A 115,343-nucleotide genomic window follows, 5' to 3' on the forward strand; every position below is an offset into this window, starting at 1 on the left:
GCGATGCCGCCGCCGTCGAGTTCCGCGAACAGCGGCTGGACGTTGCGCAGGATCGTTTCACCCGTCGTGGAGTAACGCACGTGCCCGATCGCGGCACGGCCAGTTAGCCTTCCGATCGTTTCGGCATCCGAAAAGTGATCTCCGACCAGTCCCAGGTGACGTTCTGCCCGGAACTGCTCATTGTCGAAGGTAACGATGCCCGCCGCTTCCTGGCCGCGATGCTGGAGCGCATGCAGTCCGAGAGCCGTCAGGGCGCTGGCATCCTCATGTCCCAGAATTCCGAACACGCCACACTCTTCTCGAAGTGTGTCACCGTCCAAAAGATCATGCACTTCGGTTCCGCCAGCCATGGCGAACACTCCTTATGTTGACCGGTCATGAACCGGCCCGGGAAGTTGATTGCTCCGCTATAAGCACGAAAGCAGCATTGTCGTCCAGCACGCGGCAAGGCGGAGGCAGGACAGTTTACAGTTCGATGTGCGCCCCTTCGGGCGTCAGTTGTTATCGCTCGTCAGTTGCTCCAGCCCCTGACGTTCCGCGTCGCTGTATTCCGGCTCTTCCGAAGGTGCGCTGGCATCGCTGCCGCCCAGATCAGCATCGCGGATTCTCTCGAGAAGCGCCTTTTCCGGGTCTTCCGGCAGAACGGCGACAAGCCTTTCACCTACGGACTTCAAGATTGGACGCGACTTTGCATCCTTAACCCATTCCGGTTGTTGGTCATTAGGCACGAACCAGTCAAAAAACATCATCGCAACGACGACCAGAAGCAGGCCGCGCACGGCTCCGAACACGAAACCGAGGGTCCGGTCGAGAGCGCCGATCCGGCTGTCCAGGACGAAGTCGGAGATCCGCATCGTGATGTAGCTGACAATCACCAGCGTCACCAGGAATACGGCCGCTGCCGAAGCTCCGGCGGCAACCAGATCGTGAGATATGTATTGTTTTGCATATGGCAAGACCCGCTCGTAGAGCAGAAATGCCGCAGCTGCCGCTGCAACCCAGGAAACGATTGACAGAACTTCCCGGACAAAACCGCGGATCATCGCCAGAACCGCCGAAATGAACATGATGGCCAAGAGCAGTCCGTCCAGAATGGTTATCGGCATGTTCCTGAAAAGTCCCTTTGTCTGGCGCTCAAATGAGCTTCAATCTCAATCCCGATCCGCCCGGCATATTGCGTCAAGTGCCCCCCGACGCACCAGCCTCAGCGGACAGTTTGGCGACAAAGTCCCCAAGTTCCGCAAGGCCCGAAGCCTTGAATGGCGACCCGGCACCGTCCTTCAGGTTTCCTTCCGGACACATCGCCTGGTCGAAGCCGAGTTTTTCCGCTTCCTTGAGCCTGGACTGGGCCTGGGCCACCGGCCGGATGGCTCCCGATAAGCTGACCTCGCCGAAATAGACGCAATTGGCCGGAAGGGCAAGCCCGCTGAGCGATGATATCAGGGCCGCAGCGACGGCAAGATCGGCCCCGGGTTCGTTGATTTTAAGGCCGCCTGCCACGTTCAGGTAGACATCGTGTTGTGAAAAGCGGACGCCGCACCGGGCTTCGAGCACGGCCAGGATCATGGAGAGCCGTGCATTGTCCCACCCGATGACGGCACGGCGCGGTGTGCCGAGCGACGACTGGGCCACGAGGGCCTGGATTTCGATGAGCAGCGGACGCGAGCCTTCCAGCCCGGCGAAGACTGCCGCCCCGGGGGCCGAAGTGGTCCGGTCGCCAAGGAAGAGCGCCGACGGATTGGCGACTTCCACGAGACCTTTTCCCGTCATTTCGAAGACGCCGATTTCGTCAGTGGCCCCGAAACGGTTCTTGACCGACCGCAGGATGCGGTACTGGTGCGCCCCGTCGCCTTCGAAATAGAGCACGGCGTCGACCATGTGTTCGACAACCCTGGGGCCGGCGATCTGACCATCCTTGGTGACGTGGCCCACCAGCACCAGGGTCGTGCCGTTCTTCTTGGCGTAGCGCACCATGGCCTGCGCCGATGCGCGCACCTGCGTCACGGTTCCGGGCGGCGATTCCACCTGGTCGGTCCACAGGGTCTGAACGGAATCGAGGATCAGCATTGCCGGCGGCTTGTCTGCCTCGAGCGTTGCGAGAATGTCTTCAACGCTGGTTTCGGCCGCCAGGGCAACAGGCGCATCGGAGAGGCCGAGGCGCTCGGCACGCAGCCGCACCTGTCCTATGGCCTCTTCGCCGGAAATATACACCGTCTTGTGGCCGAGATGGGCAAGCTGTGCCGCCGCCTGCACCAGCAGCGTCGATTTTCCGATCCCCGGGTCGCCGCCGACCAGCAGCGCGGAACCGCGGACAAAGCCTCCGCCTGTCACCCTGTCCAGTTCAGCGACATTCGTCTGTATCCGGGGCGCTTCCTTCGTGTCCCCCGACAGACCGACGAGCGGAACGACGCGGCCCTTGCTGCGCGCGGCGCGCGCCGGGCCGCCGCCGATGCCGCCGCCCGACTGTTCCTCGACGATCGTGTTCCATTCACCGCAGGATTCGCAGCGGCCGACCCATTTCGCGGTCACCGCGCCGCATGACTGGCAGACAAAGGATGTGGACCGCCGAGCCATTCAATCTCCAATCAGGTGAGGGGGGCGTAGACGCGTTCGAAGCGCCGCCCGAGACTTGTCAGGTATTCGTAGTCGATTGTGTCCGCATAAGCCGCAAGGTCCGCCGCTGCAACATTGGGGCCCATCATTTCCACATATGCGCCGCGTTCGACGAGGTGTTCGGGTACGTCGGTGACATCCAGCGTGATCATGTCCATGGAGATCCGGCCGAGGATGGGTGCCTTGTGGCCCGCGATCATGGCGAAGCCGCCGGGCCGTTCGTCCGTCGAACCGGCCCGGCGCAGCATGCCGTCAGCATAGCCGGCAGCCACCACGGCGTTCCTGAGAGGGCGTTTGGCCGTATGCAGCGCGCCGTAGCCGATCGTGTCGCCTTCCGGCACGTCGCGCACGATCATGATGCGTGCCTCGACCTTGGCGACGGGTGTCATCGGGTTGGGTTCATCCTCGATCGCCTGACCACCGTAAAGCGAGATACCTGGCCGTACGACATTGAAATGATAGTCTCCTCCCATAAGGACACCCGCGGAATTTGCCAGCGACCTTGGAAGATGCGCGTGGGGCGCCGTCACGTCGCGAAAGAGATCCAGCTGGCGCCTGTTCATCTCATGCGCCGGTGTCGACCCGCAGGCCAGGTGGCTCATCAGAAGCGATGGCACGAACGGACCCATGACGCCTGGATCACCGAGCGATCGGGTAAATTCCTCCGGAGAAAGACCGAGACGGTGAATTCCGGTGTCCACGTGTACGGCGGCATCGAACGACCTGCCGGATGCCTTGCACAGGCCGGTCCATTCTTCCACTTCGGCCAGAGACCCGAGCACCGGCCGTATGTCGTGCTCAAGGTAGGCACCGCTTGTGCCGGGCAGGAGACCGTTCAGGGCGTAGATGATGGCATCCGGCAAAACCTGCCGCAACGCAACCGCCTCGGCCGGCACCGCGACGAAGAAGGTCCGGCACCCGGCTGCGAAAAGCGCCTGGCCGACCTCTCTCTGGCCGGTCCCGTAGGCGTCGGCCTTGATGGCCGCCGCGCATTCGCTGTTTCCGTTCAGCCTGTCGTTGAGAAAGCGCCAATTCTGCGAAACTGCGTCAACGTCGATTGTAAGCCTGCCGCCATAGAGATCGGACGGAAATCGGTTTTCTGGGGGTGCTGACACTGTCTGGCGCTGCTCCGGCACATGCGACGGCTCAAGGATTCGTGCGCCAGTCTAGAGCATTTTCCGGGAGGAGTTCCAATTCAAATATTTGCGGCGCAGGTCATTTTTTCCGCACGTCCGAGGGCACCAGCTGCCGGAAATGAGATCAGTCCTGGTAGAGGAATTCGATGCCGGCTTCATCTGTCCGGATCCACCGGACTTCACCGTGAAAGCGCAGCTTCTTGCTTTCCACTTCGAGGACGATTTTCTGGTTGCTTTTCAGGCCTTTGGTCTTGGTCGCAATACGGCAACCGCCTGCGCTGATGTCTTCAACGACGCAGGGTTGATGGCTCTTCTCGAATTTCAGGATTCCAGGCCACTTGCAGCGCTTGCGCGGAAAGATCCTGGTCTCCTCCAGCAATTTTTGTGTCGGTGAAATCACAAGGGTCGTTTCCGGTACGAGACACAACAGACTTAATTTTATTGCCCTAAAGTAAGTATCGAGGCTTAAAGATGGTTTAAAATTGTCAATTCATACAATTCGAAATTGCGCTAAATCTGGTTGTGCATAGGAAAGTATATCTACCATTTGGTGCATTGTGTTCGAATTGTCAGAAAGTGTGCCGGCACACTGCTGCGGACCTACTCGTAGCGCTGCGGCAGATGATCGTCTTCCGCAAGATCCGAAAAGCGGGTGAATTCGCCCTGGAAGTGCAGATTGGCGGTGCCCGTCGGTCCGTGCCGCTGCTTGGCGATAATCACTTCGGCCTTGCCTTTCGCCGCATCATGCTTGGCCTCCCAGGCGGCATATTCGGGCGATCCGACTTCGGGTTCCGTCTTGGAGAGGTAATATTCCTCGCGGTAGACGAACAGAACGACGTCGGCATCCTGCTCGATGGAACCGGATTCGCGCAGGTCCGACATCATGGGGCGTTTGTCGTCGCGCGATTCGACCTGGCGGGAAAGCTGGGAGAGGGCAATGATCGGCACGTTCAACTCCTTGGCGAGAGCTTTCAGGCCGGTCGTGATTTCCGTGATCTCCTGGACCCTGTTGCCGGAGTTCTTTGCAGATCCGGACAGAAGCTGGATGTAGTCCACGACAAGCAGGTCCAGTCCGCGCTGCCGCTTGAGCCTGCGGGCCTTTGCCACGAGAGAGGCAATGGAGATGCCGCCGGTCTGGTCGACATGCAGTGGAACCGACTGCATGGTCTGCGCGCAGGCGGCAAGTTTCTCGAATTCAGCCTCCGTGATGTCGCCGCGGCGGATCTTGGAGGAGGAGATCTCTGCCTGTTCGGAAATGATACGGGTTGCCAGCTGTTCCGCCGACATTTCAAGCGAGAAGAACCCGACGACGCCGCCATTCACGGTCTTGATTGCGCCGTCCTTCTGCTCTTCCGCCTTGTAGGCCTGCGCGATGTTGTAGGCGATGTTGGTGGCAAGCGAGGTTTTGCCCATGGCTGGACGGCCGGCAAGAACGATCAGGTCCGAATGCTGCAGACCGCCCATCAGCCGGTCCAGCTCCCGGAGCCCGGTGGAAATGCCGGAAAGGGCACCTTCGCGGTTGTAGGCTGCATGCGCCATTTCGATCGTTTCCGTCAGCGCGTCGCCGAAGGCAACGAACCCGCCTTCGCTGCGCCCCGTTTCGGCAAGCTCGAACAGCCGGCGCTCCGCGTCGTCGATCTGTTGCCCCGGAGGAACGTCGATCGGCGCATCGAACGCGATGTTGACCATGTCTTCGCCGATCCGGATCAGGTTCCGGCGGATCGCGAGATCGTAGATCGTGCGTCCGTAGTCTTCGGCGTTGATGATGGAGGCGGCGTCACCTGCCAGGCGCAGCAGGAACTGGGTCGCGGACAGGTCTGCGATTTTCGCGTCTGCCGGATAGAAGGTTTTCAGCGTGATCGGAGACGCGGTCTTGCCGGCACGGATCAGATGGCCGATTTTCTCGTAGATGTCCTGATGGGACGGCACGAAAAGGTGGTGCGGTTCCAGAAAGTCGGAGACCCGGTAGAAGGTTTCATTGTTCACCAGGATGGCGCCCAGCAACTGCCGTTCAGCTTCTGCATTATGCGGCGCGAGACGTTGAACGTCTTCTTCCGTTTCGACCTTCTTAAGTGTGCCCTTCATACCGACCCCCGATGACCCAAGTTCATTCGGCATACCTTCACTTGCTGGCCGTCTCAAGGCTCAAAAACAGCTGTCATTGTTTCCCACCGGCTTGTGCAGATCAGCGGGGAAAGACTCAAATCCATCTTGACTCCGAACCTCTTTGAAGACTCAAGGCGATAGAGCTTAGTCATTGAAATCAATTATGTTTTCAAATGCGTTAATGATCAGTTAACGAATTCTGCTGTGCTTTCAAAGCCTTGCCTGAGGTTCCGGACCCGTTGCTTTAGGGAGGCAGTCAGGGCGTGCTGCAAGGATTGCCGGCAAAACAAAAAAACGGCGCTGCAAGCAGCGCCGTTCCTTAAATCTGCCGGAATGATTCTTCAGCCGGTCAGGCTGTTTCTTCTTCCTCGGCTGCAACGTCCTCGACAGCCTCGCCATCGGTCTCGTCTGCAGCTTCGCCGTCTTCGGCTTCGGCTTCTGCTTCTTCGTCCTCTTCGAATTCGAAGACGTCCTGCTCGGGCGTGGTGAGGTCTTCACCGGCAGCCTGGCGAACCGCTTCGTCTTCGGAGCGGGCGACGTTCACGCTGACAGTGACTTCGACTTCCGGGTGCAGGCGGATCAGGACGCTGTGCAGGCCGATCGTCTTGATCGGGGAGCGCAGTTCGACCTGGCTGCGGGCGACGGAGAAGCCGGCCTCGGTCAGGCCTTCGGCGATGTCGCGTGTTGAAACGGAACCGTAGAGCTGGCCCGTTTCACCGGCGGACCGGATCATGACCAGGGCTTCGCCGTCCAGCTTGGACGCGACGGCTTCGGCTTCGCTCTTGCGTTCCAGGTTGCGTGCTTCGAGTTGCGCGCGTTCACGCTCGAAACGCTCCAGGTTGGCCTTGTTGGCACGAAGCGCCTTGCCTTGCGGCAGCAGGTAGTTGCGGGCATAGCCGTCACGAACGCGGACGGTGTCACCCATCTGGCCGAGCTTGGCGATGCGCTCAAGAAGAATGATTTGCATTTTGTTTCTCCTACTGTCCCGCCCTTGGGCGGTTAGAGACCGTTTCTCCGCGGTCCCAATACGGATCTCCCGGGTCGCCCCGGGAGAACGGGTTTCGTTGCAGAAACCTTAGCTGATCACGAACGGCAGCAGGCCGAGAAGCCGGGCACGCTTGATGGCGCGGGCCAGTTCACGCTGCTTTTTCGCGGAAACCGCGGTGATGCGGCTCGGAACGATCTTGCCACGCTCGGAAATGTAGCGCTGCAGAAGACGGATGTCCTTGTAGTCGATCTTCGGTGCGTTGGAACCGGAGAACGGGCAGGTCTTCCTGCGGCGGAAGAAGGGACGGCGGCTCGGAAGCTGTGCAATATCAACCATTGTCTCTTACTCCTCGTCACCACGGCGCGGCGGACGGCCGCCACCGGAACGCTCGCCGCGATCGCCACGATCACCGCGGTCGCCACGATCACCACGGCCACCGCCACGGCGGTCGTCGCGGTCACGCTTCTGCATCATTGCGGACGGTTCTTCATCCAGTTCGTCGACCTTGAAGGTCATGAAGCGAAGGACATCTTCGCTGAGGCCCATCTGACGCTCCATCTCGGCAACAGCAGCGTGCGGCGCCGTGATGTTCATCAGGGTGTAGTGAGCCTTGCGGTTCTTCTTGATGCGGTATGCAAGGGTCCGCAGACCCCAGTTTTCGATCTTGCCGACAGAACCGCCAGCGCCTTCGATGAGGCCCTTGTACTGTTCGACGAGCGTCTCGACCTGCTGGGCCGAAACGTCCTGGCGCGCCAGGAATACGTGCTCATAAAGAGGCATGAAACAAGCCTTTCTTCGTGTTGACAACGCGGGATTGGCGCAAAGCCTCCTCGTAGACCCGGAAAGGCGCACGAGAAATCTTACGGGAGTGGGAACACGGGAAGTCGGATCTTTTGAAAAGCTCCTGGCAAGCGCCCTTCCGTTCAGCCCCCGGCCAAAGCCCGGATGAAGCGCGCTGTATACTCTGATTTCGGGAAATTGCAAGGGGCCGTTCGCGAAATCTCGCGGGGATCTGCCCGGTGGGTGAACCATACCGCAAGATGACTGTAATTTGCGGGCCGTCAACACCTTCCGCGCCGCGCATCTTTCCTGACGAAGCCCGGACGTTGTCTGAAAGAGTGGTCGCACATCATTCGCCCGGCAAACCCGCCTTGGACCCGACCACGTGAATACGCTTGGCAGGTTTACTGGACAGCACCTGCGCGCATAGAGTGTGAGTGGGGGATTGGCCATGACAAAACCAACCGAAGAATTTGACCGCGAAGAACTTGAGAGCTGGCTGAAAGAGCAACCTCTAGAGGTGGCGCTTGTTATCGCGGCCCGATCGGCGCTGCGCCTTGCACCCAGGTTGGATGGCTTGTTTCGGTTCGAAATGGAAGCTCCTGAGAGAGTACTCCTGCCATTGTTCCGCGCCATGGCATCGTCATGGGCTGCGGGCCGATATCCAGCCCGTAGCGATGAAATCCTATCACGCGGCGACGCCACCGCCGCCGCCGCCAACACCGCCACCGGCTCGGCCTTTGCGTCTACCGGCACCGCTGCCACCGACGACGCTGCCTACTACGCCTCCGCCGCAACCTATTACGCCGCCGCCACCGCCTACTACGCCGCCGACACCGCCACCGCCACCGACGCTGCCAACACCGCCTTCGCTGCCACCGACGCTGCAGATCCCACTGCGCTTGAAACGGATCGCCGTCAGATCATGTCCGGTCTCTCGCCAGCTGACCTCGCAGACCTACCGCTTTGGCCGGACAGCCAAATCCCGGACGACCTCTATAAGGACTGGGAAAACCTGAAATCCACGCTCCTGTCCCTCGGCCAGAACTGGGAGGTCTGGACCGACTGGTACGAAAGCCGTCTTTCTGGCCGTCCGGCCCAAAGCACGGCACTTGAGGTCGCCCGCGTGACCTTGCCCGAGGCGATGTGGCGCGAGGGGCCTGAGCTGGTCAATTCAACGCTTCGCGAGCTGACGGACCTCGCCGAAGAGGGCGGGGATGAGGCCGTGGACCGGCGCATGGAAGAACTGCGGCGGGAGTTTCCGGAAGAGCCAACAGAGGCGGATGAAACATCTGAAGAAGAAGCGGAACCATCGGAAAACGTTCCCGCAGCCCGAAATGTTTGGCTGTTGCAATACAACCCGGATCAGTGGTCGCCAACGGGAGCCTTTCAGAAAGGCGAAACGCTCTGGTGGAAAACCAGAAAGGCTTTGCCGCGTGATCTCGAACCGGGCGATGTGGTCATCTATTGGCGGACAAAAAAAACCGGTGGCGTCGTCGGGACGGGAACGGTGCTCTCGAACGAACTGAGCCCGAAGGATGAAGACGGCTGGAGCGGCTTTCAGACAGAGGTCCTCGAATTCGACGAATCTAGGCTTGTCCCGCGCACGGAAGCGATTGAAGCCGGCGGCATCGACCGCAGATATTGGCAGGGCGCCGTTTTGGACCTGCCGGAGGATCAGGCCGTCCGGCTGAACGACGATCTTGTGTCCAGGGGCTGGCAGCCGTTCCTGAATGACGCGCCTGCTGGTGTTCAGGACGCGTTTCTTGACATCGATGATGTGGCCCGGCAACGCATCACGGGTGAAATCAGCATGCGCCGCGACGATGCGGAGCGGGATCACGATGCGCTTGGACGCGCCCCGCTTGCCATGGCTCTGGCATGGGCGCTGCACGAGATCTGGTGCGATGTGCAGGGATTGGGAGACGGAGCGGTTCGGCGGTCGCAGGAAGACGCGCCGGGTTTCGTTGCACATGTCGATGCGCCCTGGGGAGGAGGCAAGACGAGTTTTGCCAACCTGATTGCCCGGACCCTCCATCCCGGTCTCGACGACAAGGTTCCGGAGTTCCTGCAAAAGAGGTATCCGGACCGCACCGACATGAGCGGGCTGTTTCTGGCGGCGGCACATGAAAAGGGTGGCCTCGTTGAAAACGAGCGGGCAAAATATGATCGCACGGCGCGCCGTCCCTGGATCATCGTTCCCTACAACGCCTGGCTCAACCAGCATGTCGATCCGCCCTGGTGGAGTTTTTACCAGACGATCCGCAAGGCCTGTTTCCGTGCCATCCGCGAGGAAGGCTGCCCCGAAGTCGTTCAGAAGGGCGACGGCAGCTACAGGAACAGGCAGGAAAGCTGGTTTGACCGGTTCGACCGTTGGCGCGGCTTGTGGGTCCGGGAACTCTGGTGGCGGCTGACAACGCCAAAAGTGGCCATCCAGCTTGTCATCGCAGGTGCGTCTTTTGTCGTCGGTTACCTGCTCTATCAGTTCGGCATAGTCGCGGCCGGTTCCGACAAGGCAGTTGTCGCGACCACTTCCGGCATCGGGGTGGTGCTGGCGCTGATCACGGGGTCCGGGTCCTTTGTCGTGGCGGCGGTCACCGTATTGGCCGATGCCCTTGCGCCGGGCCGCAATGCGCTCGGCGAGAAAGTGGCGCTCGGCTCGACGGACCCGCTCAGGCGTTTCCGGCGGCACTTCGCCAAAATGATGGAGGCCGTCGAACGCCCCGTTCTCGTGATTATCGATGACATCGACCGCTGCGAACCCAAAATCGTTGTCGAGATGACCCGTGGTCTGCAGACGATCCTCAAGAGCCCGCGGGTTGTCTATCTGCTTCTCGGCGACCGAAACTGGATCGAACAGGCCTTCGAGGTCTGCCACGAGGACATGAACAAGATCGATGTCGGCGCGGAGCATACATTCGGCGGACGCTTTGTCGAAAAGGCCATTCAGCTCTCCTTCATTCTGCCCAGCATATCCGGAAAGAAGGAGGATTATGTCCGCGAGGTTCTGACCGGCCGGAGGTCCGGATCTGCCGGTGCTGCGGCAGCGCAGCCGGCGGGAGATCAAATCGCTGCGGCGGAAGCAAACCGCACGTCCGGACTGAATGCACCAGCGGGCGGTTCCGTTGAAGACGGAGGCGAACCGGAGGCCCGGAGCGATGAGACGAATGGGGATTTTCCTGCAGAGGTGTCACCAGACCAGTTGCTCAGGGTCCGCCGCGAGATGTCCCAGGCCCGTACCGCGCAGGAGATCTCGGCGGTGGGGGCCGAGCAAAGCAGGACGGTTGGAGGAGACCGCGCCCTGAAGATAGCTGTGCGCGAGGAAGCGGTGCTGCGCCGTGCCGCGCAACGGGAGGAGGTCGAGGAAGCCATCCGCCACTGGCTTCAGCCATTGGCGCGATTTCTCCCGGGCAACCCGCGTCACATCAAGCGGATCATAAATGCCGTCTTCATGTATCAGAACAGCCTGCTGCTGACCGAAGAAGATTACGACGAAGCGGATTTCGGCGGAGAGCAATGGCGTCAGCTTGTTATCGGTGTCGTCTTGATGGTCGGCTATCCGAACTCATGGTCGATCCTGAGCCGGCACCCGGACTGGGTCGAACCGCTATCCGCCGGATCGGAGACCCCGCTGGAAAAGGGGTCACCGGACAAGGACACTCTGGAGGCGTACAAGAAGCTTCAGCGGAACACACACTTTGTGGAACTCCTGAGCAAGACCGAGCTTCGCAATTCGGATGGAGAGGTCCAGGAGACACGCATTACAGAAGAGACTGTCCGCTGGTTGAACGACCTGATCCCGCTGAACGCGCACTAGTCACCTGAATCTGAAGTTCGACTCCTGTTGCGGCGGGCTTCGAACGAACTTCAGATTCACCGCACTAGCGCGCGCTGTTTGGGCCCTTTGCGCCGTTCGTCCGGCGCAAACTTGGTCTTTGGGGCTTGACATGCCATGGGTCTCCGTTTCATAGGCTGCCGCCAACGTCGTGCGGCTGTGTGGAAAAGCTGCGTGAGACATTCTCTTCCTTGCCGCGGAACCAGAATAAAGAAAACATCTGCGCCGCAGCCGATATGGAGAAAATCCAGATGACCATAGCGTTCACATTTCCAGGCCAGGGCAGCCAGAGCGTCGGAATGGGCAAGGTGCTTGCCGATACCTTTCCCGAGGCAAAGGCCGTCTTTGACGAAGTGGACGACGCGCTCGGGCAGAAACTGTCCGACATCATGTGGAACGGCCCGGAAGAGACACTGACACTGACGGCGAACGCCCAGCCCGCGCTGATGGCCGTGAGCCTCGCCACGATGCGTGTGCTGGAGGCGAAAGGACTGGACCTGAAAGAAAGCGTCGCTTTCGTCGCCGGGCATTCCCTTGGAGAATACTCGGCGCTGGCTGCCGCTGGCAGCCTCGACATCGCAACGACCGCCCGCCTGCTCCGCGTGCGCGGGGATGCCATGCAGAACGCCGTTCCGGTCGGCATGGGCGCGATGGCGGCCCTGCTCGGTCTGGACTTCGACGTTGCCGCGGAAGTCGCCCAGGAGGCCGCGCAGGGCGAGGTCTGCCAGGCCGCCAACGACAACGCTCCGGGCCAGGTGGTGGTTTCCGGCCATCTTGCCGCCGTTGAGCGCGCGGTCGAGATTGCCAAGGCAAAGGGCGCCCGGCGCGCCGTGATGCTGCCGGTCAGCGCACCGTTTCACTGCTCCTTGATGTCGCCGGCCGCAGACGCCATGTCAGAAGCGCTTGCGAATGCCGAAGTCAGATCGCCGGCGGTGCCGCTGGTTGCCAACGTTCTGGCCGAGCCGATCTCCGAGCCTTCGGACATTCGCGCGCGGCTGGTCGAGCAGGTAACCGGTACGGTTCGCTGGCGCGAAAGCGTTCTCTGGCTTGCGGGTCAGGGTGTCGACACCTTTGTCGAGGTCGGCACCGGCAAGGTGCTTTCGGGCATGATCAGGCGCATTCACAAGGAATCGACGGGCATGGCCGTGAACACGCCGGAAGACATTGACGCCCTGGTTGAGAAACTCGGCGGATAGTTCGCATCGCTCGTGGCGCGATGCCGCCATGCGCAGGATCGAAGATTGATGAGGGAAGGACCCCATATGTTCAGCTTGGAAGGCAAGAACGCGCTCGTCACGGGCGCAACGGGTGGCATCGGCGAAGCGATTGCCCGCATGTTGCACGCACAAGGAGCATCCGTTTCCCTTTCGGGCACACGCGCTGAAAAGCTGGAAGCACTGGCATCCGAGCTGGGCGAGCGGGCATACGTGACACCGGCCAACCTGTCGGATCGTGCGGCCGTCGACGCCCTGTTGCCGGCAGCCGAAGAGAAAATGGGGTCGGTCGACATTCTCGTGAACAACGCCGGCATCACGCGCGACAACATCTTCATGCGCATGAAGGACGAGGAGTGGGACCAGGTTCTCGAAGTCAACCTGAGCTCCGGTTTCCGCATTTGCCGGGCCGCCATCAAGGGCATGATGAAACGCCGTTCCGGCCGCATCATCGGCATCACCTCCGTGGTTGGCGTGACCGGAAATCCCGGTCAGGTCAACTATGCCGCGGCAAAGGCGGGAATGATCGGCATGTACAAGTCGCTTGCGCGCGAAGTGGCGAGCCGGAACATAACGGTCAATGCCGTGGCGCCCGGTTTCATCGAAACGGCCATGACCGACGCGCTGAACGACAAGCAAAAAGAATCAATTCTGGCGAGCGTTCCGGCCGGTCGATTGGGCACCTCTGCCGAGATTGCTTCTGCCGTCCTTTATCTGGCGAGCGAAGAGGCCGCGTACGTGACGGGCCAGACACTTCACGTCAATGGCGGCATGGCCATGATTTAAAAGGGAATTTTGCCGAGCAGGCAAAAAGAAACCAGGCCGTTTCAAAGCGGTCCGGACTGGCTGGTAATGGTCAACAAAGTGTGTTACCAACCCGCCGATTGTTACGAATTGCGTTGTTGGGTCCGGTCTCCCGGCGCAGTGACGCTGAGACATCTTCAAGACCGCGAGTTGGTACTGTCTCCTTGTTCAATGGGCCGAGACAGTTTCGCGAGTGCTGAATAGACGAAAAATAAGGAAGTGAAAGATGAGCGATATCGCGGATCGGGTGAAGAAAATTGTTGTTGAACACCTCGGTGTTGACGCCGACAAGGTTGTGGAAGGCGCAAGCTTCATCGATGATCTTGGCGCTGACAGCCTCGACACCGTCGAGCTGGTCATGGCATTTGAAGAAGAGTTCGGTGTTGAAATTCCCGACACGGCTGCCGAGACCATCCTGACTGTCGGTGACGCGGTCAAGTTTCTGGAAGCAAACAAGTAAGGGGCAACCCTGCTTGAATTTGGGTTAAGATCGGGCCGGCGGGGAGTGCTCCGCCTGGCCCTTCCAACGTAAGTGCAGGTGTATGAGGCGAGTTGTCGTAACTGGGTTGGGCATGGTGACGCCGCTTGGCGGTAACGTCGATGCCACTTGGAAAGGGATCCTCGAAGGAAAGAGCGGGGCCAACAAGGTCACGAATTTCAAGGTCGACGATCTGGCTTGCCAGATTGCCGCCCAGATCCCCCGCGACCCTGGCGAGGAAGGGGCGTTCAATCCGGACGACTGGATGGACGTCAAAGAACAGCGCAAGGTCGACGACTTCATCGTCTACGCCATGGCTGCCGCCGATCAGGCGATGGCGGATTCCGGCTTCAAGGCCGAAACCTACGAACAGCAGGCGCGCTCCGGCGTGCTGATCGGTTCCGGTATCGGCGGCTTGCAGGGCATCGAGCAGGGCGCGCACCTGCTCGCCGAGAAAGGCCCGCGCCGCGTCAGTCCCTTTTTCATTCCCGGCCGCCTGATCAACCTTGCCGGCGGCTACGTCTCCATCAGGCACAGCCTGAAGGGGCCGAACCATGCCGTCGTGACCGCCTGTTCGACGGGCGCGCATGCGATCGGCGATGCATCGCGGCTGATCGCCTTCGGCGACGCGGACGTGATGGTTGCCGGCGGTGCGGAATCTCCGGTCTGCCGTCTGGCGATTGCCGGGTTTGCCGCCTGCAGGGCGCTGTCGACCGGGTTTAACGATACCCCCGAGAAGGGGTCCCGCCCGTATGACGTCGCCCGTGACGGGTTCGTCATGGGGGAAGGTGCCGGCGTTGTGGTTCTGGAAGAATACGAACATGCAGTGAAGCGGGGCGCCACGATCTATGCCGAGGTGATCGGCTACGGTCTTTCCGGCGACGCCTATCACATCACGGCGCCGTCTTCCGATGGCGACGGTGCCTACAGGTGCATGGAAGCCGCACTGAAGCGCGCCGGCATCACGCCTGCGGATATTGACTACGTCAATGCGCACGGAACCTCCACGCCTCTCGGCGATGAAATCGAGCTCGGCGCCGTAACCAGGCTGGCCGGCGAAAGCGCGTCGGGCCTGACGATGTCGTCGACGAAGTCGTCGATCGGGCACTTGCTCGGCGCTGCCGGGGCTGTCGAGGCCATCTTCTCGATCCTGGCGATCCGGGACGGCATGGCACCGCCGACGATCAATCTCGACAATCCGTCCGTGGAAACGGAGATCGATCTGGTGCCGCATGCGCCGAAGCAACTGGACATCAATGTGGCCTTGTCGAACTCATTCGGCTTTGGCGGGACGAACGCATCGCTTGTCTTCCGTAAAGTTGCCGCATAACCCCTTCAAGTTCTGTCCGGCCGGGACTGATTCTCACAGCCCGACTGGAGAAATGAATGTGATGACTGGTCCGCTTGAGCCCAATTCAGTGCAAAGGGCTCAATCTTGGAGGTGTGACCCAATATGCGCATAAAGCCGAAAAGCCCCCGCGAAGCGTTGCAGCCAGAACCTGCGCCGGCACCGCCCCAGCGTTCCAGGCATGTGCGCAATCCGCTGGTGATCCTGAGCAATCTCATCATCACGCTCGCGGTCTTCGGCCTTGCCGCCGTGGGTGGAGCGCTTTACTTCGGCAAAACGAAATTCGAGCAACCTGGTCCCCTGACCGAGGACGCAACCGTCGTGATCGCTTCGGGATCGGGTCTTTCCGGTATCACCAACAGGCTCGCCGGAAGCGGTGTCATCGGCGACAGCGTCTTTGACGAGTGGGTCTTCAATCTCGGGATCCGGTTCTACAAGAACGCAACGGACCTGAAGGCGGGCGAATACGCCTTCGCGCCCGGCGTGTCGATGCACGAGATCATGACCGACCTGGTAGAGGGCAACGCCGTGACGCATTCCGTCACGATCCCCGAAGGCTGGACGACCGCACAGATTTTGGAGCGCGTGCGCGGGCACCCGATCCTCGTCGGCGAGATAACGGAGGTCCCGGCGGAAGGGGACCTGCTGCCACAGACCTACACCTTCGCGCGTGGCACGACGCGGCAGGAGGTGCTCGGCCAGATGAAAGAGGCGCAAGAGCGGCTTCTTGCTGAAATCTGGGAGCGGCGCACGGACGATCTGCCGGTTGCCACGCCCGAGGAACTTGTGGTTCTCGCATCGATCGTGGAGAAGGAAACCGCGCTTGCCGATGAACGTCCCAGGGTTGCAGGTGTGTTCGTCAATCGTCTGAACAAGAACATGCGCCTGCAGTCCGATCCGACGATCCTGTACGGACTTTACGGCGGCGAGGCCTGGCTGCAAGACCGCTCGGCCATCAAGCAGTCCGAGATCAACGCCCAGAACCAGTACAATACCTACCAGATCGACGGGCTCCCGCCCGGTCCGATCGGCAATCCGGGCAGGGCGGCGATGGAAGCCGTGGCAAACCCGTCCCGGACCCAGGATCTGTTCTTTGTTGCCGACGGCACGGGTGGCCATGTGTTCGCCGAAACCTATGAGCAGCATCAGGAAAACGTTCGCAAGTGGCGGCAGATAGAACGGCAGCGCCGCCAGGCCGAGCAACAGCAGAACACGGAACCTGCGACGTCCAACTAGGCGGATCGGCACGCAGGATCCGAGACCGGCAGGGCAGAGAGTCCTGTCTCAAGTCCGGAGGGGGCAAATGGCGTTAGCCAGCATGACGGGGTTTGCGCGTTCGGTTGGGGAATCCGGGGCGGTCCGCTGGACCTGGGAGCTCAGGTCGGTGAACGGAAAGTCCCTGGATCTGCGGATACGCATTCCGGCCGGGCTGGAAGCGCTGGAACCTCAGATCCGCGAACGTTGCAGCAAGGTGCTGAGGCGCGGCAACGTCTCGATCGGACTTGCCATGCACCGCGACCAGTCGGAACAGCTCCTCCAGGTGAACGAAAGCGCGCTGGAGGCCGTTCTGTCGACCATCGACCTTCTGAAAGACCGGGTTCCGGATCTCGCGCCGCCCTCGCTCGACGGGATCCTGTCGCAGAAAGGCGTCTTCGAACTGAAGGAGCCGGAAGACGACGAGGAGATGCAGGCAGCATTGCACAGGGCTCTGCTGACGACGCTCGACGCCGCGTTGATCGATCTCGTCGACATGCGTCACACGGAAGGACAGGCCATCAGCGATGTCGTCCGTGCGCAGTTCGACAGGATATCGCAGCTCACCCAGGCCGCAGAAGATCTTCCCGCAAGGCATCCGGACGCGATCAAGGAACGGCTCCGCAAACAGGTCGCAGACCTGATGGAAGCATCCGACGGCCAGTTCGACCCCCAGCGCCTGCACCAGGAAGCCGTGTTTCTCGCGACAAAGGCGGATATCCGGGAAGAACTCGACCGGCTGCATGCCCATGTATCAGCGGCGCGGGATCTGATGGGAACCGGAGGCGCCATCGGGCGGCGGCTTGACTTCCTGGCACAGGAATTCAACCGGGAGGCCAATACGCTGTGCTCGAAGTCCAATGATGTGGATCTGACGGCAATCGGGCTGGACCTCAAGGCCGTCATCGATCAGATGCGTGAGCAGATACAGAACCTGGAGTGACACCCATGACCGCGACACCTGCAGGAACAACCGTCAGCGCAGAGCAGGCGGAACAGCAGCGCCGGGGGCTGATGCTGGTGCTGTCATCTCCGTCAGGGGCGGGCAAGTCCACGATCGCCCGATTGCTGCTCGACAAGGAAGACAATCTGGAACTGTCCATTTCCGTCACGACGCGCCCGCGCCGGTCCAGTGAGGTGGACGGGGTTCACTATCATTTTCTGGATGCGAAGCGCTTCGAGCAGATGCGCGCGCATGATGAGCTTCTGGAATGGGCGGAAGTTCACGGCAACTATTACGCAACACCGCGCGGCCCGGTCGAGGAGGCCATCGAGAGTGGCCGCGATATCCTCTTTGACATCGATATCCAGGGCACGTTTCAGCTCTATGAAAAGATGCGCTCGGACGTGGTTTCGGTGTTCATTTTGCCGCCATCCATCGCCGAGATGAAATCAAGATTGTTCCGGCGGGCCGAGGATGCCGACGAGATCATCGCAAAGCGGATGAAGACGGCCGTTGGCGAAATGCGTCACTGGTCCGAATACGACTACGTGGTTGTCAACGACGACCTTGAACGCGCCTACGAAAATGTCCGAGCCATTTTGAGGGCGGAACGTCTGAAGCAGTTCCGTTCGCCAAAGATCGGCCCTCTCATCCAGGGCATGGTCGACGACCTGGAAACGGAGCTCGGCGACAAGAACTAAAACCCGGCGCCATTATACCAACCTCAATAAGTAAGACCCTATTCGACCGTGGCATGAGAGTCTTCCGCGAGGAGCGTGTCGCGGGGCGATGTGGGGCATCGGCCAAGATGCGCAACGCGGCGGAACGCTCTCATGTTGCGGCCTGCGGTGGTTTTTTCAGGCCCGCCGGACTGCGTCGCGCCGCTCGACCGGCGAACCAGGCCGACCCGCGCATCGCTCCTTGCCGGTGAACCTGAAAAAGACCCACTGCTGTCCGGATTAACCCGCAGTTCATCTCGCGACGCGGTCCTCAGTCAATGAATTTGTCATTCCGGCTGAAGCGCAGCGGAAGGCCGGAACCCAGTAACCACCTGTTTCTCCTTCATCCTTCAGCCTGCGGCCACATGGAGTACTGGTTCCCGGTCTTGCCGCGCGTGCGGCAAACCGGGACGACAAATCGAGGAAATAATTCCGTATCGCGATTTGGCAGCGCGCGGAATTATTTTGTTTTCTCAGAGACCAAAGTTCGACAGTACTTTGTGAAACGGACAGCAGTGAAAAAGACCATCGAATAGGTTTTTACTTGTTGAGGTTTGTATTACGCCGCAGGCGACTGGGGAAACGTGTTCGCCAGGCGGACAAAACCTTCAATATCGATTTCCTCCGCGCGCGCCGTCGGCTTGATGCCGGCTGTCTCGATCAGGCCTTCCGCATCCCGTGACAGCGGCTTGAGGCTGGCGCGCAACATCTTGCGGCGCTGGCCGAATGCCGCTGCGGTGATCTTCTCCAGGGACTTCAGGTCGCAAGGCAGGGGATCCGCCCTTGGTGTCAGGTGAACGACGGCCGAGGTTACCTTGGGCGGCGGTGTGAAGGCTTTCGGGCTGATGTCGAAGAGAATGCCGCTATGACACCGCCAGCCGGCAAGCACACCAAGGCGTCCGAAGGCCTTCGTCCCGGGTTCCGCTGTAATGCGCTCGGCAACTTCCTTCTGGAACATCAGCGTCAGCGAGGACCAGAAGGGCGGCCATTGCGGTGTCGTGATCCAGTTCAGAAGCAGCTGTGTCCCGACATTGTAGGGCAGGTTGGCGACGATCCTGACAACGCCGCCCCCGGTCAGCGAAACCGGGTCCAGCTGAAGCGCATCGCCTTCGATCACCTCAAGGCGGCCCGGGTAGTGGCTGGCGATATCCGCCAGCGCAGGCAGGCACCTGGCGTCCTTCTCGATTGCGACGACCTTGCGCGCACCGGCGGCCAGCAACGCCCGGGTGAGCCCGCCGGGGCCGGGCCCGATTTCCAGAACCGTCGCTTCTGCAAGATCTCCTGCTGAACGGGCGATGCGCGATGTGAGGTTGAGATCGAGCAGAAAGTTCTGGCCAAGCGATTTTTTGGCGTTCAATCCATGTGCCGCGATCACGTCGCGCAGCGGGGGCAGGTCGTCAATCTGGGCCATGCGGGGTCAGCTACAGCAAGTCGGGGTTTGACAGGGCGCGCGCCATGCGCAAGGCAGCGGCAAAACTGTCGATACGCGCGGTTCCGCTGCCGGCGATGGAATAGGCGGTCCCGTGGTCGGGCGACGTCCTGACGAAGGGCAGTCCGAGTGTGACGTTCACGCTGTCATCGAAGCCGAGGGTCTTGGCAGGGATTAATACCTGATCGTGATACATGCCGAGCACGCAATCATACTGTGTCCGCGCCGCGGCATGGAACAGCGTGTCGGCAGGATGCGGCCCTGTTGCGTGAATGCCCATCTCCTTGAGCTGTTCGATAGCCGGTTTGACGATGTCCTCGTCCTCTTTTCCCATCGCGCCGTTTTCACCGGCATGCGGGTTGAGGCCGCAAATCGCGAGTCTCGGATTCGGATACCCGAACCGGGTCTGGAGATCCTTCGCCGCGATCAGCGCCGTGTCGACAATGAGCTGCCGGTTCAGCGCGTCGGGAACCTCCCGTATCGCGATATGAATGGTAACGGGCACGACCATCAACTCGGGACCCGCGATCATCATGACCGGTTTCGCCTCAAGGCCCGGCCAGTGTTTCTGCGAAAGGGCGCCCAGAAACTCCGTGTGACCGGGAAACGCAAAACCGGTCTTGTAGAGAGCCGCCTTGTTGATCGGGTTGGTGACGAGTGCCGATGCACGTCCGGTCCTGATGTCTTCGACGCAGCCTTCAATGGCCTCGACGACCGAGGAGGCCGCCGCGTCCTGCTCTTCGCCGGGTGTGTCGGCCAGCGAATTCCCGGTTTGAAAGACGGGCAATCCCTTGCTAAAGGCCTTCGGTGCGTCTTCCGGTGTGCAGGAAATCACCCTGGTTTTCAGGCCAACTCTTTTCGCGCGCGCGTCAAGAAGGGCCGCGTCCCCCCGGACGTAGAAGCAGGGGAGCTTGAAGGCTTTCCGGTTCCACCAGGCAAGCAGGGAGAGTTCCGGACCGATCCCGGCTGGCTCCCCCATGCTGACCGCGATTGGCGATTGCTTGGGGCTCATCTGGGCTCAGCGGTAGATGATCGTCGCGCGGCGGCGCACATCCATCAGGTATTTGCGTGACTGGCTTTCGCCTTCCTTGGCGCGCAGCTCGTTCTCAAGCTCGGCGCGCGCACCGATGTCGGACGCAATTTCCCGTTTGCCGCATACCGCGATCATCTCGTATCCGACCGGCGTTGTAGACGGCTTTGTCAGGCTGCCCGGGGTAAGTGCGTTGATTTCATCGCGCATGTTGGGCGGCAGCTCGGTTTCCAGGCGCCGCCCGATCGGTTGCACCACGACCTCGCTGTACTGGCCGAGGACGCTGCCGGCGTCGTCACAGCCGTTGAATGCCGACCGGATCTTGTTGCTTTCCTGCTTGCGCTTCGACTTGAAACCGCCTGACGAGTTCTTCGGCACGACGACGATCACGCGTTTCAGGTCGTATTCAATGGACTTCTGCCGGTCGGCTTCATCTTTCTTCTGCAGCGCGGCGATGATATCGGACTCATCCACCTCAATCTGGCCGCGGAACCTGCGCTGGAGCAACTGGTTCCAGGCGAGCTGTGCCTTCAGTCTCGATTTGAGCGTCGCCGGCTGCACGCCGCCGCTGCGCAGCGCCTTGGAAAGCTGGGATGGCGACATCTTCACATTACGGGCGATGTTGTTATAGGCGTTGTCGATCTGCGTCTGGGCGATATCGATGCCCATTCTGTCCGCTTCGGCGAGCTTTACCTGATCGTCGATCAGTTCCTGCTGCGCCTGACGTTTTGCGACAGACGACGACTTGCGCTGCGTCAGGGTGATCAGGCGCGCGCGCTGGCTTATGTCGTAGTCTGTGATCGGCACGTCATTCACGATCACCTTGATGGCGGCATGGGCCGGGGTGATTGCCGGCGTCATCAGTGCCAGGACAAGGCTCAGGAAAACAGGGGCAAAACGCAGTCGCATTGGTCAACCTTCTGTGTTGGCCCACAGCCAAACCGAAGCTAGTGTTATTGTGGCTTGCTTTCTCGCATATAAGCAGCGCGATTTCAAAATAATACCTGCATGATGCCTGATATCATGGCAGCAAAATGTCTCGCCAAACCTTATGCGGACATAATGTCGTGAACCGGAATGTTTTTCGAAACTGAAAACCGGGCCTTGCCTAGTGCGGTGAATTTGAAGTTCCAGTCATTGCTGCAGCAGTCTCCGAAGCGAACTTGAAATTCGTAAACCGCACTAGAAACATAGACTTGCTAGTCACCTTCTTGAACCTGAAGTTCGTTCGAAGCCCGCTGCACAATGAGACGAACTTCAGATTCAGGTGACTAGTTGAGCGCGCCGCTGGAAACCTGGGTATTGCCGATCGTTCTCAGGCCGATCCGGAAATAGAGCGTGCGGTTGACCGAGTCACCGTCGTTCCGGCTACGGTCCTCTGCGTAAGACATTGAGAACGAGAAGCCTTCGTCGTCGTAACCTATCCCGACACCATCCTGGACGATATTCGAGTTCTCGATATCGTAGCGCATCGAGCCGAACACTCTCCAGTTTTCCTGAAGGCGCAGGCTTGCCGAACCCAGGATTTCTTCGCGCGGGGTGTCGATGCCGACATCCGGCTGTTCGCCCAGGAACGCATAGGCGAGGGACGACACCACCGGACCGTAGATCGCGCTTGCCTGGGCCTGGAGCCGGTTGACGGAGAAATCGTCCTTGTCGAAACGCGCCTGCGCGCCGAGTTTGACGCCGTATTGGGTATCCAGGTACAGGCTGCCGACATAGTCCGACAGGGTCGTGGCCAGCCCGGAATCCTCGGTGGCCCCGAGAATATCCGGCGTCGCATAGGAGTTGTCGCCGGCCAACTGATAGGAACGGCCGAACAGGCCGCTCAAGTAATAGCCGCTGTTGAGCTGCAGTTTGTAGTTCAGGCCGACATTGAGACGGGTGCCGCCTTCTGCACGGTCGAAACCGGAAAACTTGTCGTAGTCGAACAGGGTCGTGGTGTCGAACACGATGCTCTGCGCATCGTCATTCGGCAATTCGCCGATCCGTTGTTCATTGGGGCGCGCGACAATCTGGGCGATCGGTTCGAAAACCTGGTTGCCACCGTCGAACGCGGCGATGATCGGATACCGGTACTCAAGCCCGATGGCCGGCATTGCGCGGCCCACGAAACTCTCTCCGGCCAGGGCGGTGACGTCGGAGTCGGGCGAGGCGAGGAAGAACAGGTCGCCGCGCATATAGGCAAACGGCGTGAAGGACTGGCCGAGCGGGTCGATGAATGTCCGCCGCCAGTCTCCCTGCAGCGAGAGGCGCGAAAATGTGCCATCCACGCCGCGGAACCTGGCCGTCGTGCCGCCGTCGATGGAAAATGCGTCGGTCTCGTCGCGGGTCAGAGAGGTGAAATTCGCGGCAAGGGACAGTTCGCCGGCAAGGATCGGGTCGGCGAAAACGTAGTCGTAGTCAATGACCGGAAGGACGAGAGGCTGCTTGTCCTGAAGCGAACTGCCGACGGGCGAGAACCCGTCCGCATCGAAATCACTGTCCTCGTAATCTTCCTGGGAAATCTGGAAGGCATAGGCCCTGACCGACAGCAGGTTGCGGTCGTTTCTGCCTTCAAGATAGATCTCCGAAGGATCGCCGCCTCCAAAGCTCGCCATGGAGTAGTCCTTGAAGAACTGCCGGTCGCTCTTGTAGGTCACGTTCCAGCCGAGGGTCCAGTCCTTGCTCAGATCGAACACGGCGGTCGAGTTGACAGCACCGCGCCAGCGTTCGTCCGCCCTGGATGTCGAAAACTCGCCCGGCTGCGCCTGGAACAGACCGGCGGCGGAGAAACTGACCTGGCCGTGCTCGAACCTGTGCCGGTACTGAACGTCCCCGAACAGGCCCTGCTTGGTCAGCGGCGTCAGCGTGGTCGTCAGGTCGTAATGCGGATTGAGCGCCCAGTAGTAGGGAACCGTGACACCATATCCGAGTTTGTCATTCACGACGCCGCTCGGGATCAGGAAGCCCGACTTGCGCTTGATGGTCGGGTCCGGCATCGACAGATAAGGCAGCCAGGCAATCGGCTTGCCATAGACTTCGAACGCCGCATTCTCGAAGCGGATGATCTTTTCCTGCTGCCTGTGAATGATCTTTTCCGCCCGCACGCGCCAGAGCGGAGGTTTGTCCGGCGGATTGGTCGGCTTGGTGTAGACCGTGTAGACACCGTTCTCGATCGTGGTGACATTGTTGCCCTCACGGCGCGCTTTCTCGGCAAGAAAACGCGTGCGCTTGGTCGTGTCGATCTGGAGAGCGTTGGCGAACCCGTCGGCGAAGTCCTCCGACAGCGTCAACTCGGATGTGCGCACGACGTTTCCGTCCGCTTCAATGAAGATGACGTTGCCGCGCGCCGTCAGCTGGCCCGACTTGCGATCGAAGACGATTTGATGCGCCTGAACGGTGTTGCCGTCGTAATAGACCTGAACGTCGCCGGTCGCGACAATCACGTCATTGTCGAAATCATAGGTGATTTCGCTGGATTCCAGCAGCATTTCCTCGTTCGGGTCGACATCACCTGTCAGGCTGCTGGTCAGATCCTGCGCTTGCGCGCCGGTTGCCGGATGCATGAGTCCGGCCGCGATGGCAAGACAACTTGCTGCCGCGAGGAGGCTGCCTCGTTTGGCCCACATCTCAAGAGTCAGGAAAAGCGGCAAAGACATCGGTCTCACCCGTCCTCCTGATGCAAGAGAATTGTCAAACCCATAAGAACTCCAAATACTCCGGGCGCCCAGGCAGCCACCAAAGGGGGGACAATACCGGCACCCCCGAAATCCTTCGCCAGCTCGGTGAGAACGTAAAGCACGAACCCGGACAGGATTCCACCCAGAATCATGGTCCCCAACCCACCAAACCGCGATACTTTAAGGGAAACTGCCGCCGCAATCAAAATCATGGCGACCAAAAGAAGCGGCCGCGCGAGCAGTGTCTGGTATTGCAAATTGTACCGGTAGGCCGGCAATCCGGCATTTCTGGCCAGTTCAATGAAGCGGGGCAGGTTCCAGAACGAAATCGATTCCGGCGAACCGATGCTCTCGCGCACCTCTGTCGCGGTCAGGAACGTGCTGACCTGATACCGGCCATAAGGCTGTGGATCTTGTTCCGTCGTGTAGACGATCGCGTCGCTCAGGTACCAGATTTCATCTCCGAGGCGCGCTTCATCGGCCTCGATGCGCTCGCGGAACGTTCCGTCCTTGTCGAAGGTGAAAACCGTAACGCCCAGGAGCTTGGTGCCGCCGTCCAGCAACTGCTTGGCCAGAAGCACGGATTCTCCATCCAGACCGTCCTGCCGGACCCAGACTTCGTTGCTGTTTTGAAGTAGAAACGTCTGGTCGGCACCGAAGAGGCCGGCTGCGACTTCGTCGGATTTCTGCTGGAACCAGACCGCCGCCGGATTGTAGATCGTGACGGACATGATCCCGAGAATGATCCCGACCACGATGGCGGGCATTGAGAACTGCCAGACCGATATGCCGGAGGCGCGCGTCACCACCAGCTCAAGGGCGCGGCTGAGCGTGACAAATGCGGCAATCGACCCGAACAGCACCGTGAAAGGGATGACCTGCTCCAGCAGCAGGGGCACGCGCAACAGCGAGATCAGGGAGACCCTGAGAACCGAAAAACCCTCGCGGTCACCGCCCCTGCGGACCAGCTCAAGAACGTCGAACAGGAAGATCAGCACCGCTGCGAACACGAACAGACCGAGGATCGCCTTGAGAAAGCGATTGGAGAAATAGATCGCAAGCGTCCGGCCGAGGATCATGAAACGCCTCCGGCCTGCTTGTTGTTGAGCCGGTTGCTGATCGCTTCAAGCCGGTCCTGAAGCGACTGATGCAGGGTGCGCAGCCAGCGTGGCTGGGTTCGGCGCTCGTTGAAGATGGAGACCAGCGCCAGGGCCGAGCCGGCGATGGGAACGATGTAGAGCAGGCTGAGCAGCACGTTCGACACCCCGGCAATGGCAGTCACGCCGAAACCGGATGTCCGCAAGATGACGCAGCAGGCAATGGCGCCGACAATCGCCGTTCCCCTGCCTTGCCGGGTTGTCCGGGCTTTTCCGAGAAAGGCGAAGACGATCAGTCCGAAGGCGATTGCGTAGAGCGGCTGGCTGAACCGTTCGTGCAGCTCTTTCGCCAGCTTGTCCGCATTGTTCAGCGCGTAGGCATCGTTCCGGCCGGGCGCAAGCAGGTTCGCAGTGGTCCGTTCACTCGCCTTGAACACCGGTTCTCCCGCTTCCGGGATCAGGTTCGACAGGTCGAAGGCGTAGGACTGGAAGCGGACAATGGAAATGTCGCCTTCCTGCTTCGGGCGGCGCTGGATCGTGCCGTTCTGCATGACGAGCAGTGTCCGGTCCGCCGCTTCGACGATGTTGCCGGTGTCGGCCTGGTAAGTGAACGCGGTTTCCCCGTCGCGCGTATCGTGAAGCAGTAGGCCGTCAAGGGTGCCGTTTCCGGACCGGTTCCGGATATGAAACGTCAGACCGCTTTCCACCGTTATGAACTTGCCGGGCTTGACGATGTTCGCCACGAGATCCGCCCTGACGCGGGTGATCTCGGTTCGCAGCTGCGCGAGCCCGCCCGGCGCCACGTAAAGCGACAGGCCGGCAATCAGAAGCATGACCGCAACCGAAAAGATCATGACTGGCTTGAGGACAAGAAACCTGGAACCGCCGCTGGCATCGATGACGATCAGTTCGCTGTCGCCGGAAAGCGCGTTCAGGACAAGGATCAGGGCGAGCATCAACGCGAATGGCGCGACGATCATGATCAGGAAGGGAAGGGCCAGCATCGTGATGCCGACAAACTGGACGATCGTCTGTCCCTTCGATGTCACAAGATCAAGCTGACGGAGTGCCTGGGTGGCCCAGACCACGCCGGTCATGGCTGCAATCGTGAGCGTGAATGCATACAACGTCCGCCGGATAATGTAGCGTTCGAGCGTCTTCATGTCTGACCGGACAGGCCCTTCGCAAATACCAGTAAAAATCCCCAGCCATCGAATAGCACGTAATGTGGTGAACGCCGCATAAATAAGAATGGTTAATTTGCATTAATTTTGTTCGCTGTTGCCGAAAAGTCGTTAAAACCCCATGATTTGCGTTAAACAGGTCACAGTCGCAATCCGGGCAGACGTGACCTGGAATTGCAAAGACAACCGAAAGCCGAACAAGGACCGACGCATGACCAAGCTAGCAAAGATTTCGTTTTCCAAGGCAGACGCTCCCGGGAAGGGGGTCGCCGTCGTTTTTGCCACCGAGGAGCTTGGCCTCGGGAGCATCGCGCAGGACGTTGCCTCCGGGCTGCAGGGCGGTCTTGAGAGGGCGGCGGGGATCGCCGGCTTTTCCGGCAAGAAGAAAACGACGCTCGACCTCGTGGCGCCGGCCGGCCTGACCCTCGATCGGCTGATCGTGTTCGGCGTCGGCAAGGCCGAGGACCTCTCGCCGGGCGACTGGCGGGCGTTTGGTGGTGTTGTTCTGGCCGCGCTGCAAAAGGCCAAGGCCGATGCGGCCGAAATCCTGTTCGACGTACCGGGCGGAGTGGAGCTGTCTGCGACGGAAATTGCCGAGTTTGCAATGGGAGCGAAGCTCCGCGCCTATACCTTCGACGCCTACAAGTCGAAGAAGAAGGGAGCCGAGCCGGAGAAGGATCTGAAGCTTACCTTGAAGGTTCCGGACACGAAAACGGCACGCAAAAGCTGGAACGCCGCAAATGCCATCGCCGACGGTGTCATCCTGGCCCGTGACCTTGTGAACGAACCGGCAAACATGCTCGGTCCCGTCGAGTTCGCAAAAAAGGCCGCCGAGCTGGAAAAACTCGGTGTCGAGGTGGAGATCCTCGGCGAAAAGGAAATGAAGAAGCTCAAGATGGCAGCGCTGCTCGGTGTGGCACAAGGCTCTGTCCGTCCGCCGCGCCTGGCGGTGATGCGATGGAATGGCGGCAAGAAAGGTGTTGCCCCGGTTGCCTTCGTCGGCAAAGGCGTCGTCTTCGATACAGGCGGCATCTCCATCAAGCCGTCGGGTGGCATGGAGGACATGAAGGGGGACATGGGCGGTGCCGCCGCGGTCACCGGCGTCATGCATGCGCTTGCCGCCAGAAAGGCGAAAGCCAATGTCATCGGTGTCATTGGTCTGGTTGAAAACATGCCGGACGGCAATGCGCAGCGTCCCGGTGACATCGTCACCGCCATGTCCGGCACGACGATCGAGATCCTGAACACGGACGCCGAAGGGCGTCTCGTTCTCGCCGATGCCCTCTGGTACACGCAGCAGAAATACAAGCCGGCCATCATGATCGATCTCGCGACCTTGACAGGCGCTGTCCTTGTGGCTCTTGGCAACCTGAATGCGGGACTTTTCTCCAACGATGACGATCTTGCGGAGAAGCTGCTGTCATCGGCCGGAGCAAGCGGCGAACCGATCTGGCGCCTGCCTTTGTCGAAGGAATACGACAAGATCATCGACACTCCGAATGCGGACGTGAAGAACACCGGCGGACGCTGGGCCGGGTCGGTGACGGCGGCGCAGTTCCTGCAGCGCTTTGTCAATGACGTGCCGTGGGCGCATCTCGATGTAGCCGGTACTGCATTCGGCGCACCGAAGGATGACATCAGCCAGGGCTGGGCATCCGGTTACGGCGTCCGCCTTCTCAACCAGCTGGTTGCAGACCACTACGAAGGCTGACGCGGCATGCCTTGGCACTCATGAAAAAACCCGCCGAAACGGCGGGTTTTTTTGATTGGATTTCTTGTGCGCTCAGCAGGTCTTGTAGGCCTGACAGGCGGTGGCCGGTTCGACGAGCATTCCCATTCCAAGTGTTGCCCCTGCAACGACAGCTACCAACGCACAAAACACAAAAACGCGTGCAATCATTCACAAAATCCCCTCTTTGGCCGGTTCGGAACCACCGGACACCGGCCACCCAGCATTGATCCTTTGGATCGCTCTCGGAAACGAACACTAGTCAATCGACATTTGCGAAGGGTTAATGATACGAGTCATGCGGCCTGTCCACGCCGCATGCGCGGAAAAGCGAATTTGGGTGTCCGGCTGTTGCAGCCGCGCATCAGTTTCGCTGGCATGGCTTGATATCCTGTGCAAAAGCGCAGGGTGACGGGAACCGGTCAGGAGCGGTGCAGTGAGCGTTGAAGTGATGTTTTATCATCTGATGCACAAGCCGCTCGAGGCCGCCTTGCCGCAACTGCTGCTGAAGTGCCTGGAACGGGACTGGAAAGTGGTCGTGCAGACCGGCAGCGAGGAACGCTGCAACGCGCTGGACTCCCATCTGTGGACCTTTTCCGATGACAGTTTCCTTCCGCATGGCACCAAAACCGACGGCTATGCGGAGCACCAGCCGATCTATCTCACGGCCGAACAGGACAATCCGAACGAGGCGGACGTCCGTTTTCTCGTGGACCGGGCGGAACCGCCGGCGCTCGGTGGCTACAAGCGTGCGATCTACATGTTCGACGGAAACGATGAGGCCGCTCTCGCGGAGGCGCGCCTGCGCTGGAAGGAAGCCAAATCGGAAGGGTTTGACATCGCCTACTGGCAGCAGACGTCATCGGGTGGCTGGGAGAAAAAGGCCTAGAGGATACAACCTGGGTCCTAGAGACTTTTGATCCTGGTCATACCGCGGCGGATCAACTTCAGAAATGCAGCGTCACCGTCCGGCGTGACTTGGGCTGCATTTTTGCAGCAATCTGCCCCATGGTGCAGTCACCTTTCTTCCTGCCAAGCCGGAAGTGCAGGATCGCAAGTGATTTGCGTGCTGGCGAAAGTCTTCGGTTATGCGCAATTTTGCGGCCTGTCTGCGCCAGGCAACGATTGGCACGCTTGCCGGCGGCCGCTGATTTGCGCTTGCTCGCGCTACCTTGTGGCTTTTTCAGATCCGTCATTTGCACTCCCGATTGAAACTGAGCGGTACACCAGTGCCTATCCGGCCTCTTCGAACTCGGCGGAAAGCTCGAGCCATTCCTCTTCCGTCTTGACCAGTTTTTTCTCGCAATAGGCGCGTTCCTTGGCGAACTTCGTGGCACGGTCAGGCTCACGCTGGAAAAACTCCGGATCCGCCAGGGCATCGTCCAGCTTGCCGATTTTCTCCTGCAGGCGCGCCATTTCCTTCTCGGCCGCGTCAATTTTCTGCTTCAGCGGTTTCAGAAGACTGCGCCGTTGGGCAGCTTCGCGGCGCTTGTCCTGCGCGGAGGCCCGTTCGGCTTCCTCTTCGGCACGTGCCCTGGCTTTTTGTGCTGCTTCCGGACCCTGCAGGATCAGCCGGCGGTAGTCTTCCATGTCCCCGTCAAAGGGAGCGACCTTGCCGTCGGCAACGAGCCACAGCCGGTCGGCACAAGCTTCGACCAGATGCCTGTCGTGACTGATGAGAATGACGGCCCCCCGGTAATCGTTCAGCGCCATCACAAGGGCCTCGCGGCTGTCGATGTCGAGATGGTTGGTCGGTTCGTCGAGGATCAGCAGATGCGGGCCGTCGAATGTCGCAAGACCGAGCAGCAACCGGGCTTTCTCCCCCCCGGAAAGATCCTTCGCGGGGGTGTCCATGCGGTCGGTCGGCAGACCGAAGCGGGCAACCCGGGCGCGGACCTTGGCTTCGGGAGCATCCGTCATCAGCGATCTGACATGCGCGACGGCGCTTTCGGCAGGGCGCAGTTCATCGAGCTGATGCTGGGCGAAGAACGCGATCTTGAGTTTGGTTGCCTTGGTGATGTCTCCGTCCATGGCGGCGAGCCGTCCGGAAATCAGTTTTGCGAATGTCGACTTGCCGTTGCCGTTCGCACCGAGAAGGGCAATGCGGTCGTCCGTGTCGATATTCAATGTCAGCCTGGACAGGATCCTGGTGTCGCCGTAGCCGGTCGAGACGCCTTCCAGCTTCATGATCGGAGGGGCGAGTTGCGCGCCAGGATCGGGAAACTGGATAGGTTTGCCGCTTTCTTCGGTCAGCGCCGTTATCGGCTGCAGCTTCTCAAGCATCTTCAGGCGTGACTGCGCCTGCCGCGCCTTGCTCGCCTTGTAGCGGAAACGGTCGACGAACGCCTGCATGTGCTTGCGCTGCGCATCCTGTTTCTCCTTCGCCTTTTCCGCCAGCACCATGGCTTCGCGCCGCTGTCGGTCGAAACTGTCGTAGCCGCCGGAATAGTAGGTCAGTTTTCCGCGTTCCAGATGGACGATGCTGTCCACGGCCTTGTTCAGGAGATCGCGGTCGTGGGAAATCAGGAGGACCTGATGCGGATAACGCGCAACGTAGTTCTCCAGCCAGAGCGTGCCCTCAAGGTCCAGGTAGTTGGTCGGCTCGTCGAGAAGCAGCAGGTCGGGCTCCGAGAACAGAACCGCGGCAAGCGCGACCCGCATGCGCCAGCCACCGGAAAAGGAGGAGCACGGGCGCTGCTGGGCGTCGGCATCGAAACCCAGGCCTGCGAGGATGGAGCCTGCGCGCGCCTCGGCGGTGTGGGCGCTGATATCCGCAAGCCTGGTGTGAATGTCCGCGATCCGGTCCGGGTCGGTTTCCGTCTCCGCGTCGGCGAGCAACCGGCTGCGTTCCGTGTCCGCCGCCAGAACCACCTCCATGAGCGTGTCTTCGGTGCCCGGTGCTTCCTGGGCAACCTGACCGATACGGGCGCGCTTGGGGATCTGTACCGAACCGGTCTCGACGGATAGGTCTCCGGTAATGATCTTGAACAGGGTCGATTTGCCGGCGCCGTTCCGGCCGACGAGGCCGGTCTTGGACTTGCCGGGCAGGCTAACGCTGGCCTTGTCAATCAAAAGGCGGTCCGCGATCCGGTAGGTAAGGTCTGATATCTGCAGCATGGCCGGATGTTTGGCGGAGCATTGCACCTTATGCAAGCGGAAACCGAGCACGACAATGTGGACAATGCGGCGCAGTCGGCCGCATTGTCACGGCAGGGATCAATTGCTGCCGAAAAAAACGATCAGTTCGCTGACGATACGCTCGTGCTGCGCCTGCCTGTCGGAGCTGCCCTTGATACAGACAATCTCATCGCCCGGCTCGTGTACCTTCAGGACTTCATAGCCTTCCGGCTTGCACACACCCATAAAGTCGAAATGCCCCGCATCGGCGAGTTCGACGTGCCGGGTCGTTTCACCGGGGAGGAGCGAAGCAAGCATGCGTGATTCGACATCCTGGTTGAGCATGTCGGCACGTCCGGAACCGAGAACCAGGACGGGTGTTTCCAAAAGTCCCAGGCTGCGGCGCGACAGGACCGGCGTGCCGCCGAGATCCATGCTGACAATCTTCCGGACGCGTGCGTCCTTGCGCGAAAGCTGCATTTCCTTGCGGTCCGCGTCCGTCTCCGCGACCGACCAGCCCTTCAGAACGGAACACACGACATTTGTTTCCTCTTCTGCACACAGGTTTTCATAAAGACCGGCATCGAACCGTGCACCTGCCAGAAGCATGACGGTGTAACCGCCCAGCGAGTGGCCGGCCGCATAAATCCTGCCTGCGTCGACACGATCCGCCAGCGGGCTTTTTTCGAGGAGAAACGTGATCAGGCGCGACATGTCCACCGGCCGCTGCCACAATTCGCGTGCGTGATCTGCATCGCGCAGAAAGGTACTCGTTCCAGGGTGATTGATCATGGCGACGATAAATCCACGACGTGCTAGCGCAGATGCCAGCCATGCCTGATTGAGCGTGTTTCCGTACATTCCGTGGGAAACCACGAGCAGCGGGAAGGAGCCTTCGGCGGCGGTGCCGCCAGGGTCTGCCGGTGCCATCTGCCAGACCTTGCTCTTGTCTGCCAGCTCGAATTTTTCAGGCGTTGACGTCGGGTACCAGACATTGCCGGCGAGCGGGCGGTCAGCCCGCGCATCGCTCACGCTGACCTCCAGGACGCCAGGTCCGTAGGGCAGTGCGGACGAAGCAGACGCCGCGGGCAGATCGGCAACCGATAACAGGCTAAAGAGCAGGACGAATATGATTGGGAACGCGTTTGCCGCAAATGGAGTTGAAGTGGGCATGGGTCAAAGACCTCCGGTTCGGGGTGACTAGCTCTCAAAATGTGTTTGCATCGAAGGTGTTGACAATCGTCGGGAGCGCGCTGTCCTGTCCTTAATCGTGATAAAGGACAGGTCGGACAGAGTGTCTTTTCTACGGGCGACGACATGATCAGCATCCCGGTTTCCTTTTTGCTCGCTGCGGTCTTCCTGGGTCTCGGACTGTCGGTTCTTTTCGGGCGCGGTTTGCCGCGTCTTTCCAGGACGGCCTTCGGCGTTTTCTTTGCTCTGCTCTGTGTCGAGGCGGGATTGGTGGGACTGCGCTTTGCCTATGGCGTCAACGATTTCGTCGTGCTGCAACGAAGCTTGCCGGTCTGGATTGCGCCATCCCTCTACATGGGATTTGCAGCGCTTGGATCCCGTGAAACCAGCATGCTGCAGTCAGCCATCCGTCATGGAGTTTTTGCCGCGCTTCTCACGCTCGCCATGCTGTTCCCGATCCCCGTTCCCGGCTACGTGGACGGTCTCATCGCGTTGAGTTTCCTCGTATATGGTGTCATGCTGGTGCGGCTCTGGGCAGGCGGACCGGACCGTTTGGCCTTGGCGCTGACCGGACAGGCAGGTTTCCTTCACCGGCTTCTTGCAATAGCGATAGCGATCGTGTTCGCAACGATTGCGACCGACCTCTGGATCGCGCTGCTTTTCACCATGCAGATGCCGGAAACCGCGTCGCTCGTGATCTCTTATGCGAGTCTCGCCTTCATCGTGACCGCGCTCGCGATTGCCGTCTTTGCCGCGCGTCAGCGCGTGCCGCGCCGCAAGACCGAAAAGAAAACGCTGCCGGATGCGGACAACAAGGCGCTCGTGGACAAGGCCAAACGCATCCTGGTCGAACAAGACCTCTACAAGGACCCGGCGATGACGCTTACGCGGTTCGCGCGGCGCAGCGGTGTGCCCGATCGAGACCTCTCGATCGCGATCAACGATGTTGCTGGCGTCAATGTCAGCCAGTTCGTCAATGAGGTTCGGCTCGAAGAGGCGGCCAGGCTGCTGACCGATACCGAAAAACCGGTCACCCGGATACATGAAGAGGTCGGGTTCCTGACCCGGTCCAACTTCTACCGCGAGTTCCGGCGCCGGTTCGGTGATGCGCCGGGTGCCTTCCGCAAGAAGGCTTAGCCGTCTTCCGAGATCAGTGCGAGATAAAGCTCGGCAAAACCACCCAGCAGCTCATGGCAGATGATGACTTCCCGCGTGTCTGCATCCCAGAACGCGTTGTCCTGGCCGCAGGCAGCGGCCTGGAAGGTGACGTTTTCGGGAAGGTCGTAGAATGTGTCGAGCTCTTCGGCGATCGTTTCCAGGATTTTCGCCTCTTTCAGAAACGAGCCTAGGAAGGCGAGTTCTGCCGGTGCGTCCTCGTGTATGACCTTGATCCTGCCCGCCGCCGTACCTTCCTGCCGTAAATAGGGATCGGTCACGTATTCCCAGGAGTCCGCGGCTTGCTCGTAGTCTGAGGCGCAGCTGTCAATGCGGTCCTCGGGCAGAGCGAGGTCTTCGGCCAGATCGAGGAAAGCGTCCTCGTCGGCACCCACCATCAGACACAGCATGCGATAGCCGCGCTGCTGGTCAAGATCGTGCTCGCCATAAAAGACCAGGGCGTCGTAGTCCTCTTCGGACATCAGAAACCAGCCGGTCATTGCGTGCAGGAGGTAGACGTCCATATCGTCCGTGTCCGCGGCCAGCATGGAGACCGTCGCAAGATTGTCGACGGCGTCTTCCTCTTGCGCGAGAACCGGCAGTTCCAGTTCCGACACGAGCATGTGGCCGGCTTCGTGATAGGTCACGAACACCGTGTTGCCGGCGACAAAGTCCAGGAACTCGGTCTGCTCGTCCTCCGAAAGAGCCTGAAAGGCGGCTTCCAGCCCTTCAAAGGAAGGAGAGACCTCGGCCGATGCGGTTGCCGAAAGAAACGAGAAGGGCATTGCAAAAGCCCAAATCGCTGCGAAGAAAAAAGCCTGAAGAGATTTCACGAGCAGTGTCCCGCCGTTTCGGGTTCCTTGGAATTTCGAGGCCGCAGCGAATACGATCCGCAAACAGCTTTTCGAAGACTATGCCTAGCGTCCGAACAATTCCAGCAGCATTGCAAGGTTCAGGCACGTTGCGAACGCTGCGAAAATGTCATGCCCCAGCCCCTTGCGGCCCGGGCTTAGCGCCGCTATTAAGGCCGCGAAATTTCTGAAATTCCGGACCGGCACGGCGTCGGTTCCCTTCGAAACGAGAAAGACGAAACCATGGCGATTGAACGCACGTTTTCCATGATCAAGCCGGACGCGACCAAGCGCAACCTGACCGGTGCCATCACCGCAAAGCTTGAAGAAGCAGGACTGCGCGTCGTCGCGTCCCGCCGCGTGTGGATGTCCCTGCGCGAAGCTGAGGCATTCTACGCGGTTCACAAGGAACGTCCGTTCTTTGGCGAACTGACGGAATTCATGTCCTCCGGTCCGACGGTCGTTCAGGTGCTTGAAGGCGAAAACGCCATCGCCAAGAACCGTGAAGTGATGGGTGCGACCAACCCGGCGGAAGCCGCTGAGGGGACGATCCGCAAGGAATTCGCCCTGTCGATCGGTGAAAACTCCGTTCATGGGTCCGACGCCCCGGAAACCGCTGCAGTCGAGATTGCGTTCTGGTTCTCCGGAACCGAGCTGGTCGGCTGAACCGGCACAGCGCAGTCAAGCGAATTCGAAAGCCGGTCCCGTCGGGCCGGCTTTTGCTGTTTTGAAACGATCTCCCGATACATCCCGTTACACATTCATACCAAAAGGCGACAGCACGCCTTGGTTGGCTCGGCCATACTGCCCGCGTCGGGGCATTGAATCTGGAGACAGAAAGCATGCGTTTAAGTCTTGCGCTTGCAGGCGCGCTGATAGCTTCACAGGCGGCTGCACACGACAGTGCAGCACCGATCGGCGGAGAAGAACCGGCTGAACACATCCACCTGAGCGATGAAATCTGGGACCTTTTCCTGCCTCAGGCGGAGGCGAGTGCCGACATCACGGTTGAGGGAAACACCAGACGCATTCACGCCAATGGATACCCCAACAAGCCACCCGGGAAATTCCCCAACCGAAACAATCCCCACGCCATTTCGAAGAAAAACTACAATCTCAAGGTGCCGCTCGATCCGCGCAAAAATGCCCGGCCGCGCGATGCGCAGGGGGCTGTATTCGGCATCGCTGTCAATGGGGTCGTCATGGACCCGGGGACAGCGGAATTCTGGCGGAATGACCGGCGTTCGGGATGGAACTACGAAGCGCTGGGCGGAGCCTGCAAGCTCGGCCTCGACAAGTACAATGCCCATGTCCAGCCGAATGGGACCTACCACTATCACGGCATTCCGACGGGCGTCGTCTCTGCAAGCGGCGGGCGGTCGGTTCCCGCGTTGATCGGCTTTGCCGCCGATGGCTTCCCGATCTATGGCCAGCACGGCTATTCCGATCCTGCGGGGAAGTCCCCGATGAAGAAGCTCCAGAGCAGCTATCGGATAAAGAACGGCAACAGGCCGGATGGTCCGGGCGGGCGCTATAACGGCAAGTTCACTCAGGACTGGGCCTTCGTGGAAGGGGCGGGCGACCTCGACCAGTGCAACGGCCGTTTCGCCGCGACACCCGAATATCCGGACGGAACCTATCACTATGTCCTGACCGATACGTTTCCATTCATTCCCAGGTGCTGGATGGGCACGCCCGATCAGAGTTTCACCCGGCTCAAGGGGCGCGGGCAGCGCCGCGGAGACCTGCTGCCGGAAGGTGACGTATCGGAGCACGATTTCGCTGCGATCAGCGATCTCGATGCCGCGCCGGTGATCCAGGTCCAGGGCGGTCCGCCACCGCGGATGCGCCCCGGCGGGCCGCCGCCGCAGCGTGGTCAGCGCGGTCCGCGCCAGCAGCGTGGCGGCCCCGGAGGACGGGCTCCCTGCAGCGGAAGCTGAAGCCATTGGTGGCACAGGATTGAAAGGGGAGGCGCTTGACGGCGCCTCCTTTGCTGTTCATTAGGGTCAGGACCCATTAATTTGTATGAATTGGTGGGGATGAATCTGTTCGGATACAAGGTGCAAAGCTGCAGGAAACCGTCCGGGTTCCGAAGATTTGCAACGACGTTGCCGGGCAAATTCACCCTATTCCTGCGGGACGCAAAAACGGCATCGATCTGCACCGTCAAACCGCTCAACCGGGCAGGAAGCCCGCTTGTCGCGCTTTTCCTTACAGCTCATCGCCGTTTGCTGCGCCAATTCAACCAAATTAATGAGTCCTGACCCAAGGTCAGGACAGGTCTGCCTGTCAGCTCGTGCAACACCGGATGGATACGCCATGAACCAGTCACCGCCGAAAAGCACCTTTTCCACGTGTCCGCACGATTGCCCTTCGGCTTGTGCGGTGGAGGTGCACTTCTATCCGCATGGCGACATAAGGCGGCTGAACGGAGCCAGGGAAAACACCTATACAGCCGGTGTCGTCTGCGCCAAGGTCGCCCGCTATCCGGAACGGCTTTACCACCCCGAACGCCTGACGAGCCCGATGCGCCGCGTCGGTGCAAAAGGCGAGGGGCGGTTTGAAGAGATCTCCTGGGAAGAAGCGCTCGACCTGATCGCACGGAAGTTCCTCGCCGCCGAAGCTGAATTCGGTGCCGAAAGCGTCTGGCCCTACTATTACGCCGGGACGATGGGACAGGTGCAGCGCGACAGCATCCATCGCCTGCGCCACGCAAAAGGCTATTCGCGCCAGTTCGACAGTTTTTGCACGAACATGGCCTGGACCGGCTACATTGCCGGAACCGGCCGGCTGGCGGGGCCCGATCCGCGCGAAATGGCGCTGTCGGATCAGATCGTCATCTGGGGAACCAACCCTGTGTCAACACAGGTCAACGTGATGACCCATGTCGTCGCCGCGCGCAAGAAACGCGGCGCCCGCATCATTGTCGTCGATGTCTACGAAACGGACACCATGAAACAGGCCGACATCGGCCTTGTCCTGAAGCCCGGCACGGATGCGGCGCTCGCCTGCGCGATCATGCATGTGCTGTTCCGCGACGGCCATGCCGATCGCGACTACCTCAACGCCTACACCGACTGTCCGGAAGAATTCGAAGCCCATCTTCAGACGCGGACGCCGGAATGGGCCGCCTCGATCACGGGTCTGGAGGCTGCCCGGATCGAGGAAATCGCCACCCTGATCGGTGAGACCAAAAAGACCTTTTTCCGGCTGGGATACGGCTTCACGCGGCAGCGCAACGGTGCCGTTGCCATGCACGCCGCCGCGTCCATCGCCTGCGTCACCGGCAGCTGGCAGTATGAGGGGGGCGGCGCCTTTCACAACAATGGTGCCATTTACCGGCTCGATAAGGAAATGATCGAGGCAACCTCGCTCAAGGATACGAATGTGCGCGCGCTGGACCAGAGCCTGATCGGCCGGGTCCTGACGGGCGACGAAGATGCCCTCCTGGGAGGACCTCCGGTCAAGGCCATCCTGATCCAGAACACCAATCCCGTGTCGGTCGCGCCGGAACAGGAGCGCGTCAAGCAGGGCTTTGCGCGTGAAGATCTGTTTACCGTTGTTCACGAGCAGTTCCTGACCGAAACCGCGAAGATGGCGGATGTCGTCTTGCCCGCAACCCAGTTTCTGGAACATGACGATATCTACAAGGGCGGCGGCCACCAGTATCTTTCGCTCGGTCCGAAGGCCGTTGAACCGCCCGAAGGTCCCAAAGAGAACATCTTTGTTGTCAACGAGATCGCCAGGCGTGTTGATTCAAAATCTCATCCGGGATTCGACATGAGCGCGCGCGAGCATATCGACTGGATGCTTCGGAAATCCGGCTACGGCAGCCTTGAGGACCTCGAGGCCGAGAAATGGCGCGACCTGCAGCCGGACTTCGAGACGTCGCACTTTCTGAACGGCTTTGGCCACGCGGACGGAAAATTCCGCTTCCGGCCCGACTGGGCGAACACCGCCGCGCCCAACAAGCCCGATGGCGAGACCGTGTTCGGGCCGTTCGCCGACATGCCCGAATTCCCGGATCAGTGGGATGTCATCGAGCTGGCGGATCGCGAACACCCGTTCCGCCTGGCGACGTCGCCGGCGCGCTCCTTTCTCAATTCCACGTTCAACGAGACGCAGACCTCGCTCAAGAAAGAGGGCAGGCCCGAAGTCTGGATCAGGCCGGACGATGCGGACAGCTTTGGCATTGCCGACGGCGCAAAGGTGCAACTGGGCAATGCGCGCGGCGTTGTCACGCTCCATGCCCGGCACGTTGAAACGGTGGCGCGCGGGACGTTGATCTCGGAGGGAATCTGGCCGAACGCGGCATTCGAGGACGGCAGGGGCATCAACACGCTGACCGGCGCCGATCCCGTTGCCCCTTATGGCGGCGCGGCGTTTCATGACACGGCAGTCTGGATCAGGCCGTGCTAGCACTCTCTTTCAGGCGAAACACCTGAAAAAATAAGCAGCGCATCCCGGCGGAATGCGCTGCCTTTCCAGACGTGAACACAGGTTTGGGGCTCCCGGTCGTCACGGCTGGGGTTGCGGGGCATCATCGTCCGATGTCACCAGCCGGCCTTCCTCGGCCTTGTAGAAATACTGGCTCGAGACCAGCCATCCCTTCAGGGGGCGCAGCATCGGAATGCAGGTGAGCAGGATCAGCGGCAGGGTCGTGACCAGGTGCACCCAGTAGGGAGCCGTGAACGCGATTTCCAGCCAGATGGCAAAAGCGACTGCCGGCACGCAGCCGAAACAGATGACGAAGAACGCAGGCCCGTCGGCGGGGTCGGCGAAGCTGTAGTCAAGACCGCAGTTGCTGCAGCCGCGCTTCAGCTTCAGGAATCCGTCAAATACCTTGCCCTCACCGCAACGCGGACAGCGGCCCTTGATGCCGGTCTGGATGGGTGACAGCTTCGGCCAGCTCTGCTTCGTGTTCATCTGCCTTCCAGTCTTGTGAAACGCCGCAAGCGCATTGACCGCGCTTTGCGTGATGCCATCATTTGAAATTTGACTGTATTTGTATGCAGTCAAAATATGGAATTGATGCGCAAAGTCAAGGAGGGCATGTGCGGCAAATTGGCCGTGCCGACTGAACGGATCGGGGGCGTTCGCCGTCAGAAATAGACGGATGCTTGCGCTGGTGATGCATTGAGTGTCTGGGAAAGGGTTTCGAGGGCATTCCCGAGCTGCTTCCGGTCCGCAGGGCCGCCAAGCCCGACGCGGACGCGCTCCGGCGGCACTCCGGACACGGTGAAGGCATCGGACTCGGTGACGCCGATCGGCAAGTTGCGCAACTGGCTGACGAGGGCCGGCCGGGTCCAGCCGTTGGAAAGCTTGAGCCAGAGGTGAAAGCCTTCGGGATCGGACAGGTAGTCCTGACCATGCAGGTGCGTTGCCGCGAGCTTCTGCCGTGCCGCGCTTTCGGAGCGAATGTGATCCAGAAGCTGCAGGGCTGTGCCGTCTTCGATCCAGCGGGTTGCAAGGGCTGTCATCACGGGGGAGGGCATGACCTGGGTTGTTCTCGATGCACGGGTGAATTGCCAGCGCGCTCCCGGGTTCGGCGCAAGCACATAGGCAAGCCGCAAGCCGGAGCCGAGGCATTTTGACAACGAACCGATGTACCAGGTCGTTGCTGGCGCGACGGCGGCAAACGGCAGGGGCGCCTTGCGGCAAAGCTGGCCATAGGCATCGTCTTCAAGGATCGGCACACCGGCCTTTTCCGCCAATGCGGCGAGTTCCTTTCTGCGAGCATAGGGAATTGTTTTTGTTGTCGGGTTCTGCAGCGTCGGATTGAGGTAGAGCGCCTTGAGGCGGCCCGACGCGGCAACACTTTGCAAGCTGTCCGGCAGCACCCCGGCCTCATCCGTTTCCAGCCCGACCAGCTCCAGCCCCAGCTGGGCCGCGAGCGAGCGTATGCCCGGATAGGTGACGTCCTCGCAGGCGACCTGATCTCCCGGTTCGGTGATGGCGGCCAAAATGGTGCTCAATGCCGCCTGGGCGCCGGATGCGAAGAGGATCTGCGAAGGCACGGGAGAAAGCCCGACCCCTTCGAGCCAGCGCGCCGCGGCCAATTGATCCTGTTCCCAGTTTTCGGGGTTCTGATAGCGAAGCAGCTCCATGAGATCGCCGGAAAGCGCGCTGTATCCCGACCGCATTCTGTCGACAAGCGTGCGATCTTGCGGCTCGGGTGGGAGATTCATCGAAAAGTCGGGTGGGCAGACCCTGAGGGACCCGTGCGGTGAACCTTTTGCAGTCTGTATGCCGTTCGGGTCGGTGACGAATGTGCCGCTGCCGACCTGGGACGACAGCAGTCCGCGTCGCCGTGCCTCCGCGTATCCGCGCGCGACCGTGGTGAAATCAAGGCCGAGCGCCCTGGCCAGTTGACGCTGGGCGGGGAGCCTGTCTCCCGGCGAGAGCCTGCCGTTTGAAAGGTCGGCGGCAATGCTGTCGGCAATGGCAATGTAGCGCGGGGCATCGCTGCCCTGAAGGTCGGGGCGCCAGTCGGTCATAGGGTTGTCGTCTTTCGGAAAATTGACTGCAAATGACTGTATATCGCAAGTGAATTGACATGTCACTAACGGGAACGAGCCATTCGATTGCGATGATCAGAGGTCCGGCAACCGCTCTAGGGTGCGGACCCAAAAATGGAGCCGATTTGGCGGCAGAAATGGCAAAATCTCGCGAGGAAGCGTGTGCAGAGCGGGCTTTATGCCCGGTCAAGCGCGGTGACGCTGCGAGGTGCAGCCATTTTGCCGTCCTTCGGATTTGGCCGTTTCGGCCATCTGCATCGTCGCGAAAGGCTTGAAAATGAACCACATTTCCTGCGCTTTCGCTCCTCGCAGCTGGTCAAAACGATCCAAACCAAATCGGCTCCATTTTTGGGTCCGCACCCTAGTTCAGGTCGAGCACCTCGACCGAAAGGATCGTCGGCAGGTGCCGTGTGAGTTCGGTCCAGCTGTCGCCTTCATCGAAGCTTGCGTAGAGCGAACCGGAATTCGTTCCGAAATAAAGACCTGCCGGATCCCTGCCGTCACCGGCCATGGCCTGACGAAGGACGGTGAAGAAACAGGCCTCCTGCGGCAAGCCTGCGCGCTTCGCCTGCCAGCTGCGCCCCCCGTCGGAGGACTTCCAGACCGCTGCCGCCGCATCCGGCGGGAAGCGGCCGACGGCGTCGCCGTTGAGGGGGAAGGTCCAGATGGTCTGGGGATCGCGCGGATGCACCCGGATCGGGAACCCGAATGTCGACGGCAGACCCTCATTGATGCTGTCCCAGCTGCGCCCGCCGTCGGACGAGCGCCAGACACCGTGATGGTTCTGCTGGTAGAGCAGATCACTGTCACCCGGTGCGCGCATCATGTTGTGCACGCAATGGCCTGTCTCTCCGTCCCTGGGTCCGGCCGGATGGCTGTGCCCCTCACAGGCGGCCGCGTTCGAGAGGCGGTTGCGCCGTTCCCAGCTTGCGCCTGCATCTTCCGTCGCAAAGACCCCCGCCGCGGATATCCCGACCCAGAGTTTCCCCGGGGCCGCCGGATCATCGACAATCGTGTGCAGGACAAGACCGGCTGCGCCTGGGTTCCAGCTTTCGGCGGAAGGATGTTTCGTGAGGCTCTCGAGGGCCTGAAAACTCTTACCGCCGTCGTCGCTCTTCAAGAGCGCGGCAGGTTTGGTGCCGGCATAAAGCGTTCCGTGCGAGAGGCGGAGTGACCATATCTGGGAAAAACGGTCGGTAAAGGGAAGCGGATCGTCAGACCAGCCGATCGTCCCGGCGAAGTCCGGGTCCATCGCGGCCCAGTCGTCGATTGTTCCCTTTGTGAGCCTCGTCAGCTCCCAGGTGTCTCCGCCGTCACCGGAGTGCCAGACACCGGCCCCGTTCCAGTCGCCGCCGCCGCCGGCCCAGAGCTGCCCCGTGTCAGGATCGCCGATCACGTGATTGATCGGCCAGCCGTCGCAATAGGGGCCTCTGACGGCCCAATCCGTTCGGTCCCGGCCTCCGGCAATCAGGAACGCACCCTTGGTCGTGCCGATAAGGACTGTCAGATCTCCGGAACGCATCGCGAGGCCTCCTCAAAACCATCGTGAAATCTATCATGGAACACGCAGATGAACCCATTTGAATGCGATTTTCGGTGCGCAAGGCGTGCAAAACATCAATTTATTTATTAATTTCATAGAAAAGTCGATTTTTTGATGTAGCTTGAGTGGGCGTATCGGAAATTGGAAAGGTTTCTAATGTCAGGCTTCCGCTTCAAACGCCCGGGTCTTGTCGGCCTCATGGTTGCGCTGTCGATGTCATCGGCCCTTGCCGACGGAGACCATGAGCCGATCGGCGACGAGGTTTGGAACCTGCCCTTGTTCGATGCACATGTGCACTACAAGGAACCGGCATGGGACCGCTATCCCGTCAGCAGCATCGTGGAACTCATGGACAAAAACGGCGTTGCCATGGCGCTCGTGTCCTCCACCCCCGACGAGGGAACGATCATGCTGTGGGAATATGCGCCGAACAGGGTCGTTCCCGAACTTCGGCCCTACCACGGTGCGGCCGGGTCGTCGAACTGGACCAAGGCGGAGGGCATGGACGCCTATCTGGAGGGCCGGCTCGAAAGCTATCCTCACGAGGGCATCGGAGAGTTTCATATCCGTCAGCTGGACATGTCCGACGAAGCCTTGTTCCGCAAGATCATTGCGATGGCGAAGGAGCGGGACATCTACCTGCATGTTCATTCGGGAACCGAGCCGATCCGCTGGCTCTATCGTCTTGATCCGGAGGTGAAGATCATCTGGGCGCATGCGGGACTGGGAACGCCCGCGCCGGAGGTCTACGAACTGATGAACGAATTCCCCGAGCTCCTCGCGGACACGTCCTTGCGCGAATACAGCATTCTCGGCCGGGGCGAAAACCTTGATCCGCAATGGCTTGAAATCATTTTCGATTTTCAGGACAGGCTGATGATCGGGAGCGACACCTGGGTCAACAGTCAGTGGGACAGCTATTCCGAGATCATGACGATGAACAGGTTGTGGCTGTCGAAGCTGCCGAGAGAGGTCGCCGAGAAAATTGCCTACAAAAACGCCGAGCGCTATTTCGGACGCGAGATCTCCATGGAGCAGATCGGCACAAGGTAGGCTGCCGGGAAACCGATCAGGCGGAGTGGAAATCAGTCCGGCCAGACCAGCTGAAGCTCGGATTCGCTGGCGGCCCCGGTCAGGACACGGGCTCCGGTCACCTTGGTCTTGCCCGTTGCGACAAGCTCGAGCGCTTTGGGATAGATCCGGTGTTCGACTTCCAGAACGCGCGCTGCCAGCGTTTCGGCGGTGTCGTGGTCGAGAACGGGAACCGCGCCCTGAACGATGATCGGGCCGTCATCCATTTCCGCCGAAACGAAGTGAACCGTGGCCCCGTGGATCTTGACGCCTTCGTCCAGTGCCCGCTCATGGGTTGCAAGGCCCTTGAAGGAGGGCAGGAGAGCCGGATGAATGTTGATCATGCGGCCCGACCAGGCATTCACCAGGTAGGGTGTCAGAATGCGCATGAAGCCGGCGAGCGTGACAAGCTCGATCCGGTGCTCGCGCAGGACTGCGTCAATCGCTCTCTCGAACGCCTCCCGGTCTCCCGCGAACCCGGTATGGTCGACGACCGCTGTCGGAATTCCGAACTCCGCCGCCCGCTCCAGTCCCTTCGCATCCGGACGGTTCGAGACGATCAGCGCGATTTCGGCAGGGTAGGAGGGTTCCATGGCCGCGGAAATCAGCGCGCCCATGTTCGAGCCGCGCCCCGATATGAGGACGGCTGTGCGTTTGCGGCTCATTCGGACAATCCGAGGCTGTTGTCGAAGAGGACGGGCGTATCCCCAGCCGTTTCGATTGTTCCGATGATCGCAACGGTTTCGCCGTTGTCCTGCAGCACTTGGCAAACCGCGTCGGCTTCTTCCTTCGCGGCGGCGACCACCATCCCGATGCCGCAATTGAAGGTGCGCAGCATTTCGCTTTCGGCGACACCACCGGTCTGCGCGAGCCAGGAGAACACCGCAGGAGGCGTGATCTTCGAAAGGTCGATGCGGGCCGAGCAGTTGTCCGGCAACACGCGCGGCAGGTTCTCAGGCAGGCCGCCGCCGGTGATATGCGCCAGCGCCTTGATGCCGCCCGTTTCCTTCAGGGCCGCCAGAAGCGGTTTGACATAGATCCGTGTCGGCTCCATCAGAACGTCGCCGAGCGACTTGCCCGTTTCGAAGGGAGCGCTGTCGGACCAGGAAAGCCCGGCAAGTTCCATGATCTTGCGCACCATCGAATAGCCGTTTGAATGCACGCCGGACGATGCCAGCCCGAGAAGCACATCGCCGGCCTCGACATCGCTGCGCGGCAGGATCTGGCCCCGTTCGACGGCACCCACCGAAAAGCCGGCGAGATCATAGTCACCTTCACCGTACATGCCCGGCATCTCGGCCGTTTCGCCGCCGATCAGCGCGGCGCCTGCCATCTTGCAACCATCCGCGATACCGGCGACAACGTCGCTCGCCGTATCGACGTCGAGCGCGCCGGTCGCAAAATAGTCGAGAAAAAACAGGGGCTCGGCGCCCTGAACCACGAGATCGTTGACGCACATGGCGACGAGGTCGATGCCGACGGTGCGGTGCTGCCCGGTTTCGATCGCGATCTTCAGTTTTGTGCCGACGCCGTCATTCGCGGCCACCAGGATCGGGTCGGCAAAGCCCGCGCGCTTCAGGTCGAACAGGCCGCCAAATCCGCCAATGTCGCTGTCCGCGCCGGGCCGGGACGTTGCTTTGACGAGCGGTTTGATCCGGTCGACGAGGGCGTTTCCCGCATCGATGTCGACACCGGCGTCGGCATAGGTCAGGCCATTGCTTCCTTCGGCTTTGGACGGGCTCATGGCTGCTCCAGATGTTCGATTGCGTGTTTGGCGGCGAATGACCCAGGGTCCGTACCCTAGTGATTTCCCTGCCGCGCATACAGCCTTGCGCCGTTTTTCACAAGGGCCGCGCGGCCTGTTCACCCCCAAATCCACCTCTTGACCGGGGAATGCCCGACAACCTATGAGCAATGCGCGGGAAAAATGCGTATCTTGTCATGTATAGTACCGCAAATTTTTCGAGACCCATTCCCGGTCCCTGTCCGGAGGAACATTTATGACTTTGCGCCGTCAGGTTCAGTTCTGGTTGCTTTCCCTGGCCGTTTTCTGTGTTTTTCTCTATATCTTTTCCAGCGTGCTCCTGCCTTTCGTGGCGGGAATGGCCGTTGCCTACCTGCTCGACCCCGTGTGTGACCGCCTCGAGCGGCTCGGGATGGACCGCCTCTGGGCGACCCTGACGATCCTGTTTTCGTTCATACTTGTCCTCGTCCTGTTTTTTGTTCTGCTGTTGCCGGTGCTCGGCAACCAGCTCGCATCGTTTCTGGAAAATTTCCCCGATCTCGTGCGCAGGCTCCAGGTCCTGCTTCAGAAGTATTTTCCCGCGAACCTCGCGAGCCTTGCCGGCTTGTCACCCGAAGACCTGCAGTCTTCTATGACCGACCTCATCGGGCAGGGGGCGTCCTTTGTCGGCAAACTGGCTCAATCGATCTGGAGCGGAGGGCAGGCGCTGCTGTCGATCCTGTCGCTTTTCGTGATCACGCCTGTCGTTGCGTTTTACCTGCTGCTGGACTGGGATCACATGGTCGAGCGGATCGACAGCTGGATCCCGCGGGACCATCTTGAAGAAATCCGCGGTCTGGCCAGGGAAATGGACGCAGCCGTTGCCGGCTTTGTGCGCGGGCAGGTGTCCGTGTGTGTCATTCTGGGCATCTTCTACGCAGTTTCGCTGGCGCTCGTCGGGCTGAATTTCGGGCTTCTGATCGGCATGGTCGCGGGGCTCGTCAGTTTCATCCCATTCGTCGGAGCGGCGCTCGGCTTCGTCTTGTCCATCGGCGTTGCGCTCGTCCAGTTCTGGCCGGACTGGCCCTGGATCCTGGTCGTGGGCGCGGTTTTTGCGGTCGGCCAGTTCCTGGAAGGAAACATTCTGCAGCCGAAGCTGGTCGGGGAAAGCACGGGCCTCCATCCGGTGACGCTGATGTTTGCGCTTTTTGCCTTTGGCTTTCTGTTCGGCTTTGTGGGCATGCTGATCGCCGTGCCGGCAGCGGCGATGATCGGAGTGCTTGCGCGCTTCGGGCTGAGGCAGTACCTAGCGAGCCCGGTCTACAAGGGAACGGCCCCTTCTTCGACCGTGAGTGAAGAGTAAGTGACGGGATAATGGCGGAACCACCGCGCCAGTTGCCTTTGGAGCTGCCGCACGAGGCAGCGCTCGGACGCGAAGACTATCTCGTCGGCGCGTCCAACAAGGCCGCATATGAGCTTCTGGAAAGATGGCCGGACTGGCCGTCCCCGGTGGTTGTTCTCGCCGGTCCGGTGGGGTCCGGCAAGACGCACCTTGTCGAGGCATTCAGGGACGAGACTGCAGCCTCTGTCGTCGCGGCACCGGACCTTGCCGAACACATGGTCGATGCATTGGCCGAAGCCCCGGCGGCCGTCGTTGAAAATGCGCATCGCGGTGTTGACGACACCGCCCTGTTCCATCTCCTCAACGCCTCACGGCAGGCCGGCAGGACCGTCCTGATCACCAGCCGCACCTGGCCGGCGAGCTGGCGGCTTTCGCTGCCTGACCTGATGTCCCGCTTGCGCGCGGCCACACCGGTCGAAATCCTCGAGCCCGACGACGATCTTCTGCGCCGCGTTCTCGTCAAACTGTTTGCCGACCGGCAGATCTCGGTGGACATCGGGGTCGTGGATTACCTCGTTGTGCGCATGGAACGGTCGCTGGACGTTGCCATGCGCGCGGTCGAGGCAATCGACCAGGAGGCGTTGGCGGGACGTGTCAAAATAACCAAGCCGCTGGCCGGGCGCGTGCTGGAAGATGTGCATAAGGGGCGCTGAGGGCACGCGGTGCGACATTGGTTTCATTTGCCTTGCGCGCTCACCGTGTTACTGACATCTCAAGGGTCCATGGCGCGGGTATCCACGGCCTGAATCTGAGGGGAAGTACCTTGAACGAAACAACCGACCTTTCAGATGTTTTCGCGGCCTCCTCCGATCTGCGTGGCGAGAGCCGCGAACCTGAAGCCGACATGGCGCAGGTGTCCGACCGTTACATGAACCGGGAACTTTCCTGGCTTCAGTTCAACCTGCGCGTCCTGGAAGAAGCGATGAATGAGAACCACCCTCTTCTGGAGCGGGTGAGGTTCCTGTCGATTTCCGCCAACAACCTGGACGAGTTTTTCATGGTGCGGGTTGCCGGGCTCCGCGGCCAGCAGCGCGCTGAAGTGACCAACCTCTCCGATGACGGGCTGACCCCCACCGAGCAGCTTGAAAGGATCAGCGAGGCCGTGCGCGATCTTCAGGCCTCCCAGCAACGGATCTGGGAAGAGCTGCGCGGGGAGATCGCCGACAAGGGGATCGAGATCCTTCACGGCGACACCATTGATGACGCCGACAGGGCGTGGCTGCAGGACTATTTCCTGGCCTATGTCTTTCCAGTTCTGACGCCGCTTGCCATCGACCCGGCGCATCCGTTCCCTTTCATACCCAATCTCGGCTTCTCCATCGTTTTCGAACTGGTCCCGACATCGGGCGGGCGCGGAATGATCGCGCTTCTGAGAATTCCGAACCAGGTCGACCGGTTCGTGCGCTTGCCGAAGGGAGGTGACGGCGCGGCGCGGTTCATTGCCATTGAACGCGTCGTCAGCATGTTCATCGGCAGGCTGTTTCCCGGATACGAGATCAGGGGCAAGGGCGCTTTCCGCGTCATTCGCGACAGCGACCTGGAAATCGAGGAGGAGGCCGAGGACCTCGTGCGCCTGTTCGAGAGCGCGCTCAAGCGCCGGCGCCGGGGCTCGGTGATCCGTCTGGAGATCCAGGAGACGACGCCGCCGGCGCTGCAGGAATTCGTGGCCGATGCGCTGGATGTCGGCGAAAGCGAGATCTTCCAGGCAAAAGGCCTGCTTGCGCTCAACAACCTGTCGCAGATCGTCGATCTGGAACGCCAGGACCTCAAGTTCGAGCCATACACCGCCCGTTTTCCCGAGCGTATCCGCGAACACGGCGGCGACTGTCTCGCGGCCATCCACCAGAAGGACATCATCGTTCATCACCCGTACGAATCCTTCGACGTCGTGGTGCAGTACCTCCGGCAGGCCGCGCGGGATCCCGACGTCGTTGCAATAAAACAGACGCTCTACCGCACCTCCAACAACTCGCCCATCGTCAAGGCCCTGGCGGAAGCGGCGGAGGCCGGCAAGTCCGTGACGGCGCTGGTGGAACTCAAGGCGCGGTTCGACGAGGAAGCCAACATCAAGTGGGCGCGCGATCTGGAGCGGGCAGGTGTTCAGGTCGTCTTCGGGTTCATCGAACTGAAAACCCACTCCAAGCTGTCCATGGTGATCAAGCGCGAGCACGGCCAGCTCAAGACCTACTGCCATATCGGAACCGGCAACTATCACCCCATTACGGCACGCATCTACGAGGATCTGTCCTTCTTCACGGATGACCCCGGCATTGCCGAAGATGCGGCAAGGGTCTTCAATTTCATCACCGGCTACGCTGAACCGGATGAACTCAACCACCTGCTCGTCTCACCGGTCAATTTGCGCCAGCGGATGCTGGAATTGACCGAAGCGGAGATCCAGCATGCACGTGAAGGAAGGCCGGCGCAGATCTGGATGAAGATGAATTCGCTTGTCGACCACGAGATCATCGACGCGCTTTACCGCGCCAGCCAGGCCGGCGTTCAGATCGATCTGGTGATCCGCGGCATATGCTGTCTCCGGCCCGGAATCGAAGGACTGTCGGACAATATCCGGGTCAAGTCGATCGTCGGGCGCTTTCTCGAACACTCCCGGATTTTCTGCTTCGGAAACGGACATGGCCTGCCGTCACCGGAGGCGTATGTCTATATCGGCTCGGCCGACCTGATGCCGCGAAACATTGACCGGAGGGTGGAGGTCCTGTCACCTCTGCTCACCGCCACGGTGCACGAACAGGTCCTCGACCAGATCATGGTCGCCAACCTGAAAGACAACCAGCAGAGCTGGCGCATTCTCGCCGACGGCAGCCACGAACGCATCGTTCCCGGCCCGAACGAAGAGCCTTTCAACGCACACCGGTATTTCATGACCAACCCGTCACTTTCCGGCCGCGGAAAGTCCCTTAAGAGCGATCGCCCCAAGCCGTTCCTGAAGCGGCAAAAACGAGGATGACATGAAGAGCCAGTTCAAGCCGGCACGCGGCCGGCTCAACGGGACGGGGCCGGTAGCGGTCGTCGATATCGGCTCCAACTCCGTGCGCCTGGTGATTTACGAGCGCAAGGCCCGAACGCCCACGATGCTTTTCAACGAGAAGCTCCTTGCGGGGCTTGGAAGAGGGGTCGCGGCCACGGGGCAGCTTGCCACGGAGTCCGTGGATCTCGCGCTCGGAGAACTGGTCCGCTTCAAGGCGCTGATCGAGCACACCGGTTGCAAGGAGCTCTACGTCGTCGCGACGGCCGCGGCACGCGATGCGGAAAACGGGCCGGAATTCGTGACCGAGGTGGAACGCATTCTGGAAGCGCCCGTTCGGATCCTGAACGGCAGCGAGGAAGCCTACTATTCGGCTCTTGGCGTCGTTGCCGGTTTCTGGCAGCCGCGCGGCATCGTCGGCGACATGGGCGGTGGCAGCCTTGAACTCGTCGAGATAGGTGAAAAGAAACCGGGGGGAGGCGCGACCTTTCCCCTCGGCGGCCTGCGTCTGTCGGAGGAAGCGGGCGGCTCCATCGAGAAGGCGCGCGAGATCACCGAGGCAGCGCTAAAGACCTATGAATGGCCCGATCTTTCACCGGGCGAACGCACCTTCTTTGCCGTTGGGGGAACGTGGCGGTCTCTCGGCAGATTGCACCTGATGCAGAACGACTACCCCTTGCACGTAATGCACAATTACGAGATGGATGCCGAGGAAGCGATCGCCTTCTGCCGGGCGATTTCCGTTCCCAATCTGGAAAACATCGATATGGCGGAGGTTGTCTCCAAGCAGAGGCGTCCGCTGGTGCCGATCGGCGCCGTGGTGCTTGAACAGGTCCTGACCGCCATGAAGGCCGAGCGGCTGATGTTCTCCGCGACTGGTGTGCGCGAGGGCCTCCTGCACGAAAAGCTGTCGCCGGAGATGCAGGCCAAAGATCCTGTCATCGAGGCGGCACGCGAACTGTGTGAGTTGCGGGCACGCTCACCCCAGCATGCCATCGAGCTGATCGACTGGACGGACGCGCTCTTTCGGGAGCTGCAGATCGAGGAGACGGCGAACGAAAAACGGCTGCGGCACGCGGCCTGTCTCCTGTCGGACATCGGATGGCGCGCGCATCCGGACTACCGCGGCGAGCAGAGCCTGAACATCATTTCCAACGCCTCTTTCGTGGGTCTTGATCACGCCAGCCGCGCCTACCTGGCCGCCGCCGTTTTCTACCGGCATCAGGGATTGCGGGAAGGGGCCTTGTCCCAGGTCATCCGCCAGCTGTTCACCGACCGTCTCAGGATACGGGCCAAGGTGCTTGGTGCCACCTTGCGCGTCGCGTCTCTGCTGAGCGCGTCCATGGCCGGGCTGCTCCCGAAGATAGGGGTTGCGGCAACGGAAACCGGCCTTGCGATCGAACTGACCAGCGATCTTGCAAACCTGGACGGGGAACGTCTGCGCAAACGCGCGGCGCAACTCGGCAAGGTGATCGATGCGGAAGTTGTTCTGAAAGTCGCTTGAGGAAGAGCGTCTATTCGGCAGCTTGTGTTTTCAGCTCACCCTGACTGGCGGCCTGCGGCAAGGCCACGATCTGGCGATTCTGGAAGGCGAGCGCGACTTCGCCGCGCTTCAGCTTCAACGCCAGTTCTCCGAAAAGTTCACGGCGCCAGCCTTTCATGGCCGCGACATCGGCATCGTCGCTTGCCGCAATTTTTTCCAGGTCGTCGACCGTTGCGATCACCTTGGCAGCGACACCGTTTGCCTCACTGACCATCTTGAGAAGCACTTTCAGGAGGTCCACCGCGGCCGCCGAACCGTCGGGCGCCTGCCGTCCCTTGGGCAGCTTGGGCAAGTTTTCCCGCGGCATTTTCAGGGCGCGCCGGATCGCCTTCAGGATTTCATCCGCCGACTTGGACCTCTCGAACCCGCGCGGGATCGTCCTCAGGCGGCTGATCGCCTCGGGGTCCTGTGGCTGCTGGGCCGCCAGTTCGTATATGGCGTCGTCCTTGATCACGCGGTTGCGCGGCACGTTCCGTTCCTGCGCTTCGCGCTCGCGCCAGGCGGCGATTTCCATCATGACGGCGAGTTCGATCGGCTTGCGGACACGCAGCTTGAGCCGTTTCCATGCCTGATCCGGATCGGCCCTGTAGGTTCCCACGGAGGTCAGTACCTCCATTTCGTCGCGCACCCAGTGGCTGCGGTTCTGCTCCGCGAGATTGGCTTTCAGGAACTGATAGGCATCCCGCAGATGGGTGACGTCGGCAAGGGCGTAGTCGAGCTGTTTGTTCGTGAGCGGACGGCGAGCCCAGTCCGTGAACCGGGAAGACTTGTCGATTCGCGCCCCGGTGACCTTGTAGATCAGCTGATCGTAGGAAATGGAATCTCCGAAGCCGCATACCATCGCGGCAACCTGCGTATCGAACAGGGGCGCGGGGATCAGTTCACCCAGATGGTAGATGATCTCGATGTCCTGGCGTGCGGCATGGAAGACCTTGGTGACGCTGTCGTCCCGCATGAGTTCGAAGAACGGGGCAAGGTCCAGACCTTCTGACAGGGCGTCCACGATGAAGGCCATGTCGGGCCCGGCCATCTGGATCACGCACAGTTTGGGCCAGAAGGTGGTTTCCCGGAGGAATTCCGTGTCGACCGTTACGTAGTCGTGTGCGGCAAGACGCTGGCAGGCTTCGGCGAGATCTTTTGTTTTTGTAATCACATGCATGGTGAGACACAGCTATAACGGAGTTCGGCCGCTTTGTCGCCACGAAATGGAGAGTTTGGAACATTCTCCTCTTGAAGAAGCGCAATGAGTGCGCCTATGTTGAGAGGGGCTAAAATGGTTTCCCAAGAAGCAGGAGATGCCGGATGCGCAAAATACTTGTGGTGAATTCCAAGGGGGGATGCGGGAAAACCACCATCGCCACGAATCTTGCCGTCGCGCTCGCCGCACGCGGTGAGGACGTCGCGCTTGCGGATGCCGACCGGCAGAAATCCAGTCTTTCCTGGGTGAAGCGGCGCCCGAGGAATCTCGTGAAAATCGTGGCGCTGAACTGGAGCAAGGAGGGCAACATCGGCGACATGGACAAGGAGTTGGACGCCGTCGTGATCGACGGCCCCGGCGGCCTACGCTCCGAACTTGCCAAGAACCTGATCGCCGAGGCATCGGACATCATCGTTCCCGTCCTGGCCTCCGCGTTTGACTGGAGCGCCACGCTGAAGTTTCTGGACAACATCTCCGACATCAAGAAGGTCAGGAAGGGCAAGGCGGATATTCACGTTGTCGCCAACCGCATCAACCGGCGCTCGACCCAGGTGGCCAACCTGGAGCAGACATTGTCAAAAAAGGGCTATCCGCTGCTCGCCCGGATTTCCGACCGCGTCCTCTACGCGCGTCACGCTGCGAACGGGACGGGCGTGTTCGACAGTTCGGACGCCAAGGCCCACGAGGTGAGGGGCCAGTGGCATACCTTGCTGCAGGCCGTGGATTCGTAGGGTTCCTGTCGGCGTGAACCAGCCTTGAGGACCACCAGAGGCGACCTGCGCACCTAGAACGCAATCATTCTTCGAATTTGGCATAGCCGCCATTTGCGCGGGGATCGGCAAGCCCCGTCGGACCCCCTCCCTTGACTTTCGCTCCGCAACATGGCTTGTGCAGCCGGACACGGCCTGCCTTCGGTGGGCCGTAATGATTTTTCATGCCAAGAAGAACGCCGAGGAATTAGAATGCACCCCTACCGTAGCCACACGTGCGGTGATCTCCGTCTGTCCGACGAAGGCCAGACCATCCGTCTTTCCGGTTGGGTCCACAGGGTCCGAGATCACGGCGGGGTGCTGTTCATCGATCTGCGCGACCACTATGGCGTGACGCAATGCGTGGTCGACCCGGATTCCGACGCCTTTTCCCTGGCCGAGAGCGTGCGTTCCGAATGGTGCATCCGCATCGACGGCAACGTGAAGAAACGGACCGACGAAACCATCAATCCGGAGCTGCCGACAGGCGAAGTCGAAATCTTCATCCGCGAGATGGAAGTGCTCGGCGCCGCCAAGGAATTGCCGCTGCCGGTGTTCGGTGATCTGGACTACCCGGAAGAAGTCCGTCTGAAGTACCGCTTTCTCGACCTGCGGCGCGAGAAACTGCACAACAACATGATGCTCCGCTCGGAGGTGATCCGGGACATTCGTGACCGCATGTGGTCCATCGGGTTCAACGAGTTCCAGACCCCGATCATCACGGCGTCATCGCCGGAAGGCGCACGCGACTTTCTTGTGCCGTCGCGCCTGCATCCCGGCAAGTTTTACGCGCTTCCGCAGGCGCCGCAGCAGTTCAAGCAGCTGCTGATGGTCTCCGGCTTCGACAAGTATTTCCAGATCGCGCCCTGTTTCCGCGATGAGGACCCGCGGGCCGACCGTTCGCCGACGGATTTTTATCAGCTCGACATGGAAATGTCCTTCGTCACCCAGCAGGATGTCTTCGACACAATCGAACCCGTGCTGGCAGGCTGTTTCGAGAAGTTTGGCGGTGGCCGTCCGGTCAACCGCGACTGGCCGCAGATCGCTTACAAGGACTCCGCACTCTGGTACGGAACCGACAAGCCCGATCTCCGGAACCCGATCAAGATGCAGATCGTTTCCGAACACTTTGCCGGCTCCGGCTTCGCCATCTTCGCGAACCTTCTGGAACAACCCGGAACCGAGATCCGCGCAATCCCGGCGCCCAAGGGCGGCAGCCGGAAGTTCTGTGACCGGATGAACAAGTTCGCACAGGGCGAAGGCCTTCCGGGCATGGGCTACATCTTCTGGCGCAAGGCGGAAGACGGTTCGATGGAAGCGGCCGGCCCGCTTGCCAAGAACATCGGTCCGGAGCGCACCGAAGCGATCCGCACCCAGCTCGGGCTGGAAGTCGGCGATGCCGCCTTTTTCCTCGGCGGTAAGCCGAAACAGTTCGAGGCGGTGGCCGCAAAGGCGCGCGTGATCATCGGCGAGGAACTCGGCCACACGGACAAGGACCGGTTCGAATTTGCCTGGATCGTTGATTTTCCGATTTACGAAAAAGACGATGAAACAGGCGAAATCGACTTCGAGCACAATCCGTTCTCCATGCCGCAGGGTGGAATGGAAGCGCTTGATGGTGACCCGCTCGAGGTCAAGGGCTGGCAGTATGATCTGTCCTGCAACGGCAACGAGCTGGTTTCGGGCGCGATCCGGAACCACAAGCCGGAAATCATGTACAAGGCCTTCGAAATTGCCGGCTACCCTGCAGAAGAGGTCGACAAGCGCTTTGGCGGCATGGTGACGGCGTTTCAGTACGGCGCGCCTCCGCATGGCGGCTGCGCGGCCGGCATCGACAGGATCGTGATGCTTCTCGCCAATGAGGCCAACATTCGCGAAGTGATGCTCTTCCCGATGAACCAGAAGGCCGAGGATCTCATGATGGGCGCGCCGAGCGATCCGACCGCGGCGCAGCTGCGCGAGCTTCATTTGCGGCTGAACCTTCCCGAAGAGTGAGCGCAGCGATCCGGCCCGTATACGATTGAGACGAATTCGCGTGTTACGATGACCGTGGGTTCACATGATGAGTCTCATTTGCCGAGGCGATGAAACCGATGGAGACACAACGTTTCGTGCGCAATCCGTTCAAATCCAAGACCTGGACCGACCCGAAAGGAACGGTCCAGCTGATCAAGCGCGTTCTGAGCGAAAACTTCCGGACATATATTCCGAAATACCTTCTGGCATTCGTGTTCATGGGCGTGATTGCCGCCACGACCGCGGCCAGCGCATGGATCATGCGGGATGTCGTGAACGAGGTGTTCGTGAACAAGGACGCGCAAATGGTCTACGTGATCGGCGCGGTCGTCTTTTTCATTTTCACGCTGAAAGGTGTTGCGACCTACGGCCAGATCGTCGTCCTTGCGCGCGTCGGCAATGAAATCGTCACGGATCTGCGCCGGCGCATGTTCACGATCCTTCTGCGTCAGAACCAGGCCTATTTCGACAGGCATACCCTAGCGGAGATCGGGGTTCAGGTCGGCCAGGGCGTCGGTGCGGTCAAGACCACGCTCGACATGATCGTGACGACCCTCGGCAGGGACGTGCTGACGATCATCGGTCTCGCGGTTGTCATGGCGGTGCAGAACCCGCTGCTGAGCCTGTTCGCGCTCATCACGATGCCGCCGGCCGTGATCGGCGTGACCTTTCTCATTCGCAGGGTCAAGGAATACGTGAAACGCCAGGTGGTCTCGAACGCCAAGGTCAGCACCGTCATGCAGGAAACCGTTCTGGGGGTCCGGGATGTGCGCGCGTTCGGCATGGAACCGGTGATGCTCGACAAGATGGAAGTCGGCCTCCAGGAAGTGAAGAAGCAATCGAACAAGATTGCCTCCCTGACCGCCAGGACGTCGCCCCTGATGGACACGCTCGGCGGCGTCGCGATCTCGCTCGTGATCTTGTACGGCGGATACTCCGTCATCGAACTCGATCAGGATCCGGGAGCCTTGTTCTCCTTCATCACCGCCTTGCTGCTGGCCTATGATCCGGCGCGGCGTCTGGCGCGGCTGAACGTCAATCTGGGCAAACAGGTCGTCGGTCTGCGCATCATGTACGACCTTGTCGACCGCAAGCCCGATCATGAAGATGAGCCCGACGCACCCGACATCGTTCTGGAGGCCGCACAGGTGGAATTCCACGACGTGGAGTTCTCCTATGGCGACAGCGCAGCGCTTCACAACACGAGCTTCGTGGCCGAGGCCGGAAAGATGACGGCACTGGTCGGAGCGTCCGGCGCAGGCAAGTCGACGGTGTTTTCGCTGCTGGAGCGCTTTTATGACCCGCAGTCCGGTGAGATCCTGATCGACGGGCAGAACATCCGGAATGTGACGCAGCGTTCGTTGCGGGAATGCATTGCTTTCGTGGGCCAGGATCCTTTCCTGTTCAACAACAGCATTCGCGACAACATTGCCGTCGGCAAGCCCGGCTGCTCGCAGGAAGAGATCGAGGCCGCCGCGCGGTCTGCCAACGCGCATGACTTCATCATGGCGCTGCCGGAAGGCTACGACACAAGGGCAGGGCAGAGCGGAAGCAACCTGTCCGGCGGTCAGAAACAGCGCGTTGCCATCGCGCGTGCGATGCTGCGGGATGCGCCGATCCTGTTGCTGGACGAAGCAACGTCCGCGCTCGATGCCGAATCCGAGGCCACCATACAGTCGGCGCTTGAAAAACTGATGGAAGACCGGACCACGCTGGTCATTGCGCATAGGCTCAGCACCGTGCGCCACGCCCACCGGATCCACGTCATGGACAAGGGCAGGGTTCTGGAGAGCGGCACCCACAACGAGCTCTTCGAGCACGACGGGATCTACCGGCGTCTGTGCGAACTTCAATTCCAGGACAAGACGGAAGCCGCCGAATAATCTTACTGTCCGCAAACGAAAAAAGGCCCGGGAACACCCCGGGCCTTTTCATGTCAACCTGGCCGGCTACTGGTTGGCCGCAATGCCGACAGAAAGGATCTGCGGGATCATCTGCGGGGCCAGCATCGCCGTTCCCATCACCTGTGAAAACGGTACCGGAGCGCCGGGCGCTGCCGTGATTTCAAGCGACCCGGGCGCATTCAGGTAATCCGTGACGGCCTTGGCAACCTGGCCTTCAAGATCCTTGTTCTGCAACATGCCGAGCATCAGGGGCAGGCTGCCCGTCAGACCGCCGACATAGGTCGGCACATCAACACCTGACTTCTTTGCTTCCTGCTCCAGGATGCGCCCCGTGAGCGAGGCATCGTCGAGCCGGATCTTTGCGTCCACGACAGACACGTTCTGAAGCAGTCCCATGGCTTCTTCCGGCTTGTCCGACTTTGCTTCCAGCTGTTCCACGACGTCGCGCGTTACGCCGCCCAGAGAAAGGGAGAGTGTTAGGCTGGCGGCATCCTTGGCATCGATCTTGAGTTCCGGAATGTTGATGGTCGCGGCATCGACATCCCATTTGCCGGACGCGGTCACGTCGAGGGACAGTGTTTCATAACCAAGTTCGGAGAGCGTCTTCGCCTCTTCGACCTCAAGCTCTTTCACGTCGACGACTGCACCGTTCAGGGCAAAACTCCCCGAAGTCGGCAGATCGCCGTCCATGCTGTCGATCGTGGACGTGATCGACCGAATGTCTGCAACCTTTCCGTCTTCATCCTGAATCTGGATGGACTTGATTTCGACTGTCCGGTAGCCCGGACCTGACGGCGACGTCTTGGCGGCCGCTTCGGCAGGTGAGGGAAGCACTAGCTGGGTCGCGTCGAGCGTGCCGACCGACATGCCGCCGTCATCCGCCTTCAGTTCGAGGGATTCCAGGCCGAGGCTCTCGAGCTTGAGGCGGCCATTGTCCAGAATCTCGCCGCCGCCGAGCATCGTCCTGGCGATTGTCACCTTGCCGTCTCCTCCGTCCGCGACGACGAGCTGTTCGATCGTGACCGTGTCACCCGAAGCGTCGACGGCACCGTAACTCTCGACGGTTCCCTCCTGCGCATCCACGACTGACAGGAAGGCGTCGGCGACCTCGTTGCCGGTCGGGTCGAAGGCGAGGGCGGGGACGGTTTGAAGTGTGATCAGGCTGACGGCCGTGCACAGGCCGAGCGCAAATCGGGGCGAGGGGGAAAACATCATATAAAACTCCACCATGAAAAGGCGGGCACACTCTGCTTGATGTTTCGTGCCGAGGCAAGGCCGTTGCGGTCTCAATCCAGGATGCGAAACCGCGGCTCTTCGCGCCCGCTCCCCGTTGCGCTAGGCAGCTGCCTTTTCCTGAAATTCCTCCTTGGCGCGCTCGATATCCTGGAGCGACGGCAGACTGGCCTCATTGCCCAGATGCTGGATCGCGTGTGTCGAGGCGGCGCGGGCAAACTCGAAATGCGCGTTCCAGCTGCGTTCCGGGTGGTTGAGGTAGGAGGCGATATAGGCTCCGTGGAAGACGTCGCCGGCTCCGTTGGAATCGACGACTTTCTGCAACGGAACGTCGAGTGCGGGCAAGATCTTGTCCGCGCCTCCGGCTTCGTACCAGACGGTGCCGTGCTCTCCGAGTGTCACGGCGCCGACCGGACAGTTTTTCGATCGAAGATATTGCAGCGTTTCCCCTGTCGACTTTCCCAGTTGCTGGCAGAACCTCTCCGAGACAACGGCAATATCGATATGGTTGAGCAACTCGTCCGTGTTTTCCCGCACCGCGCCGCCGTCGAGCGATGTCAGGATGCCGAGGTTCTTGCAGGTCGCTGCGTAGTGGTGGGCCGCATCGGGCATGTGCCCGTCCAGATGCAGCGCCTTCATGCCGGTCAGCGTGAGGGGCGGGAAGGGATGGAGGAAGTCGTTGTCGCGGCAACGCACGATCGCCCTCTTCCCGGATTTCGGCATGATGAAGGAGAGTGAGGAGTCGCGCACCTTGCGGCCATGGACCGAAATCCCGTAGGCCGCCGCCATGTCCAGGAACATGCGCGCCAGCCAGTCGTCCGCGAGCGAGCACAGAACGTCAGGACGGCCGCCCAGCTTTGCGCAGCAGAACGCGGCCGTGACGGCATTGCCGCCGAAGCTGATCGCATAGTCCCGGGCGATCGTCTTCTCGTCGCCGGTCGGAAGCTGGTCGGTCAAAAAGGTAACGTCGATATAGGCTTGGCCGATAAACAGTGCCTGCATGAGCAACTCCCGTTTTCCCGTGGAAAGTTTCGTAGCGGCACTTAATCACGTGCCCGGTCCGTTCAGCCTTGATCTGGATGAAACACCCACACATTCAGTCCTTGTTTACCCAGATCGGCCATGGTCAGGAAGAGTTTATTGGCCAACAGGTACAGAATTGTCCTTCCGGTATCTAGGTTTCGCGAAAACGGTCCTGATCGCCCTCGTTCTGGCGACCACGCCGCTGTTTGCGATCAACATCATTTTGAACCAGTTTGCCGAGCGCCGGGCGTTGACCGAGATGGAAGCCATGGGCGAGGTGTCGATCCATCGCGCAGAGGAGGCCATCAGCAGCACCGTGAGCCTGCTTCAGAGGCTCGACCGCGACGGTGTACAGACCTGCAGCGCGGAAGACCGGGTCATCTTCGAGAGGCTGATCATTGAAAACGGCATGATCGATGCCCTGGGTCTCGTGGACTCCAAGGGGCAGCGCATGTGCATTGTTCCGGACCGCGAACTCGCCGGCAAGATCATTCTTCCTCCGGTGCGCACCGATGGGCCGCTGGTCGGCATCGGCATGCTGGACCGGGACTATATGGGCGCCAGGGCGGCGGTCATCAGCTGGGACCTGAAGGACCAGACCAGGCTGTTTGCGGAAGTGACGCCGGCCGTCATCGCGATGGATCCCGGACCGGAATACCTGCGGTCCTACAGACGTGCCGAGCTGCGCCTCGGCGACAACCTGCTCTGGTACAATGTCGGCGGGTACAATTCCGAAGGCTCCGGACAGGAAAGCACCCTTTCGGTGGATGTCATGTCGGAACTCTATCCGCTCGTGGCCACGATCACCGCTCCAAAGAGCGCGGCCGCGCATGTCGTCAAGGATCTGAAGGTGGTCGCGGCTGCGGCATGCGCCGGCATCGCGGTGCTGTTCGTCGCGATCGGTGTGTGGTTGTCCTGGCGGCCTGAGAGCGAAGCCAACGACGAATTTGTAGCCGCGATCCGCAACGGCGAATTCATCCCCTACTATCAGCCGGTCATGGATATCGAGACGCTGCGTCTGCGCGGCTGTGAGGTGCTGATGCGCTGGCGGCGCCCGAACGGAACGATTGTGTCTCCGGGCCAGTTCATGGCCTATGCGGAAAACAACGGCCACATTTTCGATATGACGCGGCACATCATGCGCCTGTCTTCGGAGGAAGTGGGAGATCTTTACGGAGAGAACCCGGACTTCAAGCTTTCGATCAATCTGTTCGCTGGACATTTCCTCGACCGTGAAGTGGTTGCCGACATCAAGTCCATATTCGAGAACTCGAAAATCTCGTTCCAGCAGATTGTCGTGGAAGTCACCGAACGTCATCCGCTCGAGGACATGGAACTCGCGCGCAAGATCATGGCGGAACTCCAGGCGCTCGGCGTTCGCGTCGCGCTGGACGACGTCGGCACCGGACACGGCGGCATGGCGTATCTGCAAAAGCTCGGCGTCGATATCATCAAGATCGACAAGATGTTCATCGACACGATCAGCTCCGACGACAACTCCACGACGATCGTGGACTCCATGGTCGAACTTGCCGACAATCTGGGCATGGGCATTATCGCGGAAGGTGTCGAGCAGGAAGAGCAGATCGAGCGTCTGCTTGAACTCGGTGTCACGGCGGCGCAGGGCTATTTCTTTGCAGCGCCGATGCCGGCCGATGAGTTCATTGCATTCTCCGAGCGCATGGAAAGAGAAGCGCTCGAACGCACACGTCTCGCAGCCGAAGCTGCGGCCGCCGAGGAGGCTGCAAGCGAGGCGGCCATGTCCAACGCGGCGGCCTGACGGCCGGAAGGCCCAGGCAGCTCCGGCTTTTCCCGGTCATTTTCCCTGATCAAATCCCGCTGATCCTCCGCGGCGTCGCATCACAATTGGCGGAGCCTTGACAAAAACGCTTGTCTGTACCGGCTGGACGGTTTATGTACGGCGTAACTTTACTGACCAGACGGTTTAGAATATGACGGCACGTGCTTCAAGACATTCTCCGGATTCCAAGGCGGACATCCTGACGGCTGCGATCGAGGTTATTCGCCGCTCCGGCGCGCAGAGTTTCACGATCGACGCGGTTGCCGAGGAAAGCGGGTTTTCCAAGGGCGGGGTTCTTTACAATTTTCCGACCAAGGATGCCCTCATCACTGGAATGGTGGAGTTCCTCGGCGGACAGTTCGAAACCGACGTTCTTGCCGCGCGGGCGGCGAACCTCGGCTCGAAGTCACCCACGCTCAGCGGCATGATCGATGTCACCGAACGGTGGCTGGAAACCAGACGCGACGTGGCGCAGGCAATTCTTGCAACGACGGTAGACCGTCCCGAGCTGACGGAACCGTTCTTGAAGGTGAAGCGCCGGTTCAAGGCGGCAATTGCGGATGAAACGGATGAGTTCGGCAAGGCCATGGCAATCTGGTCCAGCCTCGAGGGGCTGCATTTTTCGGTCGCACATTGCGTGTCGATCCTTGATGACCATGAACGGGCCAAGGTGCTGAGCGAACTCAGAAATCACCTCGAACAAGATTAGAAACGCCCTCGCGGGACAGGCTGCAATGGCGCAGCGGACGGCGATGAGGGGCAGGGAAAAGCGGGACGGCACAAGATGACGGTTCAAAGAGGGAATATGGCCCGCTGGATGGCGGTTCTTGCTGCGGCGCTCGTTCTGGCTGCGTGCCAGGACGATATGCCGGACCCGGTCGCGGAGGCGGAAGCGAAACTGCACGCCGCCCCCAGACCGGCGAAGATCTTCACGGTGACGGACGAGATCGGTCTGATCGAGAGACGTTTCGCCGGGCGCGTTGCTGCCGTACAGACGGTTGATCTTTCCTTCCAGGTCTCCGGCAAACTGCTCCAGTTGCCGGTGCTGGAAAGCCAGCAGGTTTCGAAGGGCGACGTGATCGCGAAGCTGGATCCGACGGATTATGAACGCGCGGTCCGCGAGGCGACGATCAACGTCGACCAGGCGAAGCGGGAACTGGACCGCCTGGAAACGCTGAAAGAGCGGTCGGTCATCTCCCAGTCGGCCTATGACGAGCAGAAAAACGTGCATGATCTGAGCCTGGAACGGTTGGAAGAAGCGCGCCGGAACCTGCAGTACACGACCCTGGAAGCTCCGTTCGACGGCATTGTTTCTCTGCGCCTCGTCGACAATTTCACCACGGTCAGCGTGGCGACCCCGATCGTGCGCATGCATGATGTCTCGGAGGTGCAGGTCGACATCAATGTCGCCGAAGCGCTGTTCGGACGCGTGACGGCGTCGGAGGTGTCCTCCATCGAAGCGAAGTTCCCGGCATATGGCGAAAAGATCTTCCCGCTCGAATATCGCGAACACTCCAGTCAGGTCGATGAAGTCACCCAGACCTACCGGATCACCCTGGCAATGCCGCGCGAGGGTGTCGATCAGCTTTCGCCCGGCATGACGGCGTCCGTCATCGTCAAGCTCGTTCCGGAGGGCCTGGAACTCGGGGAGCAGTTGCTTGTGCCAACGGCCTCGGTCGCCGTCGACGGAGAGGGTAACACCTATGTCTGGAAGTTCGCGGATGCGACGGGTGCCGTCTCCAAGCAGCCGGTCGAGATCGGCACGATCATGGGTGACTACATTCCCATTCGCTCCGGCATCGATACGGGAGACGAAATCGTTTCGGCCGGCGTTGCCTATCTCAGCGACGGCCAGATCGTGCGCCGCCTGCGCTGACAAGAGCCGCAACCAGTCAAGGGATCACGGATCGTGGATATCGCTCGCTACTCCATCGAGAAGCCGGTCAACACATGGATGATCGTGCTGATCGCACTTCTCGGCGGTCTTTGGGGGCTGACTTCGGTCGGCCGCCTCGAAGATCCGGCCTTCACGATCAAGGAAGCGCAGGTCATCACCGCGTATCCCGGGGCAACGGCCGCCGAGGTCGAGAACGAGGTCACGGAAATCCTCGAGACCGCGATACAGCAGATGCCGCAGCTGGATGAGATCAGGTCGGTTTCAGAACCCGGTCTGTCGCGGATCAGCGTGGAGATCAAGCCAACCTATGACGGCGGGGAACTGCCTCAGGTCTGGGACGAATTGCGCCGCAAGGTCGGCGACGAACAGCGCAACCTGCCCGCGGGCGCCAGAACGCCGCTCGTCTATGACAGCTTTGGAGACGTGTTCGGTCTCTTTTACGCGTTCACGGCCGATGGGTACACAAATCGCGACATACGCGACACGGTGAAGCGGATCCGCCGGGAACTGCTTGCCGTGCCGGGGGTCGGCAAGGTGGAGGTCGACGGCGAGCCCGAGGACGTCATCTACCTCGACGTCGACCAGGACAAGATGGCCGGCCTCGGCATTTCCATGACCGACATTGTCGGTGTTCTGGATGCCGAAAACAGGATCCAGTCGAATGGCTCGGCGGTGTCCGGACAATCCCGCATCCGCTTGATGACCCCATCCGCGTTTGAGGATTTCAGCGGAATACAGGACCTTATTGTCGGTCGCCCAGGCTCGACGGCTATGATCCGCCTGTCGGATATTTCCACGCTGGAACTGGGTGAACCGGAACGTCCGCGCAAACTGATCCGCCACGAAGGCCGCCGCGCGGTCACGATCGGGGTCTCCCAGGTCGACGGGACCAACATCGTCGATGTCGGTGACCGGGTCGTTGAAAAGCTGGCGGAGATCGAGGCGTTGCTGCCGGTCGGCATGCAGATCCATCCGATCTACGAACAGAACATCGTCGTCGACGCTTCCGTCAACGGTTTCATTCTCAATCTGGCCGCGTCCGTCGTCATCGTGATCGGTGTTCTTGCACTCTTCATGGGCTGGCGCGCGGCGGTGGTTGTCGGAACCGTTCTTCTGCTGACGGTCATGGCAACCGTCCTGTTCATGCGGATCTTCAACATCGAGATGGAACGCATTTCGCTCGGCGCGCTGATCATCGCCATGGGCATGCTCGTGGACAACGCGATCGTCGTTGCCGAGGGCATGATGATCAACATGCAGCGCGGGCAAAGGGCGATCGAGGCGGCAAGCCGTGTCGTCAGGCAGACGATGTGGCCGCTCCTTGGGGCCACCGTGATCGGCATCATGGCCTTTTCGGGGATCGGGTTGTCACCGGATGCAACGGGCGAATTCCTGTTCTCGCTGTTTGCCGTGATCGCGATTTCGCTGCTGCTGTCCTGGGTCTTTGCCGTGACGGTGACGCCTCTTTTCGGGAAGTATTTTTTCCGCACGGCGGAGGGCAATCCTGACGATCACGATCCCTACAAGGGCATCCTTTATGCCATCTATCGCGGCTTTCTGGTGGGGGCACTGCATGTAAGGCTGCTCTCCGTGCTGGCGCTTGTCGGCATAACGGTCGCCTGTGTCATGGCCTTCGGCAATGTGAAACAGGCCTTCTTTCCCGACAGCAACACGCCGATCTTCTATGTGCACTACTGGTCTCCCCAGGGCACGGACATCAGGGCGACGGAGGCTGATCTGGCGGAGATGGAGAAGGTCATCCTTGCGGACGAGCGCGTGGAAGCCGTGACCAGTTTCGCAGGTGGCGGCGCGACCCGGTTCATGCTCACCTATGCACCGGAAGATGCCAATCCCGCCTATGGCCACATGCTCATCCGTACGAAAAACCGCGACGATATCGATCTGCTCGCGCTGGAATTGCGCTCGAAATTCGGCGAGCGATTTCCATCGGCGCAGATCATCACCAAGCGTCTCGTCTTCGGCCCCGGTGGCGGCGCGAAGATCGAGGCACGGTTTTCCGGGCCGGACGCCGATGTGCTCAAACGTCTCGGCGACGAGGCGCAGGCCATCTTTTCCCTTCCGGAGAACCGGCTGGCCGATGTCAACACCGACTGGAGACAGCGGGAACTGGTCGTTCGCCCCGTGTTCGAGGAAGACAGGGCAAGGATTTCGGGCGTTACCCGCGAAGAACTGTCGCTGTCGCTGCAATTCGCGACGGAGGGCGTGCAGGTCGGCTCCTATCGCGATGTGGACGAGAGCATTCCGATTGTCGCCCGCAAGGCCGGACCGGAAGGGATCTCAGTCAATGAAAGCGTCTCCGACTCGCTTGTCTGGAGCACGGGCCAGCGCCGCTACGTTCCGATCGACCAGGTGGTGAGCCGGTTCGTCATGGAGCCGCAGGACACTCTGATCCACCGGCGCGACCGCGTCCGGACGCTGACCGTCAAGGCGGAGACGACGGCAGGCGAGACGGCCTCTGCGGCGCTCGCGAGGGTCCGGCCGCAAATCGAGGCGATGGCGCTGCCGCCCGGCTACGCACTGGTATGGGGCGGAGAATACGAAAGCACGAATGATGCGCAGGCGTCTCTAGGAGCCCAGTTGCCGCTCGGTTTCCTGGTGATGCTGATCATTTCGATCCTGCTTTTCGGATCGATCCGGCAACCGCTGATCATCTGGCTGATGGTGCCGATGTCGATCAATGGCGTCGCGATTGCCCTCCTGGCAACGGATACGCCGTTCGGCTTCATGTCACTGCTCGGCTTCCTGTCGCTTTCCGGCATGCTGATCAAGAACGCGATCGTGCTTCTGGAGGAAATCGACAGGCTGATCGGGGAAGGCAGCGAGAAATACGATGCCATCGTGACCGCCAGCGTGTCCCGTATGCGTCCGGTGATGCTGGCGGCGATCACGACGATCCTGGGCATGGCACCGCTGTTGTCGGATGCGTTTTTCCGGGGCATGGCGGTGACGATCATGGGCGGGCTGGCCTTCGCGACCGTTCTTACCCTGATCGCCGCACCGGTTCTCTACGCCCTGTTTTTCAGGGTTCGTCCTCCCGCGAAAACCGGGAAAGGCGAGGAGGTGCCAGACGAAGGCGCGGCCGTGCCGGCGGAGTGACCGCCGTCACCAAAAGAAAACCCGCCCGCGGGGCCTGCGCGGACGGGTTGATCCAGCTGCCGTGGCATTGCCGGTTTCAGAAGGTTGAAAACCGGACTTTGTCCCTCAGTCGGACGCCATCTCACGCTGGACGGTCGACTTAGCGACCTTGATATTGTCGAGCACCTTGGGGCAGCTGGTGCTCGACGCCTGCTTTTCCGACAGGAAGGACGACATGCGTGCTTCCAGGTCTTGCAGCCTTGTCCGGCGGGTGAACTTCGGTTGCATGGCAGGCAGGGCCATAAATGGCCAGAACGGGTTCATGACAGTTTCCTTTCGCGGGCACGTTCGGGTGCGGTTCAGTAAGCCAACTGATTTGCGTTCAGGCTTGTTTCAATCCTGGTGATCTCGTCACGCAAACGAAGCTTGAATTTCTTCAAGGACCGAATGTGCTGCGCGTCGGGGTAGGGATGTAGCTCCTCACGGCGGATCAAGGAATCCAGCGTGTTGTGCTGGCTGCGCAAGGATTTCAAACGGTTGTACATCGCCTACCTCCACGTTGTTGGCTGTTGCTGTGTTGACAACCATGATATGGGGTGACTTCGGCATAGAAGAAATACATTGTTTGTATTAATGTGATAGATAAAATCTATCGACAAGGGGAGAACGATGCATTTCCGGCCATCACCGCGTCAACTGGACTATTTCATCGCACTTGCCGAAACGCTTCATTTCGGCAAGGCGGCTGAAAAATGCCATGTGTCCCAGCCGACTTTGTCTTCACAATTCAAGCTCTTGGAAGAAAGTCTCGGATGTGGCCTGCTGGAACGCGGCGGCGGGGATATCAGCCTCACGGCCGCCGGTGAGCGGCTGTTGCCGCTTGCGCGACAGGCTCTTGAGAGTTTGGACGAAATTGTGGCGGTGGCGCAGGCCGGCCGGGCAAATCTGGGCGGTTTGATACGGTTGGGAGTTTCGCCCACATTCGGGCCATATTTCATGCCGTACCTGCTGCCGATTCTGAAGGAAAATTTCCCGGATCTGGAGCTCTATATCCGCGAGGACCGGCCCAACTTGCTGGAGGAAGGTCTGGCCGCGGGGGCTCTGGATTGCATCATCACGCCGGACTTCACGCCGACGGGGCAACTGACAGAACGTGTGATCTGCTTCGAAAGCGTTTCACTTGCCGTACCAAGAACGCATCCGCTTTCCGGTCTGGACGCGGTGCCGGTGTCGCTGCTGAAAGGCGAAAAGCTCCTGTCCCTGGGGCAGGGTTTCCGGCTGCACAATGACGTTCAGGCGCTGGCACGGGCGGCCGGTGCCGACTTCCTTCAGGACTACGAAGGCACCAGTCTCGACGCGCTTCGCCAGATGGCTTCGATCGGCATGGGGCTGGCGCTCTTCCCCGCCGCTTATATTGCCTCGGAATTTCCGAAGGAACAGAACCTGCTTTTGAAACCGGTCGAAGGAATCGCCATGCAGCGTGTCATGTATCTTGTTTGGCGCAACGGCAGTTCGCGCGCGGCGCATTACGAAAAACTGCTTTCGCTCGCACAGGAGGCCGTTATGAGTATGGCGGCAGAGGGTGTTGAGCCTGCCGAAGCGGCATAGGGAGATTGTCGTGAAACCATCCAACAGGAAGCGCGGTCCGATGACCACCGCCATTCACGGCGGTGAAACGCCGGACCCGGCCACCGGTGCGTCCGCGCCACCCATTCACATGAGTTCGACCTTCGTGAGCGAGGACGTGGCGGGCTTTTCGGCACACGACCTGGACGAGGCTGGAGAGGGGTTCATCTATTCGCGGTGGGGCAACCCGACGGTTTCGTTGCTCGAGCAGAAGATCGCCGCCCTGCAGGGGGTGGAAGACTGTCTCTGCCTGGCGTCGGGCATGGCGGCCGCGACCGCGATTTTCCTCACGTTCCTGTCGGCCGGCGACCATGTTGTCGTCTCCGACGTGTCTTATGCCGGTGTCGCCGAACTCGCGCGGGAAACGCTGCCGCGCCTCGGTATCGATGTCTCGATGGTGGACATGTCGGACCTGGACGCCGTCGCCGCTGCGATCCGGCCGACCACCAGGCTCGTTCACACCGAAACGCCGGTCAATCCGATCATGCGGCTGACGGACCTGAAGGCGGTTTCCGGTCTCGCGCACGCCGCCGGCGCGCTGCACAGCTGCGATGCCACGTTCGCATCACCGCTCGGGCTGGACGCTACCGGTCTCGGCGTCGATCTGGTGATGCACTCGATTACCAAGTATATCGGCGGCCATGGCGATGCCGTCGGCGGTGCCGTTGCCGGCCGCGCAGACCTGATCGCCGCGATGAGAAAGGAAGCTGCGATACATCATGGCGGCGTCCTGTCGCCGTTCAACGCATGGCTGATCGCAAGGGGCGCGGCGACGCTTCCGCTGCGCATGAGAGCTCATCAGGATGGTGCGGCGGCGGTCGCACGGTGGCTTGAAGCGCATCCCGCCGTGACACGGGTGATGTATCCCGGGCTGCCCTCACACCCGCAGCATGATCTTGCGGCACGCCAGATGACGAATTTCTCCGGCATGATGTCTTTTCAGGTCGGTTCCGCCGAAACGGGCCGGATGTTTGCGCACCGGATGATCGACCGTCTGGAAGTCATTCATTACGCGGTCTCGCTCGGTCATCATCGCTCGCTGATTTTCTGGATGGAAACCGCTCCGCTGATGGAGACCTCCTTCCGCCTTGACGGCAAACAGCTGAAATCCTACGAGGATTATGCCGGTGAGGGGATCTTTCGCCTGTCCGTGGGACTTGAGGACGCCGAGGACCTGGTCGCGGATCTGGGGGGCGCGCTTGATTAGGCCATCCCCTCACAAACCAGGCCACAATGGTATGGATGAATTTGGTCGGATACGCGGCGCGAAGCTGCAGGAAACCGGCCGGTTTTCAAAGCTTCGCAACAAAGTATCCGGGCAAATTCATCAAGGGTACGGACAGATAAATGAGACTGAAATGGCATGCGAAATGGCGAAACACCGTTAGGAAGGGTGTGCGGAGCGGGCTTCCTGCCCGGTCAAACACGCTGACGACACGGGGTGAAGCCATTTCCATGTCCTTCGGATTTGACCGGATTGCGCCTCCCCGGCGTCGCGAAAGGCTTGAAAATGAACCACATTTCCTGCGCTTCCGCTCCTAGAGGAGAAGCAATCCGCCTCAAACCATTTCGGCCTCATTTATCTGTCCGTACCCTATCCCGAAGGGACGCAGAAACGGCTTCGACCTGCTGCGTCAATGCGCTCAACCGGGCAGAAAGCCCGCTTTTCGCACATTTCCTTGCATCCCATCGCCGTTTGCAGCGCCATTGCGGCCTGGTTTATGAGGGTATGGCCTAGCGCAGCCTGTGGACCGCGCGCGAACAAATGCAAGTTGCCGCATTCCGCTTTTCGTGCCAGCATTTCAGATCAGGTTGTACCCTCGTGATCCAGGTTTATGGGAGTGTGACCCGGGGCAGAGGAGGAGAGCGATGCCTGAGATTTCCAGCGACAGCGATTGTCAGACCGTGATCACAACATTCGAGATGACACCGGGAACCTGTTTCGACCTCCTGGATGAACTCAAGGACGCGTATCAGAACTTCATCCGGCATCAGCCCGGCTTCATAGGCGCCGGGCTTCACGTCAACGATGCCCAGACCCGCATTGCCAATTATTCTCAATGGCGCAGGCGGGAGGACTTTCTTGCCATGTTGCGGACACCGGAAATGCGCGAACGGAACAGGCGTATTCATGCGCTGTGCAAGAGCTTCGAACCCGTCATGTATGATGTCGCGGAGAGTTTCAACTGACGGGGCGCGTGCTGGATCTTGCCAGCGGCGTGTGAGGCGCGGCACCGGCGGACAGCGAAGGCTTGCGCGCCACCTTGTCTTTGTCGCGTATAGGCTGCTCGTCCGTTGATCGAGCGGTCCACAAGGAAATCCATGTCCTATCAGATCACAGATTGCAGCGCCTTGCAGGCCGCGCAGCTTTGCGCCGCGATGAATGCGGCCTTTTCGGACTATGTCGTGCCCTTGTCTCTCACGGCTGAAAGGTTCGAGGAGTTTCAGCGGCAGCGCGGCTTTTCGCCCGAACATTCCTTCGCAGCGATGCAGGGAGAGGAGATTGCCGGGTTCTGGTTCTCAAGTCAGCCCTTGTCCGCCTATGAGAACCGCGCTTACACCCTGTCCGTCGGAACCGTTCCGGCGCATCGCCGCAAGGGCCTGTCGCGCCGTTTGCTGCAACAGGTGATCGCGCGGCAACAATCCGATGGCGGCAGCGGGCTTCAACTGGAGGTGATCACCTCCAACGACAAGGCGGTGAAGGCCTATGAAGACTTCGGCTTCAAGGCATGCCGGACATTGCGCGTTTGCGGGACATCCGGACCGCGCCCGGCCCAAACCGGGCATCCTGATTTCACCCTGGAGACGATGTCGGTCGACCATCTTCCCGCGGACGAAAGCGCCTTCTTCGACACCCTGCCGACGCCGCAGAACGGACGGGCGGCGCTGTGCGCGCTGCGTGAAAAGACCTGCGTGCTTGGTGTTCAGATTGAAGGCAGTCTCGTCGGCTGGGGCGCGTCCTACCTAGATGGATCCGTTGCCCAGATCGCCGTTCACCGGGACTATCGGCGGCGGGGCATCGGGCGTGCACTGCTGCAGGGGCTCTGGAACGCGACCGCAGCGGAGCATCTCACATTCGTCAATATCGATGTCGCGGCGGAAACGGTGAACGCCTTTCTTGACCGGAGCGGGGTAAAGGATCGCATCCATCAGTCAGAGATGCATCTCACCTTCGAAGACTGAACCGGCTCGGCTCATTCGCCTTTCTTGAACGGGGCATGCTCGGCAAGGGCTTGGTTTTCACGTTCCACGGCGAAGCGTTCCTGCTCCAGATAGTCGGCGACGGCCTGATGAAGGCCTTCATGGGCAATCCAGTGGGCCGAGTATGTCGTGGTCGGAAGATAGCCGCGGGCAAGCTTGTGCGAGCCCTGTGCGCCTGCTTCAACCCGTTGCAGTCCCCTTGAGATGGCAAAGTCGATGGCCTGGTAGTAGCAGAGCTCGAAATGCAGGAACGGGTGGTGCTCGCAGCAGCCCCAGTGCCGGCCGAACAGGGTTTCCGAACCGATGAAGTTCAGCGCACCCGCCACATAGCGTCCGTCCCGTTTCGCCAGCACCAGAAGCGTTTGTTCGGCAAGCCGTTCGTTGATCAGCGAAAAGAACTTCCGGTTGAGATAGGGGCGGCCCCACTTGCGGGATCCGGTATCCATGTAAAACCCGTAAAAGGCGTCCCAGTGGGCTTCTGTCAGGTCCGGACCGGTGACCCACTCGACCTCGATCCCCTCGGCGCTCAGCGCTTCGCGCCGCTCCTTCTTGATCGCCTTGCGCTTGCGCGAGGCCAGATCGGCCAGAAAGCCGTCGAAGCTCTCATACCCGTTGTTTTCCCAGTGGAACTGCTGGTCGGTGCGCTGCAGGTAGCCCAGGTCGCCAAGTCCGTCCCACTCCGGCTTGGTCAGGAAAGTGGCGTGTACCGACGACGCACCGCTTCTCTGGCATACCTGAACGAGACCGGCCGCAAGGGCCTGAAGACCGGCTTCCCGGTTGATGCCCGGACCGACCAGGAACCGGCGGCCCGTGGCAGGCGTGAAGGGCACCGAAATCTGCAGTTTGGGATAATATTCGCCTCCGGCACGGTAGAACGCATCCGCCCAGCTGTGGTCGAAGACATATTCTCCCTGGGAGTGGCTCTTCAGATACGCCGGAACGGCACCCAGCACGTTGCCGCCGGTGTCTTCAAGCAGCATGTGGCGCGGCAGCCAGCCGGTGGCATTCGTGGCGCAGCCAGCAGCCTCAAGGGCTTCAAGAAAAGCGTGAGAAAGAAACGGGTTATATGACGTTTCTTCATGTTCTACATCAAGAACGCCCAATGCGTCCGCAAGGTCGGAACCCTGAAGCGCCGCTGGCGCGGCGGCGCTCTCGGCCCGCGCAAGTTTTCCGGCACCATCCAGGACCCAGCCGGGATTGGCGACGGCGTCCCATTTGTCGGCGGACACATCCTTCAGGGAGGACAGGATCCGCAATGAAATCGTTTGTCCGTCGGCGGGAGCGTCCGGATCCTGCTTTTCCTCGGAAGGGGAAGAACTCATGCGTCAAAAGCATCCAAAATTGGGGCCACCGTTAAAATGTAGCGCTATCGTTTTGCATCGCAAGAGGGATCTGGCTGACGCCGATCGGGAAACAGGCTGTTGGCTTCGGAAACCGGCTGTTACGTGGAGCGGGGCTCGGCGTCCGGATCAAAACCTTCAAAAACGATCTGGTCCGCATACCGGTCTGCGCGCAGGCGTTGTTCGCGCGTACGCACCGTCCAGGTCATCAGGGGGACCTTGAAAACGGATCGCAGCAGGCTCGGTCCCGCCTTGGGCAGATCGTTGATGCCGTAGGAAATGAAGTGGGGGCGCGTGCGCGGTGCGTGCAGGAGGTGCCGCAGGATGAACCGGTCGGTACGCGAATAGCGCGCATAGTCCGGTCCCGGTTCCGCCCCGTCCGCAACAATGCCGCGCAGGACTGCAGCGTTCTGGCTCCTGGCGATGGACAGCATGTCGGGGTCGAAGGATTTCAGGCAAGCCGGACCCCGGTAAGCCGCGATCTGATCGGTCACACTGCGCACGAAGTCCCCTTGCGCGTCGCGCCGCATCAGCGACTTGATTTCGATGACAAGCGGAACCTTGCCGTCAACGAGATCGAACAGATCCTGAAGCAGCCATAATTTGTCCGTGCCGGTTCTCATGTGGATCCCGACCAGGTCTGCGGCCGCAAAATCGATGACCTTTCCCTTTCCTTCCGCGAGCCGGTCAAGCGTGTAGTCATGAAAGACCAGCGCCTTGCCGTCGGCGGTCTCCTGAACATCGACTTCGATCGCAAGATTATGCTCGACAGCGCGGCTGATGGCGCTCGGCGTGTTCTCGATGATTCCGTTGTCGGCATCATGAAAACCGCGATGTGCGATCGGCCGGGCAAAGATTGCCTGAAGGTCGGTAGACATGGAGAAAGGATCCGGAACTGTCCCGGCGGGTGACCCGCCGGTTAATGCGTCAGTCTTCGATTTCGAAGATGGCTTCGATCTCGACGGCCGCGCCGAAGGGCAGGGACGCTGCGCTGACTGCCGAGCGGGCGTGCCGGCCGGCATCGCCCATGGCGTCGACCAGGAAATCGGAAGCCCCGTTGATGACCTGCGGCTGATCCGTGAATTCGGCAGTCGAGTTGACGAATCCGACGATCTTCACCAACCGGACGACCTTGTCGAGGTTGCCGGTCGCGGCTTTTGCCTGGGCAAGCAGATTGATGGCACAGGTTTTGGCGGCGGCTTTGCCATCCTCGACGGAAACATCGCCGCCGAGCTTGCCCGTAAAGGCGATCTTGCCGGCGTCCATGGGCAGCTGGCCGGAGATGAACAGCTGGTTGCCCGTCCGGACATAGGGCACATAGTTGGCAGCAGGCGCGGCGGCATCCGGCAAGGAAATTCCGAGGTCCGTCAAACGGGTTTCGATTGCACTCATGTCATGGCTCCAGCTGGCGTCAATTTCCGGTGTCTTGGCGCAATTTCCCGGGTGTGACAAGGCCAAAGTATCCGCGCTCCGAAATAAGTCGCAGTCGGGGTGGCTGATCGCTGACAGGCGGGTCGCTCAATCGCCGGAATTATGAAATAAGTCACCCTGAGTGGATTTTCGGGGCACCGTCTCACATTCGCTGTGGCGCACGTTCCCGATAACCGCATAATACCGGAAGAGTTCCGACAAAGAACACGTCGGAGCGGCACAAGGGAATAACACATGCAGCGCGTTCTCATGAATGGATCAGTGGCCGGCGTCTTTTTTGCCACGGCGGCAATCGCCGGCGTTTTTTCATGGGAAGCCAGTGGCGCGACCGCTGGTGGAAAGGGCGGATACAAGCTCGTGCCGCACCGCGCGGTCTACGATATGAAACTTGGTGAAAAAGAAGACAATTCCGGCATCGCCGGGCTTGCCGGCCGGATGGTCTACGAGTTCTCCGGCAACGCCTGTGATGGATACAGCGTCAATTTTCGGTTCGTGACCAGGTTTCAGAACACGGACGGCGGTTCGCAGGTGACGGACCTGCAGACCACGTCCTTCGAAGAACCGCAGGCGGAGAGCTATCAGTTCCTGTCCAAGACCTATGTCGACCAGGAGCTTGTGGAAGAGTCGCGCGGTACCGCGAAAGCAGGCGCTGAAGCAAAGACCGTCGAGTTGAAGGAACCTTCGGAAAAATCATTGAAAATCAACCCGGAAGTGATGTTTCCGACCGAACATCTGCTGAAGATCCTGGACTCGGCCGAGAGCGGTGTTTCGTTCATCGCGGCCGACATCTACGACGGAGCGGAGACCGGGGAGAAGGTCTATTCCACGACCACCGTGATCGGGGCCAAGGCCCCAAGCCAGGTCGAGGCGGGTCCCGAAAATCCGGATGCATCGCTGGCCGGATTGCACTATTGGCCGGTCACCGTTGCCTATTTCGATCCGACCGATGAGGACGCGACGGGAGAGCTGACACCTGTCTACCAGCTGTCCTTCTGGCTCTACCAGAACGGTGTGAGCGGTCACCTGACACTTGATTACGGCGACTTCACCATCAAGGGCAAGATGGCTGCGCTTGAGCTCTACGATGAGAGCGACTGCAACCGCTGACCGTCGTCGCGAACGGACAGGAACATGAGGTGACCAGGGTAAGGACCCATAACTGAAGCCGATTTGGCGGCGGAAATGGGTCCGTACCCTAGCTCCTCCGGGGCTTGTCCGTGGACCGGGCCGCGAGGGTCAGTCCCAGTTCGACGGCGGAATTCCCGAACTTATCGCGCAACTTGTCGACGGCCAGTTCGGCGTTCTTGCGCCGTTCCGCCGACTGGTCGAGAAGATCTTCCGGATCGGCACGATCCGCGGATTCAAGATCGCTGACACCAATTCCGATCAGGCGGAAACGCCTGCCATCCGTCTCGTTTTCCAGCAATGCATCGCCTGCGGCGTAAATCTTGTCGGCGAGCTGTGTCGGGTCGGCGAAGTGGCGAGCCCGCGTGATCGTCTTGAAATCGGCGGTCTTGAGCTTGAGCGTGACGCCGCGCCCGGCCAGGTCGGATTTCTTGAGCCGCGCCGAAACCTTTTCCGACAGGTTGCGAAGGATCGGGCGGAGCGTTTCGAGGCTGGAGATATCGGTCCGGAACGTTGTTTCGGAAGACACGCTCTTGGCACCGCGCTGCGGCTTGACAGTCCGGTCGTCCGTGCCTTGCGAAAGCGTTGCAAGCCTGAGACCGATGGTCCCGTAACGGCGCGCCAGATCCGCCGCTTCCATGGTCTGCAATTGACCGATCGTCCTGATGCCGTCTTTTTCCAGCTTCTTTTGAAAGACCTTGCCCACACCCCAGATCCGGCCGACCGGCATTCCGGCCAGCACCGTTTTGGCTTCGGCGGCGCCGATTACGGAGAATCCTCTCGGCTTTTCGAGGTCCGACGCGAGCTTCGCAAGGAACTTGTTCGGCGCAAGGCCGACAGACGCTGAAATCCCGATGTCAGCTTCAATGCCCCGGATGAATTTGGCGAGCGTTTCTGCAGGTGTTGCCTGATGCAGCCGTTCGGTCCCGGTCAGATCCAGGAATGCCTCGTCGATCGAGAGCGGCTCGACGAGCGGGGTGAGGGCGCGCATCCGTTCCCGGATTTCCTTGCCGGCCCTGGAATATTTTTCCATGTCCGGCTTGATGACCACGGCGTCCGGACAGGCTTCGAGCGCCTTGAACATGGGCATGGCCGAGCGGACCCCATAGATTCGGGCGATATAGCAGCAAGTCGAAACGACACCGCGTTGTCCGCCGCCGACGATGACAGGAACATCCTGGAGCTCGGGATTGTCCCGTTTCTCAATGGAAGCGTAAAATGCATCGCAGTCGATATGTGCGATGGAAAGCCGGTCCAGTTCGGCATGCGTGACCAGCCGCGGACTTCCGCAATCCGGACAGCGTGACGCTGCCGCCGGGGGCCTGTGGCCGCAGTCCCGGCAGAGCGCTTTGTCGATTTGCAGATCTTCAGACACCGAAATGCGCCGCTTCTGGTAAAGGACCGTTGTCCTTTGTTGCTTCTGACGTCAGAGGATAGACCGAATGTAGGCAGCCGTCTCCTGCCAGTCTCCAGTGAGCAGGTCAATGTGGGTCTCGGGCTCTGTCGCGGCAAGAAACCTTTGATCCGCTATGAACTGGATCTGCACGGATGAGGGCAGCGAAGCCTGGACCGACGAATGGTTTGTCGGGCTGTCGTCGATGAAAACAACCGGCCCGGACCGGTTTGCCGCCAGCGCGGCCACTGCGCCTCCCTTCGGACCGGAATTCGTTACCACGGGGAAGGGGATGCCCAGACTGGCGAGCAGTTTCTCGCGCGCTGGCTTGTTGTGGCTGCCGGGAAGATTTGTGAGCAAGACGATGTCCCAGGTTTCGGACAGCTCGCCCAGGGCCCGGTCGGCGCCGTCAACCAGATCCTGCGCATGGCTGATCTCGTCGAAAAACGCCAGCAGATGATGCCTGACCTCGTCCGCAGACAGCACGCCCCGGTCCGCAGTCCGCCCGATATTGCCCGTCAATCTGTATTCGTATTGCAGGAACAACAGATCGCGGTCATTCAGATAGTCTTCAAGATGCCGTATCAGGTGAAGGATCACTTCGTCGACATCGCAGATGATCAGCTTGTTACCGGAGGCGGGCAGAGCCCTGATCTGGTCCAGGACATCGGGCAGCACGGGCGTCGGTTCAGGCATCTTCACCGGACCCGCCGGCCAGGGCGTAGCGCGCTGCCGCCATCATGGTCGGCCGCACGCCGGCGTTTTCGCAAAACGCCAGCAACAGCGGCTCGTCCATCATGTAGAACTCAAGCACACCCGCCAGAAATCCCGGTTCGCTGGCCGCTGCTCGAATCATCTCCGGCCCGATACCTGAAAACGCAAGAAAACGGCCGATCTGTTCAGGGTCACGGCTCAGCTGGAGCAGAGCTTCCGTTGCAATTCCTTGAGCTTCTTCAACGGATAATGACTTGCCCTGTGTATATTTCATTTTGTTTTTTTGCCTTTCTGAAACGATTCCGGGTTACAACAAATCTAATGCGGACGGAGGCAGGGTTCTACCGCAGACTGGAAATGGGTCGAGAAATGGGACCGGCCGCGCGCCGGGCGAAGGGCCGAACTGAATGGCAAAAACCGTATTGATCGTGGAAGACAACGAGCTGAACATGAAGCTGTTTCATGATCTGCTGGAAGCGCACGGATACAATACGCTTCAGACCCGGACCGGAATCGAAGCGTTGCAGCTGGCCCGCGATCATCACCCCGATCTGATCCTGATGGACATTCAGTTGCCGGAAGTCTCCGGCCTGGAAGTCACCAAGTGGATCAAGGAAGATGAGACGATTTCCGCCATTCCGGTAATCGCGGTGACAGCTTTTGCCATGAAGGGCGACGAGGAGCGCATCCGTCAGGGCGGTTGCGAGGCTTACATTTCAAAGCCGATTTCCGTGGCCAGGTTTCTGGAGACCGTACGCGCCTATCTGGGCGAGGACTGAGCCCGCGCACTGAAACAATTTTCCGGCAAAGAACCCGTCCCGGATGTGCGATGGCGCCAAGCCGCTTTCACAAGTGTTCGTGAATGCAGTCTTTCGAATCGGTTACCTGTTTTCACGTTAAGGTTACGAATTTACTAAAAAGGCATTGTTTCTGTGCATATTTCGCGGAATTTATTGCATTCGGGGTTTTATGGAGTAGTGTGACGGCAGGTCTTGGTGATCCTTGACCGCGCCATTAACGTAAGACCTTGGTCAACAAAAACGTTTGGCAACAGTTTCCCCTCGGAGTGCTCAGGTCCGCCGCATCTCCTGGGTCCGTGGGGCAGGTCGGTTGGGAACCGGCCGAAGAGTGGCCTCCTCGAATGCCGTGTTCCCACCGACCACTAATTCCTCAAACCAGCGCGTTATCCGTGTCTCAGAGCTTAACCAGCGCTGACGCCTGGGGTATTTTTAGATCCGTTTTTCAACAAAAAACCCGCCGGTCCGGCGGGTCATTGTTCATCCGGCTAAAAACCGGACTTACTTGATCTTAGCTTCCTTGAACTCGACGTGCTTCTTGGCAACCGGGTCGTACTTCTTCTTGACCATCTTTTCGGTCATCGTGCGCGAGTTCTTCTTCGTGACATAGAAGAAGCCGGTGTCCGCCGTGGACACAAGCTTGATTTTGATTGTTGTCGCCTTGGCCATGGCCTTGGATCCTGTTCTCGTGTGTCGGGCATAGGGTTCTTGTGGCCAGATTGGCTGGCGGTGAATCTACCCCAATGTCTGAAATCAGCGCGCAAACTACCCATCGGGGCGTGAAAGTCAAGCGCTGCCTGCAGTGCGACCGGGTTTTGAAGAAAAAATCCGTCTATTTTGTCCGGCAGGCAATAACCCGGATTTCAACGATCGCGTCTTCGTGCACAAACCCGGATACTTCGATCGCAGTCCAGGCAGGATAGGGAGGTCGGACAAACTCGGAGCGAATGTCCTTGAAAAGCTGCAGATGCTCGCGAAGCCCGACGTGATAGCTGGTCATCTCGACAACCGCGCTGAAGTCCAGCCCGGCCTCGGCTAGCACGCGTTCCACCTTCCCGAACGCGTTTCTCATCTGCGCTTCCGGATCGCTTGCCATGTGCCCGGAAGGATCGGCACCGGTGAAGCCCGTCAGAAAGACAAAATCGCCGCATGCAAGACCGGGCGACATTTTCCAGTCGTCATGGTAGGTCTGCATGTCGTCGGGAATAATGGCCGTTTTTTCCATCAATATCTGCTTCAGATCTGATCGCGCTTGAACGCGCCCTTGCGGAAAAAGTAATAGGGAACCTCGGTGCCTGGCGAAAGATTCGGGTCCCTCGCAAGTCTTTCTTCAAGGTCTGTCAGAATGGTCTGGGTGATCAGCGGCAGCTCTTTTTCGCGCGCTTCCTCAAGTGTCAGCCAGGCGCAGTCTTCCAGTTCGCCCGAGGGGCCTGTGCCCTCCGGCAACTGGTCCGCGATTGCGTCCGACCAGACGGCGAGAAACCGTGTATCGAAGCGCCGGGGCCTCTGCGGCGGTGTGATTGCCCTCGCCACCATGCGAAGGCCGCTCAGGTCCGGCTGAATGCCCCTGTCGGCGAACGCTTCGAAACCCTTGCCGAGACGCAGGCCACCATCATCTGACTTCTGACCGACGAAAATGCCGGCCTCTTCGTAGGTCTCCCGGATGGCAGCCAGGGCGAAAGCCCGCACGCGGGCGGCCGATTTGCCGTTCTTCAGACCTTGAGAGAGCTTGGTTTCGACGCTCGGGTGGTAGGGCAGAACATTCGCTATGCGGCTGTCGCCCGGATCGACGCGTCCGCCCGGGAAAACGAACTTGCCCGGCATGAACGTGTGCCGCTTGTGGCGCCGTCCCATCAGCAGCCTGACCGTCCCGCCGGCATCGCGGTCCAGGATCAGCAGCGTCGCCGCATCCTTTGGCCGAATGTACGGAAAATCCCCGGCCTTCTCGTCCTTCGCCAGCTGTTTTTCAAACGAACCCGTCATGTGATCCTTTCGGAAGGTGCGGGGGCGACCGGAAATTCGTCTTCGGAGTCCGGATCGAAGCCGTGCATGTAGAGGGCCCATTGAAGTCCGACCAGAGCGCCCTTGATGGGGCGCATGAGCGCAAGACACAGCAGCAGCGTCAAGGGCAGCCAGATCGACATGTGGATCCAGATTGCGGGCCGCCACATCACCTCGACGATCAGCAGCGCCGGGATGATGATATGCCCGACAATGGTGATGGTGAAGTAGGGAGGCGCATCATCAGCCCGGTGATGATGGAATTCCTGGCCGCACTCGGTGCAGCTGTGACGCGTCGTCAGAAAGCCATCGAACAGCTTGCCGCGGCCGCAGTTCATGCAAGCGTTCCCGGCCCCGCGCAGCATCGCGGGAATGACCGGTCGCCGCGGCCGTTCCGCGTCGGTCTCCGGGATGTCCACGTTATCCGTCAAATCATATCGAACCGTCACCTTGGCCTCCTTCGGCTCGTCTTTTTCGTGGAGGTCTTTGCGCGTCCGCCCTTGGGAGGCCCTCGCCGTGACTTCGGAGCCGCTTTCCGGATTTTCTTGCCCGCGATGCGTCCGTGACTGAGCAGTTCGAAGGTGAGCGCTCCCGCGAACGGCGCCGCTTCCACAAGCCTGACTTCCACCTGATCCCCAAGTTGGTAAGTCTCGCCCGATTTGTCACCTATCAGGGCATGCGACCCTTCGTCGTAGCGGTAGTAATCGAGACCGATCGTGGAGGCCGGAACGAACCCGTCGGCGCCCGTGTCCTGCAGGCGGACAAACAGGCCGGATTTCACCACGCCGGCGATGCGTCCCTGAAAGGTCGCCCCGACCTGATCGCTCATCCAGAGAGCGATCAGGCGGTCGATCGTGTCCCGCTCCGCCAGCATCGCCCGCCGCTCGGCGCCGGAGATCTCCGCGCCGATCGCCTCAAGCTTGCTTTCAATGCCGTCCGGCAGGCCGTCCTTGCCGAACCCCAGCGCGGAGATCAGCCCCCTGTGCACGATAAGATCGGCATAGCGGCGGATCGGCGACGTGAAATGCGCGTAGCGCCGCAGATTGAGGCCGAAATGGCCGATATTCTGCGGTGTATATTCGGCCTGGGCCTGGCTGCGCAGAACGACTTCATTGACGAGATGAGCCTGCGGCGTGTCCTTCACCTTTGCCAGGATGCCGTTGAAGACGGCGGGGCGCAGCCCGCCGGAAGACGGCAGCTTCATGTTGAGGGTCGACAGAAATTCCTTGAGGCTTTCCAGCTTTTCCGGTGTCGACGCGTCGTGAACACGATAGAGCAGGGGGCTCTTTTTCTTCTCGAGCGTTTCCGCGGCAGCCACATTGGCCTGGATCATGAATTCTTCGATCAGCTTGTGCGCATCCAGACGCTCCGGCACATAGACATGGTCGACGGTTCCGTCGTCTTTCAGCTTGATCTTGCGCTCCGGCAGATCGAGTTCCAGCGGTTCGCGCGCCTCGCGGCCCTTCTTGAGCACCGCGTAGGCGGCCCAAAGAGGTTTCAGCACGCCCTCCAGCAGCGTTTCCGTCTTGTCGTCCGGGACCCCGTCAATGGCCTTCTGGGCCTGCTGATAGGAGAGCTTGGCCGCCGAACGCATCAGGACACGGTGAAAGCTGTGACCGGTCTTGCGTCCCGTCTTGTCGAAGATCATGCGCACGCCGAGGGCCGGTTTGTCTTCCTTTTCGCGCAGCGAACACAGCTGGTTGGATATGCGCTCGGGCAGCATCGGGATGACACGGTCCGGAAAATAGACCGAGTTTCCCCTGATATTGGCTTCCCGGTCCATGGCCGAGCCCGGCGTGACATAATGCGCGACATCGGCGATCGCGACATAGATGACGTGACCGCCGCTGTTTTCAGGGTCCTCGTCAGGTTCGGCAAAAACCGCGTCGTCGTGATCCTTGGCATCGGGCGGGTCGATCGTGATCAGCGGCACCTGCCGCCAGTCCTCCCGCTTGCCGAGCGTTTCGACCGGCCTGGACGCCTCGGCCTGGGCTTCGACCGCCGAGGGAAAAACGTGCGGTATACCGTGAGACTGCAGCGCGATTTCCGAAATCGCCTTTTCAGAGTTCATCGATCCGAAGCGCTCGACAATCGAAGCGCGCGGCTGGCCGTAGCGGCCCGAACGGCTCACCTGTACGCTGACAAGGTCGCCGTCATCCGCTTCTTTCAGGTCCGCTGGGTCGACATCGAGTTCACGCTGTTTGCGGTCAATCGGTTCCAGGTAGGGGGGGCGGTCGCCGCCGCGCTTGCGGAAAATCCCCAGGATGGCGCCCTGTTTCTTTTCGAGCACCTTGATGACGCGCGCGACGTGTTCGGCTTCCGGACCGCTTTCCGCCTCCGTCAGGCGGATGAGCGCGCGGTCCCCGACGCCGGGCTGGGTGGCCTTGGTTTTACCGCTCAGGACCAGGATGTTCGGCGGATCGCCGGCTTCCTCGTCCCAGTCGACCGGGACCCCGAGGAGGTCGCCGTCGCTGTCGCGCCCGAAAAGCCGGGCGACGAAAACAGGCGGCAGATCACCGGGGCGGATCATGCGTTTGTTCCGCTTCTCGATCAGGCCCTCCTCGGAGAGGTCCTTGAGCATCTTCTTCAGGTGGATGCGGGCGCCGCCGATGATCCCGAAATGGCGCGCGATCTCTCGCTTGCCGGCGCGGCCCGGATTGTCCGCGACAAAGGCGAGAATGTCCTCGCGTGAGGGCATCTCGCCGGGAACCTTCGCGTGTTTTCGTCTTGTATGCTTGCGCGTGTTGATCCGTTTCGCGTTCAAGACGCGTCATCCCACGGCACGTCTTCGGACGAGGCGTCGACCTCCGCCTTTTTCGCCGTCTTGGCGGCTGTCTTCTTTGCCGTGGACTTGGCCTTGCCGTTTGCGGAGGATGCCTTCTTGGTGGCCGGCTTCTTGGCGGCCGCTTTCTTTTTGCCGCCGCCCTTGGCTGCCTTGGCCGCAATCAGTTCCAGTGCCTGTTCCAGGGTCACGGCCTTGGGGTCGCTGTCCCTGGGCAGGGTCGCGTTGATCTTGCCGTGCTTGACATAAGGGCCATAGCGGCCGTCATAGACGTTGACCGGTCCGCCTTCGTCCGGGTGTTCGCCGAGTTCCTTCAGCGGCGTTGCAGCCGCACCTCTGCGTCCGCCGCCCTTGGCGCGTTTTTCAGCCAAGGCATCCACCGCGCGGTTGATGCCGACCGAAAAGACCTCGTCCGGCGTTGAGAGGTTCGCATAGGTTCCCTCGTGCAGGACAAATGGCCCGTAGCGGCCGATCCCGGCGGTGATCATCTTGCCGTCTTCGGGGTGCAGGCCGACCTCGCGCGGCAGCGACAGCAACTGCAATGCCTTTTCCAGATCCATGTCAGGCGCGGACCAGCCCTTGGGCAGGGAGGCGCGTTTCGGCTTCGCTTCCGCGCCAAGCTGAACATAGGGGCCAAAACGGCCATTGCGCAGCGACACATCCTGTCCCGTCTCCGGGTCGGTGCCGAGCACCTTCGGACCTTCGTCCGCGTCGCCGTCTTCGCCATTCGGCTTGCCGAGCTGACGGGTAAAACCGCATTCGGGATAGTTGGAGCACCCGATGAACGCGCCCCAGCGGCTGACCTTCAGCGACAGCTGTCCCGTGTCGCAGCTCGGGCACTTGCGCGGATCGCTGCCATCTTCCTTCGGCGGGAAGATGTGCGGTCCGAGCAGCTCGTTGAGAGAGTCGATGACTTCGGCGACACGCAGATCCTTGATGTCGTCGACCGAGCCGGAGAAGCTGGTCCAGAAATCACGCAGCACATCCAGCCAGGACAGTTCACCGGCAGAGATCTTGTCCAGCTGTTCTTCCAGGCTGGCCGTGAAATCAAATTCGATATAGCGCCGGAAGAAACTCTCCAGGAACGCGGTGACGATCCGTCCCTTGTCCTGGGGAACGAGCTGTTTCTTTTCCAGCTCGACATAGTCCCGATCACGCAAGGTCTGCAGCGTCGAAGCATAGGTCGACGGGCGTCCGATCCCCAGCTCTTCCATCTTCTTGACAAGGCTGGCTTCGGTATAGCGCGGCGGCGGCGTGGTGAAATGCTGGTTTGCCTCGATCGGGTCCGAGCTTCCGTCAACCGAGGTCGCAACCAGGGTCGCGCCATTGTCGACGGCCGGAAGGCGTTTTGAGTTTTCGTCTTCCTCATCATCGCGACCTTCCTGGTAGAGCGCGAGAAAGCCGTCGAACCGGACGACGGAACCGGTTGCTCTCAGGTTGGCATTCTTGCCGGAGCCTGTCGCGACGATCTCGATCGTCGTGCGTTCCAGAACGGCGGACTCCATCTGCGAGGCCATCGTGCGTTTCCAGATCAGCTCATAGAGCCGCGCCTGGTCGGGGTCGAGGAACTTGGCGACATCCTTCGGCCGCCTTGCAAGATCCGTCGGCCGGATCGCCTCGTGCGCTTCCTGCGCGTTCTTCGCCTTGGACGAATAGGCACGCGGTTTTTCCGGCACATACTTGTCGCCGAAGTCCTGGCCGATCACGCTCCGCGCGGCCGCAATGGCTTCTCCGGCGATCTGGACGCCGTCGGTTCTCATGTAGGTGATGAGACCCGAGGTTTCCCCGCCGATGGAGATGCCTTCATAAAGCTTCTGGGCCACCTGCATCGTTCTGGAGGCCGCGAACCCGAGTTTGCGCGAGGCTTCCTGTTGCAAGGTCGAGGTCGTGAACGGAGCGGCCGGATTGCGCTTTGCGGGTTTCGAGGCAACGCTGTCGACCGTGAAACTCGCGGTTTCCAGCATGGATTTGATCGTCGTCGCCTCGGCTTCGTTCTTGATGTCGTGGCGACCGATTTTGCGGCACTCGAAGCCCGTCACACCCGCCTGGAACATGTCCCCGGCGGGCGTCTTCATGTTGGCGAAGATCGACCAGTATTCCTGGGGCTTGAAAGTCTCGATCTCCATCTCGCGGTCGCAGATCAGACGCAGCGCCACCGACTGGACACGTCCGGCGGACCGGGCTCCCGGCAGTTTCCGCCACAGGACGGGAGACAGTGTGAAGCCGACGAGATAGTCGAGCGCACGGCGGGCAAGATAGGCATCGACCAGGGGACCATCCAGCTGACGGGGATTGTCCATCGCTTCCAGGATCGCCTTCTTGGTGATCGCGTTGAACACCACCCGCTCGATCTGCTTGTCTTTCAGGACCCGTTTTTTCTGCAGCACTTCCAGAACGTGCCAGGAAATCGCTTCGCCTTCGCGGTCGGGGTCGGTTGCCAGGATCAGACGGTCGGCTTCCTTGACCGCGTTGGCGATTTCCGAGAGCCGCTTCTGGGATTTGCTGTCCACCTGCCAGCTCATCGCGAAATTTTCGTCGGGCAGGACCGAGCCGTCTTTCGGAGGCAGATCCCGGACGTGGCCGTAAGAGGCCAGGACCGTGTAATCGGTGCCGAGGTATTTGTTGATCGTCTTGGCTTTCGCCGGCGATTCCACAATAACGACGTTCATTCTTACCCAAATAATTTTGCCGGAAACGGAGCCCCCGCCCGGTGGAGAAGGAGATTTAAGGTGCGCAGACGATCACGGATCATGCGCCGCCTGTCAAATGGACCTTTGCGCGCCCGGGGTCAAGAGACCTCGCATTTGACATGGTTTTCCACGGTTGAGTTGCCCACAGGGCATGCACGCCGCAAAGCTCCCTGCAAATTGCTGGCACCACTGCGATCATCCCATGACCAGGGAAACCCTGTGTCCGGCGTGGCGTTCGAGCCGGCCGGCAAGTTCGAGTTCCAGGAGAACCACACTGACCGTTCGTGCATCTGCCTCGACAAAACGGATCAGTTCGTCAAGCTCCATCGGTGCAGGACCGAGCGCCTCGATGATCCTGGATCTCGTGGCATCCACCGGCTCATCCGGGTCGGCATCCTGCCGCTGGACGGGTTCGGACAAGCCGCGAAACAGCGGCAAGGCCAGCCCGGTGTGCCCGGCCATGCCCTCCAGGACATCCTGCGCCGATCTTGCCAGGATTGCCCCCTGACGGATCAGGCCGTTGGCACCTTCCGACCTCGGGTCGAGGGGAGAACCCGGCACCGCGTAGATGTCCCGGTTCTGCTCGAGTGCGTAGCGTGCCGTGTGCAGGGACCCTGAGCGCTTCGCCGCCTCGATCACCACCACGCCGACCGAGACACCCGAGATCAGCCGGTTGCGCCTCGGAAAATCCCGTCCGCGCGGTTTCCATCCAAACGGCATTTCGCTGATGGCCGCACCGCCGGCATCCAGGATCGCCGCAAGGAGGCGGCCGTGTTCGGGCGGATAAAGAACATTCAGTCCGCCTGCGAAAACGGCGAGGGTACCCGTCTGCAGCGCCGCCTCGTGTGCGGCAGCGTCGATGCCGCGCGCAAGACCGGAAGCAATCGCAATTCCATGTGCGCCGAGATCGCGGGCGAACCCGGCTGCAAGCTTGCGCCCGGAAAGCGAGGCGTTGCGGGCGCCGACAATCGCCGCCATTCGCGGATTGGCCGTCACCTTGCCTCCCTTGATCGAAAGCATCGGAGGCGGACCATCGATATGCTTCAGATGGGTGGGGTAGTCAGCTTCGCCCAGGGCCACCAGGCGGGCTCCGAAGCGCCGGTGAGCTTCGAGTTCGTCGAGCGCATCCTGCTCGGTGCAAAGCCGGTAGCTCCGCTTGCCGCCGCGTCTTGAAAGTGCGGGCAGGATTTCGAGCGCTCTTTCGGCGGACCCGGCATGATCCAGCAGATCCCGGAAAGTCGCCGGACCTATGTTTTCCGATCGTATTAGACGTAGCCAAGCCAGACGCTGGTCCTCGGTGAGGCACAGTGTTTTATCCGGTTGGTTCGTGCTCATGTCCCTCCGCTGTCTGTGTCCGCTTCGACGGTTGGCGCGGATGTCGACTTTGACCCGATCCGGCTCTCTTCACCACGCAACAGTCTGCCGATATTCTCGTGATGCTTGATCCACAGAAGCACGGTCATGAAGAGGGTCATTTCAGCAAGCTGAAAACGGTTCAGGACGAGATAGAGCAGAACCGGTGTCGCCAGGCTCGCCGTCAGCGCCGACAGGGAAGAGTAGCGGAACAGGACCGCCATACCGATCCAGATGCCGATGAAGATCAGCGCTGCCGGCCAGTAAAGGCCGAGCAGGATGCCGATATAGGTCGCGACACCCTTGCCGCCCTTGAACTTGAGCCAGACCGGAAACAGGTGGCCGAGAAAGGCTCCGAGACCGGCAACCAGAGCCATGTCCTGGCCGTAGATCGCGTTGACGATCAGCACCGCGACGGTTCCCTTCAGGCCGTCGCCGAGCAACGTTGCCGCGGCGAGCGACTTTCTGCCGGTGCGCAGAACATTCGTCGTGCCGATGTTTCCTGAACCGATGTTGCGGATATCCCCGAGGCCGGCCATCCGCGTAAACACGAGACCGAACGGGATCGAACCCAGCAGATAGCCGAACGCAAGTGCAGCAAGATAGTAGGGCCAGGCGAATTCCCAGCTGATCGGATCTGGCACGCGAATCTACTCCCTTGTCGCGCTTCGGCAAATTTCTGCGGCACTGTAACCGGCTGTCGGTGCGGATCAAGTCCCGAGAGCGCATTCACGCCGCGGCAACTTTCGCATCCGTCGGAAAGAGCGGCGCTACGAGGCCTGCCGGCAATGGATACCTGCGCGTCACCCCTTGAGCTTGTATTTCTCCGCCTGGACGACAAGCGATCCGAAAGGCGCCCTTATGCTCGCCCTGAGCGGCACCAGATAGGGTTTGTCGCCAACAGGTGCCAGCCAGATTTCCATCGACTTGTTGTTGGCAAGTTCCTGGATCGTCTTGCGTTTCGGACGGTGACCGGAAACCGGTTCATACCGGGCCCGGCAGACGAGAACATCGCCCTTGAAGCGGCCATCCGATGTCTTGGCCCTCCGCTTCGACTTGTAGCTCAGGTGGACGTTGTAGCGCTCCTTCCCATCGAAAAGCTCCAGGGTCCGGTTGCAGCTTTCGGCGGAAAGGCCCTTCGGTGCGGGAAAAACGGCTGCCGTCAGCGGGTCCAGCACATTCTTCAGATGATCGGACGTGACCTTGATCCTCTGGTTCATCCTGTCCTGTGGCGGGTTCACCGCGACTTTCTTGACGGTTCCCTCGCGCATTTGCATCGAGATCGTTCCGTTTTCATCGTCGCTTTTGACATTCAGGGCGAAGCTGTCCGGTTGAAGCGTGCCGCCGGTGATGTTGCCGCGAACATTCACGGAGCCTTTCCCATCCGACACAAGCTTGCCGAAGGCCGCCGTTCCGCCATTGGCCTTTATGGCGTAGGCGCCGTCGCCGAAGTCGACCGACAGCACGCCGGAGCCGATCGGAAGTCCCACGGCGAAGAGCTTGTATTTCATGTAGAGGTCTGCCGAAAGAGCCGGGGTGCCGGCAACGGCAAGTGCAAAGAGCGTCAGGAAAACCGTGCGCATGATCTGATCCATCCATTCCGTCAGGCCGCGCCTTGCCGACGAGAGCAGCGCGGGCATTTGCGGCGGATCGAACACCATTTCACCTGAACGCAATCTGAATGGTCCATGCCGTGCATGGAATCCGGCTCAGGAGTGTGCGAACACCGTCTTGCCTGCGACAACCGTGCGCAAGACGCGCCCGGAGAAGCGCGCATCCTCGAAGGGCGAGTTCTTCGAATGCGACCGGATGGCGCTTTTTTCAAGCACCCAGGGCCGGTCCGGGTCGAAAACGGCGATGTCGGCGGGAGACCCCTTGGTCAGGCGGCCGGTCTCCAGTCCCAGCCTGTCGGCCGGCTTGTTCGTCATGGCCCCGAGAAGGGTAATGAGGTCGACCTGCTCGGAGTGAAACAACCGCAGGGCCGCCGCCAGCATGGTCTCAAGCCCGATCGCCCCATCTTCCGCTTCCGCCCAGGGGTGCCGCTTTGTTTCAACGTCCTGTGGATCGTGGTTGGAGCAGATGATGTCGATGGTCCCGTCGGCAATCGCGGCGATCATCGCTTCACGGTCTGTCTCGTCGCGCAGGGGCGGGGACATCTTGAAGAACGTCCGGTAGGCGCCGATGTCGTTTTCGTTGTGGGTTAGGTGATTGATGGAGATCCCCGCAGTGATATCCAGCCCGCGCTTTTTGCCAACGCGTATCACGTCCGCGCTGTCGGACGTCGAGATCAGGTTCGCATGGTACTTGCCCTTGGACATGCCGACGAGACGCAGGTCCCGTTCCAGCATGATGATCTCGGCCTCGCGCGGCACGCCGGAAAGGCCTTTCCAGCTTGCGTTCAAGCCCGCATTCATCACGCCGCCTGCCAGATCCGGGTCTTCCGTATGATGGATGACAAGGGCGTCGAAATCCCGCGCATAGGTCATCATTCGGCGCATGACCTGCGCATTTTCGACCGACTTGTGTCCGTTCGTGAAAGCAACCGCACCGGCTTCCTTCAGGAGCCCGATTTCCGCCATCTCGGTGCCGTTCAGTCCCTTTGTCAGGGCTGCGAGCGGATGCACGTTGACGATGGCCGTGTCCCGTGCACGCCGGAGAATGAAATCGACCAGCGCCGGGTCGTCGATGACCGGATCCGTATCCGGCATCGTGCAGATGGTCGTGACACCGCCCGAGGCGGCGGCCTGCGAAGCGCTCGCGAGCGTTTCGCGGTGCTCCGCGCCCGGCTCTCCGACCGAAACGCACATGTCGACCAGGCCGGGGCAGGCGATCGCGCCCTTGCAATCGACGATCTCCGCGCCGTAGGGCGCGCCCTGGTTGGCCGCTTCGGGACCTGCCGCCAGAATGGTGCCGTCCGCAATGATGATGGACCCTGGTGCATCCAGCTCGCGCGCCGGATCAATCACCCTGGCGTTGGAAAGAACCAGCGGTCTTGGGGTATCGAGTGCCACGGGCATCTTCCTCTATTGATTGGGCAGGTTGGCGGCGAGCGCCTCAAGAACGGCGATCCGCACGGCAACCCCCATTTCAACCTGTTCCCTGATCAGGCTTTGCGGGCCGTCGGCGATGGAGGCGTCGATTTCGACGCCCCGGTTCATCGGGCCGGGGTGCATGACGAGCACATCATTTCTCGCAACAGAGAGTTTTTCCGCATCCAGACCGTAGTAACGGTAATACTCGCGGACCGAGGGAACGAAAGCGCCGTTCATGCGCTCGCGCTGCAGCCGCAGCATCATGACGATGTCGGCGTCCTTCAGTCCCGCGCGCATGTCGTTGAAGACCTCCACGCCCATCTTGGCGATACCGGAAGGCAGCAGCGTTGACGGTGCGACGACACGGACCCGCGCGCCGAGGGCATTCAGCAGGATGATGTTGGAGCGGGCGACACGCGAGTGAGCGATGTCTCCGCAGATGGCCACTGTCAGCCGGGCGATCTTGCCCTTGTGGCGGCGGATCGTGAGCGCATCCAGCAGCGCCTGCGTCGGATGTTCGTGCGGCCCGTCGCCTGCATTGACCACCGAGCAGCCGACCTTGCGTGCCAGCAGATGGACGGCGCCCGCGGCATGATGCCGGACCACCAGAAGGTCCGGATGCATGGCGTTGAGGGTTGCCGCCGTGTCGATCAGCGTTTCCCCCTTTTTCACCGAGGAATGGGACACGGCCATGTTCATGACATCCGCACCCAGCCGCTTGCCGGCAAGTTCGAAGGAACTCTGTGTGCGGGTGGAGTTTTCGAAAAAGAGATTGATCTGGGTGCGGCCCTGAAGCACCTGCTTGCGCTTGTTGACCTGCCGCGAAACCTCGACGGCTTCTTCGGCACGGTCCAGAAGTCCCAGAATTTCGTGGGGGTGAAGCCCTTCAATGCCCAGCAGATGGCGATGGGGGTAGGGGCTGTCTCGATGGGTGTCTGTCGCGGTCATCGAGACCATCCCTATATGGGGAATCGGCACCTTAGACAAGCCACGAATTCAACTCATGCCCGATGTCCACATGAGGCGGATCGCCGGGCGGTGGCCTGAACCTTTGCTCTGCTGCAGGCTCACCCTTGCGAAGACATGAAGCCGAGCCTGTCAAGGAAGCCTTGCAGGATGTAGGCGGCGGCCATCTTGTCGACGACGTCGGCGCGTTTTGCCCGGCTGGAGTCCGCCTCCAGCAGCGTCCGCGTCACGGCGGCGGTTGACAGGCGCTCATCCCAGTATGTGATCGGAATTTCGGTCTTCTGCGAAAGGTTTCGGGCAAAGGCACGCGTCGCCTGCGCCCGCGGGCCTTCGCTCCCGTCCATGTTCAGCGGCAGTCCGAGGACGATGCCGCCGACATTCTGTTTTCCGCAGATCGCGAGCAGTTGCTCGGCATCAATCGTGAACTTCTTCCTGCGGATCGTATCCATCGGCGTCGCGATGCCGCGGCCAAGATCCGAAAGCGCCAGGCCGATCGTCTTGGTGCCCAGATCAAGGCCGATCAGGCGGCTGCCGGACGGCAGCGCCGATACGAAATCTTCGATGGAAAGTGCGGGATCGTTTGCCATGGGCGCGCTTTATCAGGCCCGGGTTGAAAAGACCAGTTGGAACTGTTGAGAGGCCGCAATCGGCAACAACCCATTCTTGCACAAATGAAACCAGCGTCTAAACTCGATCCGCCAAAAGCGTTCCCGCGGGAGATTGAGATGAAACTCACCTGGTACGGTCATTCTGCCTTCAAACTCGAATTTGCAGAAACATCCATCCTGTTCGATCCATTCCTGACCGGAAATCCGTCATTTCCGGAGAATCTGACGGTTGATCAGGTGACCGCGGGCGTGACGCATGTGGTGCTGACACACGGTCATGACGATCACATCGGAGACGCGATCGAGATCCTCAAGAAGAACGGCGCACAGCTGACTTCGAACTTCGAGATCTGCATGTGGGCGGGCAGGCAGGGGATAGAAAACATCAACCCGATGAATTCGGGCGGCATGGTCGATACCGGCACGTTCAAGGTCGCGCTGACGCGGGCGGAACACTCCTCGTCGAAGCAGACCGACGGAGAGGCGATCTATCTGGGAAATCCGCATGGCGTCATCATTGAGGTACCGGGAAAGAAGGTGCTCTATCACATGGGGGACACCGACATTTTCTCCGATATGGCACTGATCAACGAGATTTACCGCCCGAAGATCGGAATCGTTCCTGTCGGCGACCGCTTCACGATGGGCGGCCGGGTTGCGGCCATGGCCTGCACGAAATTCTTCGACTTCGACGCGATCGTCCCCTGTCACTTCGGGACCTTTCCCATCATCGAGCAGTCGGCGGAGGCTTTCGAAACCGCCATGGGCCCTGATGCCGCCAAGGTGAACACGCTGGCACCGGGTGAGAGCATCGAGGTATGAAGCAGCCGCTCCGCCGCATGCGCACGCCGTGGTTCGCCACACTGAAGGCCGGCATGCTGATGCTCCTGTGTGCGGCCACCTTGCCGGGTCACGCAACCGAGGCAACGGCGATCCCGGCTGAAAAGCCGGACGCCCCGACGGCGGCTCCGGCGCCGGCATCGGCACCATCCGGGGTATCTTATGAAAAGGTGCATGAGGTCTTTTCGGGCGACAGAACCGTCGCGGGCGAAAAGATCACCTTTCCGCAAAAGGATGCTTCGGTCAGGGCCATCGTCGTGACGCTGGAGCCCGGCGAGGCAACGGCATGGCACCGGCACGGTGCGCCGCTCTTTGCCTATATCCTGCAAGGCGAAGTCACCGTGTTCTACGAGGGGATCGGAGAGAAGGTGTTTCGGCAGGGAGACGGCGTGATGGAAGCGATGGCCGTGACCCACCAGGGACGGAACACGGCCGATGGCGAAACGCGCATTCTCGCGGTTTTTCTGCTTGGAGACAGCAAGGAGGCCGTCGTGCCCGAGGACGCGCCGGCCAAGGGACTGCACTAACCGGAGGCGGCGACCGGCGTGGGACGATCGCGCCTGGGCGTATGCATGCCACTTCTGTCCGGTTCACCCCGAGCCGGGCCCCGGAAGGTATCCCCGGCAACCAGCCTGTCAGTCCGGCTGAAGCGCAGCGAAAGCAGAATGGCCTCTTCCCAAAGCACTATGTCTTTGCATCGGCGTGGAAAGGGTCTTCGTCGAGACTTGAGTCCAGCTAAGTCAAATCGCAACCTGGTGCCGTGTCGGTGTTTTTACATACGTGCGAAGGTGACGACTAGGGCTGGTAGAGAAACATGACAAAATACTAATGTAAATCAGCTGTTTATGAACAAAATTTCACAAGTAATTCCGGACTTGCAGCTTATTTCTCTTCATGAAGGCGCCGGGCAGACGGATGTGGTCGAAAGCGGGCGCAGGCACCATGGAGGATACGCTCTTGCACCTGGCAAAGTCGGACAGTCTCATCGAACGCGGTCTTGACGCCGCAAACTACAACATATTCGAACAGAACCGGATCTGGGCACGCTACGCGTCCGAAAAACCTGATGTCGCCGCGAGCCTGATGCGCACGATCCGGGCGATCCACATGAGGATGAAAGAGGAGAGGGACCTGTCCGCCCTGTCGATCGGCGCGGGAAACGAACCGCAGTTCCGCATCCTTCAGCCCGCGTTTCAAAAAGGTCTCTGGCTCTACGATATTGACGGCGCGGCATTGGCGACACTCCAGGAGCGGCAGGCGCGCCAGCTGTTGGAAAACGTTCGACTGGTGCAGGGAGACTACACGATCGACTTTCGCGATGCCGCAGCTGCCCGTTGTGCCCGCGACGCATTGCTCGACGGACGCAGGCAGGATCTCATCACGCTCCATCACAGCCTCTACTATTCGAATGCCGCCACGTGGCCCGGGTTGGTGAAGGCGCTTTACGACGAGGCCCTTGCCCCGAACGGCGCAATCCACGCGGTCATGATGTCAGCCCGCGAAACACGGCCGCACACAACCACATGGCTCTACAACCATTTCGCCAACAGGTTCTTCGGCACATCGACGGATCAGGACCTGCTCGGACTGAGGCAGCAATTGCGTGAGGTTCATGCCCTGAAGGATTGCGAGATCTGCTCAGAGACACGCCAGGTCCGGTTCTGGGTCGACGATTTCGACCTGTTCATGGCGGTGATCTGGATGATCCTTCTTTACCCGCACGCACACGACTACACGCTGGAGCAGCGGATCGAGATTACCGAGTTCGTCGTCGAGCATTTCTGGATCCCGAAGAGGCCGCTGGTACAGACCCAGGACTATGTCACCCTGCACAAGCTCGGTCCCGCGCAATCCATGGCCATCTTCGGCGGCAGATAGCTTTTTGACACGCTGTGGAACCTGTCTGCTCCAGCACGGTTTTCATTTAAATGAATGAGGCCTGACCCTAGAGTTTGTTCAAGAGGGCCGGTGTCGGCCACGCATCCGCAGGCATGCCGAGCTTCTGCTGCATGTCCTGGACGGCTCCCCGGGTTCCGGCTCCCAGGATGCCGTCGATCTTGCCGACGTCATAGCCTCTGCTCTGAAGCTTTGTCTGAAGTTGCTTCATCTGGGCATCGTTGAGCCCTGGGTCGGGATTGCCGGCGTTGTAGCGCGGTGCACCGGCAAGACGGGTAGCGAAGTAGGCTGCGGACGTCGTGTAGATGAGCGACTGGTTCCATTCCAGATAAATGTCGAAATTCGGATAAGCCAGGAAGGCCGGGCCCTTGCGGCCCTGCGGAAGAAGCAGCGATGCCGGCAGGTTGGGCGAGATCTGGCCCCAGCGCGGCTGAACACCGAGCGCGGCCCATTGCGCGCCTGTCTTGGTCTTTCCGAGACCCGTTTCATACCAGTTCAGGTTCTGCGGCACCGTCACTTCCTGCAGCCAGGGTTCGCCCTGGCGCCAGCCCAGGTGATTGATGAAGGCCCCGGCAGTGAGGATCGCGTCCGACGCGCTCTGCTTGAGCTTTACATGCCCGTCGCCATCGCCGTCGCGTCCGAACTTGATGATGTCCTCGGGCAGCATCTGCACCATGCCGATTTCGCCGGCCCACGCACCGGTCGTGCGCTGCGGATCGAGGTCACCGTGCTGAACCATCTCGATGGCAGCAATCAGCTGCGGGCGGAAGAGCTCCGGACGCCGGCAATCATGGGCGAGCGTCGCCAGTGCGTTGACCGTGTTGAAGTCGCCCTGAACCGCACCGAAATCGGTCTCCAGCGCCCAGAAAGCGGTTATCACCGGCGCCGGCACCCCGTATTCGTTCTCCGTCCGCTGGAAGATGGCGGCATGTTTCTTCATGTTCGCCGCACCGTTCTTCATGCGGTAGCTGGAGATGACCCGCTTGGAGAAGTCCAGAAAGGTCATCTTGAAGACACCCTGGGCACGGTCGCGTGACAGCACCTTCCTGTCGATCTGCGCGCGTGCCAGGGTCCGGTCTGCGGCATCGGGCGACAGCCCCTTTGCAACGGCCTCCTGTTTGACGCCGGCCAGGAACTGTCTGAAATCACCGCCGCATTGCTGGGCTGACGCAGGTAACGTGAAGAGGCAAAGGCCTGCGACGATACCGGTCGAAAAGGTGAGCGCGAAAGTCTTGCGGCGGGTCATGGATGGTCCTGTCGTTGCGAGTTTGCAGCCAAATGCGCGTCGTCTGGAATTCGGCAACAGTTGACTTTGCTTCGCCCGCAACGTCAACCGGAACGGCGGGCAAAGATACGGTCATCCACGGAGAGCGCGCGTTTGAAGGGCTTCACCGGCAGCTGCCGAAGTCGGACCCCACCATGATGCCGCCTTCCGGGCTGCGCCGGAGGGGGGCGTTCACCCGCGCCGACGAACGGCATCCGGCCGACGGCGCCTGCAGGTTGGGTGACGGCGCATAGGCCGGGTCGCCGTAATAGGGGGCGGCATTCACCCCGGAAGTCTGCTGGAGACACATCTGGTAGGCCGTGTCGTAAAGCGCCTGCCAGCCGCCGGGCATGGATCCCATGTTGTTCAGGACGCCGAGGGCGCCTCCGGCGCGTGCGCCGCGCGCGGCACCAGAGCGTCCGGCCCAGGCACCGCCGACGACCGCTCCTGCCATTCCGCCCGAAACCGCGTCTCCGACAACATCGCCGTTGCCGACATAGGAATTGGCATAGTCCGTCGCGTAGACGACGCAATCGGTTCCGTCAGCCGACGCGGCCACCGGTGTGCCGATCGCCAGTGCGAGGGCGAGTAAGCAACTCGTTTTCCTGTGCCGATGAAACATGTCTGGTCTCCCGCCGGCAGAACGATCGGGGCAGGGGCAGGCCTCTATGGCTGTCCACAAGTGCAACCCCGTGTTGCCGGAATTCGCGGAAACCAGCCTATGTCACCGGTCTTAACAAGTCTCTACCGCGGTCCTTCGGATTTGAAGCTCATTGCGCGGCGCGCTCGACAAACCTCTGGCCGACAAATCCTGTCTGGCCGTCATATTCGACACCGCACCACCATTTGCCGCATTCGTTGAAGCTGACGGTGGTATTAGCGGGAATGACGGCGATGATTTCGCTGTTTTTCTTTTCCGACAGCCGCATGTTGACGGAGGCCGTCGTCTTACCCGAGTTCGCATATGCGTCGGCATCTTGCGCGGGGGCGGTCTCGATTGGTGCCGTCCCGGCCTCCGCCGCGCTGACGACGGCGGCAGGACTGTTGTTTGCTGCGATGGCCTCGCTGCCCGAGATGCCGGCTGAAACACTGGCCGAAGCATCGGTCGAAGTGCTGGCCTGTCCGGACCGGGTTGCGGGCGTGCCGGCAACTGCATAGGGCGGGGTCGTGAGGCCGGCCGACAGCCCTGAAACAGGCAGGGAAGCGTCCTGCAGCGGAGCTGAAGTTGTATGCTGGTCGGGTGTGGTTTGCGGGTAGACCGGCGCGGCAGCTCCCGCGGGGTCGGTTGCCGGGGCCGGGGAAGCCCCCGTGTTTCCGGACGCAAAGGCAAGCCTCAACCGGTTTTTCGCCTCGGCGATCTGTTCCGGCGTGGCCGTGTTGAACGGTCCGGTTTTCGCAGCGCGTTCCGGTGCTCCGGTGCTTGCCGCCGTCTCGGTCTCCGGTCTTTGAATTGCGGATACCGGTGGCGGGTCCGTGACGATCAACTGGGTGGCAACGGGACGGGTTTCCGGCTCGTCCGCGGCCATCATGTCCGGAAGGCCGAGCGCAAGCGCGGCGCCTCCTGCCAGCCCGACAAGCAAAGCTGCGGTCACCAGGGGTCTGACGCGCAACTTTGCGGACCGGTTTCCGGTGCTGTGCGGCGTATCCGGGTTTTTCTCTGCGGACCGCTTGACCACATCGGCAATTTTCTCGGCATCGTCCGGCTTGCGCAGGACGCCCGGGATCTCGAACGGAACGTCGTGCGGTTCGGCAGCCATGTCCGGTTTTTCAGCGTCGCCGGGGCCTGTCCTGTCCGCAGCGGCATGCAATTGCAGTATCTTCGAAGCAAGCTCGCCGGGGTCGATTTTCCGGAGTGACTTTCGAAAATCCCCGCTCGAGTGGGCTCCGCTGATCACCTTGAATTCGCGTCTCGCCGAGAGTTCCTTCCCGGTCCCTTCGCTCGGATCTGGTTGACTGGCGCATGATTTGGCTGGCGCGGTTACTGGATACATCTGGCCCTCCTGTTGATGCGGTTCGGGCACGCGCAAGGCGGTCACCTGGATTGGGTAAGGTGGCATTAACCTTTGTTAATGCGTCCGCACACGGGCCGGATTGCGGCGACACTGGGGAATTTTCCTTGAATTTTGACGAGCTTGTGATCCGGAAACAGGGGGGCAACCGGTGCGTTTGCAAATGCATAACCTGTCTTTGCCATGCTTGAATGAGCATTGGCATGAGGAGATTCGGTGCCGGACGCGAAACCCGCATCGATGAACGGACAGGAAACGATGAAACGCTGGGTGATCTCGAAAGCTGTTGGTGCTCTGTTGGGGCTGGGCGCATGTCTGTCCGCATCACAGGCGCAGGAACCGCAACAGCAGGAGCTGAGGATCGGTTTCATGGCCACGCTATCCGGGCCGGCGGCCGTCTTCGGTGAACACATGCGTGACGGCTTCATGCTCGCTGTCAACCAGTCGAACGGGGCCCTCGGAGGCATGCCGACCAACGTGCTCGTCGTCGACGACAAGCTCGACCCGGATCATGCGGTCAAGGAAGTCACGAAGCTGATCGACGAGAATGGCATCGACTTGCTGGTCGGAGTGAATTTTTCAAAGATCATGCTCGCGGTCCACGATCCGGTTGTCCGCTCCAGGACGCTGTTCATCGGGACGAGCTCCGGACCTGCGCCCATCGCGGGCCGCAATTGCAGCCGCTACTTCTTTTCCACGGCGGCGCAGGACGACCAGGTGCACGAGACCATGGGGCGCTATGCCAGCCTGAAGGGATACCAGCAGGTTGTGACCATTGCGCCGGACTACGAGGCGGCGCGCGATGCCATCGCGGCGTTCCGGCGCCATTTCAAGGGACAGATCGCACGCGAGATATTCCCGAAACTGGGTCAGACGGAATTTTCGGTCGAGTTCGACCAGATCGCCGGGATCGAGCCCGACGCGATCTATGCATTCATGCCCGGCGGGATGGGCGTTGAACTTGTCAGGCAATTTCAGACGTCCGGCATGAAGGGCATCATTCCGTTCCTGTCGGCAAAGACGGTCGACGCGGTCACTCTGCCGTACACAAAGGAGACGGGCGAGGGACTGTTCTCCGCCGCGCATTGGGCTCCCAATCTCGACAATCCGGCGAACAAGCGCTTCGTGCGCGAGTTCCGGCGCGCCTACAATTATGCCCCGTCGACATATGCCGCGCAGGGCTACGATGCGGCGAAGCTGATTCATTTCGCCCTGGAACTCACCGGGGGCGCCAAGGACAGGGAAGCGATGCTCTCGGCAATCAATGCCGCACCGTTTGAGAGCGTGCGCGGAGACTTCCGGTTCAATTCCAACCAGTTTCCCATCCAGGACTTCTATCTGGTCGAAGGCGTGCGCCGGACCAGCAGGCTCTACGAGATGGAAGCCGTGGCGCGGGTCTTCGACGATGTCGGGGACGCGTTTTCCGGCTCCTGCCGGATGTGATCTGACGAAATTAACAGTCGGCCGCCGCAATTCTGAAACGGACGGTCCAAAAATCGCGGGCGGGCACCTTGCATTCAGGACTGCACGGTCCATATTACACCCATGTCCAACACCGCACGACAGCGCTCCGATCAGAAAACGCGTTCTCCGGGCCCCGGCAGACCCAGGACTTTCGACGAGTCCGCGGCCCTGGAAGCCGCCTTGATGGTCTTCTGGCAGAAGGGCTACGAGGCAACGTCGCTGGACGACCTGACCTCGGCGATGGGCCTGAGCAGGTCGAGCTTCTACGCTGCCTTCGAGAGCAAGCAGGCGCTGTTCCGCCGCGCTCTGTCGCATTATTCCCGCAACGGGCTTGAGAACCTGAAAGACGTGGCGGTGTCCGCGAAAGACGATCCCGTTGACGCCATGATGCAGGCGCTTTCCAATCCGCAGGGCGGTGCGAAGGGCTGCATGCTGGTCAATTGCATTACAGAACTTGCCCCGCACGATGAAGGCGTCGCGGAGATCGGGCGCCGGCATCTGGAAAGGATCGAGGAGATCTTTGCAGAGGTTCTTGATCCTGAAAATCCGGACGCCATGCGCGACAGGGCACGGGCCCTGTCCTCGCTCGCGATTGGAACCCTCGCGCTTCGAAAGGCCGGATATCCGGCGGACCGGATCGCCAATACCCTGAAACAAGTAAAGGTCATCCTTCCGGCTTGACCGAAACCTGCATCTGGCAGGGGCCTCGCATCGGCGAGCCTCTCGCGCATAAATATGGACTGAATGGTCCGTAATTAGGAAATCCCATTCCTCCGACGATGAAAAGGAACTGAGTATGTCTGACCAAAAACTGTTTACACCCGCAAGGGCCGGTTCGGTGGAGTTGAAGAACCGCATCGTCATGGCGCCGCTGACGCGCAACCGGGCACGGGCCGAAGACGATGCCCCGTTCGAGCTCCACGCGGAATATTACGGTCAGCGCGCCGGCGCAGGGCTGATCATCACCGAAGCCTCGCAGATCTCGCCGCAGGGCAAGGGCTACGCCTGGACGCCCGGTATCCATTCAGAGGCCCAGATCGAGGGATGGAAAAAGGTGACGGATGCGGTGCATGCCAAAGGCGGCAAGATCGTCATCCAGCTCTGGCATGTCGGGCGGATCTCCCACCCGGTCCTGCAGCCGGGCGGCGTCGATCCCGTCGCACCATCCGCGATCGCGGCGAACTCCAAGACATTCGACGGCACCCAGTTCGTGGATACGCCGATGCCGCGTGCCCTGGAAGCCCACGAGATCCCGGGTATCGTCGAGGACTATCGCAAGGCGGCTGAAAACGCGAAGAGGGCCGGGTTCGACGGCGTCGAGGTCCACGCCGCAAACGGATACCTGATCGACCAGTTCCTGCGCGACGGATCGAACAAGCGCGAGGATGCCTATGGCGGTCCGGTCGAAAACCGGTCACGCTTCCTCAAGGAGGTCATGGATGCAGTCGTGTCCGTCTGGGGTGGTGACAAGGTGGGTATACGGCTCAGCCCGTTCTCCAGCGCCAACGACATCGCCGACAGCGATCCGCAGGAAACCTTCACCCACGTGATCAGGCTGCTCAACGGCTATGGCCTAGCGTATCTCCATCTTGTTGAGGGCCAGACCGGAGGGCCGCGTGACATCCCCGAAGGCGGCGATCTCGCGGCGCTCTATGCGCTCTTCGACGGCGCGCGGATGGGAAACAATGGCTATGATCGTGCCCTTGCCGTCGACGCCGTCGGTTCGGACACGCTCGATCTTGTGGCGTTCGGGCGCCCGTTCATCTCCAACCCTGATCTGGTCGACCGGCTGGAGAAGGACGCCCCGCTCAACGCGCTCGACCCGGAGACGCTCTACGGCGGCAACGAGAAAGGCTACACGGACTATCCGACGCTGGCCGAAAGCGCGGTGGCCGCGCAGTAGGAACCCGTTCCTCCGGGTTGCCCGGCATCCACTCTTCCAGGGCAGCCCGATGGAAAGCCGGTGCAGGTGAATTGCCTGCACCGGCATTTTTACGCGTTGGGCGCGTCAGCCAGTTTTGCCGGTTTCCGGCGTCCCCGCGATCGTCTGGTCGATTTCCTCGAGCACCAGGCCGCGCGTTTCGGGCGCGAAGGTCCAGGCGTACCAGATGCCGAAGGCGCAACAGGCGGCAAACATGCCGAATGTCATCGCTTCACCCAGACCGGCTGCGAGCACCGGAAACAGAAAGACGACCAGGAAATTGCACAGCCAGTTGGAAATGGAGGCGATCGCCATGCCTTTTCCCCTGAGGGCGAGCGGGAACAGCTCCGACATGTAGAGCCACGGAAGCGGGCCAATGCTGATGGCGAAGAAGAAGATGAACGAGAACAGGCCGAGAAGCGACAGCCAGGCCAGGTTGTTGTCGTTCAACTGGAACAGGACCGCAACCAACGCCATGCTCAGGAATGCCCCCACGAACCCGAAAATGAACAGGGGTCGCCGCCCGAGCCGGTCGACAACAATCATCGCGAGGATCGTCACGCTCACGTTCAGGGCGCCGATGCCCATGGTCGCGACGAGTTCATTTGCGAGGCCCTCGAAACCTGCATTTTCCAGGATGCGGGGCGCGTAGTTCATGATCACGTTGATTCCGCTGAACTGCTGCAGGAAGAACGCGAGAACCGAAAAGATCAGCAGACCGCGCAGCGCCGGTTCCTTGAACCTGCTCCAGCTCTCCTCGGCCGGGTCTGCCGGCCGGCCGTTCTCGATTTCCTCGACGATCATGTCCAGCCTTTCGGCACTCGCCTCCGGTTGAACGGTTTTCAGAACGTCGCGCGCCTGCTGGTCCCGGCCGGCGAGCACCAGCCAGCGCGGGCTTTCGGGGGCCTTGACGATGCCGGCAAGACAGATCATCGCCGGCACCAGGCTGAACCCGAGCATGTAGCGCCATGAACCGGTGAAGGAAAACGCCCAGTCGACGATGAAGGCCGACAGGATGCCGATCGTGATCATAAGCTGAAACGCCGAGACGACTGCACCGCGGATCCGGGCAGGGGCGATCTCCGCAAGATACATCGGAGCGACAAGCGACGACGCGCCGATGGCTGCGCCGATCACCAGCCGCGCAACGGTGAGGGACCACACGCTGAACGCCATCGCGGCGGCAAGCGAGCCTGCGGCAAACAGGATCGCGCAGAACGTGAGAACCGGACGCCTGCCGAACCGGTCGACGGTAACGAGCGCCAGGATGGCACCGAATATGGCGCCGAACGGAACCGCGCCGGTCATGAAGCCTTCGCTTTGCGCCGTGAACACGAACTCTTTTTTCAAGAGAGGCAGAGCGCCGGAGATGACCCCCTGGTCGGTGCCGAACAGAAAGCCGAAAATTGCGGCCAGTAGTGCAATCAAGAATAGCAACGCGTTTCTCCCCACAACGCTGCCACGATGTCGACCCGCGTTCGTTGCGCGGGTTCTTTGATGTGGCACACAACCTTCACCCGACACCGTTCGCCGATGCAAGCCAAAAGATCAGCGCCACGGATCGGTTCACGGAATGTGACGATTTTGAAAGGAGTTAAGGGGATTGGCGGTCTTCGATCATGACAGAACCGTACCGTACCGTACACTTTTCCGTTAATCCGGCCTTTCGGTCCGGTGAAAAACCTGTCACCCCCATGCCAAGTCAAATTCGAATGCGTTTAAACAAGTTGCGGCGGTGACCAGACAGGCGCCTGCCGCACGCGAAACGCCGCCATACCAGGGAGAAAAACATGCCTCCGTATCGCTCCAGAACCTCCACACACGGTCGGAACATGGCCGGTGCCCGCGGGCTGTGGCGCGCCACCGGCATGACGGATGATGATTTCGGCAAGCCGATCATCGCGATTTCCAATTCCTTCACCCAGTTCGTTCCGGGACACGTTCACCTCAAGGATCTCGGCCAGCTTGTTGCCCGCGAAGTCGAGAGGGCCGGGGGCGTCGCGAAGGAGTTCAACACGATCGCGGTTGATGATGGCATCGCCATGGGGCACGACGGAATGCTGTATTCGCTGCCGTCGCGCGAAGTCATCTCAGACGCCGTTGAATACATGGTGAATGGCCACTGCGCGGATGCGCTTGTCTGTATCTCCAACTGCGACAAGATCACACCGGGCATGCTGAACGCTGCCATGCGTCTCAACATTCCGGTGGTGTTCGTCTCCGGCGGGCCGATGGAGGCCGGCAAGGTGGTTCTTGAGAACGGCGTTCAAAAATCGATTGACCTGGTCGATGCCATGGTCGCGGCCGCCGATGACAGCATGTCGGACGCGGACGTTCTGTCGATGGAGCAAAATGCCTGTCCGACCTGCGGTTCCTGTTCGGGCATGTTCACCGCGAACTCCATGAACTGCCTGACCGAGGCACTCGGTCTGGCGCTGCCCGGAAACGGCTCGACGCTTGCGACCCATGCGGACCGCGAGCGTCTCTTCGTCGAGGCCGGCCATCTGATCGTTGATCTGGCGAAACGCTACTACGAAGAGGACGACGAAAGCGTTCTTCCGCGCAACATTGCCAACTTCAAGGCGTTCGAGAATGCCATGACGCTCGACATCTCCATGGGCGGATCGACCAACACGATCCTGCACCTTCTTGCCGCGTCCTACGAGGGTGAAATCGGCTTCACCATGGATGACATCGACCGTCTGTCCAGGCAGGTGCCCGTGCTGTGCAAGGTCGCGCCCGCGGTGGAGAACATCCACATGGAGGACGTGCACCGGGCAGGCGGGATCATGGCGATCCTCGGCGAACTCGACCGCGCCGGCAAACTGCACACGGACATCCCGACGGTGCATTCCGCGACCGTGAAGGAAGCGCTGGCGCGCTGGGACGTCCGCCAGACCAACTCCGCAAGCGTGCACGAATTCTACAAGGCCGCACCTGGCGGCGTGCCGACACAGGTGGCGTTCAGCCAGGACCGGCGCTGGGACGATCTGGATCTGGACCGGCAGGCGGGCGTCATCCGCGAAGGCGACCATGCCTACAGCAAGGACGGTGGTCTGGCGGTCCTGTACGGCAACATCGCCGAGGAAGGCTGTGTCGTGAAAACCGCGGGCGTCGACGAGAGTATCCTCAAGTTCACCGGCCCGGCGCGGATCTTCGAAAGCCAGGACAGTGCCGTCTCGGCGATCCTGACCAACAAGGTGAAGGCCGGCGACGTCGTGCTGATCCGTTACGAAGGACCGCGCGGCGGCCCCGGTATGCAGGAAATGCTCTACCCGACCAGCTATCTGAAGTCGAAGGGCCTAGGCAAGGAATGTGCCCTGATCACCGACGGCAGGTTCTCGGGCGGAACCTCGGGGCTGTCGATCGGGCACATGTCGCCGGAAGCGGCGGAAGGCGGCGCGGTCGGTCTGGTCGAGGAGGGCGACACCATCGTCATCGACATTCCGAACCGTATCCTGAAGGTCGATCTCCCGGACGAGGAACTGGTCCGCCGCCGTGCAGCCATGGATGCCAGGGGCGAGACCGCCTGGAAGCCCGTCGAAAAACGCAGGCGCAAGGTGACGAAGGCTTTGCGCGCCTACGCGAAGATGACGACGAGTGCAGCCAAGGGCGCAGTGCGCGAAGTGGATTGATCCCTGTTGAACGAAAGCCTGCGAGGACAAGAAGGCGGGTGCTATGATGGCCTTCTTGTTTCTTCAACATCGTTTCAGGAACGGGAGTAGACCTTGATCAAGGGCCTGGGTCGTGAACGCGGTCTTCAGACGCTCGTCAGCACCGCGATTCTGTTCGTAAATCTATGGATTTCCTTCCAAGCCATTTCGACGCTCGGTGACACGGACGAATTTGGAGACTTTCGATTTACCGCCGAGACAATTCCGCTCGGGTATTACCTCTACCTCGGGTCGAGTTTGGTGTTCGGTTGCGTCTCGATGTGGGCAATACGGTTCCCTGACCCTCAGGGCCGTTGGGGCGCTCGCTTGTTTTGCGCCTTGTTGATACCCGCGTTTCTGTTGCTCTTCACATTGAACATGAGAATTTTTTCCTGGGCTGCGATGCTGGAAACAATCCTGCCTTAGAGCTTTTCCGAATGGGACGACGTTGTCCCGGGCACGACGGGAAGCGCGCGGCGAACAACGCCAATCTTTCGGGCAGCATTCAGAAGAGTGAGCTGAATGAACGAGGTGCCGCTATCGGCGCGGTGTGCGAAGTGGATTGATTTCTTGGGTATGATCGGTGCCGGTGGTGTAGGCTGTTCAAAATTCAGAGGATTGGTAGTTTGCCGGAGGCAGAGCCCAAAACAGCGACACCGAGAGAGATACACGTGTATCTCAGCGATCAGTTGAAATCATACCACGATGGTCTGATTGATTTTGCATTCAAGCATGGTGTCATTCTGACGGTGATACTGGGCTGGGTCGTTTCGTCAGACCCGGCGCAAGAGTTCCTGGGTGAAACCGAAAGCAAGAAAATTGCTTCCCTGGCCGCGTTGAGCCTCTATGCGCTCGCACACGTCTTATGGGTCCGTCGATGGTATCAAAAGTCGAATGCTGTGTTCGGTCAGCTTAAAGACTTGAAATATATGTCAATCGACAAATATAAGCCGCAGCACGTGACTAAATTTATGGCCGGCACATTTATGGCTGTGCATTTCGCTATATGTACCGTTATCGGCTTCTTCATCGCACACTTGGGCTAGCGTTGAGGACAATGAACGCAAACGTCTAGGACACGATGGATTCAATCACGCAATTCGTTCTGGGTGCCGCCGTATCGACGGCTTGCCTGGGAAGCAAGATCGGGCCGCGCAAGGCCGCGATTGTCGGCGGGTTGCTCGGCACGCTGCCGGATCTGGACGTGTTCATCCCCTTTGACGATCCCATCGACAGTTTCGTCTATCACCGCGGCTGGTCGCACTCGATCTTCGTGCATGCGCTGGCGGCCCCGGTCGTCGGCGAGGTGCTGGTGCGGCTGTTCAAGGGACTTCGCGAGCATCGCTGGCTGACCTGGGGGGCCGTTTTCCTGGTGTTTGCGACCCATGCCATGATCGACGCGATGACCGTCTACGGCACGCGGATCTTCTGGCCAGTCTATCCCGACCCGGTCGGCGTCGGTTCGGTGTTCATCATCGATCCGCTCTATTCCATTCCATTGCTAATCGTCGTGATCTATGCGCTCTGCAAGAAGAACTGGACGTCGCGGCTGCGCAACTGGGTTGCCGGTGCCCTGATCGCCACCACCGCTTACATGGGCGTGAGCATTGTCCTGCAGCAATATGTGCAGGGGCAGGCACGCCTGGCCTTTCAGTCCCGGGGGATCGAACCGGAAGCCGTCTACGCGATCGCGGCCCCGTTCAACATCCTGCTCTGGAAAGTCATCGGGCTTGAGGAAGATCGCTACGAGAACCTCTACTATTCGCTGCTCGACGGCCCGGGAGAACCCGAAATCTACGAACATCCGCGCCATCCCGAACTGGCGGCCTGCCTGTCGGATACGGCGGCCTTCCAGAAGCTTGAATGGTTCAGCCGCGGCTTTTTCAGAACGGAACTTGTCGGCGACAAGGTCGTGGTGTCGGATCTGCGCATGGGCCTGACGCCCGGCTATGCCTTCCGCTTCGCGATCGGTGAACTGGATGACGACGGCATCCGGCCCATCGAGCCACAACGGGACACGGGCCTCGAGCGGATCGACTCCGATGACTGGGACTGGTTCCTGGCGCGGCTGAAGGGACATCCCAGCGTGCGCAACGCCGAAGCGAAGGCCGGAAACGTGGTCGCATCAGATGCGCCGCGCGCGTGCGGCACAAGCTCCGCAACGGGTTAGGGACGTCCGGAATTATTCTGTTTTGCCGGCTTCGGGGATCGGCTGGAGGAGCGTTCCTGCCAGCAGGGCTTCCGGATCGTGAATCTGCGGCACCTGCTGGCAATCGGCAACCTGTTCTCCGGTGTCGCCCTTGTGCTCCTTGAGCGTTGCGCATATCGGGATTGCCGACTGCCGGGTGCCGCTGACCGCGACACTCATGACATCTTGCAGAGATCCCTCCGTTTCACGCAGCGCGAGCGCAAGGTGTTTGGCAAACAGGGAAATCGTCCGGTCCGCCGAGTAGTTTGCGCTCTGGCCGTCGCCCGCGGAGGAGACAAGCGCCTCGGGTCTGTCCTCATGATCGACGGAATGTCTGTCGAGCAGGTGCATGTTCACGGCGTAGGAGTCGTTGGTGTCGAGGATCAGAATGACCTGCGCCGCCGGGATCGTATGAAGCATGGCCGCAAAGGCAGGTGCGGTAATCCAGATGCCGTCGCTGATGGCCGCGGCAGCCGTTTCGGGTTTCTCGTCGGCCCAGAACTCCAGCACGAACCCGTTTTCCTCGTCCGGCTGGTCGCCCTCCAGCTGGCCGAGCGGCAGATTTGCATAGATGATCAGCCGGTCTTCCGGTCCGAGTCTGTTGGCAAGCTCCGTCGCCTTCAGCTTGAGTGCGGACGCACTCGCGCCCTCGTTGATGAGAAGGTGCTGGTTGTCCGGGCCGGCATCAAGGCGCGGGCTGATCGCATCCATGACGCGTTCCAGACTGTTGTAGCAGACCTCGAGGGCCTGGGCATTCCAAGGTGGACAGTTTCCGATACCGAGCACGTGATTTCGAAGGTCCGTTTTCCCTTGCGCATGGGCGTCCGGTCCGTGGACGAGACACGGCAGCAGGACAAAGGCAAACGCCAGTGCGCCGAGCGATCGGCGCAATCTACGGGAACACCTGACCGTGTTCATCTTGGCGTTGCCGGACATTGGTCCTCCCCGGACTCCGAACGCTGCGACACTGCTCAACTTAGTGCAAGCCCATGAAGACAATGCAAATGAAAGCCGGAAAATCAATAGAACTCTGACGTGCTCTGTTAATCAACTTATTTCGTCACCGGGTCACTCGGGAACCAGAAGTTGAATAACGACTGGTATTTTAATTGCTTCGCCTTTTGCAAGGAAAGCAAGCGCCATTTCCGTTCAATGACTAAGTTGTTTCAGTTTTTCTACTATGTTCACGGTGTCGTCGGTGAGGGTGCCCGTGTCCGCGTTTCCGACATGCGTCACCATCTGAATGAGATCTGGCAGCGTGTCGCGACCGCCCAGATGCACCGTTCGTTTGATCAGCCGCCGGATCATGTCATCCGGATTGCTGCTCTGGCTGGCCAGCCATTTGGAGAACAGGTAGAGGTCTTCTGCCTCGTTTTCGGGCATGCCGAAGACCGACTGAAGCTGCTCCATGATGGCCTGCTGTTCCGCGCGGGAGATACCGCCATCGGTCTCCGCCGTGAGCACGAGCAGGGCGGCGGCGGTGACACGCGGATCGTCGACGCCTTCGCTGGGGTGCTGGTTCGCCCGCGTTTGGAAGCCGAAGCGGCGGGCGGCCGCCTTGACCTCATGCGTCGCGTCCAGCACGACACGCGTCGTGTCGGCTGCCTGGCGGGCACGGTAGAGCCAATAGGCGGCCCCGGCGACAAGCGCGATGACGACCAGCAATGTTGGCAACGACGATCTCCTTCAGTCTCTGCCTGTTCCCATAACGACACAATTGCGAATACATCGTGACAACTTCACGATGCGGCTTCGATTTCCTGCCTCTGGGCATGCACCAGCCGTTCGACGACATTCTCGATGATTTTGTGGCCGGCATCCTGGTCAAGCGACATGATCGATTCCGGATGGAACTGAACGGCGGCGATCGGCTCGCTTTCGTGTTCGATCGCCATCACGACCCCGTCCTCGGTTTCCGCCGTGACCCTGACATCGCCCGGCAGCGTCGCGCGCTTGGCGAACAGCGAATGATACCGTCCGACGACGACGGGTGCGCTCAATCCGTCAAACAGCAGGGAGTTGCCGGAAAGACTGATCGGAGAAGGCTTGCCGTGCATCGGGATGTCGAGTTGTCCGAGTTCCGCGCCGAAATACTCCGACAGGGCCTGAAGGCCGAGGCAGACGCCGAAGATCGGCAGTGCGCGCGCCCGCGCCCGTCCGATCGTGGCAGCACAGTCGAAGTCTTTCGGATTTCCGGGTCCCGGCGACAGGACAACAAGATCGGGATCGACATCGTGAAAGACGTGATCGGCGACCGGCGACCTGTAGGTCACCACATCCGCGCCGGTCTGCCTGAAGTAGTTCGCAAGCGTGTGGACGAAGCTGTCCTCGTGGTCCACCAGGAGGATCTTCATATCCTTGCCGGGTTTGGCGTCTTCCTGCCGGGTGGTCGCCTTGCCGGCAAGACCGGCCTCGCGCACCGCGGCCCGCATGGCTTCCGCCTTGAGTTCCGTCTCCGCTTCCTCGTCCTCCGGGACACTGTCATAGAGAAGCGTGGCGCCTGCCCGGATCTGGGCTAGGCCGTCCTTGATGCGCACGGTTCTCAGAGTGAGCCCCGTGTTCATGTCGCCGTTGAACAGCACGGCCCCGATGGCACCGCCATACCAGGCGCGAGGAGACTTTTCGTGATCTTCGATGAACTGCATCGCCCAGCGCTTCGGAGCGCCGGTCACGGTGACCGCCCAGGTATGCGAGAGGAAGGCGTCGAGGGCGTCCATGTCGGGGCGCAGGATGCCTTCGATATGATCCACCGTGTGTATGAGCCGCGAGTACATCTCGATCTGCCGGCGTCCGATCACCTTCACCGACCCGGGCACGCAAACACGGCTCTTGTCGTTGCGGTCGACGTCGGAACACATGGTCAGCTCGGCCTCATCCTTTGCCGAATTCAGCAGCTTGCGGATCTGGGCCTCGTCCTCGATCGCGTTTTTGCCGCGCCGGATGGTGCCTGAAATCGGGCACGTCTCGACGCGCCTGCCGCCGGTAACACGCACATACATCTCCGGCGAAGCGCCAACGAGATACTCGGCATTGCCAAGGTTGAAGAAGAACGAGTAGGGCGAGGGATTGATCTGCGCCAGACGCCGCGACACCGCAGACGGAGGATTGGCGCAGGGCTCATAGAACGTCTGGCCCGGAACGGTTTCGAAGAGGTCTCCGCGCCTGAAATAGTCCTTGGCCTCTTCGACCAGCTTCGCGTATTCCCCCGGTTCGTGATCGCCGCGTCCGGGGTCCCGGTTCGCGGGCATGTAGGCGTGTTTTTCGCCGGTCCGCTCCAGGCCCTTGGTGGTCCGGCCGTTCACGGCGAAATCATATTCCAGCACATAGGCGCGCTTGCCGTGGTGATCGACGATCAGGATCTCGTCGGGCAAAAACAGAACGACATCCCGCTGATCCTCGGGGCGTTGCAGTTTCAGGTCGATCGGCTCGAACTGGAAGGCGACGTCGTAGCCGAAGGCTCCATAGAGGCCCAACTGGTCGTCGTCGCACGCGAAGAGGTCCTTGAGAGCGCGCACGATCGAAAAGGTCGATGGCTGGCGGGACCGCTCTTCTTCGTTGAAAAGCCGGTCGGGCTTCTTCACCGTGAGCGTAATCCGCTCGTCCGTGGCATTGAATGTTTCGATCACGTCGTGGGTTTTGAGCGCATCGGCTATGGCGGGAACCAGAACCTTGCCGCGTTCGTTCAGCGCCCGGATATCGACGGTCCGGTCAGCCGCTTCCACGACGAGGGGCGGATTGACCAGCGCCATGTCCCAGCGCGTGTAGCGGCCCGGATATTCGTAGGAAGAGGCGAGCACCGCACCCAGCTCGCTGTCCAGCCTGTCGATCCAGTCCGACGTGCCGGTTTCGTAGTCGGAAGGGCGTGATGTCCGCAGGATCGTGATCCCGCTTTCCGTTTCAAAGGTCTGGTCTGCCAATGCCGGCATGGTCTTTCCGTTCCCGTTTCGTCGGCCCGTTGGAAGCCTGGCGGCCCCAAAATGCACCAAGGCCGCCGTCGGTATCCCGCGGCGGCCTTTGGTGCGTAGTTATGATCCCTTCAGTGCATGATCCATCGCCGGCCGCCTATTTCGCGCCGCGCCACCACCATGCTGCTGTCAGGTTCGTTCTCATGGCTTGACGCATATCTTATGAGCGCCGTGATGGCAACGGTCTATCGCGATCGCCGCGGTGGGTGCCGCTTTTTTGCTCATATCCGGGCAGCGGCTGCCCATATTTTTTCTCCCGTCTTGACCCGAAAACAAAGATGCTGTTTTGCAGGACGTCAACCATTGTGGATGTATCTTCGCTTCGAGGGGCATTCACAATGCCGGTTCGGGTGCGATGAGGGGCAAATGGAACACTACGATCTGATCGTGATCGGCAGCGGGCCGGCGGGGCGCCGCGCTGCCATTCAGGCGGCAAAATTCGGACGGGACGTCTTGGTCGTCGAACGGGGGCGCCGGGTCGGCGGCGTATCGGTGCATACCGGTACGATCCCGTCCAAGACCCTGCGCGAGACGGTCCTGAACCTTACCGGATGGCGGGAGCGCGGCTTCTACGGCAGTTCCTACCGCGTGAAGCAGGACCTGACCGCAGCCGATCTCCGGGCGCGCCTGCACATCACCCTCAATCACGAGGTCGATGTGCTGGAACACCAGTTTTCGCGCAACAAGGTCGATACGGTCCGCGGCGAAGCCCGTTTTCTGGACACGAACCTGATCGAGGTCGAGGGCGACGCGGGCGAGATCCTGAAATATTCGGCGGACAAATATGTCATAGCCGTCGGAACCAAGCCTTTCCGTCCCGACTATGTTCCCTTCGACGGCGAATACGTTCTCGACAGCGACGAGATCCTCGAACTGGGAGAAATTCCACGGTCCATCGCGGTGATCGGGGCAGGGGTAATTGGGGTAGAATACGCGTCGATCTTCTCGGCGCTCGACGTCCACGTCACGCTGGTCGAACCGCGCGACAGCATGCTCGATTTCCTGGACAAGGAGCTCGTGGCGGACTTCACCCACCAGCTTCGCGACCGGGGCATCGCGCTTCGATTCGGCGCAACGGTGGAAAAGATCGAGAAGCACGGGCCGGGAGACTGCGAGATCACGCTCGAAGGCGGCCGCTGCGTGCGTACGAACGTCATCCTGTTCGCGGCCGGCAGAATGGGAGCGACACCGAAACTCCATCTCGACAAATGCGGGCTTTCGGTTGATCACCGCGGCCGGCTGAAGGTCGACCCCGCGACGTTCCAGACCGAAGTCGACCACATCTTTGCGGCCGGAGACGTGATCGGGTTTCCGAGCCTTGCGTCGACCTCGATGGAACAGGGACGTATTGCGGCATGTCAGGCGCTTGGCGAAACGGCCTATGACCCGCCGGACTACTTTCCGTACGGGATCTATGCGGTGCCGGAGATCTCGACCGTCGGAATGACCGAGGAGGAAATCAAGGAACGCGGCATCCCCTATGAATGCGGCGTCGCGCGCTTCAGGGAAACCTCTCGCGGGCACATCATGGGCCTTGATACCGGTATGCTGAAGATGATCTTCTCGCTGAAGACCCGGCGCCTGCTCGGGTGCCACATTGTCGGAGAAGGCGCAACGGAACTGGTGCATATCGGCCAGGCGGTTCTCAATCTGAAGGGGACCCTGGAGTATTTCGTCGAGAACACCTTCAACTACCCGACGCTTGCAGAGGCCTACAAGATCGCGGCGCTGGATGCGTGGAACAGGATGCCGCCGCTCGAAGAATAGTCATCTCGTTAACGCTTGAAAAATTTTGCTTTTTTTGAATAGAGACCAAAACTTCTTAACGCATACACCGTTAGTCTCGTGCATCGCTGATTCGAACGATCTGAAAGTCTTTGATGGCACGCACGCTGCTTCTGAAAAATGCGGATATCCTCGTCACGATGGATGGCGGCCGCCGGGAGATCGAAAACGGTGGCCTGTTCGCCGAGGACGGGCTGATCACCACCGTGGGTTCGTCACATGAACTTCCGGAGACGGCGGACAGGGTGATCGATGCGTCCGGTCAGATCGTTCTGCCCGGATTTGTGAACACGCATCATCATCTCAACCAGACGCTGACGCGCAATCTGCCGGCCGCGCAGAACAACAACCTGTTTCCGTGGCTGCAGGCCCACTACCGGATCTGGGCGCGCACCGGTCCGGAGGCGTCTCGCGCGAGTGCGCTGGTCGGGCTCGCGGAACTCGCGCTGTCCGGCTGCACGACGGTGTTTGACCATTCCTACCTGTTTCAGAGCGGCAACAAGGTCGACTACCAGATCGAGGCGGCGCGTGATCTCGGCGTCCGGTTCCATGCCAGCAGAGGCTCCATGTCGCTCGGCGAGAGCAAGGGTGGTCTTCCGCCGGACGCGTGTGTCGAAGACGAGGACGACATTCTGAAGGACAGCATCCGTGTGATCGACCGCTATCATGACGCCTCGGCCGGGGCCATGACCCGGATCGTGGTTGCACCCTGTTCGCCGTTCTCGGTCTCCGAAGATCTGCTGAGGGAAAGCGCCCGGCTCGCGCGCGACAAGGGCGTCATGCTGCACACCCACCTGTGCGAGACACTGGACGAGGAACGTTACACGCTTGAACGCTTCGGCAAGCGTCCCGTGGAGTGGATGGAAGGTCTGGACTGGACCGGGCCGGATGTCTGGTACGCCCACGCGATTCATGTCGACGATGACGAGATCCGGGTGTTTTCGTCGACCGGATGCGGGGCGGCCCATTGCCCGTGTTCCAACATGCGCCTTGCTTCCGGTATCGCGCCGGTCAAGAAATACATGGCCGCCGGTGTAAAGGTTGGACTTGGTGTTGACGGCTCTGCCAGCAACGATGGCTCAAACATGCTGTTGGAAGTGCGCCAGGCCATGCTTCTCGCACGCCTGAACCTCGGGCTGACGCCGCCCGGCGCGCACGAGCACGCCGCGATGCCGCCGTCGCATCCATTGCGCTCCGGCGAATGGATGACAGCCAGGGAAGCCCTGGAGCTTGCAACCCTGGGAGGGGCGTCCGTGCTCGGCCGGGACGATATCGGCTCATTGGAGGCCGGCAAATGTGCGGATTTCTTCACGCTCGATCTCAACACGATCGAGTTTGCCGGCGGATTGCATGATCCGGTCGCAGCGGTCGTTTTCTGCAGCCCGAAAGGGGCAAAGACAACCGTGGTCCACGGCAATGTGGTTGTCGATGACGGACGGATCGTGACCCTGGACATCGACAGGGTCATTGCGGAACACAACAGGCTGAGCCTGAAACTCGCGGCCGGGGACTGACGGCTTCGGGAGGAACCGGTGCAGTTTATCCGTTGATCTGCCGGTGCCCCGGCGCGCAGATGCGGCCGCTCAGCACAGCCAGCAGTTTTCGGGCAGGGTGGCGGCAGCGACGGTTTCCCCGCTGCCGATCCAGTCCATGATGCCTTTTTCAACGTTGACCACGTTTGTGAATCCGGCCTGACCTGAGAGATATTCGGACAGGACCTGGCTGCGGCGGCCTGTGCGGCAGATGAAGACGATTTCCTGATCGGGGCCGGAAACGAGCTTCTGCAACTCGGAGCCGAATTCGGGATTGACGTTGCCGTTGGCGTCGAAGAACGTGACGAGATGGGTGCCGGGGATGACCCCGGTCTCCTTCCATTCGTCCGGCCGGCGGATGTCGATCACCGTGGAACCTGCCGCCAGCATCTCCTTCAGCCCGTCGTTGCCGATATCTGAGTACTTCTTGCCCTTGACGTCCAGAAGCTCGATCTCGAACTTGAGCGTGGCGTTTGGCGGTATCACGCCACCTGCGCCCTGTGCCCCATAGGCCAGGTTCGGCGGTATGATCAGTTCGCGCTTGCCGCCGACCTGCATGCCTTCAACACCTTGTTCCCAACCCGGAATGACCCGCCTTTCGCCGAGCGTGAAGGAGAACGGTGTGCCCCGGTCAACGCTTGAATCGAACTTGGTGCCGTCCATCAGCCAGCCGGTGTAGTGCACGACGACGGTCTCGCCGACATTGGCCTCTTCCCCGGTTCCCTTTTCGATGTCGCGAATTTGCAGTTCGGTTTGCGCAAGCACCGAGGTGCTCACAAAAATCCCTACAAAAAGAGTGGTCAGCCACTTAATCATCACGCTTGGTCCATAATGTCCGTAAAATCTGTTGCCCGAGGGTCGGCGATCGGCCCCTGGAATGCAAGTCACGCTCTTTTAACGAACGATCACGTGAAAAGGATCACATCGATGATGCGGCGCATTGGCACATTCGGGCTCGGGGCTGGCGTATTTGCCTTGCTCGGCATGGCTTCCGGAACTCCGGCGGCAGCCGTGGATCTGGAGCTGTCACTTCCGATCGACTGCACGTTGGGCCAGGACTGTTTCGTGCAGAACTATGTCGACATCGACCCGGCGGACACCGTGATGACCGCATCCTGCGAGCGGGCGGGATATGATGGCCACAAGGGCACGGATTTCAGGGTCCTGAACACGGCCGAAAGTGCTGACGTCATCGCGGCCGCACCTGGTGTCGTGAAGGGCGTGCGCGACGAGATGCCGGACAGGCTTGTCCTTTCCGAAAGCGACCGTGAGCAGGTCGGCGGCAAGGAGTGCGGAAATGGTGTCGTGATCGCTCACGGCGATGGCTGGGAAACCCAGTATTGCCATCTTCGGCTTGGATCCGTGACCGTGAAGGCGGGGCAACGGGTGGAACGCGGC

At 60.6% G+C, this 115,343-nt stretch carries 101 protein-coding genes (2 of these 101 only partly in view); 45 read left to right on the forward strand and 56 right to left on the reverse strand.

The genetic code is table 11. The features are described from left to right. The 9 genes from purF to rpsF all read right to left on the reverse strand — a co-directional run. On the reverse strand, positions 1–350 hold the start of the coding sequence (purF, locus tag ACO07N_RS19300; protein WP_421982584.1) for an amidophosphoribosyltransferase. The gene continues 1,117 nt to the left of window position 1, outside the view; only the first 350 of its 1,467 coding nucleotides appear in the window; it begins with the start codon at positions 348–350; its stop codon lies beyond the left edge, outside the window. Between the two features lie 144 nt (positions 351–494). Next, positions 495–1,106 (reverse strand): CvpA family protein, encoded by a 612-nt coding sequence (locus ACO07N_RS19305; RefSeq protein WP_421982585.1) that lies wholly within the window; start codon positions 1,104–1,106, stop codon positions 495–497. 73 nt (positions 1,107–1,179) lie between these two features. Then, complete coding sequence (gene radA / locus ACO07N_RS19310; RefSeq protein WP_421982586.1) at positions 1,180–2,574, reverse strand: DNA repair protein RadA; 1,395 nt, start codon at positions 2,572–2,574, stop codon at positions 1,180–1,182. Positions 2,575–2,585: 11 nt separating this feature from the next. Next, on the reverse strand, positions 2,586–3,728 hold the full coding sequence (alr, locus tag ACO07N_RS19315; RefSeq protein WP_421982587.1) for an alanine racemase: 1,143 nt from the start codon (positions 3,726–3,728) through the stop codon (positions 2,586–2,588). Between the two features lie 145 nt (positions 3,729–3,873). After that, complete coding sequence (locus tag ACO07N_RS19320) at positions 3,874–4,149, reverse strand: PilZ domain-containing protein (protein ID WP_421982588.1); 276 nt, start codon at positions 4,147–4,149, stop codon at positions 3,874–3,876. 200 nt (positions 4,150–4,349) lie between these two features. After that, the gene (locus tag ACO07N_RS19325; protein ID WP_421982589.1) at positions 4,350–5,834 is read right to left on the reverse strand and encodes a replicative DNA helicase; all 1,485 of its coding nucleotides are present in this window, start codon (positions 5,832–5,834) and stop codon (positions 4,350–4,352) included. Positions 5,835–6,204: 370 nt separating this feature from the next. Next, entirely contained in the window at positions 6,205–6,822 is a 618-nt protein-coding gene (rplI, locus tag ACO07N_RS19330) for a 50S ribosomal protein L9 (protein ID WP_421982590.1), read from the reverse strand. A 108-nt stretch (positions 6,823–6,930) separates the two neighbouring features. Next, on the reverse strand, positions 6,931–7,179 hold the full coding sequence (gene rpsR / locus ACO07N_RS19335) for a 30S ribosomal protein S18 (protein ID WP_029066450.1): 249 nt from the start codon (positions 7,177–7,179) through the stop codon (positions 6,931–6,933). 6 nt (positions 7,180–7,185) lie between these two features. Continuing rightward, positions 7,186–7,623 (reverse strand): 30S ribosomal protein S6, encoded by a 438-nt coding sequence (gene rpsF / locus ACO07N_RS19340; protein ID WP_421982591.1) that lies wholly within the window; start codon positions 7,621–7,623, stop codon positions 7,186–7,188. A gap of 451 nt (positions 7,624–8,074) precedes the next feature. Between rpsF and ACO07N_RS19345 the strand changes: the two genes are divergently transcribed. From ACO07N_RS19345 to gmk, 8 genes are all read left to right on the forward strand, one after another. After that, positions 8,075–11,440, forward strand: a complete 3,366-nt coding sequence (locus tag ACO07N_RS19345) for a P-loop NTPase fold protein (protein ID WP_421982592.1) — start codon at positions 8,075–8,077, stop codon at positions 11,438–11,440. Between the two features lie 269 nt (positions 11,441–11,709). Further along, a complete protein-coding gene (fabD, locus tag ACO07N_RS19350) occupies positions 11,710–12,654 on the forward strand; it encodes an ACP S-malonyltransferase (RefSeq protein WP_421982593.1) in 945 nt (314 codons plus the stop codon). 66 nt (positions 12,655–12,720) lie between these two features. Next, on the forward strand, positions 12,721–13,458 hold the full coding sequence (fabG, locus tag ACO07N_RS19355; protein ID WP_421982594.1) for a 3-oxoacyl-[acyl-carrier-protein] reductase: 738 nt from the start codon (positions 12,721–12,723) through the stop codon (positions 13,456–13,458). A gap of 244 nt (positions 13,459–13,702) precedes the next feature. Continuing rightward, complete coding sequence (locus tag ACO07N_RS19360; RefSeq protein ID WP_006931822.1) at positions 13,703–13,936, forward strand: acyl carrier protein; 234 nt, start codon at positions 13,703–13,705, stop codon at positions 13,934–13,936. Between the two features lie 82 nt (positions 13,937–14,018). Then, the gene (gene fabF / locus ACO07N_RS19365) at positions 14,019–15,284 is read left to right on the forward strand and encodes a beta-ketoacyl-ACP synthase II (protein ID WP_421982595.1); all 1,266 of its coding nucleotides are present in this window, start codon (positions 14,019–14,021) and stop codon (positions 15,282–15,284) included. 123 nt (positions 15,285–15,407) lie between these two features. Then, positions 15,408–16,538 (forward strand): endolytic transglycosylase MltG, encoded by a 1,131-nt coding sequence (gene mltG, locus ACO07N_RS19370; RefSeq protein ID WP_421982596.1) that lies wholly within the window; start codon positions 15,408–15,410, stop codon positions 16,536–16,538. A gap of 67 nt (positions 16,539–16,605) precedes the next feature. Further along, positions 16,606–17,499, forward strand: coding sequence for a YicC/YloC family endoribonuclease (locus tag ACO07N_RS19375; RefSeq protein WP_421982597.1), 894 nt, complete (start codon positions 16,606–16,608; stop codon positions 17,497–17,499). A 5-nt stretch (positions 17,500–17,504) separates the two neighbouring features. After that, positions 17,505–18,200: a guanylate kinase gene (gmk, locus tag ACO07N_RS19380; RefSeq protein ID WP_421982598.1), complete on the forward strand. Its 696-nt coding sequence runs from the start codon at positions 17,505–17,507 to the stop codon at positions 18,198–18,200. A 577-nt stretch (positions 18,201–18,777) separates the two neighbouring features. Here gmk and rsmA read toward each other — a convergent pair. The 6 genes from rsmA to lptF form a co-directional block, all read right to left on the reverse strand. Beyond that, complete coding sequence (rsmA, locus tag ACO07N_RS19385; RefSeq protein WP_421982599.1) at positions 18,778–19,629, reverse strand: 16S rRNA (adenine(1518)-N(6)/adenine(1519)-N(6))-dimethyltransferase RsmA; 852 nt, start codon at positions 19,627–19,629, stop codon at positions 18,778–18,780. Positions 19,630–19,639: 10 nt separating this feature from the next. Next, a complete protein-coding gene (pdxA, locus tag ACO07N_RS19390; protein WP_421982600.1) occupies positions 19,640–20,659 on the reverse strand; it encodes a 4-hydroxythreonine-4-phosphate dehydrogenase PdxA in 1,020 nt (339 codons plus the stop codon). Positions 20,660–20,665: 6 nt separating this feature from the next. Beyond that, positions 20,666–21,586, reverse strand: coding sequence for a SurA N-terminal domain-containing protein (locus tag ACO07N_RS19395; RefSeq protein ID WP_421982601.1), 921 nt, complete (start codon positions 21,584–21,586; stop codon positions 20,666–20,668). 362 nt (positions 21,587–21,948) lie between these two features. Continuing rightward, positions 21,949–24,318, reverse strand: coding sequence for an LPS-assembly protein LptD (locus tag ACO07N_RS19400; protein ID WP_421982602.1), 2,370 nt, complete (start codon positions 24,316–24,318; stop codon positions 21,949–21,951). Positions 24,319–24,323: 5 nt separating this feature from the next. Next, positions 24,324–25,418, reverse strand: a complete 1,095-nt coding sequence (gene lptG, locus ACO07N_RS19405; protein ID WP_319387014.1) for an LPS export ABC transporter permease LptG — start codon at positions 25,416–25,418, stop codon at positions 24,324–24,326. Next, a complete protein-coding gene (gene lptF / locus ACO07N_RS19410; RefSeq protein WP_421982603.1) occupies positions 25,415–26,599 on the reverse strand; it encodes an LPS export ABC transporter permease LptF in 1,185 nt (394 codons plus the stop codon). The genes lptG and lptF overlap by 4 nt, the downstream gene beginning before the upstream one ends. Positions 26,600–26,831: 232 nt before the next feature. Between lptF and ACO07N_RS19415 the strand changes: the two genes are divergently transcribed. Both ACO07N_RS19415 and ACO07N_RS19420 read left to right on the forward strand, forming a co-directional pair. Then, positions 26,832–28,331 (forward strand): leucyl aminopeptidase, encoded by a 1,500-nt coding sequence (locus ACO07N_RS19415; protein WP_421982604.1) that lies wholly within the window; start codon positions 26,832–26,834, stop codon positions 28,329–28,331. A gap of 469 nt (positions 28,332–28,800) precedes the next feature. Next, positions 28,801–29,238, forward strand: coding sequence for a DNA polymerase III subunit chi (locus ACO07N_RS19420; RefSeq protein WP_421984457.1), 438 nt, complete (start codon positions 28,801–28,803; stop codon positions 29,236–29,238). 58 nt (positions 29,239–29,296) lie between these two features. Here the strand turns inward: ACO07N_RS19420 and ACO07N_RS19425 are convergent, their stop codons facing one another. The 3 genes from ACO07N_RS19425 to ACO07N_RS19435 all read right to left on the reverse strand — a co-directional run bounded on the left by ACO07N_RS19425 (position 29,297) and on the right by ACO07N_RS19435 (position 32,639). Beyond that, positions 29,297–29,545: a hypothetical protein gene (locus ACO07N_RS19425; protein WP_421982605.1), complete on the reverse strand. Its 249-nt coding sequence runs from the start codon at positions 29,543–29,545 to the stop codon at positions 29,297–29,299. A 37-nt stretch (positions 29,546–29,582) separates the two neighbouring features. Continuing rightward, positions 29,583–31,466, reverse strand: coding sequence for an ABC-F family ATP-binding cassette domain-containing protein (locus tag ACO07N_RS19430; RefSeq protein ID WP_421982606.1), 1,884 nt, complete (start codon positions 31,464–31,466; stop codon positions 29,583–29,585). 99 nt (positions 31,467–31,565) lie between these two features. Then, a complete protein-coding gene (locus ACO07N_RS19435; protein ID WP_421982607.1) occupies positions 31,566–32,639 on the reverse strand; it encodes an alpha/beta hydrolase family protein in 1,074 nt (357 codons plus the stop codon). A gap of 144 nt (positions 32,640–32,783) precedes the next feature. Here ACO07N_RS19435 and ACO07N_RS19440 point away from each other — a divergent pair, with 144 nt between their 5' ends. Next, positions 32,784–33,794, forward strand: coding sequence for a helix-turn-helix domain-containing protein (locus ACO07N_RS19440; RefSeq protein WP_421982608.1), 1,011 nt, complete (start codon positions 32,784–32,786; stop codon positions 33,792–33,794). On the opposite strand, the gene ACO07N_RS19445 is transcribed toward ACO07N_RS19440, so the two are convergent. Continuing rightward, positions 33,791–34,597: a DUF4344 domain-containing metallopeptidase gene (locus ACO07N_RS19445; RefSeq protein WP_421982609.1), complete on the reverse strand. Its 807-nt coding sequence runs from the start codon at positions 34,595–34,597 to the stop codon at positions 33,791–33,793. The genes ACO07N_RS19440 and ACO07N_RS19445 overlap by 4 nt on opposite strands. 309 nt (positions 34,598–34,906) lie before the next feature. On the opposite strand from ACO07N_RS19445, the gene ndk reads away from it, so the two are divergent. The 3 genes from ndk (at position 34,907) to ACO07N_RS19460 (ending at position 39,082) form a co-directional block, all read left to right on the forward strand. Further along, a complete protein-coding gene (gene ndk, locus ACO07N_RS19450) occupies positions 34,907–35,329 on the forward strand; it encodes a nucleoside-diphosphate kinase (RefSeq protein ID WP_421982610.1) in 423 nt (140 codons plus the stop codon). 176 nt (positions 35,330–35,505) lie between these two features. Further along, entirely contained in the window at positions 35,506–36,603 is a 1,098-nt protein-coding gene (locus tag ACO07N_RS19455; RefSeq protein ID WP_421982611.1) for a YHYH protein, read from the forward strand. Positions 36,604–36,982: 379 nt separating this feature from the next. After that, positions 36,983–39,082 carry a molybdopterin-containing oxidoreductase family protein gene (locus ACO07N_RS19460; protein WP_421982612.1) on the forward strand — a complete coding sequence of 700 codons (2,100 nt, stop codon included), beginning with the start codon at positions 36,983–36,985 and terminating at the stop codon, positions 39,080–39,082. A 99-nt stretch (positions 39,083–39,181) separates the two neighbouring features. Here ACO07N_RS19460 and ACO07N_RS19465 read toward each other — a convergent pair whose 3' ends face one another. From ACO07N_RS19465 to ACO07N_RS19480, 4 genes are all read right to left on the reverse strand, one after another. Next, a complete protein-coding gene (locus ACO07N_RS19465; RefSeq protein WP_421982613.1) occupies positions 39,182–39,589 on the reverse strand; it encodes a DUF983 domain-containing protein in 408 nt (135 codons plus the stop codon). A 176-nt stretch (positions 39,590–39,765) separates the two neighbouring features. Beyond that, a complete protein-coding gene (locus ACO07N_RS19470) occupies positions 39,766–41,160 on the reverse strand; it encodes a PLP-dependent aminotransferase family protein (RefSeq protein ID WP_421982614.1) in 1,395 nt (464 codons plus the stop codon). A gap of 207 nt (positions 41,161–41,367) precedes the next feature. Further along, entirely contained in the window at positions 41,368–41,511 is a 144-nt protein-coding gene (locus tag ACO07N_RS19475; protein ID WP_421982615.1) for a hypothetical protein, read from the reverse strand. Positions 41,512–41,542: 31 nt separating this feature from the next. Beyond that, positions 41,543–42,703, reverse strand: a complete 1,161-nt coding sequence (locus tag ACO07N_RS19480; protein ID WP_421982616.1) for a WD40/YVTN/BNR-like repeat-containing protein — start codon at positions 42,701–42,703, stop codon at positions 41,543–41,545. A 177-nt stretch (positions 42,704–42,880) separates the two neighbouring features. Between ACO07N_RS19480 and ACO07N_RS19485 the strand changes: the two genes are divergently transcribed. After that, the gene (locus tag ACO07N_RS19485; RefSeq protein WP_421982617.1) at positions 42,881–43,777 is read left to right on the forward strand and encodes an amidohydrolase family protein; all 897 of its coding nucleotides are present in this window, start codon (positions 42,881–42,883) and stop codon (positions 43,775–43,777) included. Between the two features lie 32 nt (positions 43,778–43,809). Here ACO07N_RS19485 and purN read toward each other — a convergent pair whose 3' ends face one another. Further along, entirely contained in the window at positions 43,810–44,460 is a 651-nt protein-coding gene (gene purN / locus ACO07N_RS19490) for a phosphoribosylglycinamide formyltransferase (protein WP_421982618.1), read from the reverse strand. Further along, positions 44,457–45,539: a phosphoribosylformylglycinamidine cyclo-ligase gene (gene purM, locus ACO07N_RS19495; protein ID WP_421982619.1), complete on the reverse strand. Its 1,083-nt coding sequence runs from the start codon at positions 45,537–45,539 to the stop codon at positions 44,457–44,459. Before purM ends, purN begins: the two co-directional genes overlap by 4 nt. 256 nt (positions 45,540–45,795) lie before the next feature. Here purM and ACO07N_RS19500 point away from each other — a divergent pair, with 256 nt between their 5' ends. From ACO07N_RS19500 to ACO07N_RS19515, 4 genes are all read left to right on the forward strand, one after another. Then, a complete protein-coding gene (locus ACO07N_RS19500; RefSeq protein ID WP_421982620.1) occupies positions 45,796–46,881 on the forward strand; it encodes an AI-2E family transporter in 1,086 nt (361 codons plus the stop codon). An 11-nt stretch (positions 46,882–46,892) separates the two neighbouring features. Next, on the forward strand, positions 46,893–47,573 hold the full coding sequence (locus ACO07N_RS19505) for an AAA family ATPase (protein WP_421982621.1): 681 nt from the start codon (positions 46,893–46,895) through the stop codon (positions 47,571–47,573). 158 nt (positions 47,574–47,731) lie between these two features. Then, positions 47,732–49,891, forward strand: a complete 2,160-nt coding sequence (locus ACO07N_RS19510; protein ID WP_421984458.1) for an RNA degradosome polyphosphate kinase — start codon at positions 47,732–47,734, stop codon at positions 49,889–49,891. Position 49,892: 1 nt separating this feature from the next. Next, positions 49,893–51,413 carry an exopolyphosphatase gene (locus tag ACO07N_RS19515; RefSeq protein WP_421982622.1) on the forward strand — a complete coding sequence of 507 codons (1,521 nt, stop codon included), beginning with the start codon at positions 49,893–49,895 and terminating at the stop codon, positions 51,411–51,413. Positions 51,414–51,423: 10 nt separating this feature from the next. Here the strand turns inward: ACO07N_RS19515 and rnd are convergent, their stop codons facing one another. Then, entirely contained in the window at positions 51,424–52,611 is a 1,188-nt protein-coding gene (rnd, locus tag ACO07N_RS19520) for a ribonuclease D (RefSeq protein WP_421982623.1), read from the reverse strand. Positions 52,612–52,754: 143 nt separating this feature from the next. On the opposite strand from rnd, the gene ACO07N_RS19525 reads away from it, so the two are divergent. From ACO07N_RS19525 to ACO07N_RS19535, 3 genes are all read left to right on the forward strand, one after another. Continuing rightward, positions 52,755–53,381, forward strand: coding sequence for an AAA family ATPase (locus tag ACO07N_RS19525; RefSeq protein WP_421982624.1), 627 nt, complete (start codon positions 52,755–52,757; stop codon positions 53,379–53,381). Between the two features lie 231 nt (positions 53,382–53,612). Then, on the forward strand, positions 53,613–55,394 hold the full coding sequence (gene aspS, locus ACO07N_RS19530; RefSeq protein WP_421982625.1) for an aspartate--tRNA ligase: 1,782 nt from the start codon (positions 53,613–53,615) through the stop codon (positions 55,392–55,394). A 98-nt stretch (positions 55,395–55,492) separates the two neighbouring features. Further along, entirely contained in the window at positions 55,493–57,298 is a 1,806-nt protein-coding gene (locus ACO07N_RS19535; protein WP_421982626.1) for an ABC transporter ATP-binding protein, read from the forward strand. A 66-nt stretch (positions 57,299–57,364) separates the two neighbouring features. Here ACO07N_RS19535 and ACO07N_RS19540 read toward each other — a convergent pair whose 3' ends face one another. Together ACO07N_RS19540 and ACO07N_RS19545 are read right to left on the reverse strand one after the other, a co-directional pair. Then, entirely contained in the window at positions 57,365–58,534 is a 1,170-nt protein-coding gene (locus tag ACO07N_RS19540) for a hypothetical protein (protein ID WP_421982627.1), read from the reverse strand. Positions 58,535–58,654: 120 nt separating this feature from the next. After that, positions 58,655–59,554: a sugar kinase gene (locus ACO07N_RS19545; protein WP_421982628.1), complete on the reverse strand. Its 900-nt coding sequence runs from the start codon at positions 59,552–59,554 to the stop codon at positions 58,655–58,657. A gap of 157 nt (positions 59,555–59,711) precedes the next feature. On the opposite strand from ACO07N_RS19545, the gene ACO07N_RS19550 reads away from it, so the two are divergent. From ACO07N_RS19550 to ACO07N_RS19565, 4 genes are all read left to right on the forward strand, one after another. Beyond that, the gene (locus ACO07N_RS19550; RefSeq protein ID WP_421982629.1) at positions 59,712–61,355 is read left to right on the forward strand and encodes an EAL domain-containing protein; all 1,644 of its coding nucleotides are present in this window, start codon (positions 59,712–59,714) and stop codon (positions 61,353–61,355) included. Positions 61,356–61,527: 172 nt separating this feature from the next. After that, on the forward strand, positions 61,528–62,085 hold the full coding sequence (locus tag ACO07N_RS19555) for a TetR/AcrR family transcriptional regulator (RefSeq protein WP_421982630.1): 558 nt from the start codon (positions 61,528–61,530) through the stop codon (positions 62,083–62,085). A 96-nt stretch (positions 62,086–62,181) separates the two neighbouring features. Continuing rightward, a complete protein-coding gene (locus tag ACO07N_RS19560) occupies positions 62,182–63,252 on the forward strand; it encodes an efflux RND transporter periplasmic adaptor subunit (protein ID WP_421982631.1) in 1,071 nt (356 codons plus the stop codon). A gap of 33 nt (positions 63,253–63,285) precedes the next feature. Further along, a complete protein-coding gene (locus ACO07N_RS19565; protein ID WP_421982632.1) occupies positions 63,286–66,390 on the forward strand; it encodes an efflux RND transporter permease subunit in 3,105 nt (1,034 codons plus the stop codon). A 105-nt stretch (positions 66,391–66,495) separates the two neighbouring features. On the opposite strand, the gene ACO07N_RS19570 is transcribed toward ACO07N_RS19565, so the two are convergent. Continuing rightward, positions 66,496–66,693: a hypothetical protein gene (locus ACO07N_RS19570; protein WP_319387049.1), complete on the reverse strand. Its 198-nt coding sequence runs from the start codon at positions 66,691–66,693 to the stop codon at positions 66,496–66,498. A gap of 35 nt (positions 66,694–66,728) precedes the next feature. After that, entirely contained in the window at positions 66,729–66,914 is a 186-nt protein-coding gene (locus tag ACO07N_RS19575; protein WP_421982633.1) for a YdcH family protein, read from the reverse strand. 124 nt (positions 66,915–67,038) lie between these two features. Between ACO07N_RS19575 and ACO07N_RS19580 the strand changes: the two genes are divergently transcribed. The 4 genes from ACO07N_RS19580 to ACO07N_RS19595 all read left to right on the forward strand — a co-directional run bounded on the left by ACO07N_RS19580 (position 67,039) and on the right by ACO07N_RS19595 (position 71,178). Next, a complete protein-coding gene (locus ACO07N_RS19580) occupies positions 67,039–67,977 on the forward strand; it encodes a LysR substrate-binding domain-containing protein (RefSeq protein WP_421982634.1) in 939 nt (312 codons plus the stop codon). Between the two features lie 10 nt (positions 67,978–67,987). Then, positions 67,988–69,202, forward strand: a complete 1,215-nt coding sequence (locus tag ACO07N_RS19585) for a trans-sulfuration enzyme family protein (RefSeq protein WP_421982635.1) — start codon at positions 67,988–67,990, stop codon at positions 69,200–69,202. A 662-nt stretch (positions 69,203–69,864) separates the two neighbouring features. Then, complete coding sequence (locus tag ACO07N_RS19590; protein WP_319387053.1) at positions 69,865–70,185, forward strand: antibiotic biosynthesis monooxygenase family protein; 321 nt, start codon at positions 69,865–69,867, stop codon at positions 70,183–70,185. A gap of 132 nt (positions 70,186–70,317) precedes the next feature. Next, entirely contained in the window at positions 70,318–71,178 is an 861-nt protein-coding gene (locus ACO07N_RS19595; RefSeq protein WP_421982636.1) for a GNAT family N-acetyltransferase, read from the forward strand. Between the two features lie 11 nt (positions 71,179–71,189). Here ACO07N_RS19595 and ACO07N_RS19600 read toward each other — a convergent pair whose 3' ends face one another. The 3 genes from ACO07N_RS19600 to ACO07N_RS19610 all read right to left on the reverse strand — a co-directional run bounded on the left by ACO07N_RS19600 (position 71,190) and on the right by ACO07N_RS19610 (position 73,928). Continuing rightward, on the reverse strand, positions 71,190–72,518 hold the full coding sequence (locus ACO07N_RS19600; protein WP_421982637.1) for a GNAT family N-acetyltransferase: 1,329 nt from the start codon (positions 72,516–72,518) through the stop codon (positions 71,190–71,192). A 119-nt stretch (positions 72,519–72,637) separates the two neighbouring features. Further along, positions 72,638–73,414, reverse strand: coding sequence for a glycerophosphodiester phosphodiesterase family protein (locus ACO07N_RS19605; protein ID WP_421982638.1), 777 nt, complete (start codon positions 73,412–73,414; stop codon positions 72,638–72,640). A 49-nt stretch (positions 73,415–73,463) separates the two neighbouring features. Continuing rightward, positions 73,464–73,928 carry a RidA family protein gene (locus ACO07N_RS19610; protein ID WP_421982639.1) on the reverse strand — a complete coding sequence of 155 codons (465 nt, stop codon included), beginning with the start codon at positions 73,926–73,928 and terminating at the stop codon, positions 73,464–73,466. Positions 73,929–74,201: 273 nt separating this feature from the next. Between ACO07N_RS19610 and ACO07N_RS19615 the strand changes: the two genes are divergently transcribed. Next, a complete protein-coding gene (locus ACO07N_RS19615; RefSeq protein WP_421982640.1) occupies positions 74,202–75,074 on the forward strand; it encodes a cell envelope integrity EipB family protein in 873 nt (290 codons plus the stop codon). Between the two features lie 88 nt (positions 75,075–75,162). Here the strand turns inward: ACO07N_RS19615 and ACO07N_RS19620 are convergent, their stop codons facing one another. The 3 genes from ACO07N_RS19620 to ACO07N_RS19630 are packed head-to-tail and all read right to left on the reverse strand — an operon-like array spanning position 75,163 to position 77,473. Next, on the reverse strand, positions 75,163–76,467 hold the full coding sequence (locus ACO07N_RS19620; RefSeq protein ID WP_421982641.1) for a DNA polymerase IV: 1,305 nt from the start codon (positions 76,465–76,467) through the stop codon (positions 75,163–75,165). Between the two features lie 51 nt (positions 76,468–76,518). Continuing rightward, positions 76,519–77,181 (reverse strand): hypothetical protein, encoded by a 663-nt coding sequence (locus tag ACO07N_RS19625; RefSeq protein ID WP_421982642.1) that lies wholly within the window; start codon positions 77,179–77,181, stop codon positions 76,519–76,521. Further along, positions 77,174–77,473, reverse strand: a complete 300-nt coding sequence (locus ACO07N_RS19630; protein WP_421982643.1) for a DUF3572 domain-containing protein — start codon at positions 77,471–77,473, stop codon at positions 77,174–77,176. Before ACO07N_RS19630 ends, ACO07N_RS19625 begins: the two co-directional genes overlap by 8 nt. Before the next feature lie 133 nt (positions 77,474–77,606). Here ACO07N_RS19630 and ACO07N_RS19635 point away from each other — a divergent pair, with 133 nt between their 5' ends. Next, a complete protein-coding gene (locus tag ACO07N_RS19635) occupies positions 77,607–77,978 on the forward strand; it encodes a response regulator (RefSeq protein ID WP_421982644.1) in 372 nt (123 codons plus the stop codon). A gap of 519 nt (positions 77,979–78,497) precedes the next feature. Here the strand turns inward: ACO07N_RS19635 and rpmG are convergent. The 12 genes from rpmG to ruvX all read right to left on the reverse strand — a co-directional run bounded on the left by rpmG (position 78,498) and on the right by ruvX (position 91,407). Beyond that, a complete protein-coding gene (gene rpmG, locus ACO07N_RS19640; RefSeq protein ID WP_299471361.1) occupies positions 78,498–78,665 on the reverse strand; it encodes a 50S ribosomal protein L33 in 168 nt (55 codons plus the stop codon). A gap of 163 nt (positions 78,666–78,828) precedes the next feature. Continuing rightward, the gene (locus ACO07N_RS19645) at positions 78,829–79,221 is read right to left on the reverse strand and encodes a RidA family protein (RefSeq protein ID WP_421982645.1); all 393 of its coding nucleotides are present in this window, start codon (positions 79,219–79,221) and stop codon (positions 78,829–78,831) included. Between the two features lie 11 nt (positions 79,222–79,232). Further along, entirely contained in the window at positions 79,233–79,979 is a 747-nt protein-coding gene (locus ACO07N_RS19650; RefSeq protein ID WP_421982646.1) for an NUDIX hydrolase, read from the reverse strand. Next, positions 79,976–80,446 carry a DUF983 domain-containing protein gene (locus ACO07N_RS19655; RefSeq protein ID WP_421982647.1) on the reverse strand — a complete coding sequence of 157 codons (471 nt, stop codon included), beginning with the start codon at positions 80,444–80,446 and terminating at the stop codon, positions 79,976–79,978. The genes ACO07N_RS19650 and ACO07N_RS19655 overlap by 4 nt, the downstream gene beginning before the upstream one ends. Further along, entirely contained in the window at positions 80,443–82,695 is a 2,253-nt protein-coding gene (rnr, locus tag ACO07N_RS19660; protein ID WP_421984459.1) for a ribonuclease R, read from the reverse strand. The genes ACO07N_RS19655 and rnr overlap by 4 nt, the downstream gene beginning before the upstream one ends. Positions 82,696–82,757: 62 nt before the next feature. Then, positions 82,758–85,448, reverse strand: a complete 2,691-nt coding sequence (gene topA, locus ACO07N_RS19665; RefSeq protein WP_421982648.1) for a type I DNA topoisomerase — start codon at positions 85,446–85,448, stop codon at positions 82,758–82,760. Between the two features lie 216 nt (positions 85,449–85,664). Further along, complete coding sequence (gene dprA / locus ACO07N_RS19670) at positions 85,665–86,804, reverse strand: DNA-processing protein DprA (RefSeq protein WP_421982649.1); 1,140 nt, start codon at positions 86,802–86,804, stop codon at positions 85,665–85,667. Next, on the reverse strand, positions 86,801–87,466 hold the full coding sequence (plsY, locus tag ACO07N_RS19675) for a glycerol-3-phosphate 1-O-acyltransferase PlsY (protein ID WP_421982650.1): 666 nt from the start codon (positions 87,464–87,466) through the stop codon (positions 86,801–86,803). The genes dprA and plsY overlap by 4 nt, the downstream gene beginning before the upstream one ends. Before the next feature lie 159 nt (positions 87,467–87,625). Next, positions 87,626–88,498 carry a DUF3108 domain-containing protein gene (locus ACO07N_RS19680; protein ID WP_421982651.1) on the reverse strand — a complete coding sequence of 291 codons (873 nt, stop codon included), beginning with the start codon at positions 88,496–88,498 and terminating at the stop codon, positions 87,626–87,628. Between the two features lie 33 nt (positions 88,499–88,531). Beyond that, a complete protein-coding gene (locus tag ACO07N_RS19685; protein ID WP_421982652.1) occupies positions 88,532–89,839 on the reverse strand; it encodes a dihydroorotase in 1,308 nt (435 codons plus the stop codon). Between the two features lie 6 nt (positions 89,840–89,845). After that, entirely contained in the window at positions 89,846–90,802 is a 957-nt protein-coding gene (locus ACO07N_RS19690) for an aspartate carbamoyltransferase catalytic subunit (protein ID WP_421982653.1), read from the reverse strand. 119 nt (positions 90,803–90,921) lie between these two features. Then, on the reverse strand, positions 90,922–91,407 hold the full coding sequence (gene ruvX, locus ACO07N_RS19695; RefSeq protein ID WP_421982654.1) for a Holliday junction resolvase RuvX: 486 nt from the start codon (positions 91,405–91,407) through the stop codon (positions 90,922–90,924). 138 nt (positions 91,408–91,545) lie between these two features. On the opposite strand from ruvX, the gene ACO07N_RS19700 reads away from it, so the two are divergent. The 3 genes from ACO07N_RS19700 (at position 91,546) to ACO07N_RS19710 (ending at position 94,146) form a co-directional block, all read left to right on the forward strand. After that, positions 91,546–92,250 carry a metal-dependent hydrolase gene (locus ACO07N_RS19700; RefSeq protein ID WP_421982655.1) on the forward strand — a complete coding sequence of 235 codons (705 nt, stop codon included), beginning with the start codon at positions 91,546–91,548 and terminating at the stop codon, positions 92,248–92,250. Beyond that, positions 92,247–92,795 carry a cupin domain-containing protein gene (locus ACO07N_RS19705; protein ID WP_421982656.1) on the forward strand — a complete coding sequence of 183 codons (549 nt, stop codon included), beginning with the start codon at positions 92,247–92,249 and terminating at the stop codon, positions 92,793–92,795. Before ACO07N_RS19700 ends, ACO07N_RS19705 begins: the two co-directional genes overlap by 4 nt. 388 nt (positions 92,796–93,183) lie before the next feature. Then, positions 93,184–94,146, forward strand: coding sequence for a hypothetical protein (locus ACO07N_RS19710; protein WP_421982657.1), 963 nt, complete (start codon positions 93,184–93,186; stop codon positions 94,144–94,146). Positions 94,147–94,213: 67 nt separating this feature from the next. Here the strand turns inward: ACO07N_RS19710 and ACO07N_RS19715 are convergent, their stop codons facing one another. The 3 genes from ACO07N_RS19715 to ACO07N_RS19725 form a co-directional block, all read right to left on the reverse strand. After that, entirely contained in the window at positions 94,214–95,410 is a 1,197-nt protein-coding gene (locus tag ACO07N_RS19715; RefSeq protein ID WP_421982658.1) for a lytic murein transglycosylase, read from the reverse strand. Between the two features lie 142 nt (positions 95,411–95,552). Continuing rightward, complete coding sequence (locus ACO07N_RS19720) at positions 95,553–96,050, reverse strand: hypothetical protein (RefSeq protein ID WP_421982659.1); 498 nt, start codon at positions 96,048–96,050, stop codon at positions 95,553–95,555. Between the two features lie 148 nt (positions 96,051–96,198). Continuing rightward, a complete protein-coding gene (locus ACO07N_RS19725) occupies positions 96,199–97,419 on the reverse strand; it encodes a hypothetical protein (RefSeq protein WP_421982660.1) in 1,221 nt (406 codons plus the stop codon). 234 nt (positions 97,420–97,653) lie between these two features. Between ACO07N_RS19725 and ACO07N_RS19730 the strand changes: the two genes are divergently transcribed. The 3 genes from ACO07N_RS19730 (at position 97,654) to ACO07N_RS19740 (ending at position 100,804) form a co-directional block, all read left to right on the forward strand. Then, positions 97,654–98,880, forward strand: a complete 1,227-nt coding sequence (locus tag ACO07N_RS19730) for an ABC transporter substrate-binding protein (RefSeq protein ID WP_421982661.1) — start codon at positions 97,654–97,656, stop codon at positions 98,878–98,880. Positions 98,881–98,982: 102 nt separating this feature from the next. Continuing rightward, positions 98,983–99,582 carry a TetR/AcrR family transcriptional regulator gene (locus ACO07N_RS19735; protein WP_421982662.1) on the forward strand — a complete coding sequence of 200 codons (600 nt, stop codon included), beginning with the start codon at positions 98,983–98,985 and terminating at the stop codon, positions 99,580–99,582. Positions 99,583–99,697: 115 nt separating this feature from the next. After that, positions 99,698–100,804: an alkene reductase gene (locus ACO07N_RS19740; RefSeq protein WP_421982663.1), complete on the forward strand. Its 1,107-nt coding sequence runs from the start codon at positions 99,698–99,700 to the stop codon at positions 100,802–100,804. A 105-nt stretch (positions 100,805–100,909) separates the two neighbouring features. On the opposite strand, the gene ACO07N_RS19745 is transcribed toward ACO07N_RS19740, so the two are convergent. Beyond that, positions 100,910–102,259 (reverse strand): sugar porter family MFS transporter, encoded by a 1,350-nt coding sequence (locus tag ACO07N_RS19745; protein ID WP_421982664.1) that lies wholly within the window; start codon positions 102,257–102,259, stop codon positions 100,910–100,912. A gap of 353 nt (positions 102,260–102,612) precedes the next feature. Here ACO07N_RS19745 and ilvD point away from each other — a divergent pair, with 353 nt between their 5' ends. The 4 genes from ilvD (at position 102,613) to ACO07N_RS19765 (ending at position 106,645) form a co-directional block, all read left to right on the forward strand. Continuing rightward, positions 102,613–104,457 carry a dihydroxy-acid dehydratase gene (gene ilvD, locus ACO07N_RS19750; protein WP_421982665.1) on the forward strand — a complete coding sequence of 615 codons (1,845 nt, stop codon included), beginning with the start codon at positions 102,613–102,615 and terminating at the stop codon, positions 104,455–104,457. 93 nt (positions 104,458–104,550) lie between these two features. Beyond that, complete coding sequence (locus ACO07N_RS19755; RefSeq protein WP_421982666.1) at positions 104,551–104,901, forward strand: hypothetical protein; 351 nt, start codon at positions 104,551–104,553, stop codon at positions 104,899–104,901. Positions 104,902–105,146: 245 nt separating this feature from the next. Continuing rightward, complete coding sequence (locus tag ACO07N_RS19760) at positions 105,147–105,521, forward strand: hypothetical protein (RefSeq protein WP_421982667.1); 375 nt, start codon at positions 105,147–105,149, stop codon at positions 105,519–105,521. 35 nt (positions 105,522–105,556) lie between these two features. Continuing rightward, positions 105,557–106,645, forward strand: a complete 1,089-nt coding sequence (locus tag ACO07N_RS19765; protein ID WP_421982668.1) for a metal-dependent hydrolase — start codon at positions 105,557–105,559, stop codon at positions 106,643–106,645. A gap of 12 nt (positions 106,646–106,657) precedes the next feature. On the opposite strand, the gene ACO07N_RS19770 is transcribed toward ACO07N_RS19765, so the two are convergent. The 3 genes from ACO07N_RS19770 to ACO07N_RS19780 form a co-directional block, all read right to left on the reverse strand. Continuing rightward, on the reverse strand, positions 106,658–107,599 hold the full coding sequence (locus ACO07N_RS19770) for a hypothetical protein (protein WP_421982669.1): 942 nt from the start codon (positions 107,597–107,599) through the stop codon (positions 106,658–106,660). Between the two features lie 213 nt (positions 107,600–107,812). Beyond that, complete coding sequence (locus tag ACO07N_RS19775) at positions 107,813–108,337, reverse strand: TerB family tellurite resistance protein (protein WP_421982670.1); 525 nt, start codon at positions 108,335–108,337, stop codon at positions 107,813–107,815. Positions 108,338–108,402: 65 nt separating this feature from the next. Further along, a complete protein-coding gene (locus ACO07N_RS19780; RefSeq protein ID WP_421982671.1) occupies positions 108,403–110,589 on the reverse strand; it encodes an anthranilate synthase component I in 2,187 nt (728 codons plus the stop codon). Between the two features lie 405 nt (positions 110,590–110,994). Here ACO07N_RS19780 and sthA point away from each other — a divergent pair, with 405 nt between their 5' ends. Together sthA and ACO07N_RS19790 are read left to right on the forward strand one after the other, a co-directional pair. Beyond that, positions 110,995–112,395 carry a Si-specific NAD(P)(+) transhydrogenase gene (gene sthA / locus ACO07N_RS19785; RefSeq protein WP_421982672.1) on the forward strand — a complete coding sequence of 467 codons (1,401 nt, stop codon included), beginning with the start codon at positions 110,995–110,997 and terminating at the stop codon, positions 112,393–112,395. A gap of 113 nt (positions 112,396–112,508) precedes the next feature. Next, complete coding sequence (locus ACO07N_RS19790; protein WP_421982673.1) at positions 112,509–113,927, forward strand: 8-oxoguanine deaminase; 1,419 nt, start codon at positions 112,509–112,511, stop codon at positions 113,925–113,927. 69 nt (positions 113,928–113,996) lie between these two features. Here ACO07N_RS19790 and ACO07N_RS19795 read toward each other — a convergent pair whose 3' ends face one another. Then, on the reverse strand, positions 113,997–114,710 hold the full coding sequence (locus tag ACO07N_RS19795) for an FKBP-type peptidyl-prolyl cis-trans isomerase (protein ID WP_421982674.1): 714 nt from the start codon (positions 114,708–114,710) through the stop codon (positions 113,997–113,999). A gap of 162 nt (positions 114,711–114,872) precedes the next feature. Between ACO07N_RS19795 and ACO07N_RS19800 the strand changes: the two genes are divergently transcribed. Further along, a protein-coding gene (locus tag ACO07N_RS19800) for a M23 family metallopeptidase (protein ID WP_421982675.1) crosses the window boundary here: on the forward strand, positions 114,873–115,343 show its 5' portion. The gene runs 561 nt beyond the window's last position; 471 of the gene's 1,032 nt are visible here — the first part of the coding sequence; it begins with the start codon at positions 114,873–114,875; its stop codon lies beyond the right edge, outside the window.

The sequence above is a fragment of the Roseibium sp. genome, from assembly GCF_965229775.1.
Classification (GTDB): Bacteria; Pseudomonadota; Alphaproteobacteria; order Rhizobiales; family Stappiaceae; genus Roseibium.

What these genes read in the sequence shown, in the direction of transcription:
- topA (WP_421982648.1), bottom strand. Translation starts at nt 85,448, where the DNA reads ATGAACGTCGTTATTGTGGAATCGCCGGCGAAAGCCAAGACGATCAAC.
- ACO07N_RS19535 (WP_421982626.1), top strand. Translation starts at nt 55,493, where the DNA reads ATGGAGACACAACGTTTCGTGCGCAATCCGTTCAAATCCAAGACCTGG.
- ACO07N_RS19720 (WP_421982659.1), bottom strand. Translation starts at nt 96,050, where the DNA reads ATGTTTCATCGGCACAGGAAAACGAGTTGCTTACTCGCCCTCGCACTG.
- dprA (WP_421982649.1), bottom strand. Translation starts at nt 86,804, where the DNA reads ATGAGCACGAACCAACCGGATAAAACACTGTGCCTCACCGAGGACCAG.
- pdxA (WP_421982600.1), bottom strand. Translation starts at nt 20,659, where the DNA reads ATGAGCCCCAAGCAATCGCCAATCGCGGTCAGCATGGGGGAGCCAGCC.
- ACO07N_RS19460 (WP_421982612.1), top strand. Translation starts at nt 36,983, where the DNA reads ATGAACCAGTCACCGCCGAAAAGCACCTTTTCCACGTGTCCGCACGAT.
- ACO07N_RS19470 (WP_421982614.1), bottom strand. Translation starts at nt 41,160, where the DNA reads ATGACCGACTGGCGCCCCGACCTTCAGGGCAGCGATGCCCCGCGCTAC.
- rpsF (WP_421982591.1), bottom strand. Translation starts at nt 7,623, where the DNA reads ATGCCTCTTTATGAGCACGTATTCCTGGCGCGCCAGGACGTTTCGGCC.
- ACO07N_RS19575 (WP_421982633.1), bottom strand. Translation starts at nt 66,914, where the DNA reads ATGTACAACCGTTTGAAATCCTTGCGCAGCCAGCACAACACGCTGGAT.
- ACO07N_RS19400 (WP_421982602.1), bottom strand. Translation starts at nt 24,318, where the DNA reads ATGTCTTTGCCGCTTTTCCTGACTCTTGAGATGTGGGCCAAACGAGGC.
- ACO07N_RS19765 (WP_421982668.1), top strand. Translation starts at nt 105,557, where the DNA reads ATGGATTCAATCACGCAATTCGTTCTGGGTGCCGCCGTATCGACGGCT.
- ACO07N_RS19455 (WP_421982611.1), top strand. Translation starts at nt 35,506, where the DNA reads ATGCGTTTAAGTCTTGCGCTTGCAGGCGCGCTGATAGCTTCACAGGCG.
- ACO07N_RS19540 (WP_421982627.1), bottom strand. Translation starts at nt 58,534, where the DNA reads ATGATGTTTTCCCCCTCGCCCCGATTTGCGCTCGGCCTGTGCACGGCC.
- ACO07N_RS19770 (WP_421982669.1), bottom strand. Translation starts at nt 107,599, where the DNA reads ATGTCCGGCAACGCCAAGATGAACACGGTCAGGTGTTCCCGTAGATTG.
- rnr (WP_421984459.1), bottom strand. Translation starts at nt 82,695, where the DNA reads ATGCCCTCACGCGAGGACATTCTCGCCTTTGTCGCGGACAATCCGGGC.
- ACO07N_RS19440 (WP_421982608.1), top strand. Translation starts at nt 32,784, where the DNA reads ATGATCAGCATCCCGGTTTCCTTTTTGCTCGCTGCGGTCTTCCTGGGT.
- ACO07N_RS19580 (WP_421982634.1), top strand. Translation starts at nt 67,039, where the DNA reads ATGCATTTCCGGCCATCACCGCGTCAACTGGACTATTTCATCGCACTT.
- ACO07N_RS19445 (WP_421982609.1), bottom strand. Translation starts at nt 34,597, where the DNA reads ATGCCCTTCTCGTTTCTTTCGGCAACCGCATCGGCCGAGGTCTCTCCT.
- ACO07N_RS19700 (WP_421982655.1), top strand. Translation starts at nt 91,546, where the DNA reads ATGAAACTCACCTGGTACGGTCATTCTGCCTTCAAACTCGAATTTGCA.
- ACO07N_RS19735 (WP_421982662.1), top strand. Translation starts at nt 98,983, where the DNA reads ATGTCCAACACCGCACGACAGCGCTCCGATCAGAAAACGCGTTCTCCG.
- purM (WP_421982619.1), bottom strand. Translation starts at nt 45,539, where the DNA reads ATGAGCCCGTCCAAAGCCGAAGGAAGCAATGGCCTGACCTATGCCGAC.
- ACO07N_RS19635 (WP_421982644.1), top strand. Translation starts at nt 77,607, where the DNA reads ATGGCAAAAACCGTATTGATCGTGGAAGACAACGAGCTGAACATGAAG.
- mltG (WP_421982596.1), top strand. Translation starts at nt 15,408, where the DNA reads ATGCGCATAAAGCCGAAAAGCCCCCGCGAAGCGTTGCAGCCAGAACCT.
- ACO07N_RS19480 (WP_421982616.1), bottom strand. Translation starts at nt 42,703, where the DNA reads ATGCGTTCCGGAGATCTGACAGTCCTTATCGGCACGACCAAGGGTGCG.
- ACO07N_RS19630 (WP_421982643.1), bottom strand. Translation starts at nt 77,473, where the DNA reads ATGAAATATACACAGGGCAAGTCATTATCCGTTGAAGAAGCTCAAGGA.
- ACO07N_RS19505 (WP_421982621.1), top strand. Translation starts at nt 46,893, where the DNA reads ATGGCGGAACCACCGCGCCAGTTGCCTTTGGAGCTGCCGCACGAGGCA.
- ACO07N_RS19790 (WP_421982673.1), top strand. Translation starts at nt 112,509, where the DNA reads ATGGCACGCACGCTGCTTCTGAAAAATGCGGATATCCTCGTCACGATG.
- ACO07N_RS19780 (WP_421982671.1), bottom strand. Translation starts at nt 110,589, where the DNA reads ATGCCGGCATTGGCAGACCAGACCTTTGAAACGGAAAGCGGGATCACG.
- rpmG (WP_299471361.1), bottom strand. Translation starts at nt 78,665, where the DNA reads ATGGCCAAGGCGACAACAATCAAAATCAAGCTTGTGTCCACGGCGGAC.
- rnd (WP_421982623.1), bottom strand. Translation starts at nt 52,611, where the DNA reads ATGCATGTGATTACAAAAACAAAAGATCTCGCCGAAGCCTGCCAGCGT.
- ACO07N_RS19305 (WP_421982585.1), bottom strand. Translation starts at nt 1,106, where the DNA reads ATGCCGATAACCATTCTGGACGGACTGCTCTTGGCCATCATGTTCATT.
- ACO07N_RS19515 (WP_421982622.1), top strand. Translation starts at nt 49,893, where the DNA reads ATGAAGAGCCAGTTCAAGCCGGCACGCGGCCGGCTCAACGGGACGGGG.
- fabF (WP_421982595.1), top strand. Translation starts at nt 14,019, where the DNA reads ATGAGGCGAGTTGTCGTAACTGGGTTGGGCATGGTGACGCCGCTTGGC.
- ACO07N_RS19595 (WP_421982636.1), top strand. Translation starts at nt 70,318, where the DNA reads ATGTCCTATCAGATCACAGATTGCAGCGCCTTGCAGGCCGCGCAGCTT.
- radA (WP_421982586.1), bottom strand. Translation starts at nt 2,574, where the DNA reads ATGGCTCGGCGGTCCACATCCTTTGTCTGCCAGTCATGCGGCGCGGTG.
- ACO07N_RS19325 (WP_421982589.1), bottom strand. Translation starts at nt 5,834, where the DNA reads ATGAAGGGCACACTTAAGAAGGTCGAAACGGAAGAAGACGTTCAACGT.
- ACO07N_RS19560 (WP_421982631.1), top strand. Translation starts at nt 62,182, where the DNA reads ATGGCCCGCTGGATGGCGGTTCTTGCTGCGGCGCTCGTTCTGGCTGCG.
- ACO07N_RS19570 (WP_319387049.1), bottom strand. Translation starts at nt 66,693, where the DNA reads ATGAACCCGTTCTGGCCATTTATGGCCCTGCCTGCCATGCAACCGAAG.
- ACO07N_RS19625 (WP_421982642.1), bottom strand. Translation starts at nt 77,181, where the DNA reads ATGCCTGAACCGACGCCCGTGCTGCCCGATGTCCTGGACCAGATCAGG.
- ACO07N_RS19465 (WP_421982613.1), bottom strand. Translation starts at nt 39,589, where the DNA reads ATGAACACGAAGCAGAGCTGGCCGAAGCTGTCACCCATCCAGACCGGC.
- ACO07N_RS19650 (WP_421982646.1), bottom strand. Translation starts at nt 79,979, where the DNA reads ATGACGGGTTCGTTTGAAAAACAGCTGGCGAAGGACGAGAAGGCCGGG.
- ACO07N_RS19710 (WP_421982657.1), top strand. Translation starts at nt 93,184, where the DNA reads ATGTGGTCGAAAGCGGGCGCAGGCACCATGGAGGATACGCTCTTGCAC.
- ACO07N_RS19525 (WP_421982624.1), top strand. Translation starts at nt 52,755, where the DNA reads ATGCGCAAAATACTTGTGGTGAATTCCAAGGGGGGATGCGGGAAAACC.
- rpsR (WP_029066450.1), bottom strand. Translation starts at nt 7,179, where the DNA reads ATGGTTGATATTGCACAGCTTCCGAGCCGCCGTCCCTTCTTCCGCCGC.
- ACO07N_RS19545 (WP_421982628.1), bottom strand. Translation starts at nt 59,554, where the DNA reads ATGCAGGCACTGTTTATCGGCCAAGCCTATATCGACGTTACCTTTTTG.
- rsmA (WP_421982599.1), bottom strand. Translation starts at nt 19,629, where the DNA reads ATGGCCCAGATTGACGACCTGCCCCCGCTGCGCGACGTGATCGCGGCA.
- ACO07N_RS19435 (WP_421982607.1), bottom strand. Translation starts at nt 32,639, where the DNA reads ATGCCCACTTCAACTCCATTTGCGGCAAACGCGTTCCCAATCATATTC.
- ACO07N_RS19740 (WP_421982663.1), top strand. Translation starts at nt 99,698, where the DNA reads ATGTCTGACCAAAAACTGTTTACACCCGCAAGGGCCGGTTCGGTGGAG.
- gmk (WP_421982598.1), top strand. Translation starts at nt 17,505, where the DNA reads ATGACCGCGACACCTGCAGGAACAACCGTCAGCGCAGAGCAGGCGGAA.
- purN (WP_421982618.1), bottom strand. Translation starts at nt 44,460, where the DNA reads ATGAGCCGCAAACGCACAGCCGTCCTCATATCGGGGCGCGGCTCGAAC.
- ACO07N_RS19345 (WP_421982592.1), top strand. Translation starts at nt 8,075, where the DNA reads ATGACAAAACCAACCGAAGAATTTGACCGCGAAGAACTTGAGAGCTGG.
- ACO07N_RS19705 (WP_421982656.1), top strand. Translation starts at nt 92,247, where the DNA reads ATGAAGCAGCCGCTCCGCCGCATGCGCACGCCGTGGTTCGCCACACTG.
- sthA (WP_421982672.1), top strand. Translation starts at nt 110,995, where the DNA reads ATGGAACACTACGATCTGATCGTGATCGGCAGCGGGCCGGCGGGGCGC.
- ndk (WP_421982610.1), top strand. Translation starts at nt 34,907, where the DNA reads ATGGCGATTGAACGCACGTTTTCCATGATCAAGCCGGACGCGACCAAG.
- ACO07N_RS19555 (WP_421982630.1), top strand. Translation starts at nt 61,528, where the DNA reads ATGACGGCACGTGCTTCAAGACATTCTCCGGATTCCAAGGCGGACATC.
- ACO07N_RS19600 (WP_421982637.1), bottom strand. Translation starts at nt 72,518, where the DNA reads ATGAGTTCTTCCCCTTCCGAGGAAAAGCAGGATCCGGACGCTCCCGCC.
- ACO07N_RS19420 (WP_421984457.1), top strand. Translation starts at nt 28,801, where the DNA reads ATGTTTTATCATCTGATGCACAAGCCGCTCGAGGCCGCCTTGCCGCAA.
- ACO07N_RS19485 (WP_421982617.1), top strand. Translation starts at nt 42,881, where the DNA reads ATGTCAGGCTTCCGCTTCAAACGCCCGGGTCTTGTCGGCCTCATGGTT.
- ACO07N_RS19500 (WP_421982620.1), top strand. Translation starts at nt 45,796, where the DNA reads ATGACTTTGCGCCGTCAGGTTCAGTTCTGGTTGCTTTCCCTGGCCGTT.
- ACO07N_RS19605 (WP_421982638.1), bottom strand. Translation starts at nt 73,414, where the DNA reads ATGTCTACCGACCTTCAGGCAATCTTTGCCCGGCCGATCGCACATCGC.
- ACO07N_RS19395 (WP_421982601.1), bottom strand. Translation starts at nt 21,586, where the DNA reads ATGCGACTGCGTTTTGCCCCTGTTTTCCTGAGCCTTGTCCTGGCACTG.
- ilvD (WP_421982665.1), top strand. Translation starts at nt 102,613, where the DNA reads ATGCCTCCGTATCGCTCCAGAACCTCCACACACGGTCGGAACATGGCC.
- ACO07N_RS19615 (WP_421982640.1), top strand. Translation starts at nt 74,202, where the DNA reads ATGCAGCGCGTTCTCATGAATGGATCAGTGGCCGGCGTCTTTTTTGCC.
- ACO07N_RS19425 (WP_421982605.1), bottom strand. Translation starts at nt 29,545, where the DNA reads ATGACGGATCTGAAAAAGCCACAAGGTAGCGCGAGCAAGCGCAAATCA.
- ACO07N_RS19645 (WP_421982645.1), bottom strand. Translation starts at nt 79,221, where the DNA reads ATGGAAAAAACGGCCATTATTCCCGACGACATGCAGACCTACCATGAC.
- ACO07N_RS19725 (WP_421982660.1), bottom strand. Translation starts at nt 97,419, where the DNA reads ATGTATCCAGTAACCGCGCCAGCCAAATCATGCGCCAGTCAACCAGAT.
- ACO07N_RS19430 (WP_421982606.1), bottom strand. Translation starts at nt 31,466, where the DNA reads ATGCTGCAGATATCAGACCTTACCTACCGGATCGCGGACCGCCTTTTG.
- lptG (WP_319387014.1), bottom strand. Translation starts at nt 25,418, where the DNA reads ATGATCCTCGGCCGGACGCTTGCGATCTATTTCTCCAATCGCTTTCTC.
- ACO07N_RS19610 (WP_421982639.1), bottom strand. Translation starts at nt 73,928, where the DNA reads ATGAGTGCAATCGAAACCCGTTTGACGGACCTCGGAATTTCCTTGCCG.
- ACO07N_RS19590 (WP_319387053.1), top strand. Translation starts at nt 69,865, where the DNA reads ATGCCTGAGATTTCCAGCGACAGCGATTGTCAGACCGTGATCACAACA.
- ACO07N_RS19685 (WP_421982652.1), bottom strand. Translation starts at nt 89,839, where the DNA reads ATGCCCGTGGCACTCGATACCCCAAGACCGCTGGTTCTTTCCAACGCC.
- lptF (WP_421982603.1), bottom strand. Translation starts at nt 26,599, where the DNA reads ATGAAGACGCTCGAACGCTACATTATCCGGCGGACGTTGTATGCATTC.
- ACO07N_RS19715 (WP_421982658.1), bottom strand. Translation starts at nt 95,410, where the DNA reads ATGACCCGCCGCAAGACTTTCGCGCTCACCTTTTCGACCGGTATCGTC.
- ACO07N_RS19375 (WP_421982597.1), top strand. Translation starts at nt 16,606, where the DNA reads ATGGCGTTAGCCAGCATGACGGGGTTTGCGCGTTCGGTTGGGGAATCC.
- aspS (WP_421982625.1), top strand. Translation starts at nt 53,613, where the DNA reads ATGCACCCCTACCGTAGCCACACGTGCGGTGATCTCCGTCTGTCCGAC.
- fabD (WP_421982593.1), top strand. Translation starts at nt 11,710, where the DNA reads ATGACCATAGCGTTCACATTTCCAGGCCAGGGCAGCCAGAGCGTCGGA.
- rplI (WP_421982590.1), bottom strand. Translation starts at nt 6,822, where the DNA reads ATGCAAATCATTCTTCTTGAGCGCATCGCCAAGCTCGGCCAGATGGGT.
- ruvX (WP_421982654.1), bottom strand. Translation starts at nt 91,407, where the DNA reads ATGGCAAACGATCCCGCACTTTCCATCGAAGATTTCGTATCGGCGCTG.
- ACO07N_RS19415 (WP_421982604.1), top strand. Translation starts at nt 26,832, where the DNA reads ATGACCAAGCTAGCAAAGATTTCGTTTTCCAAGGCAGACGCTCCCGGG.
- fabG (WP_421982594.1), top strand. Translation starts at nt 12,721, where the DNA reads ATGTTCAGCTTGGAAGGCAAGAACGCGCTCGTCACGGGCGCAACGGGT.
- ACO07N_RS19690 (WP_421982653.1), bottom strand. Translation starts at nt 90,802, where the DNA reads ATGACCGCGACAGACACCCATCGAGACAGCCCCTACCCCCATCGCCAT.
- ACO07N_RS19360 (WP_006931822.1), top strand. Translation starts at nt 13,703, where the DNA reads ATGAGCGATATCGCGGATCGGGTGAAGAAAATTGTTGTTGAACACCTC.